107 protein-coding genes and 4 pseudogenes (1 of these 111 running past the window's edge) are annotated in these 113089 nt (G+C 69.2%); 57 read left to right on the top strand and 54 right to left on the bottom strand.

Annotated features, from left to right (window positions below):
* On the bottom strand, positions 1 to 1944 hold the 5' portion of the coding sequence (locus TFC3_RS29215; protein WP_067508512.1) for a serine/threonine-protein kinase. It extends 90 nt beyond the left edge of the window; the window shows 1944 of its 2034 coding nt (coding positions 1-1944); the start codon lies at positions 1942 to 1944; the stop codon falls past the left edge of the window.
* Between the two features lie 2 nt (positions 1945 to 1946).
* Positions 1947 to 2090, bottom strand: coding sequence for a hypothetical protein (locus TFC3_RS38280; RefSeq protein WP_161952699.1), 144 nt, complete (start codon positions 2088 to 2090; stop codon positions 1947 to 1949).
* A 34-nt stretch (positions 2091 to 2124) separates the two neighbouring features.
* Between TFC3_RS38280 and TFC3_RS29205 the strand changes: the two genes are divergently transcribed.
* Positions 2125 to 2973: an NAD(P)-dependent oxidoreductase gene (locus tag TFC3_RS29205; RefSeq protein ID WP_067508508.1), complete on the top strand. Its 849-nt coding sequence runs from the start codon at positions 2125 to 2127 to the stop codon at positions 2971 to 2973.
* Positions 2974 to 2984: 11 nt separating this feature from the next.
* On the opposite strand, the gene TFC3_RS29200 is transcribed toward TFC3_RS29205, so the two are convergent.
* Complete coding sequence (locus tag TFC3_RS29200; RefSeq protein WP_082772678.1) at positions 2985 to 4145, bottom strand: saccharopine dehydrogenase NADP-binding domain-containing protein; 1161 nt, start codon at positions 4143 to 4145, stop codon at positions 2985 to 2987.
* A 224-nt stretch (positions 4146 to 4369) separates the two neighbouring features.
* Here TFC3_RS29200 and TFC3_RS29195 point away from each other — a divergent pair, with 224 nt between their 5' ends.
* Positions 4370 to 5824: a 26S protease regulatory subunit gene (locus TFC3_RS29195; protein WP_067508505.1), complete on the top strand. Its 1455-nt coding sequence runs from the start codon at positions 4370 to 4372 to the stop codon at positions 5822 to 5824.
* Here TFC3_RS29195 and TFC3_RS29190 read toward each other — a convergent pair.
* The 7 genes and pseudogenes from TFC3_RS29190 to TFC3_RS29165 form a co-directional block, all read right to left on the bottom strand.
* A complete protein-coding gene (locus TFC3_RS29190; protein WP_067508503.1) occupies positions 5814 to 6860 on the bottom strand; it encodes a DNA glycosylase AlkZ-like family protein in 1047 nt (348 codons plus the stop codon). The two genes, TFC3_RS29195 and TFC3_RS29190, sit on opposite strands and share 11 nt — an antisense overlap.
* A gap of 182 nt (positions 6861 to 7042) precedes the next feature.
* Positions 7043 to 7276, bottom strand: a pseudogene (locus TFC3_RS29185) (DNA alkylation response protein); the annotation flags it as partial.
* A 58-nt stretch (positions 7277 to 7334) separates the two neighbouring features.
* Positions 7335 to 8867: a M4 family metallopeptidase gene (locus tag TFC3_RS29180; RefSeq protein WP_067508500.1), complete on the bottom strand. Its 1533-nt coding sequence runs from the start codon at positions 8865 to 8867 to the stop codon at positions 7335 to 7337.
* 99 nt (positions 8868 to 8966) lie between these two features.
* Positions 8967 to 9656 (bottom strand): hypothetical protein, encoded by a 690-nt coding sequence (locus TFC3_RS29175; protein ID WP_067508498.1) that lies wholly within the window; start codon positions 9654 to 9656, stop codon positions 8967 to 8969.
* Positions 9657 to 9768: 112 nt separating this feature from the next.
* A complete protein-coding gene (locus tag TFC3_RS39710) occupies positions 9769 to 10548 on the bottom strand; it encodes a hypothetical protein (protein ID WP_236718505.1) in 780 nt (259 codons plus the stop codon).
* Positions 10436 to 12418 (bottom strand): Ig-like domain-containing protein, encoded by a 1983-nt coding sequence (locus TFC3_RS29170; RefSeq protein WP_236718504.1) that lies wholly within the window; start codon positions 12416 to 12418, stop codon positions 10436 to 10438. The genes TFC3_RS39710 and TFC3_RS29170 overlap by 113 nt, the downstream gene beginning before the upstream one ends.
* Before the next feature lie 87 nt (positions 12419 to 12505).
* Positions 12506 to 13405, bottom strand: coding sequence for a LysR family transcriptional regulator (locus tag TFC3_RS29165; protein ID WP_067508497.1), 900 nt, complete (start codon positions 13403 to 13405; stop codon positions 12506 to 12508).
* Between the two features lie 11 nt (positions 13406 to 13416).
* Here TFC3_RS29165 and TFC3_RS39705 point away from each other — a divergent pair, with 11 nt between their 5' ends.
* Positions 13417 to 14769 carry a TDT family transporter gene (locus TFC3_RS39705; RefSeq protein WP_067508495.1) on the top strand — a complete coding sequence of 451 codons (1353 nt, stop codon included), beginning with the start codon at positions 13417 to 13419 and terminating at the stop codon, positions 14767 to 14769.
* A 1118-nt stretch (positions 14770 to 15887) separates the two neighbouring features.
* The gene (locus TFC3_RS29150) at positions 15888 to 17120 is read left to right on the top strand and encodes an EAL domain-containing protein (protein ID WP_067508492.1); all 1233 of its coding nucleotides are present in this window, start codon (positions 15888 to 15890) and stop codon (positions 17118 to 17120) included.
* 44 nt (positions 17121 to 17164) lie between these two features.
* Here TFC3_RS29150 and TFC3_RS29145 read toward each other — a convergent pair whose 3' ends face one another.
* From TFC3_RS29145 to TFC3_RS29130, 4 genes are all read right to left on the bottom strand, one after another.
* Positions 17165 to 17944, bottom strand: a complete 780-nt coding sequence (locus tag TFC3_RS29145; protein ID WP_082772596.1) for a hypothetical protein — start codon at positions 17942 to 17944, stop codon at positions 17165 to 17167.
* Positions 17941 to 19692 carry a methyltransferase domain-containing protein gene (locus tag TFC3_RS36375; protein ID WP_161952698.1) on the bottom strand — a complete coding sequence of 584 codons (1752 nt, stop codon included), beginning with the start codon at positions 19690 to 19692 and terminating at the stop codon, positions 17941 to 17943. The genes TFC3_RS29145 and TFC3_RS36375 overlap by 4 nt, the downstream gene beginning before the upstream one ends.
* Positions 19693 to 19870: 178 nt before the next feature.
* Positions 19871 to 20107 (bottom strand): SAM-dependent methyltransferase, encoded by a 237-nt coding sequence (locus tag TFC3_RS29135; protein WP_067508490.1) that lies wholly within the window; start codon positions 20105 to 20107, stop codon positions 19871 to 19873.
* A gap of 27 nt (positions 20108 to 20134) precedes the next feature.
* Complete coding sequence (locus TFC3_RS29130) at positions 20135 to 21589, bottom strand: XRE family transcriptional regulator (RefSeq protein WP_067508488.1); 1455 nt, start codon at positions 21587 to 21589, stop codon at positions 20135 to 20137.
* 115 nt (positions 21590 to 21704) lie between these two features.
* On the opposite strand from TFC3_RS29130, the gene aceA reads away from it, so the two are divergent.
* The 9 genes and pseudogenes from aceA to TFC3_RS29085 all read left to right on the top strand — a co-directional run bounded on the left by aceA (position 21705) and on the right by TFC3_RS29085 (position 30650).
* Positions 21705 to 23009 (top strand): isocitrate lyase, encoded by a 1305-nt coding sequence (aceA, locus tag TFC3_RS29125; protein WP_067508486.1) that lies wholly within the window; start codon positions 21705 to 21707, stop codon positions 23007 to 23009.
* Entirely contained in the window at positions 23009 to 24610 is a 1602-nt protein-coding gene (gene aceB, locus TFC3_RS29120; protein WP_067508484.1) for a malate synthase A, read from the top strand. The genes aceA and aceB overlap by 1 nt, the downstream gene beginning before the upstream one ends.
* A gap of 182 nt (positions 24611 to 24792) precedes the next feature.
* Entirely contained in the window at positions 24793 to 26268 is a 1476-nt protein-coding gene (locus TFC3_RS29115) for a mannitol dehydrogenase family protein (RefSeq protein WP_082772593.1), read from the top strand.
* A 71-nt stretch (positions 26269 to 26339) separates the two neighbouring features.
* Entirely contained in the window at positions 26340 to 27008 is a 669-nt protein-coding gene (locus tag TFC3_RS29110; protein ID WP_067509802.1) for a Type 1 glutamine amidotransferase-like domain-containing protein, read from the top strand.
* Positions 27009 to 27179: 171 nt separating this feature from the next.
* Positions 27180 to 28193: a glycosyltransferase gene (locus TFC3_RS29105; RefSeq protein WP_067508482.1), complete on the top strand. Its 1014-nt coding sequence runs from the start codon at positions 27180 to 27182 to the stop codon at positions 28191 to 28193.
* A gap of 342 nt (positions 28194 to 28535) precedes the next feature.
* Positions 28536 to 29042: pseudogene (locus TFC3_RS29100) on the top strand (lytic polysaccharide monooxygenase auxiliary activity family 9 protein); the annotation flags it as partial.
* A gap of 134 nt (positions 29043 to 29176) precedes the next feature.
* Positions 29177 to 29632 carry a DUF305 domain-containing protein gene (locus TFC3_RS29095; RefSeq protein ID WP_236718599.1) on the top strand — a complete coding sequence of 152 codons (456 nt, stop codon included), beginning with the start codon at positions 29177 to 29179 and terminating at the stop codon, positions 29630 to 29632.
* The gene (locus tag TFC3_RS29090) at positions 29629 to 30135 is read left to right on the top strand and encodes a MarR family winged helix-turn-helix transcriptional regulator (RefSeq protein WP_067508477.1); all 507 of its coding nucleotides are present in this window, start codon (positions 29629 to 29631) and stop codon (positions 30133 to 30135) included. Before TFC3_RS29095 ends, TFC3_RS29090 begins: the two co-directional genes overlap by 4 nt.
* Complete coding sequence (locus tag TFC3_RS29085; protein ID WP_067508475.1) at positions 30123 to 30650, top strand: GNAT family N-acetyltransferase; 528 nt, start codon at positions 30123 to 30125, stop codon at positions 30648 to 30650. Before TFC3_RS29090 ends, TFC3_RS29085 begins: the two co-directional genes overlap by 13 nt.
* A gap of 21 nt (positions 30651 to 30671) precedes the next feature.
* On the opposite strand, the gene TFC3_RS29080 is transcribed toward TFC3_RS29085, so the two are convergent.
* Both TFC3_RS29080 and TFC3_RS29075 read right to left on the bottom strand, forming a co-directional pair.
* On the bottom strand, positions 30672 to 31316 hold the full coding sequence (locus TFC3_RS29080) for a response regulator transcription factor (protein ID WP_067508473.1): 645 nt from the start codon (positions 31314 to 31316) through the stop codon (positions 30672 to 30674).
* 23 nt (positions 31317 to 31339) lie between these two features.
* Entirely contained in the window at positions 31340 to 32515 is a 1176-nt protein-coding gene (locus tag TFC3_RS29075) for a sensor histidine kinase (RefSeq protein ID WP_067508471.1), read from the bottom strand.
* Positions 32516 to 32670: 155 nt separating this feature from the next.
* Here TFC3_RS29075 and TFC3_RS29070 point away from each other — a divergent pair, with 155 nt between their 5' ends.
* From TFC3_RS29070 to TFC3_RS29050, 5 genes are all read left to right on the top strand, one after another.
* Entirely contained in the window at positions 32671 to 33456 is a 786-nt protein-coding gene (locus tag TFC3_RS29070) for an ABC transporter ATP-binding protein (RefSeq protein WP_082772592.1), read from the top strand.
* Positions 33453 to 36005 carry an ABC transporter permease gene (locus TFC3_RS29065; protein ID WP_067508469.1) on the top strand — a complete coding sequence of 851 codons (2553 nt, stop codon included), beginning with the start codon at positions 33453 to 33455 and terminating at the stop codon, positions 36003 to 36005. Before TFC3_RS29070 ends, TFC3_RS29065 begins: the two co-directional genes overlap by 4 nt.
* A gap of 273 nt (positions 36006 to 36278) precedes the next feature.
* Positions 36279 to 36932 (top strand): Crp/Fnr family transcriptional regulator, encoded by a 654-nt coding sequence (locus TFC3_RS29060; protein ID WP_153040532.1) that lies wholly within the window; start codon positions 36279 to 36281, stop codon positions 36930 to 36932.
* A complete protein-coding gene (locus TFC3_RS29055; RefSeq protein WP_067508467.1) occupies positions 36929 to 37252 on the top strand; it encodes a hypothetical protein in 324 nt (107 codons plus the stop codon). Before TFC3_RS29060 ends, TFC3_RS29055 begins: the two co-directional genes overlap by 4 nt.
* 2 nt (positions 37253 to 37254) lie before the next feature.
* Positions 37255 to 37749: a hypothetical protein gene (locus TFC3_RS29050; protein ID WP_067508465.1), complete on the top strand. Its 495-nt coding sequence runs from the start codon at positions 37255 to 37257 to the stop codon at positions 37747 to 37749.
* Here TFC3_RS29050 and TFC3_RS29045 read toward each other — a convergent pair.
* Genes TFC3_RS29045 through TFC3_RS39700 form a run of 3 tightly spaced genes read right to left on the bottom strand, consistent with a single transcriptional unit; the run spans position 37727 to position 43496 of the window.
* Entirely contained in the window at positions 37727 to 39688 is a 1962-nt protein-coding gene (locus tag TFC3_RS29045; protein WP_067508464.1) for a response regulator, read from the bottom strand. The genes TFC3_RS29050 and TFC3_RS29045 overlap by 23 nt on opposite strands.
* Positions 39685 to 40749 carry a chemotaxis-specific protein-glutamate methyltransferase CheB gene (gene cheB, locus TFC3_RS29040; protein WP_067508462.1) on the bottom strand — a complete coding sequence of 355 codons (1065 nt, stop codon included), beginning with the start codon at positions 40747 to 40749 and terminating at the stop codon, positions 39685 to 39687. The genes TFC3_RS29045 and cheB overlap by 4 nt, the downstream gene beginning before the upstream one ends.
* Positions 40746 to 43496, bottom strand: coding sequence for a protein kinase (locus TFC3_RS39700; protein ID WP_067508460.1), 2751 nt, complete (start codon positions 43494 to 43496; stop codon positions 40746 to 40748). Before TFC3_RS39700 ends, cheB begins: the two co-directional genes overlap by 4 nt.
* A 101-nt stretch (positions 43497 to 43597) precedes the next feature.
* Between TFC3_RS39700 and TFC3_RS36370 the strand changes: the two genes are divergently transcribed.
* From TFC3_RS36370 to TFC3_RS29010, 7 genes are all read left to right on the top strand, one after another.
* Positions 43598 to 43795, top strand: a complete 198-nt coding sequence (locus TFC3_RS36370; protein WP_082772590.1) for an acyl-CoA carboxylase epsilon subunit — start codon at positions 43598 to 43600, stop codon at positions 43793 to 43795.
* Between the two features lie 121 nt (positions 43796 to 43916).
* On the top strand, positions 43917 to 44336 hold the full coding sequence (locus tag TFC3_RS29030) for a hypothetical protein (protein WP_067508458.1): 420 nt from the start codon (positions 43917 to 43919) through the stop codon (positions 44334 to 44336).
* On the top strand, positions 44336 to 45862 hold the full coding sequence (locus TFC3_RS37455; RefSeq protein ID WP_153040530.1) for a hypothetical protein: 1527 nt from the start codon (positions 44336 to 44338) through the stop codon (positions 45860 to 45862). The genes TFC3_RS29030 and TFC3_RS37455 overlap by 1 nt, the downstream gene beginning before the upstream one ends.
* A complete protein-coding gene (gene mycP / locus TFC3_RS36365) occupies positions 45859 to 46980 on the top strand; it encodes a type VII secretion-associated serine protease mycosin (protein ID WP_082772589.1) in 1122 nt (373 codons plus the stop codon). Before TFC3_RS37455 ends, mycP begins: the two co-directional genes overlap by 4 nt.
* Complete coding sequence (locus TFC3_RS29020; RefSeq protein ID WP_067508455.1) at positions 46977 to 47597, top strand: nucleoside triphosphate pyrophosphatase; 621 nt, start codon at positions 46977 to 46979, stop codon at positions 47595 to 47597. The genes mycP and TFC3_RS29020 overlap by 4 nt, the downstream gene beginning before the upstream one ends.
* 57 nt (positions 47598 to 47654) lie before the next feature.
* The gene (locus TFC3_RS29015) at positions 47655 to 48353 is read left to right on the top strand and encodes a M50 family metallopeptidase (protein WP_067509793.1); all 699 of its coding nucleotides are present in this window, start codon (positions 47655 to 47657) and stop codon (positions 48351 to 48353) included.
* Positions 48354 to 48401: 48 nt separating this feature from the next.
* Complete coding sequence (locus TFC3_RS29010; protein ID WP_067508453.1) at positions 48402 to 49037, top strand: M50 family metallopeptidase; 636 nt, start codon at positions 48402 to 48404, stop codon at positions 49035 to 49037.
* A gap of 7 nt (positions 49038 to 49044) precedes the next feature.
* On the opposite strand, the gene TFC3_RS29005 is transcribed toward TFC3_RS29010, so the two are convergent.
* Positions 49045 to 50622, bottom strand: coding sequence for an acyl-CoA carboxylase subunit beta (locus tag TFC3_RS29005; RefSeq protein WP_067508452.1), 1578 nt, complete (start codon positions 50620 to 50622; stop codon positions 49045 to 49047).
* 2413 nt (positions 50623 to 53035) lie between these two features.
* Here TFC3_RS29005 and TFC3_RS29000 point away from each other — a divergent pair.
* Entirely contained in the window at positions 53036 to 53890 is an 855-nt protein-coding gene (locus tag TFC3_RS29000; RefSeq protein WP_067508450.1) for a biotin--[acetyl-CoA-carboxylase] ligase, read from the top strand.
* A gap of 4 nt (positions 53891 to 53894) precedes the next feature.
* On the top strand, positions 53895 to 54506 hold the full coding sequence (locus tag TFC3_RS28995; protein WP_067508448.1) for a PH domain-containing protein: 612 nt from the start codon (positions 53895 to 53897) through the stop codon (positions 54504 to 54506).
* On the opposite strand, the gene TFC3_RS28990 is transcribed toward TFC3_RS28995, so the two are convergent.
* The 3 genes from TFC3_RS28990 to TFC3_RS28980 form a co-directional block, all read right to left on the bottom strand.
* The gene (locus TFC3_RS28990) at positions 54433 to 54996 is read right to left on the bottom strand and encodes a GtrA family protein (protein WP_067508446.1); all 564 of its coding nucleotides are present in this window, start codon (positions 54994 to 54996) and stop codon (positions 54433 to 54435) included. The genes TFC3_RS28995 and TFC3_RS28990 overlap by 74 nt on opposite strands.
* Positions 54997 to 55057: 61 nt before the next feature.
* Positions 55058 to 55696, bottom strand: coding sequence for a GtrA family protein (locus tag TFC3_RS28985; RefSeq protein WP_082772588.1), 639 nt, complete (start codon positions 55694 to 55696; stop codon positions 55058 to 55060).
* Complete coding sequence (locus tag TFC3_RS28980) at positions 55677 to 56465, bottom strand: sigma-70 family RNA polymerase sigma factor (RefSeq protein ID WP_067508442.1); 789 nt, start codon at positions 56463 to 56465, stop codon at positions 55677 to 55679. The genes TFC3_RS28985 and TFC3_RS28980 overlap by 20 nt, the downstream gene beginning before the upstream one ends.
* A 219-nt stretch (positions 56466 to 56684) precedes the next feature.
* Here TFC3_RS28980 and TFC3_RS28975 point away from each other — a divergent pair, with 219 nt between their 5' ends.
* The 4 genes from TFC3_RS28975 to TFC3_RS28960 are packed head-to-tail and all read left to right on the top strand — an operon-like array spanning position 56685 to position 61201.
* On the top strand, positions 56685 to 58451 hold the full coding sequence (locus TFC3_RS28975) for a phosphoenolpyruvate carboxykinase (GTP) (protein ID WP_067508440.1): 1767 nt from the start codon (positions 56685 to 56687) through the stop codon (positions 58449 to 58451).
* Positions 58452 to 58461: 10 nt separating this feature from the next.
* Positions 58462 to 59283: a hypothetical protein gene (locus tag TFC3_RS28970; protein WP_067508439.1), complete on the top strand. Its 822-nt coding sequence runs from the start codon at positions 58462 to 58464 to the stop codon at positions 59281 to 59283.
* Complete coding sequence (locus tag TFC3_RS28965) at positions 59280 to 60398, top strand: NAD(P)/FAD-dependent oxidoreductase (RefSeq protein WP_067508437.1); 1119 nt, start codon at positions 59280 to 59282, stop codon at positions 60396 to 60398. Before TFC3_RS28970 ends, TFC3_RS28965 begins: the two co-directional genes overlap by 4 nt.
* Before the next feature lie 32 nt (positions 60399 to 60430).
* Complete coding sequence (locus TFC3_RS28960) at positions 60431 to 61201, top strand: isoprenyl transferase (RefSeq protein ID WP_067508435.1); 771 nt, start codon at positions 60431 to 60433, stop codon at positions 61199 to 61201.
* A gap of 47 nt (positions 61202 to 61248) precedes the next feature.
* On the opposite strand, the gene otsB is transcribed toward TFC3_RS28960, so the two are convergent.
* Positions 61249 to 62061: a trehalose-phosphatase gene (otsB, locus tag TFC3_RS28955; protein WP_082772587.1), complete on the bottom strand. Its 813-nt coding sequence runs from the start codon at positions 62059 to 62061 to the stop codon at positions 61249 to 61251.
* A 258-nt stretch (positions 62062 to 62319) separates the two neighbouring features.
* Between otsB and TFC3_RS28950 the strand changes: the two genes are divergently transcribed.
* The 4 genes from TFC3_RS28950 (at position 62320) to TFC3_RS28935 (ending at position 66316) form a co-directional block, all read left to right on the top strand.
* The gene (locus TFC3_RS28950; RefSeq protein WP_067508431.1) at positions 62320 to 63735 is read left to right on the top strand and encodes a PhoH family protein; all 1416 of its coding nucleotides are present in this window, start codon (positions 62320 to 62322) and stop codon (positions 63733 to 63735) included.
* Positions 63736 to 64028: 293 nt separating this feature from the next.
* Entirely contained in the window at positions 64029 to 64790 is a 762-nt protein-coding gene (locus tag TFC3_RS28945; protein ID WP_067508429.1) for a lytic transglycosylase domain-containing protein, read from the top strand.
* 79 nt (positions 64791 to 64869) lie between these two features.
* Entirely contained in the window at positions 64870 to 65643 is a 774-nt protein-coding gene (locus TFC3_RS28940) for a trypsin-like serine protease (RefSeq protein WP_067508427.1), read from the top strand.
* A gap of 37 nt (positions 65644 to 65680) precedes the next feature.
* Positions 65681 to 66316 carry a rhomboid family intramembrane serine protease gene (locus TFC3_RS28935; protein ID WP_067508425.1) on the top strand — a complete coding sequence of 212 codons (636 nt, stop codon included), beginning with the start codon at positions 65681 to 65683 and terminating at the stop codon, positions 66314 to 66316.
* On the opposite strand, the gene TFC3_RS28930 is transcribed toward TFC3_RS28935, so the two are convergent.
* A complete protein-coding gene (locus TFC3_RS28930) occupies positions 66313 to 67464 on the bottom strand; it encodes a DNA recombination protein RmuC (protein ID WP_067508423.1) in 1152 nt (383 codons plus the stop codon). The genes TFC3_RS28935 and TFC3_RS28930 overlap by 4 nt on opposite strands.
* A gap of 54 nt (positions 67465 to 67518) precedes the next feature.
* Between TFC3_RS28930 and TFC3_RS28925 the strand changes: the two genes are divergently transcribed.
* Positions 67519 to 68313 carry a hypothetical protein gene (locus TFC3_RS28925; protein ID WP_067508421.1) on the top strand — a complete coding sequence of 265 codons (795 nt, stop codon included), beginning with the start codon at positions 67519 to 67521 and terminating at the stop codon, positions 68311 to 68313.
* 22 nt (positions 68314 to 68335) lie between these two features.
* Here TFC3_RS28925 and TFC3_RS28920 read toward each other — a convergent pair whose 3' ends face one another.
* Positions 68336 to 69349: a 4-hydroxy-3-methylbut-2-enyl diphosphate reductase gene (locus tag TFC3_RS28920; RefSeq protein WP_369819722.1), complete on the bottom strand. Its 1014-nt coding sequence runs from the start codon at positions 69347 to 69349 to the stop codon at positions 68336 to 68338.
* A gap of 235 nt (positions 69350 to 69584) precedes the next feature.
* On the opposite strand from TFC3_RS28920, the gene TFC3_RS28915 reads away from it, so the two are divergent.
* The 3 genes from TFC3_RS28915 to TFC3_RS28905 are packed head-to-tail and all read left to right on the top strand — an operon-like array spanning position 69585 to position 71554.
* Positions 69585 to 70118, top strand: coding sequence for a hypothetical protein (locus TFC3_RS28915; protein WP_067508419.1), 534 nt, complete (start codon positions 69585 to 69587; stop codon positions 70116 to 70118).
* A gap of 21 nt (positions 70119 to 70139) precedes the next feature.
* Complete coding sequence (gene xseA, locus TFC3_RS28910; protein ID WP_067508417.1) at positions 70140 to 71363, top strand: exodeoxyribonuclease VII large subunit; 1224 nt, start codon at positions 70140 to 70142, stop codon at positions 71361 to 71363.
* Positions 71360 to 71554: an exodeoxyribonuclease VII small subunit gene (locus TFC3_RS28905; RefSeq protein ID WP_067508415.1), complete on the top strand. Its 195-nt coding sequence runs from the start codon at positions 71360 to 71362 to the stop codon at positions 71552 to 71554. Before xseA ends, TFC3_RS28905 begins: the two co-directional genes overlap by 4 nt.
* On the opposite strand, the gene TFC3_RS28900 is transcribed toward TFC3_RS28905, so the two are convergent.
* Positions 71551 to 72372 (bottom strand): hypothetical protein, encoded by an 822-nt coding sequence (locus TFC3_RS28900; protein ID WP_067508413.1) that lies wholly within the window; start codon positions 72370 to 72372, stop codon positions 71551 to 71553. The two genes, TFC3_RS28905 and TFC3_RS28900, sit on opposite strands and share 4 nt — an antisense overlap.
* Before the next feature lie 73 nt (positions 72373 to 72445).
* Entirely contained in the window at positions 72446 to 72988 is a 543-nt protein-coding gene (locus tag TFC3_RS28895; protein WP_236718502.1) for a DUF4245 domain-containing protein, read from the bottom strand.
* 103 nt (positions 72989 to 73091) lie between these two features.
* Here TFC3_RS28895 and glpX point away from each other — a divergent pair, with 103 nt between their 5' ends.
* A complete protein-coding gene (gene glpX, locus TFC3_RS28890; protein WP_067508411.1) occupies positions 73092 to 74129 on the top strand; it encodes a class II fructose-bisphosphatase in 1038 nt (345 codons plus the stop codon).
* Complete coding sequence (locus TFC3_RS28885; protein ID WP_067508409.1) at positions 74126 to 75133, top strand: DMT family transporter; 1008 nt, start codon at positions 74126 to 74128, stop codon at positions 75131 to 75133. Before glpX ends, TFC3_RS28885 begins: the two co-directional genes overlap by 4 nt.
* On the opposite strand, the gene TFC3_RS28880 is transcribed toward TFC3_RS28885, so the two are convergent.
* The 4 genes from TFC3_RS28880 to valS all read right to left on the bottom strand — a co-directional run bounded on the left by TFC3_RS28880 (position 75072) and on the right by valS (position 79355).
* Positions 75072 to 75611: a hypothetical protein gene (locus TFC3_RS28880; RefSeq protein WP_067508407.1), complete on the bottom strand. Its 540-nt coding sequence runs from the start codon at positions 75609 to 75611 to the stop codon at positions 75072 to 75074. The genes TFC3_RS28885 and TFC3_RS28880 overlap by 62 nt on opposite strands.
* 64 nt (positions 75612 to 75675) lie before the next feature.
* Positions 75676 to 76221, bottom strand: a complete 546-nt coding sequence (locus TFC3_RS28875) for a hypothetical protein (protein ID WP_067508405.1) — start codon at positions 76219 to 76221, stop codon at positions 75676 to 75678.
* A complete protein-coding gene (locus TFC3_RS28870) occupies positions 76212 to 76778 on the bottom strand; it encodes a hypothetical protein (protein ID WP_067508404.1) in 567 nt (188 codons plus the stop codon). Before TFC3_RS28870 ends, TFC3_RS28875 begins: the two co-directional genes overlap by 10 nt.
* A 45-nt stretch (positions 76779 to 76823) precedes the next feature.
* Complete coding sequence (gene valS / locus TFC3_RS28865) at positions 76824 to 79355, bottom strand: valine--tRNA ligase (protein WP_067508402.1); 2532 nt, start codon at positions 79353 to 79355, stop codon at positions 76824 to 76826.
* A 101-nt stretch (positions 79356 to 79456) separates the two neighbouring features.
* Between valS and TFC3_RS28860 the strand changes: the two genes are divergently transcribed.
* Positions 79457 to 79894, top strand: a complete 438-nt coding sequence (locus TFC3_RS28860; protein WP_236718501.1) for a DUF3307 domain-containing protein — start codon at positions 79457 to 79459, stop codon at positions 79892 to 79894.
* Here the strand turns inward: TFC3_RS28860 and TFC3_RS28855 are convergent.
* Together TFC3_RS28855 and TFC3_RS28850 are read right to left on the bottom strand one after the other, a co-directional pair.
* Positions 79878 to 80372 (bottom strand): methylated-DNA--[protein]-cysteine S-methyltransferase, encoded by a 495-nt coding sequence (locus TFC3_RS28855; protein ID WP_369819705.1) that lies wholly within the window; start codon positions 80370 to 80372, stop codon positions 79878 to 79880. The two genes, TFC3_RS28860 and TFC3_RS28855, sit on opposite strands and share 17 nt — an antisense overlap.
* A gap of 8 nt (positions 80373 to 80380) precedes the next feature.
* Positions 80381 to 81796, bottom strand: coding sequence for a DNA-3-methyladenine glycosylase 2 family protein (locus tag TFC3_RS28850; protein WP_067508398.1), 1416 nt, complete (start codon positions 81794 to 81796; stop codon positions 80381 to 80383).
* A 117-nt stretch (positions 81797 to 81913) separates the two neighbouring features.
* Between TFC3_RS28850 and TFC3_RS28845 the strand changes: the two genes are divergently transcribed.
* Both TFC3_RS28845 and ychF read left to right on the top strand, forming a co-directional pair.
* A complete protein-coding gene (locus tag TFC3_RS28845) occupies positions 81914 to 82909 on the top strand; it encodes a helix-turn-helix domain-containing protein (RefSeq protein WP_161952697.1) in 996 nt (331 codons plus the stop codon).
* Between the two features lie 11 nt (positions 82910 to 82920).
* On the top strand, positions 82921 to 84006 hold the full coding sequence (gene ychF / locus TFC3_RS28840; protein WP_173745412.1) for a redox-regulated ATPase YchF: 1086 nt from the start codon (positions 82921 to 82923) through the stop codon (positions 84004 to 84006).
* Positions 84007 to 84311: 305 nt separating this feature from the next.
* On the opposite strand, the gene TFC3_RS28835 is transcribed toward ychF, so the two are convergent.
* The 5 genes and pseudogenes from TFC3_RS28835 to TFC3_RS28815 form a co-directional block, all read right to left on the bottom strand.
* The gene (locus tag TFC3_RS28835; RefSeq protein WP_067508391.1) at positions 84312 to 84884 is read right to left on the bottom strand and encodes a phosphoesterase PA-phosphatase; all 573 of its coding nucleotides are present in this window, start codon (positions 84882 to 84884) and stop codon (positions 84312 to 84314) included.
* Positions 84885 to 84891: 7 nt separating this feature from the next.
* Entirely contained in the window at positions 84892 to 85383 is a 492-nt protein-coding gene (locus tag TFC3_RS28830; protein WP_067508389.1) for an SRPBCC family protein, read from the bottom strand.
* A 13-nt stretch (positions 85384 to 85396) separates the two neighbouring features.
* Positions 85397 to 85717, bottom strand: a pseudogene (locus TFC3_RS28825) (ArsR/SmtB family transcription factor); the annotation flags it as partial.
* A 31-nt stretch (positions 85718 to 85748) separates the two neighbouring features.
* Complete coding sequence (locus TFC3_RS28820) at positions 85749 to 86351, bottom strand: DUF402 domain-containing protein (protein ID WP_067508387.1); 603 nt, start codon at positions 86349 to 86351, stop codon at positions 85749 to 85751.
* On the bottom strand, positions 86341 to 86781 hold the full coding sequence (locus TFC3_RS28815; protein ID WP_082772677.1) for a MarR family winged helix-turn-helix transcriptional regulator: 441 nt from the start codon (positions 86779 to 86781) through the stop codon (positions 86341 to 86343). Before TFC3_RS28815 ends, TFC3_RS28820 begins: the two co-directional genes overlap by 11 nt.
* A 122-nt stretch (positions 86782 to 86903) precedes the next feature.
* On the opposite strand from TFC3_RS28815, the gene TFC3_RS28810 reads away from it, so the two are divergent.
* Positions 86904 to 87476: an NADPH-dependent FMN reductase gene (locus TFC3_RS28810; RefSeq protein WP_067508383.1), complete on the top strand. Its 573-nt coding sequence runs from the start codon at positions 86904 to 86906 to the stop codon at positions 87474 to 87476.
* 147 nt (positions 87477 to 87623) lie between these two features.
* Here the strand turns inward: TFC3_RS28810 and TFC3_RS39695 are convergent, their stop codons facing one another.
* On the bottom strand, positions 87624 to 87863 hold the full coding sequence (locus TFC3_RS39695) for a lamin tail domain-containing protein (RefSeq protein ID WP_067508381.1): 240 nt from the start codon (positions 87861 to 87863) through the stop codon (positions 87624 to 87626).
* 149 nt (positions 87864 to 88012) lie between these two features.
* Between TFC3_RS39695 and TFC3_RS28800 the strand changes: the two genes are divergently transcribed.
* Genes TFC3_RS28800 through TFC3_RS28795 form a run of 3 tightly spaced genes read left to right on the top strand, consistent with a single transcriptional unit; the run spans position 88013 to position 89769 of the window.
* On the top strand, positions 88013 to 88828 hold the full coding sequence (locus tag TFC3_RS28800; protein ID WP_067508379.1) for a G5 domain-containing protein: 816 nt from the start codon (positions 88013 to 88015) through the stop codon (positions 88826 to 88828).
* A gap of 25 nt (positions 88829 to 88853) precedes the next feature.
* Positions 88854 to 89024 carry a hypothetical protein gene (locus TFC3_RS38875; protein ID WP_201787285.1) on the top strand — a complete coding sequence of 57 codons (171 nt, stop codon included), beginning with the start codon at positions 88854 to 88856 and terminating at the stop codon, positions 89022 to 89024.
* 7 nt (positions 89025 to 89031) lie between these two features.
* Positions 89032 to 89769 carry a peptidase E gene (locus TFC3_RS28795; protein WP_067508377.1) on the top strand — a complete coding sequence of 246 codons (738 nt, stop codon included), beginning with the start codon at positions 89032 to 89034 and terminating at the stop codon, positions 89767 to 89769.
* A 55-nt stretch (positions 89770 to 89824) separates the two neighbouring features.
* Here TFC3_RS28795 and TFC3_RS28790 read toward each other — a convergent pair whose 3' ends face one another.
* The 4 genes from TFC3_RS28790 to TFC3_RS28775 form a co-directional block, all read right to left on the bottom strand.
* Entirely contained in the window at positions 89825 to 91498 is a 1674-nt protein-coding gene (locus TFC3_RS28790) for a ThuA domain-containing protein (protein WP_067509782.1), read from the bottom strand.
* Positions 91495 to 94275: a PQQ-dependent sugar dehydrogenase gene (locus TFC3_RS28785; protein WP_067508375.1), complete on the bottom strand. Its 2781-nt coding sequence runs from the start codon at positions 94273 to 94275 to the stop codon at positions 91495 to 91497. The genes TFC3_RS28790 and TFC3_RS28785 overlap by 4 nt, the downstream gene beginning before the upstream one ends.
* A 95-nt stretch (positions 94276 to 94370) precedes the next feature.
* Entirely contained in the window at positions 94371 to 94733 is a 363-nt protein-coding gene (locus TFC3_RS28780; protein ID WP_067508373.1) for a PH domain-containing protein, read from the bottom strand.
* Between the two features lie 10 nt (positions 94734 to 94743).
* Positions 94744 to 95058 (bottom strand): 4a-hydroxytetrahydrobiopterin dehydratase, encoded by a 315-nt coding sequence (locus tag TFC3_RS28775; protein ID WP_067508371.1) that lies wholly within the window; start codon positions 95056 to 95058, stop codon positions 94744 to 94746.
* A 181-nt stretch (positions 95059 to 95239) separates the two neighbouring features.
* Here TFC3_RS28775 and TFC3_RS28770 point away from each other — a divergent pair, with 181 nt between their 5' ends.
* A complete protein-coding gene (locus tag TFC3_RS28770) occupies positions 95240 to 95677 on the top strand; it encodes a (deoxy)nucleoside triphosphate pyrophosphohydrolase (protein ID WP_173745411.1) in 438 nt (145 codons plus the stop codon).
* Here the strand turns inward: TFC3_RS28770 and TFC3_RS28765 are convergent.
* Together TFC3_RS28765 and TFC3_RS28760 are read right to left on the bottom strand one after the other, a co-directional pair.
* The gene (locus TFC3_RS28765; protein ID WP_067508368.1) at positions 95651 to 97183 is read right to left on the bottom strand and encodes a long-chain fatty acid--CoA ligase; all 1533 of its coding nucleotides are present in this window, start codon (positions 97181 to 97183) and stop codon (positions 95651 to 95653) included. The genes TFC3_RS28770 and TFC3_RS28765 overlap by 27 nt on opposite strands.
* Positions 97180 to 98352: an acyl-CoA dehydrogenase family protein gene (locus TFC3_RS28760; RefSeq protein ID WP_067508366.1), complete on the bottom strand. Its 1173-nt coding sequence runs from the start codon at positions 98350 to 98352 to the stop codon at positions 97180 to 97182. The genes TFC3_RS28765 and TFC3_RS28760 overlap by 4 nt, the downstream gene beginning before the upstream one ends.
* A gap of 54 nt (positions 98353 to 98406) precedes the next feature.
* On the opposite strand from TFC3_RS28760, the gene TFC3_RS28755 reads away from it, so the two are divergent.
* From TFC3_RS28755 to egtD, 7 genes are all read left to right on the top strand, one after another.
* Positions 98407 to 99036, top strand: coding sequence for a TetR/AcrR family transcriptional regulator (locus tag TFC3_RS28755; protein WP_067508364.1), 630 nt, complete (start codon positions 98407 to 98409; stop codon positions 99034 to 99036).
* The gene (locus TFC3_RS28750) at positions 99033 to 100427 is read left to right on the top strand and encodes an aldehyde dehydrogenase family protein (RefSeq protein ID WP_067508363.1); all 1395 of its coding nucleotides are present in this window, start codon (positions 99033 to 99035) and stop codon (positions 100425 to 100427) included. The genes TFC3_RS28755 and TFC3_RS28750 overlap by 4 nt, the downstream gene beginning before the upstream one ends.
* A complete protein-coding gene (locus TFC3_RS28745) occupies positions 100424 to 101512 on the top strand; it encodes an alcohol dehydrogenase catalytic domain-containing protein (protein WP_067508361.1) in 1089 nt (362 codons plus the stop codon). The genes TFC3_RS28750 and TFC3_RS28745 overlap by 4 nt, the downstream gene beginning before the upstream one ends.
* 87 nt (positions 101513 to 101599) lie before the next feature.
* On the top strand, positions 101600 to 102805 hold the full coding sequence (gene egtA, locus TFC3_RS28740) for an ergothioneine biosynthesis glutamate--cysteine ligase EgtA (RefSeq protein ID WP_067508358.1): 1206 nt from the start codon (positions 101600 to 101602) through the stop codon (positions 102803 to 102805).
* Between the two features lie 45 nt (positions 102806 to 102850).
* Positions 102851 to 104155, top strand: a complete 1305-nt coding sequence (egtB, locus tag TFC3_RS28735) for an ergothioneine biosynthesis protein EgtB (RefSeq protein ID WP_067508357.1) — start codon at positions 102851 to 102853, stop codon at positions 104153 to 104155.
* Positions 104155 to 104895 (top strand): ergothioneine biosynthesis protein EgtC, encoded by a 741-nt coding sequence (gene egtC / locus TFC3_RS28730; protein ID WP_067508355.1) that lies wholly within the window; start codon positions 104155 to 104157, stop codon positions 104893 to 104895. The genes egtB and egtC overlap by 1 nt, the downstream gene beginning before the upstream one ends.
* Before the next feature lie 4 nt (positions 104896 to 104899).
* A complete protein-coding gene (gene egtD, locus TFC3_RS28725; RefSeq protein WP_067508353.1) occupies positions 104900 to 105862 on the top strand; it encodes an L-histidine N(alpha)-methyltransferase in 963 nt (320 codons plus the stop codon).
* Here the strand turns inward: egtD and TFC3_RS28720 are convergent.
* The 8 genes and pseudogenes from TFC3_RS28720 to TFC3_RS39685 form a co-directional block, all read right to left on the bottom strand.
* Positions 105855 to 106841: a malate dehydrogenase gene (locus TFC3_RS28720; RefSeq protein WP_067508351.1), complete on the bottom strand. Its 987-nt coding sequence runs from the start codon at positions 106839 to 106841 to the stop codon at positions 105855 to 105857. The genes egtD and TFC3_RS28720 overlap by 8 nt on opposite strands.
* 6 nt (positions 106842 to 106847) lie before the next feature.
* Positions 106848 to 107444 carry a TetR/AcrR family transcriptional regulator gene (locus TFC3_RS28715; RefSeq protein WP_067508349.1) on the bottom strand — a complete coding sequence of 199 codons (597 nt, stop codon included), beginning with the start codon at positions 107442 to 107444 and terminating at the stop codon, positions 106848 to 106850.
* Positions 107444 to 108649, bottom strand: a complete 1206-nt coding sequence (locus TFC3_RS28710) for an acyl-CoA dehydrogenase family protein (protein ID WP_067508347.1) — start codon at positions 108647 to 108649, stop codon at positions 107444 to 107446. The genes TFC3_RS28715 and TFC3_RS28710 overlap by 1 nt, the downstream gene beginning before the upstream one ends.
* A complete protein-coding gene (locus TFC3_RS28705) occupies positions 108649 to 109626 on the bottom strand; it encodes a phosphotransferase family protein (RefSeq protein WP_153040527.1) in 978 nt (325 codons plus the stop codon). The genes TFC3_RS28710 and TFC3_RS28705 overlap by 1 nt, the downstream gene beginning before the upstream one ends.
* Positions 109623 to 110393 (bottom strand): SDR family oxidoreductase, encoded by a 771-nt coding sequence (locus tag TFC3_RS28700; RefSeq protein WP_067508344.1) that lies wholly within the window; start codon positions 110391 to 110393, stop codon positions 109623 to 109625. The genes TFC3_RS28705 and TFC3_RS28700 overlap by 4 nt, the downstream gene beginning before the upstream one ends.
* Positions 110390 to 111145, bottom strand: a complete 756-nt coding sequence (locus TFC3_RS28695) for an SDR family oxidoreductase (protein ID WP_067508341.1) — start codon at positions 111143 to 111145, stop codon at positions 110390 to 110392. The genes TFC3_RS28700 and TFC3_RS28695 overlap by 4 nt, the downstream gene beginning before the upstream one ends.
* 81 nt (positions 111146 to 111226) lie before the next feature.
* Positions 111227 to 111622: a hypothetical protein gene (locus TFC3_RS39690; RefSeq protein ID WP_067508339.1), complete on the bottom strand. Its 396-nt coding sequence runs from the start codon at positions 111620 to 111622 to the stop codon at positions 111227 to 111229.
* Between the two features lie 142 nt (positions 111623 to 111764).
* Positions 111765 to 112175: pseudogene (locus TFC3_RS39685) on the bottom strand (ATP-binding cassette domain-containing protein); the annotation flags it as partial.
* A 201-nt stretch (positions 112176 to 112376) separates the two neighbouring features.
* Between TFC3_RS39685 and TFC3_RS28680 the strand changes: the two are divergent.
* Positions 112377 to 113089, top strand: a 713-nt coding sequence (locus TFC3_RS28680) for a DUF4328 domain-containing protein (protein ID WP_082772583.1), incomplete at its 3' end; no start/stop codon positions are given.

The following is a 113089-nucleotide window of genomic DNA, read 5'->3' as shown; positions in this document are numbered from 1 at the left end:
GGTCAGCGTGAACAAGCCGAAGTCGCCGGCCGGGAGCATCCGCCACGCCTGATCGGGGTTGCCCGGCACGCAGGGCTGCATCTGCAGGACCGTCCGGCGCACGTCGGTGATGCAGGACGGCGGTCCCGAGCCGGGCACCGCGGGCGCGGCGGCGATGGTGACCAGGTTGCCGGTGGCCTCGGTGCGTTTGCGGACCTTGGCCGGCTGGATGCGCAGCCGCGACGACTCGGTGACGGCGGTGCCGGTGAACTGCAGGGTGCCGTCGGGCTGGGCCTCGAGGTTTCTCGGGTCGCCGAGATCCGGGGGGCTGGTGATGACCACGGGCACGCCCAGGTCGATGTCGGCGTGCTTGAGCGAGGACACGTCGGCGTCGATGAGCTTGGACCTGCCGGCCGCCGGGCTCGCACTGGTGCCGGCCGGTGCGGGGCTCGGGCCGGTGCTGGCCGGCGCTGGTTCGAAGTCACCCCGGTCGACCAGCGTGTACGACTCGGCCCAGCGCGCTTCGCCGACCTCGCCGACGTCGGACTGCCTCTTGCCGGCGTCCCAGCGCAGCCACCCGTACTCCGAGCCGATGCGGTACGCCGGGCGGCCCCGGGCATCCTTGCGCTCGGCGTCGATGACGGTGAACAGGGTTCCCTTGGTGGGGTTGCACGCGGCGCTGACCACGGGGTTGGTGTCCGCGCCGGGTTCCACCTGCACCCCGAGGCAGCGCTCGGGTCCGGCGTACGCCTCGGTGGCCAGCGAGCGGATCAGATAGCTGACGCCCACGGGTTCGAGCACGAACTGCGACTGCGAGCCGGTGCCGTCGGACACGTCGAGGGCCTGCTTGCCGGTGTTCATCATGAAGTACCGGTTGCCGGTGCTCAGCTCGATGGAGAAGCGCCGGGTGCCGGCCAGGATCCCGGTCAGCGCGTCCACCGGTGCCGGCGCCGGGTCCGCTGCCGCGTCGGGGGAACCGGCGCGGCTGAGCTGGTGCGCCGCGACCAGTCCGCCGCCGGCCAGCAGGACGGCCGCCCCGGCTGCCAGGGCTGCCCGGCGCCAGCGGGGTGGCTGGCGGACAGGCGGGGGGTCATTCGGCGCAGGGACGGCGGGGGGCTGTGGACGTACCGGTGAAAGGGCGCCGTCCAGAAGGGCATCGAGCAGTTGGCGGGCGGTGGGGCGCTGCTCGGGGTATTTGGCCAGCGACCAGTCGACCAGGGCGCGCAGCGGTTCGGGAATCCCGGTCAGGTCGGGCGGCTGGGTCAGGATGCGCACCGCGGTGGCGGCGGCCGAGTCCGCGGCGAACGGCGTGCGCCCGATCGCCGCGTAGGTGACCACCGCACCCCAGGCGAAGATGTCGGCCGCCGCGGTCACGTCCGTGCCGAACTGCGGCTCGAACCGCTCCGGGGCCATGTAGGAGACGGTGCCGACCATCTGATCGGTGCGGGTGTGCCGGCTCGTCGCCTCGAACGCCCGCGCGATGCCGAAGTCAATGACCTTGATCCCGCCCAGCGCGAACAGCACATTGCCCGGCTTGAGATCCCGGTGAATCACCCCGGCGCCGTGGATCGCGGTCAGCGCGGTGGCGATGCCCACGGCCACCTGCTGCAACGCCGGCCCGGTCAGCGGCCCGCGCTCCTGCACCAGCGCCGACAGCGAGGGCCCGTCCACGTACTCGACCACCAGGTACGGCGGGTCATGCTCCGGGCCGGCGTCCAGTACGGCGGCGGTGGAGAACGGCGGCACCTGCTGAGCCCGGCGCACCTCGCTGCGGAACCGCCCGCTGAACTCGGCATCCCCGGCGAACTCCGGCCGCACCACCTTGATGGCCACCGGCGTCCCCGCCGGGTCGCGGCCCAGGAACACGGTGCCCATGCCACCCTGCCCGAGCCGGGCAACCAGGTCGTACTCGCCGAGCCGGACCGGATCGCCGGGACGCAGGGGATCGCCGGGACGCAGGGGCATGCTCACCGAAAAGCCTGTCTGTCGATCGTCGCGCCGAGATTACCCACGCCCTCGCCCAGAATCAAACACCGCTGGTAGCTCGCAAAACCGTACTTGAAGGTCACATGTGGGTGCGCGGGCGGATACTTTCGCGCGATGGCCGTCAAGCGAGCCTCCTTGATCGGCTGGCATGCTTGGCCCATGACGGTTGTAGGCATCGTCAGCCCCGGGTTCATGGGCTCCGGGCTGGGCAGCGCGCTGCGGGCCGGCGGCGTACGGGTGGTCACCACTGTGGCCGGGCGGTCCGCGCGGAGCCGGCGTCTGGCCGGGCAGGCCGGGCTGGAGGTGCTGGCGTCGCTGGCCGACGTGGTGGCAGCCTCGGATGTTGTCCTTTCGGTGATCCCACCGGGACAGGCCGTGGCTACCGCGCGGTCGATCGCCGAGGCGGCTCACGAGTCCGGCGCCGCTCCCGTGGTGGCCGACCTCAACGCCATTTCCCCGACCACGATGGCTGCGGTGGCGCGGATCCTCAACGACCTGCCCGTGGTGGACGGTTCCATCTCCGGGCCGCCCCCGACCGTCACCCCGGGCGCTCGCATGTACCTGTCCGGCGACCGGGCGGGCGAGGTCGCTGGCCTGCCGTGGCGTGACCAGATCGAGCCGATCGTCGTGGGCGGCGAGGTGGGCACCGCGAGTGCGTTGAAGATGTGTACGGCGAGCGTCTACAAGGGCCTGACCGCGCTGGTCACCCAGGCCATGCGGACGGCCGGGCACTACGGGGTGCTCGACCGTGTGCTGGCCGACCTGGGCAAGGAGGGCTTGGACGCCTCGGCGAGCGTGCCGCGCTCGGCCACCAAGGCGCACCGCTTCGTCGACGAGATGCGCGAGATCGCCGCCACGCAGGCCGGTGCCGGGCTGACCCCCGCCCTGTTCGAGGCCTTCGCCGAGGTGTACGCCAACGTGGCCCGCACCGACCTGGCCCACGGCGACCCCGAAACGTCCGCCGCCCTCGAGCCCTCCGAAACCGTGTCGCGCCTGAGGATCACCTAGCCCCAGCCTGATCAGTCCAGCAGATACTCCCCGCCGCACGCCGCCGCCAGTCCGGCCCCGAACAGCGCTGCCGGGGTATGCGCGCCCGGTCCGCCCTCGCCCTCCAGCAACCGTCGCGTTACCTCAGCGGGGACCGTACCGGTGAATTGCTGGGCTTCTCCCACGCGCAACCACCCCTCCCGCGTCGTGCCGTCCGCCCACGTCACCCGCGCATGACCCCACGAATGCTCCCGCGGCTTGGCGCGCGCCTTGACCTCGACCTTGGCCAGCCGCCGCTTGGCGAACTCCCGCACCGCAGACCACCGCAACACCGACGTAGCCAGCGGCATGATCGCCCGGACGAGCGCAGAACCCGGCACCTCACTGGACGACGACACCACCGACGACGCCTGACTGGCCCGCTGCGCCGCCATCAATTCCCCCAGCGGCATGCTCGCCGTAGTCACCGTCACCCCATCGGGCAACGTCAAGTGGGTGACCTCCCCAGCAATCCGCGCCCGCACGAGCCGCCCGTCCCGATACCGCCGCCCCTCAAATCGCCCACCACCAGCCACCCCCGGCAACCCCTCCAGAAGCGTCGCCGCAAGCGCATCGCCGATCGGTCCAGCTTCAACCTCCAGAGCCGGAACCATGTCCACCCGTACGTCCAAAGCCCCCACCCGCCCCGCACACAGCGCCACCACCACACTCTCCGTAGCCGTGACCCCGAATCCCGCGCCGGTAACCAGCGTCCGGCCTGCGTCGGTGGCGGCCTTGTCGAGGTCGAGGATCGCGGACACGGCGGCCAGGTCGTTGGCGAGATCGACGTAGTCGGTGCCGGCGGTGATGCAGGCCCGGGCGATGACGGGTGCCGTGGTGGTGAACGGGCCGATGGTGTTGATGACTACTGCTGGACGGTGACGCTGGATCTCGGTGGCTACGGCTTGGGGGGAGGGGGCTGTCAGGACCTTGCACCCGGTGGCGGGCTGGATGCTGGGGTGATGGTCCGCTGCTGTGCCGTGGTCGAGTGCTGAGCCTCGGCTCGTCGCTCGTTTGACCTGATCGGCGGCGTGGGCCAGTCGCTCGGCATCGCGGCCCACCAGTACCGGTGTGATGCCGCGCTCGATCAGGGCCGTGGCTGTTGCCCGCCCGCTGCGCCCGGTACCGCCCAAGATCCAAACGTCCCTGCCCATGACCGCACTCCCGTCGATGACATCCTGTGTCATCACCGTAGCTCGTCATGACACCTGATGTCATCACCTGTGATGGAGGGAACTGCACCGCTGGGCACGGGGCTGCCATGCCGGCAAGCCGGTCGCCGAGCCGGGTTTTTCGGCGCGAAACCGGCGGTGGGGGGAGCATGGTGCTGCAACGCGCCGGGGCGTGTCACTCTTGATACCGGAGAGGGGGCCGACCCATGACCGAGTCCTTCCAGTACGCCGGCGCCACCGTCGAGATCGTCGAGCCCGGCACGATCCTGGCCGCAGCCCGGGTGAACCCCGTTGAGCTGCTGCGCCGGGCTGCTTTCCCCGCCCCGGTGCGCCGGGTCGCGCTGACCGTGTCGAGCGCCGAGACCACTGGCGGGCCGGTGCACGTGTTCGCCGCCGAGATCAGCACCGTGGCCGACGACGTGCCCGAACGTGACCGGATCCGCGCCGTGGTGCTGGGCAACGACCCGGTCGGCGCGCTGCTGGCCAAGCGGATCGCCGCCGGGGACCCGATCGCCACGCGCATTGTGGACGGGGTGGGAACGGCGGCCGTGGCGGCGTACAAGAAACTCGGACTTGACCGTCCGAACGATCCGGTCGCCCCGCGCGAGTCGCGCACCGACGTCCTGGCCGATGCGGCCGCGGGCCTGCAGGCCACGGTCAGCTACGAGGCCGACGACACGCTGGTCAAACTGCGTGCCGAGGTGCCGCGCGACGAGGTGACGCCCGCGCACCTGGAGGCCATGGTCCGGCTGATCCTGCAGAGCGTGACCACGCTGCTACCCAGTTCCGAGGAGCCCGCGCTGGCCGGGCGGCGCTACGTGGTGGCGCGCGAGACCATTCCCAAGGTGGCCACCACCACCCAGCAGGTCACCCTGGATCAGGTGGGCGGGCTGGCCGAGATCGTCGCCGAGCTGCGCCAGATCGCCGTGTCGTTCCGCCACCCCGAGGCGATGGCCCGCTGGGGGGCGCGCCGGCCGCAGGGCATCCTCATGTACGGACCGCCCGGCACCGGCAAGACCATGCTGTCGCGGGCCCTGGCCAACGAGATCGGTGCCGACTTCCGCGAGATCCGCACGCCGGAGATCCTCGACAAGTGGCTCGGTGGCTCGGAGCGCAACATCAAGCAGATCTTCCGCGACGCCCGCCGCTACCGGGTGCCCACGCTGATCCTGTTCGACGAGTTCGACTCGATCATCAGCTATGCGGGCGCCGGCGGGGACGCGGCAAGCCAGGCGATCAACGCGGTGGCCGGCATCTTCAAGCAGGAGATGAACGACCTGATCGAGGCCAACCCCAACGTGATCGTGGTGGCCACCACGAACTTCCCGCACCGCGTCGACGACTCGCTGATCCGCTCGGGCCGCTTCGACGTGAAGGTGTCGGTGCCCAAACCCGACGACGTAAGCCGCACGGAGATCTTCCGCAAGATGATCGCCCAGCTCGCCGCGGTGCACGAGAAGGACGGGTTCACCATGTTCACCGACGGCCTGGACCTGGCCGAGCTGGGCCGGCTCAGCCACGGCATGACCGGCGCGGACATCAAGGAGGTGCTGCGCCGGGTGCAGCTGACCAAGGCCATGCAGGACGCGCACACCGGCGGCATGGTCGAACCGATCAGCCAGCACGACCTGGTCGCCAGCATCAACGCGCTCAGGCCATAAGTTTCAGCTTCAGCCACTTCGCGAGGTCCCGGAGTTCGGCCTGTACGGCCCGCTCCGGGACCGGTTCGTCCCAGTGGATCGCGTCGACCCGCAACACCCCGGCGACGCGGTCCGCGGTGGCGTCGACTTTGCCCACGAGCCGGTCGCCGTGCAGAATCGGCATCGCCCAGTAACCCCACTTGCGTTTCGCCGCGGGCTTGTACATTTCGAGCTGGTAGTCGAACTCGAAGATCTCGGTCAGCCGCTTACGGTCGAAAACGAGACGGTCCAACGGCGACAAAAGAACAGTTCGCCCGGCAAAATCATCATCCAGGTACGACGCATCGACGCGCCACGTGCCCCGGACGCCCTCCACGGTGGCCGGTTGCCCCGCCGTACCCCCTCGCATGATGCCCAGCGCCGCCAGCTCCCGCTCAGCGCGCACCTGCCGCGCCCGCTCCTGCGGCACCACTTCTTCGGGATAGACCCGCTCGGCCAGGTCGAACAGCCGTTCGCGCCCGTTGCGCCCGGCGATCGCCACCTCCCCGCGCGACACCATCAGCGTGAGCAGCCGATCCAGGTTCTTGTTGTTCGTCCACCCCGAAGAGCGCCACGGTACATTGCAGGTATCGGGAAGCTGAGCCAGCGGCAGCGGACCCTCGGCCTCCAGCCGCTCACGAATGTCCCGGCGGCAGTCATCGTTCGCCGCCACCCATTCGCGGACATCCTCCTCCCATTCGCGCAGGTCAGTACGCGATTCCCAGGCGGCCATCCCGGCGCGGAACAGGGCGAGGTCCTCGCGCGGGCGCAGGAGCATGTGGAGTTCGAGCAGGGTTCCGTTGCCGGTGGCGGTGGCCAGCTCCCGGGGATCGCAGGCCGAGCCGAGCCGGGACCACAGGACGAGGTCGGCGTTGGGCGCCACCGCATTGGTGGGGTCGGCCTGCAGGAACGTGAGGTGGCGGATGACCTCCAGCATGGTGGTGGGCCGCTGGGCGGTGAGGAGCTGCGCTCGTACGGCAATCCGGCGCGCCTGTTGCCGGGACAGCTCGATAGCCATGATGGCGTGAGCCTATTCGATCGGCGCTCATCGGGGTGGAGAAGCGCAGCGGCTGCTGCAGGCGGAACGCCAGCCCCTCGGCGAAGACGGCGAGGAAGGGCAATAGTTTCTCCAGGGTCGCGCCCCCCCCCGCCGACATCGCCCCGCTGATGCCCTCAGGCAGGCATCGTGCGCTGCAGGATGAAGTCCACCTCGTCAATGCGGTGGCCGTAACGGTCGTGGGTTCGCAACCTGGGGTCGTACCTGTTGGCCTCGTCAGCCCATTGCTGAGCCTCGGCTCGCTTGCCCAGCCGGTGCAGATCGTCGGCCGCCCAGCCCGCGCCCTCGCGCGCTACCGCTTCCAGCAGCGCGCTGTCCGCGGCGACCTCGTAACCGACCAGGGGTGGCGGCTGGTTCACGACCTCGTGGGTGTCCATCGTCCGACCATAGCGGGGGCGGCCCTTCCGGACCGCCCCCGCGTTTACTGGCCTGACCTCAGCAGGTGGGCTCGCCGCTCTGGGCGGGCACGCTGACGGCGGTCCAGGCGGCCTTGACCGCGTTGAAGGTGGTGCAGGTGCCCGGGGTGAGCGCCTTGGCGGCCTGCAAAGTCCAGACGCGGTACTTCAGATACGACGAGCTGGAGGTCTTGAGCAGCATCGCGTTGTACATGACCTTGATGGCGGTCTGGATGCCGACGCCGGTGACCGTGCTGCCGTTGCACGTGGAGCTGGCGGGCTGGCCGTTGCCGCTGGAGCCCTGGGCGAGCAGGTAGAACCAGTGGTTGCCGGGACCGGCGGCGGCGTGCACCTCGGAGCCGGGGGTGCTGCCGGAGTAGCAGTTGGAGTCCCCGGCCAGCGACGGGTTGTACATGTAGCGGATCGGGCCGCTGCCGACGAGGTTGACTTCCTCGCCGACCTGATAGTCCGGCGGGTCGTTGGGGTTGTTGGCGTACCACTCGGTGGCCGCGCCGAACGTGTCCGCGACGAACTCCTGGGTGCCACTCTTCGAGATGCCACCGGGGGTCTTGTCGTCGATACCGTGACCCAGTTCGTGCCCCACGACGTCGGCCGAGGAGATCCAGCGCCCGGCGGTGTTCTTGCCGATCTGCACCTGGGTGCCGTCGTAGTAGGCGTTCTGGTCGTTCAGGCCCACCCGGATCGGCCACGCGCCACCGGTGCCGTTCTGGGCATTACGGCCCAGCCACGACGACAGCATCGCGGTCTGCTTCTGTGCCACGTAGAGCGCGTCGACGCAGCCGGTTTCCTTGTTCGTGCCGGTGCCGTTGCCCCACACGTTGTCCGGACCGGTGAACGTGGCCCGGGTCGAGGCGTCCTGACAGCTGAGGTTGGTGACCGTCGGGTCCTTCAGCGAGTACGTCGACCCGGACAGCGTCGTGTTCAGGCTGACCGAGCCGTTGATCCAGCCCGTGCCCGTACCGGTGACGTCGGTGACGTGCTGGGTGGTCTTGAGAACCTTGCCCGTCTGCGCGTCAACATCGACGGTGAGCCGGCTCGGTCCCTCGGCGCCGGTGCCCAGCACCGTGACCTGCCAGGCCAGCTTGGGTGCAGCGCCGTCCTCGGCGAGCACGACGAGCGCGGTGCCCTCGTTGCCGCTGACCCTGGTGAGCTGCTTCTCGGCGGTGGTCAGCGCGACTGCGCCGGACACGCTCGGGCTGGTGGACAGCTCGCCGAGCGGCTTGCTCTGCGCCACCGAGGTGTACTGGACCTGACCGGCCGAGTCGGTGGCCACGACAAAGTCGCCGCCCTCGACGTGCAACCCCTGGTAAGAACGCTCATACGGTACGAACTGCAGCCCGGCCGAGGAGATGACCTGCTGCTGCTGGAACGCCTCGTTGGTGCCCGCGTGCAGGTAGGCCGGGCGGGAGGCGACCAGCGCGGAAACCTTGCTGGCGGCGAGGGCGGGGCCGGAGGGCGGCGCCGACGGTGCGGCGTGCGCGGGTCCGGCCGTCATTGCGGCGGTGACCACGGCGGCGGTCCCCAGCGCGACGACGAAGGGGGATCGGGACATCTGCGAACTCCTTCCCCGCCCGGGGGATGCGGGCGGGCTCGCAGCGACCCTAAGGATCGATACTGATCGACAGAAAGAGGGGAAACCCTCGTATTACATTTATGAACTTTGGCTGATCGCCACGATCAGCAGAATGACCAGGGCGAACGGAACAGCGAGCCCGATGATGGTCATCGGCCGCATGAGCAACCGCGCCCCCGGATCCATCGGCGGCCGGCTGGGACCGTACGGGTTGGGCTGAGGCGGGGCCAGATGGGCGACCTTGCCCCGCCGGAACAGGTTGATCAGCACGGTGATCGGCGTGATGATGAAGGAAGCGTAGCCGTACCAGCCCTGCACCAGCGTGCGCGAGGTCATGCTGCGGAAGGTGGCCAGGCCGCAGTCCCGGCAGAACGGCCCTTCGGCGCTGAGAAACTGCATGACCACAATGAAGCCGCGGTGGCCGCGGAAGGTGGCCGGGGCGGCCGGAACACTCCCGCACATGCGACAGGCAGTCACGGACATTTCCCCGTACGCAGAAGAGCCCTGCACCGGGCCGTACCCGGGCCCGTTCTGCACCGGTACGGCGGCGGGGGCCCGGCCGTAGGCGGCCTGGCCGTAGGCGGCCTGGCTGTGGGCGCCCTGCCCTTGGCCGTAGGCGCCTTGCCCGTATCCGCCGCCTTGCTCGTATCCCGCAGCCTGCGCAGGAACCGCGGCGCCCGGAGCAGAGGCCGGCGCTGCGTTCGGGGCGGCACCGAACTGGTTGGGCGCAGCACCGAATTCGTTGGGGGCACCATAGGGCTGGGACACGAGCTCACCTCGAACGTTGTAGCGATGTAGGAGCCGCGTCAGGGTACTCAAAGCCGGCCGCCCGCGCTGCCCCTCGATTGACGCTGCACGAAGAGCCTCGGGCCGATTGAGGTCAGGGGCGCGGCCGCAGCAGCGTGATCCGGTTCGCGCCCAGCTCGGTCACGTACAAGTTCCCGGTGGCAACGTCCTCAGTGACGTCCAGCGGCTGACTGAACCCCGTAAACCCAGCGATCCCCGTGCTCCGGTTGCTCAGCGCCCCACTCGCAGCCACGTCGAACGTCTCGATGTCCTGACCCGACGAGTAGCGAACCACCAGCAGCTTCCCGTCCAGCGCCCCACCCCGGTACTCGATCGCCCCGTTCGCAGAGGCATGCAGCCCGGCGTCATACGTTCCGGCCAGGTCGAAGGCGGGGTCCGGCTGGGTGCCGACCGGATAGGCGCTCACCTCGTACGGATCCAAGCCCCCACTGGGGTTCCCGCCCGCCAGCACCCACTCGCAGCGCAGCGGATTCGGGTGCCCGTAATAGCGTCCCTGCTTCACGTCGAACACGTAGTCGGTCTCCGCCGTAGGTACCGAAGTCAGCGCGGGCACCGAAGGACCCGTGTAGCCGCGCCGCGTACACGAGGCGGGCAGCGGTGCCGGCGTCGACGGGGTGTTGCCGCCCGCGGCCGAGCCGTTGGTCGGGGCATACAGGTGTCCGTTGCGGTGCCACACCAGGTCGAACGCGTTGCGCACCCCGGTGGCGTACAAGGTCAACGGTGCCGTGGGGGCGTACGGGTCATAGGTCCCGGTCCTGACGTCCAGCGGCGTAGTCCCCAGCGCACCCACGTCGAGGCGCAGGATCGCGGCGCTCAGCAGCTGTTCCGGGCGGTTGCCCCACGTCGCATCCACGCCACCCATCGCGTTGTTGGCCCCCTGCGACACATACAGGGCTCCATCCGGGCCGAAGGCCAGCGAATTGGTCTCGTGGTCCTTCACCGAATCGCGGCAAGTTCACGACCACCGGGGTATAGACGCCGCCGCTGATCTTCCCGATCCGCCCGGACCAATCCGGCACGTTGAGCGGCCCCACGAACTCGTAGTTGTCGGTCACCCACAGCGAGCCGGACGGGTCGAAGGCCATGCCGATGATCGTGCGGGCCGGGGCGCCGGGCAAGCCGAGAGCCGCCGCGTTGTCGCGCACCGCAGTAATGACGGTGGCGGTGCCCAGGGTGCCATCGGCGGCGATGGGGTAGCGGAAGATGCGACCGTCGAGGCTGCCGGCGTACAGAAATCCGTCGGGGCCCATGACCACCGTCGTGAAGGACGCCCCCGACGCGACGCCGGCCACCTTGTCGAAGGCTACGCTCGCGGCGGGACCACCCGCGCTGCCGGTCGTGAAGACCAGGGAGAAGGGCTGGAAGGCCCGGCCGCGCACGTCTCGAACACCGGACGTCAGATCGAAACGGTACGATGTGCTGCCCGCGAGCGCCGAGGTGGGGGACAGGTTCACCACGTCGCCGCCGCCGCTCGTGAGCACCGTGGCCGGCACCCGCGAGCCGTCGCTGATCCGGGTCAGAGTGACGGTCGAACTGCTCAGCGTTGCCGCGTCCACCCCACCATCGGGCAGGATCAGATCTTCAACCACACTACTGTTCACCGGTACGTCCACAGCCCCGTTGCCCGGCGTGCTCGTCCGCACCGCAGGCGTAGTCCCGTCCGCGACGCTGGCGATGTCCACATAGTTCAGCTTGGTGTTCGTGCCCCCGGCCGGGCTCAGCGTCAGCCGTCCATCGCCGACCGTGACCGTCCGCGTGGCCGTGCGGTGCTTGCCGCCCGCGGTGGGCACGAACGCCGCGACCGCGTTCTGGTTCTCGATGCTCAGCCAATGGTTGCTGTCCACGGCCGTCCCCGCGTCCCCGACCGCCACCGTCACCGTGTACGACCCGTTCGGCACGGCCACCTCCCACGATCCACTCGTGCCAGCCGGGAGCTGCAGGTGCATGAGCGTGGCCAGCCGCACGTCGGGTTGCCCGGCAGCCGGGTTGCGGTTGCGCCCGTTGCTGGTGAGGTTCAACGGGGTCGAGGTGCCGGTGCGCACCCAGCCGTATCCGCGCGCATCGGTGTACGCGTCACCGGAGTCACGCACATAGCCGGCCGGTGGCGTGGTTGCCGCGTCGGAGAAGTTGACGTTCAGCGCGAACGCGGGCGTGACCCGTACATGATTCAGCTTGGTGTTGGTGCCCCCGATCGCGTCGAGGGTCAGCCGTCCGTCGGTGACCGGCACGGTGACGGTGGCGCTGCGGAACTCGGCCGCCGCCGTGGACACGAACCGCGAGATCGCCGTCACGCCCTCGGCCCGGATGGTGTGGGCACTGTCGTACGCCGGCTGATCGCCCACCGACACGGTGACGTGATAGCTGCCGCTCGGTACGGCGAGTTCCCACGCGCCCGGCGTCGCCACTCCGCTTGTGCCGCCGACATCGCCGTACTGCAGGTGGATCAGCGTGTTGAGCCGCGGGTCGATGCCCGCCCGGCCCCGGTCTCGGGTGTTGCGCGTCAGATCCAGGGGTGTCTGCGTGCCCTGGGCCACCCAGCCGTAGCCGCGCGCCGCCGTGTACGCAGCGCCGGTGTCAGCGGTCCAGCTGGCCGGAACCACCGACCCGGCAGGCTGGAAGTTGACCAGCGCGTTGGCAAGGGGGGCCGCCGGAGCCGGTTCGATGGCGGCAAAGGGGGCGAGCAGCAGGGCCAGGGCAACAATCCACACACGACGCGTCAGCACCCGCTCACCCAAACATGGTGCCCCGGTGATCGTCCTGTCCGGAATCCGGCACCGGCCGCGTTTTGCCGCCGGCCGGTAATTCGGCGATCACCGGTGACGCCGGGCGATCGCGTACAAGTCGCGTGCAGGCCCGATGAGCTGGTCGGAAACCGGCCAGACCGCCCGTAGCCGCCGCTGCAACGGTACGGCCGAAGCCACCGCGACCAGCGTGCCCGCGGCCAGTTCGGCGCTGACCGCGAGTGAGCTGAGCACCGCCGCCGCCCCGGAACCGGCGGCCACCGCGTGCTTGATCGCCGTGGTCGACGACAACTCCAGCAGCGGAGCCGTGGTCCGCCCGCCCAGCGCCTGCTCGAACGCGCGCCGCGTCCCGGATCCGGCCTCGCGGGACACCAGGGGTGTACCGGCCAGTTCCTCGGCACTGACCCCTCGGCGGCGCTTGGCCCACGGGTGTGCGGGCGCTACCACCACCACGAGCCGGTCGGTCGCCACCACCTCGGCGTGCAACCCGGGTGGCACGTCCGGACCCTCCACGAACCCGAGCTCGACCTGCTGGGCCAGCACCGCAGCCGCCACGTCGGCCGAGTTCGCCGCGCGCAGCGTCACCGTCAGCCCCGGCTGCGCGGTTCGCAACCCCACCAGCCAGGTCGGCAGCAGGTATTCGGCAACCGTCTGGCTCGCCGCCACGGCCAACCGGCTCTCCCGGGTCTCGCGCAACGCGGCAACCCCGGTGGCCAGCGCGTCGGCAGCGTCCACCGCCGCCCGCGCCCAGTCCGCGACCAGCGCCCCGGTCCCGGTCAGCGTCGACCCGCGCGGCGTGCGGTGCAGCAGCGTCAACCCGAGCCGTCGTTCCAGCTCGCGCAGCCGGGCACTTGCGGCCGGTTGGCTCACGGTGTGCTCGGCCGCTGCCCGGCCCACGCTGCCCAGCCGGGCGACGCTGAGCAGCAGGTCGAAGCCGGTAAGGTCGGCGAACACCGGCGGCAGAGGCATAACCCAAGCCTATGACCACTACTCAGATCACCGGCTACCGGGAGCCCCGGAGCGGCGCCACGATCAACAGCATGTTCGGACCCAACTGGTTCTCCTGCGTCATGGGCACCGGGATCGTTGCCATCGCCGCGGCGACGCTGCCGGTCACCGTGCCCGGCCTGCACACCGCCGCCACCGTCGTCTGGGCGCTCGCCGCCGCGCTGCTGCTCGCGGTGCTGACCGCGTTCGCGCTGCGCGGCACCAGCCACTCCGATGACCCGGTGCTCGTGCAGTTCTGGGGCGCCCCGCCGATGGCGCTGATGACCGTCGGCACCGGTGCCCTGCTGCTGGGCCGCGACTGGATCGGTGAGAGCGCCGCGGTGGGTGTCGACCTGGTGCTGTGGGGTGCTGGCACGGCCCTCGGGTTGGCGGTGGCTGTGGCCGTACCGTTTAAAATGATCACCGGTCAGAACGCCGAGCCGGACGCCGCCTTCGGGGGTTGGCTGTTGCCGGTCGTGCCTGCGATGGTGTCCGCGTCGGCCGGTGCGCTGCTGGTGCCCCACGTTGGCTTCGGCCGCGAGATGCTGCTGGGCTGCTACGCGCTCGCCGGCCTCAGCCTGTTCGCCGCGATCATGGTGATCACCCAGATCTGGGCCCGGCTGGTACGCCACCCGCTCGGCGCCGCCCGCCTGGTGCCCACACTGTGGATCGTGCTCGGTCCGCTGGGCCAGTCGGTGACCGCTTTTCATCTGCTGGGCCGCAGCGCCCAAGCAGTTCTGGACGAGCCGTACGCCGGAGGCGCCGAGGTGTTCGCGCTGCTGTACGGCGTACCAGCGCTGGGCTTCGCCCTGTTCTGGGCGGCGCTCGTGGCCGCCATCACCGTGCGCACCGCCCGCGCCGGCCTGCCCTTCTCGCTCTCCTGGTGGAGCTTCACCTTCCCCGTCGGCACCGTCGTGACCGGCGCCAGCGGTGTGGCCGTCCGGTCCGGCTCGGTGCTGTTCACGGCCGTCGCGGTCATCCTGTACGGGGGACTGCTCGCCGCCTGGGCCGTCGTCGCCGTCCGCACCGTCCGGGGCCTGGGCCGGGGCGAGCTGCTGCTCCCGAGCCCGTCGTCACGACCAGCAGGGGTGGCCCTCGCGCGCGGTGCCGGTGGTGATCGCCTGCTCCTGGCTACCGTCGGCCTTGACCGCGACGACCCGGGGCTGTTCGAGCGGGCCACGGGTGAGCGCGAGCCAGGTGCCGTCCGGCGACCACGTCGGATCCATCTCGCGGGCCGGGTCGTGGGTGAGCGCACGCGGGTTGCTGCCATCCGCGCCGACCAGCCAGATGTCGGAGACGCCCGTCCCGGTGAGCCTGGTGTAGGCGATCGTGCGGCCATCCGGTGACCACGCCGGGTCAACAGCCGGTCCCGCGTCACCCTGAGTGATCCGTCGCCCGGGCTCCCGCGGCGCTGCCACGGTCAGGGCATACAGGTCGCGGCGCCCGTTACGCTGCGCCCAGTACGCGATCTCCTTGCCGTCCGGGGACCAGAACGGGTCATCCTTGGCGTCCTTGGACGTGGTGAGTGCGCGGGGCTCGCTGTCCCCGATGGTGATCACGTGCAGCTGACCGGCCTTGATGAACGCCAGCTTCGTATCGTCGGCCGACCAGGCGACCCGGCCGCCGCTGACGCCGCCGAGTACCCGGCTCTGGTTCGTACCGTCGGCGTCCAGCACCCAGATCTCGGTGCCCTCGGCGGCCTTGCGTGTCACGGCGAGCCGCGTGCGGTCATGCGACCACTCGGGCAGCACGTCACCCCCGGTGGTGGAGATCGGCTTACGATCCGTGCTGCCCGGGGTGAGCAGGTACACGTCCGAGCGGTTGTCGCCGTCGACGCGGACCAGCATCGTGTCGGTGGGAGCTTGCGCTGCGGCTGCCGCTGGTGGCGCCGCCGGGTCGGTGGGGGAGCCCTCGCGGTTGCGCAGCATGACGACGGTGGCGGCGCCGGCCAGCACGGCTACGCCGAGGACCGCGACCAGGGCGATCAGCTTGCCGTTGCCGCGCTTGGCTGGGCTGCCCGGGTTGGGATGAGGCTGTGGCGGAGCCCAGGCCGTGGGTGCCGCTTCGGCCGGCGCGATCCGGGTGTGCGCCGGCTGGTTGGCGGCTGGTTCGGTGGCGGCGGTCCCGGTGGGCACCTCGCCCAGCGATGCCAGGGGCGGCGCCGCGGGTTGGTGGTAGATCGGCGCCGGGCCGTGCGGCACGGTGGGCTGGTTGGAGGTCGCCCACGGATCGACCGCCGCGGCCAGGGCCGGCTCCGGCTCGATGTCTTCTTCGGTCCCCACAGCCTCTGACCCTAGGACCCGCGGGCCAGTGCCGGGATACCCCGTTTGGACGGACCCGGCGGGCGTCCCCTCGGTGAAACACCGGCAAGGACCTTCAGTTGACTGACTGAGTCCGCACCCCTCAGCAGAGATGCCGTCCCCAGCTTGTTCAGATCCTGTTCGCGCGCGCCGATAATGCGGAAGTGCGTGACATCGACGAGGTTATCGACGCCCGCGCGGTGACCCCGGTGTTTCAGCCCCTGGTTGATCTTGCCTCCGGTGTCACCGTGGGCTACGAGGCGCTGAGCAGGGGACCGGCCGGCACCGCGTGGGAATCCCCGGTCGCGCTGTTCACCGCCGCCCGCGCCGCCGGGCGGGACAGCGAACTCGACTGGGTGTGCCGGGCCGCCGCGTACCGGGCTGCCCTGGCCAGCGGCCTGGATGTCGCGTTGTTCGTCAACATGGAGCCCGCCGCCTGGCGTACCCCCTGCCCGCCCGACCTGCTCCCCATCGTGGCCCGCGCCGAACGTGAGCTGCGCATCGTCACCGAGATCACCGAACGCGCCATCGCCGCCGACCCCTCGGCCCTGCTCGCCGCCACCGCCGCCAGCCGTGCCGCCGGGCTGGGCGTGGCCCTGGACGACGTGGGCTCGGACCCGATGTCGCTGGCGCTCATGCCGTTCGTGCGCCCCGACGTGGTCAAACTCGACATGGGCCTGCTGCACGCGCCCGACGACCCGTACACCGCGCACGTCGTGGCCGCGGTCGCAGCGTATGCCGAGGCGACCGGCGCGACCGTCCTGGCCGAGGGCGTGGAGACCGCCGGGCACGAACGTACCGCCCGCACGATGGGCGCGAGCATCGTGCAAGGTTTCCGGTACGGCCGCCCGGCGCCCATCATCAACCCGGCTGCGCCCTGGTCACCGCGCATCCCGCAGCCCCCGGCCGCGGGCGGCACCCCGTACGGCATCGTCAGTGCCCGTCGCCCGGTCGTGCAAGCCACGAAGGCGGAACTGATGCCGCTCAGCCGGCACCTCGAAGCCCTGGCCGGCGAGGGCGAGGTGCTGCTCGCCTGCTTCCAGGACGTCCAGCATTTCACCGCCGCCACCGCCCGCCGCTTCACCCGCATCGCCCGCAGCAGCCCGCTGGTGGCAGCCCTCGGCGCCGGCCTGCCCGACGAACCGGCCCACGGCGTGCGCGGCGCCTCCCTGGACCCCGGCGACCCGCTAAGCGGTGAGTGGAACGTCATCGTCGTCGGCCCGTACCAGGCGGCGGCCCTGGTGGCCCGCGACCTCGGCGACCCCGGCCCGGACCGCGAACGCCGCTTCCTGTTCGCCACCACCCACAACCGCGACCTGGTCATCGCGGCCGCTCGCACGTTGCTGCGCTGCGTCGCCCCGGTGCGCCCCGCCGACCTGGCAGCTTTGCTGCGCTGACTCGAGACGTTAAGCCGGTAGGTCTGTGTGCCAGGTACTGAGGGTCATGCCCCCGATCTTGATGCCAGATCGGCAGGTACAGCAGCTCCGCGCCGTAGGACGAGTACACGGTAGGTGATCGGGGCGCCTGCCATGTCCAGGCGGTGCCGGAACGAGGAGGACTTCAGCACCTCAAGGTAGCCCTCATTGATCATGGCGTGCAGGGTGGCTGAGAAGGGATCTCTGCTGTCGGCTTCGAGCCAGCGTTCATGCACTGTCATGACGATGAGCGCTGCACCGATGAGCGTGTTGACCGCCTGGATGAAGGCGGCGGGGGGAACATGACCGCCGCCGATCGCGCCGACACACATGAGCACCTCGAACTGCCCTGCGGCCAGCCGTTCGACCAGAGCAGAATCCGAACGGCCGAGGTCGCCGACGATGTAGTCCTCGTACACGGTGGGCCGATCGCGGTCACACGCGGTTCGCGCTTCGACGATGTTGTCCAAACCCACCACGGCGGACACCCCGGCATCATGAAGTAGCTCTCCGACAACGCCGACGCCCGCCCCGAGATCGAGGATTCGCAGCGTCTTGATGTCGAGGTGCAATTCCTTAGCGGCTGCTGACGTTGCGCGCACCGCGACTGCCGGGGACTTGCATTGCAGAAGGTCTTGTACTACGTATTCGTACAGGCCGGGGACTGAATACACTCGCGCATAGTCGTGCAGATGGATTTCCTCGCGCTTTCCCTCGTGCACGAGTATGAACCGTTCATCGTACGGCTGAGCCTGCTCGGGGAGTTCAACCACCCAGGGTGTCCCGCCCGCCGTGTCCTCGATCATCGTCGCCGACCTCCGGTCCTCGTGATGCCGATGATGGTCACGATAAGCGTGAGTGTCACCGCTAGCATCACGATCCTTGGAGCGGTCGTAATGCGAAGCTGGGTGTCAAGAACGAACGTACTGACCGTAGCAACGCTGGCCACGACACTGAAAATCGTGAACAGGTCAATGGCCACGCCGAGCCGCCGCTGCCGTTGCGCTGAAGCGCGCTCGAGCTGTCCGTGGCACGCCGTCTGCAAAGCATCCAATTTGTCGCGGATGGAGTCGAGCACCTCAGGTAACCCTTGAACGCGGGCCATCGCGTCCCACACATCCTTGGCGCCGCGGCCGAGGTCGATCAGCACGGTGTCAAGCGCAGATCGATAGACGCGCGTGCGATCGTAAAGGGTGAGGACGCCGCGGGCCTCGATCTCGAGTCCGGTTGATGACGCGCTCTGCCCGGTGACGGCGAATGTATTGAGGCGCCGGAACAACGTCCGGTCCGCTTCCATGGTGATGGCTATGTGCGCCCATTGGAGATTCATCAGCTCCAACAGCATTTCCACACCCACAAGGCCTACAGGCGTCGAGGGGCGGTGAATGACGATGCTTGATCCGATGCCGGGCAGGAATGTGATTCCTTGCATCTGGAGTTGCTCGAAGATGCTCGGTAGTAACGCCTGGTACCGCAATGTGGCGCGGTAGCCAGTAGCGGAATCTTTGATCAAATAGGTGGAGTGCAACCACAGAAGTGACGCCGGCGTTGCGTGGCCGGCCATGCCGGTACTCGATGCCGTTCGGTCGGTACCGTCATCCTGGCACCAAGCGACCTCCATGACATAACCGGGGATGATCTCGCGGCAAGCCGCAAGATATATCCTTACAATGTCAGCGACGAGCTTGTTGCACGGCGCAATCAGCCGGTTCACCATGTGCTCGACACCTGCTCGCCGATCTGCCACCGTAGTTCTGCGTGGTGCGGTGACCTGCAGCCTCAGCGCCAGCACTCCAACGCCGGACTCGTGGAACTCGACGGTTGTGCTTTCGAGATGCCAAGTCCAGCCATGCGTGGCCTCGACTGCGATAACGGATCGGAGGCCTGGCTCGTAATGATCTCCGCGGTAACTCATGAACGAGAGCGGAACGACCGAGGGGTACACGTCGTCGGCGGTGAACCACCGTCCGTCACCGTCAGCGACAACCCGAGAAAACCAAGAGCCATTGTTGTGCTTGTCCAGCTGCTCGCGCAGGTGCTGCTGCGCTGGGGCCATGCCCTCCACCGCAAGTCGATCACCATCAAGGGCAGCGCCGAGGAAGAACGCACCATTGAGGTACAGGCCGAACGCGCTTGATTGATCTCGGAGAGGACAGGCAGACAAGTAATGCACAGCCTTCAATATAACGCTGGCTTCGCCTTGCTGCGTCAATTCACGCGTAGGCGACCCCCGCGATCTAGGTGTTGAACGATACGAACGGACTGCGCAACCGGTATGCCCGAACGTCGACGCGCGCATCGGTGTCCCATCCGGGGCGGCAATGTGCTCACGAAGCAGTACCTCCCCAAGACGCAGAACCCGGCGAACCTCCTCAAGCACCGCGGCCGGTTCCCCAACCGTGCACAGCACCAGCGAGGAGGGCACACAGTCGGTGTTGCTGGACGGCAACCCGGTGTCCTCGGCAACCCGGTCGCGCAGGTCCAGCTGCACTCTCCGGCGCCAGGCCGCCGCCCATGAAACCCGGTGCATGGGGACGTTCGGCTCAATGGCCACCAGCCCGCGTACCCCCATCAGCCTTCGGCGCAAAGGTATCGGTGAGAACATCGGACCACAAATCTCAATGCGACCACACAAGACCATAGAAATGATCGCGTACGCCCACACTGGACAAATTCCGCCCACGGCACCCGCACCCGCCGTCACGTTCCCTGATCGAACTGCGATTCGACGCTCATAGCCGTCCCACGGCACCGTAGATTGACACATCCGCCGCGGCGGGGCGTTCGGTGGGCGGGCGAGCCGGGCGCCAGTCGCTGACTGCCACGATTCCCGGTTCGATCAGCTCCAAGCCGTCGAAGAAGCGGCCGGACTCGGCGGCAGTGCGAGCCCCGGCGTCCGTACGGCCGGAGGTCACCAGTTCTTCATGCTTGGTGATGTGGGCCGGCAGGGCGTAGCCCAGCGCCGCCACGCCATCCAGCCATCAGGGACAGGCGGCTCAGGCTCCGGCGCGGCGTTGCAGGAATTCGTAGACGTCCTGGGCGTCGACGCCGGGGAAGGTGCCGGGCGGCAGGGCGGCGAGCAGGTGCGAGTGGACGCGGGCGCTGGGCCAGGCGTGCCCGGCCCAGGACTCCACGAGCGCGGCGGGTGGGCGGCGGCAGCATGACGGGTCGGGGCAGCGCGATACGGTACGGCGGGAAGTGTCGCCGCCCCGGAACCATTGCGCGTGCTCGTACGGGGTGCCCACGGTGACCGAGAACTCGCCGGAACGCGTTGACTCGACGTGGACCGTACACCAGTACGTACCGTTCACGGTGTCGGTGAACTGGTAGAACGACGAGTACGGGTCCGAGGCCTGAAAAACCGTGCGCGACGCCCATTTGCGGCACACCGGCTGGCCCTCGATGGCGCCGGTGACGTCGGTGGGGAAGCGGACGTTGTCGTTCTCGTACGCCTTGTAGACGGTGCCGCTCTCGTGCACCCGAGTGAAGTGCACGGGAATGCCGAAATGGTGGGTCGCCAGGTTCGTGAAGCGATGCGCCGCCGTTTCGTAGGACACGCCGAACGCGTCGCGGAAGTCGTCGATGGCCAGCGCCCGGTCCGCTTTCGCCTCGCGCAGGAAGCTGACCGCGAACTTTTCGGGCATCAGCAGCGCCGCCGCGAAATAGTTGGCCTCGACGCGCTGGCGCAGGAAGTCGCCGTAGTCCGCCGGGCCGGCGTGCCCGAGCACGAAATGCCCAAGTGTCTGCAGCACCACCGCCCGCGGGTCGTGACCTTTGCCGCTGGCCACCTGCGGAAGGTAGATCCTGCGATGGCGCAGATCGGTCACCGATCGCGTCGAACCGGGCAGGTCGGCCACATAGTGCAGCGTGAATCCCAGGTGCGCGGCGATGTCGAGAATGCCGCGCTGCGACAGCGGACCGGTCGCGTGTTTCACCGCCTGCAGCACCTTCGCCGCGGCCTGCTCGACATCGGCGTAATAGTTGTCGCGTTCGCGCATCCGTTCCCGCAACTGCTGGTTCGCCCGGCGGGCCACCTCGGGTGTGGCGCTCTGCTCGGTCAGCAACCGGGTCAGTTCCCGGTGCAATCCGATGAGCGATTCCAAAGCATCAGCCGGTAACCGCCGCCCAGCCCTGACCGCCGGCAAGCCGAGCGCCGCATACGCCGAATTCTGCTGGAAATGGGCGAGCTCAATTTCCAGACCGGCCCGTCGGCTGGGTGGTTCCGGACGCAGAAGATCCTGCATCGGTACGCCCAGAGCTCCAGCAATCGCCTGCAGCACACTGAGCTTCGGCTCGCGTTTACCGTTCTCGATCAGCGACAACTGCGACGGCGCCCGCCCCACTGCCGCGCTGAGCTGGTCGAGCGTCACGTTTTTCGACCGGCGTAAATGGCGCAGCCGCTGTCCGAGCGTCACCAGGTCCACCGCTGCGCCGCCATCGGAAGCCGTCATGCGTTTTGACGCTAGCAGAAGATTCACGTTTCTTCTGCTCACAAAGTCCTTCAACGGCCGGTCACCGCGCGGCGACAGTGGAGTCCTTCCCGGGTAGCGAAAGAAGGGCGGGACGATGACTGATCAACTGACCGACGTCAGGACCACCAAGGGTCAGCGCAGCACCGCGGGCGACATTGCCCGGGCCTGGGCCGGCGATCCACGATGGCTCGGCGTCAAGCGCGACTACACCGCGCAGGATGTGGTGCGGCTGCGCGGCAGTCTGCAGGAACGGCACACCCTCGCCGAACGCGGCGCGCAGCGGCTGTGGGAGTTGCTGCACGACGAGGAGTACGTCAACGCGCTCGGCGCGCTGACCGGGGGCCAGGCCGTGCAGCAGGTCCGCGCCGGGCTCAAGGCGATCTACCTGTCGGGTTGGCAGGTGGCCGCGGACGCGAACCTGTCCGGGCACACATACCCGGATCAGAGCCTGTACCCGGCCAACTCGGTGCCCGCGGTGGTGCGCCGGATCAACAACGCGCTGCTGCGCGCCGACCAGATCGACACCGCGGCCGGGCGTCACGAGCGGGACTGGTTCGCCCCGATTGTCGCCGATGCCGAGGCCGGGTTCGGCGGTCCGCTCAACGCGTTCGAGCTGATGAAGGCGATGATCGCCGCCGGCGCCGCGGGTGTGCACTGGGAGGACCAACTGGCCTCGGAGAAGAAGTGCGGCCACCTCGGGGGCAAGGTTCTGGTTCCGACAAGCCAGCACATTCGTACACTCAACGCGGCGCGCCTGGCCGCGGATGTCGCCGGGGTGCCGAGCGTGGTGATCGCCCGCACCGACGCGCTGGCCGCCGACCTGCTCACCACCGATGTCGACGAGCGGGACCGGCCGTTCCTGAGCGGTGACCGTACCGCCGAGGGATTCTTCCGGGTCCGCAGCGGGCCGGAAGCCGCCATCGCCCGCGGGGTCGCCTACGCCGATTACGCGGATCTTCTCTGGGTGGAAACCGGCACCCCGGATCTGGCGTTCGCCAAGACGTTCGCCGAGGCCGTCCACAGTGTGCACCCGGACAAGATGCTGGCCTACAACTGCTCGCCGTCGTTCAACTGGAAGCGCAACCTCGACGACGCCACGATCGCCCGGTTCCAGAAGGAACTCGGCGCGATGGGTTACAAGTTCCAGTTCGTCACGCTCGCCGGTTTCCACGCCCTCAACCATGCGATGTACGAACTCGCCCGCGGCTATGCCCGCAATGGCATGAGCGCTTACGTCAGATTGCAGGAAGCCGAATTCGCTGCCGAGAGCGACGGTTACACCGCGACCAAGCACCAAGCCGAGGTTGGCACCGGCTATTTCGATGCTGTCTCCACCGCCCTGAACCCGCAAAGCTCGACCACGGCCCTGAGCGGCTCGACGGAAGCGGAGCAGTTCTGATGGAAGAAATCACAATTGCGCCCTCGGACTGCGACGACATCCTGACCCCGGAGGCCATCGACTTCGTGGTCGCGCTCGACCGGGAGTTCGGGGCCCGCCGGGTGCAGGTGCTGGATCGGCGGCGCCGACGTCGTACCACCCGTACCGAGGAATGGGATTTCTTGTCCTCGACCCGTGCCGTTCGCGAGGACACGTCGTGGACCGTCGCCCCGCCCGCCGAGGATCTGGCTGACCGGCGGGTCGAAATCACCGGGCCGCCCGAGCGCAAGATGACGATCAACGCGTTGAATTCCGGGGCCAAGGTGTGGATGGCCGATTTCGAGGACGCCTTGTCGCCGACCTGGGACAACGTGGTCAGCGGCCAGCGCAATCTGCGGGATGCGCTGGACGGGACGCTGGACTTCACCGCCGCGGACGGCCGGGAATACCGGGTCGGCGAGCACCTGCCCACCATCATGGTGCGCCCGCGCGGCTGGCATCTGCCGGAATGTCATCTGCGCATCGGTGGGCGGGCGGTTTCGGCGTCGCTGTTCGACTTCGGCATGTACCTGTTCCATTGCGGGCGCAAGCAGATCGAACGCGGCAGCGGCCCGTATTTCTATCTGCCCAAGCTGGAAAGCCACCTCGAGGCGCGGCTGTGGAATGACGTTTTCGTGTACGCCCAGCAGGTGCTCGGCATTGCGCGCGGCACCATCCGGGCCACCGTGCTGATCGAAACGGTCACCGCGGCCTTCGAGATGGACGAGATCCTGTACGAACTGCGCGAGCATTCCGCCGGGCTCAACGCCGGTCGCTGGGACTATCTGTTCTCCATGATCAAGAACCGGCCCGAGGCGGTGCTGCCCGAACGGGCGGAGTTGACGATGACCGCTGCGTTCATGCGGGCGTACACGGAACTGCTTGTCCAGACCTGTCACCGTCGCGGCGCCCATGCCATCGGCGGGATGGCCGCCGTGGTGCCCAGCCGGGACCCCGTCGCCGCCAAGCGCGCCCTCAACCAGGTCCGCCAGGACAAGCGGCGCGAGGTCGGCGACGGCTTCGACGGCAGCTGGGTGGCGCACCCCGGGCTGGTCGAGACCTGCCGGGAGGTGTTCGACCAGTGGCTGGGTTTCGAGCCGAACCAGATCGTGCGCCGGCGCGACGACGTGCAGGTGGGCGCCAAGGAGCTGCTCGACATCCGCGCCACCGGCATCGCGGTGACCGAGGTGGCGCTGCGGACCAACGTCAGCGTGGCGCTGCGGTACCTGGCGGAGTGGCTGGGCGGGCGCGGGGCGGTGGCCCTGGGCGGGCTGATGGAGGACGCGGCGACCGCGGAGATCTGCCGTACCCAGTTGTGGCAGTGGATCGCCAGGGCCACGCCCACCGACTACGGCGTGCCGGTGACCGCCGGGCTGGTCATCCGGATGCTGCGCGAGGAGCTGGACGTGCTCGCCGAGACCGGGGCCTTGGACGAGGACGCCGCCCACCGGTTCGGCCAGGCCCGCACGTTGCTGAGCGTGCTGCTCACCGAGCGGACCTGCCCGGAGTTTTTCACCCTGCCCGCGTATCTGCGCCACATGACCAGCACCAGACCGGTTGCGCCCCGGGCGATCCCGGCCTGACCAGCCAAGATCACGCGTCCGGCGGCGGTGGGCGGCCGGGCGTGTGACCGTTTCGGGCACGGCCGTGCCCGGGTTGACCGGTGGCGGAAAAGTTCTTGGTGCTCAGAGGCGGGAACCGGCCCGTGCAGGTGCGATGCTGAAGCGGTCACGCCCCCTCTAGCCGCGCTGGGAGGACCCCCGAGATGGTGCCGCTCACTGCCCAGAATCTCGCGTCCCTGCCGAAGGACCTCATCCCCTCGTACGACCGCAGCAGTCTGCGCACGGGCATCGTGCACTTCGGCGTCGGTGGTTTCCACCGGGCCCACGAGGCGATGTACCTCGACCGTCTGATGGCCGAGGGCAAGGCCCACGACTGGGCCATCTGCGGCGTGGGCGTCATGCCCGCAGACGCCCGCATGCGCGACGCCCTGGTCAGCCAGGACGGGTTGTACACCCTGGTGGTCAAGGCGCCCGACGGCACGTGGACCCCGCAGGTCATCGGCTCCATCAAGGAATACCTGTACGCCCCGGACGACCCCGGGGCGGTCATCGAGAAGATGGCCTCCGAGCAGGTGCGCATTGTCAGCCTGACGGTCACCGAGGGCGGCTACAACTTCAACGCCGTCACCGGTGAGTTCGTCGCCGACAACCCCGACGTGCAGCACGACCTGCAGCCCGGCAACGCCCCGAGGACCAGCTTCGGGCTGATCACCGAGGCCCTGGCCCGCCGCCGCGACCGCGGTTTGCCACCGTTCACGATCATGAGCTGCGACAACATCCAGGGCAACGGGCACGCCGCGCAGCGCAGCTTCGTGGCCTTCGCCACCCTGCGCGACCCGGAACTCGGCGCGTACGTGCAGGAGCAGGTCGCCTTCCCCAACAGCATGGTCGACCGGATCACCCCGGTGACCACCGACGACGACCGCGAGCAGGTCCGTGAACGCTTCGGCATCGACGACGCGTGGCCCGTGGTCTGCGAGCCGTTCACCCAGTGGGTCCTCGAGGACGCGTTCCCGCTCGGGCGCCCGGCGTTCGAGGACGCCGGCGTGCAGGTGGTGGCCGACGTGGAACCGTACGAGCTGATGAAGTTGCGGCTCCTGAACGCCAGCCACCAGGCGCTCTGCTATTTCGGTTACCTGTCGGGGTTCCGGCTCGTGCACGAGGTCGCCCAGGACCCGCAGTTCGACGCGTTCCTGCTGGCCTACATGCGGCGCGAGGCCACCCCGACGCTGGCCCCGGTGCCCGGCATCGACCTGGCCAACTACCAGCGCCAACTGATCGAGCGCTTCTCCAACGCCCAGGTCCGCGACACCGTGGCCCGGCTGTGCGCGGAAAGCTCCGACCGCATCCCCAAATGGCTGCTCCCGGTGATCCGCAAGAACCTGGAAACCGGCGGCGAGATCCTGCGCTCGACGGCCGTGGTCGCCTCGTGGGCCCGCTACGCCGAAGGCACCGACGAACAGGGCCAGCCGATCGAGGTGGTGGACCGCCTGCGCGACACCCTCGTACCGCTGGCCCGGACCCAGCACGACGACCCGCTGGCGTTCATCAAGAACCGCGAGTTGTTCGGGGACCTGGCGGACAACGAACGCTTCGTGTCGACGTACAAGTCTGTGCTGGCGTCGCTGCACAGCAAGGGCGCCCGCACCACATTGGACGACCTGGCCGGCGCTTCCTGAGTTCGGCCGCCGATCCTATGCTGGTCGCGGCGCCTCGCGAGGGCGAGGCGGGACGGGGGCTGGACACCATCATGAAGCTGTTGCTCACCGACGCCGGGGTCACGAACCCGAGCATCCAGGCCGCGCTGCTCGACCTGCTCGGCAAGCCGATCGCCGGGTGCACCGCGCTGTGCATCCCCACCGCCGCATACGGCCATCCCCATGTCAGCCCTGACAAGCCGGTCGCCTTCGTCAGCGGGACGGGCGGCAATCCCATGACCGAGCTGGGCTGGAGGTCCGTGGGCCTGCTGGAACTCACCGCGCTGCCCAGCATCGACCGCGAGCGCTGGGTCGCCTGGGTGCGTGAGGCCGACGTCCTGCTGGTGAACGGCGGCGACGCGCTGTACCTGGCGCACTGGATGCGCGAGTCCGGCCTGGCGGACCTGCTGCCCGAGCTGCCGGATCTGGTCTACGTCGGCTTCAGCGCCGGCAGCATGGCGATGACCCCCCGCATCGGGGAGTTCTTCGTCGAATGGCAGCCGCCGGCCGGGGGCGACGAGACGCTGGGCTTCGTCGACTTCTCCATCTTCCCGCACCTGAACTCCGAGGGCCTTGCCCACAACACCATCGCCAATGCGGAGAAGTGGGCCGCTGACATCGGCGGTCCGGCGTACGCCATCGACAACGAGACCGCCCTGTCGGTGGCCGGCGGCAAGGTGTCAGTGATCTCCGAGGGCACCTGGCGCCTGTTCAACGCCTGAGACTCCGGCGCGCGAGGATGAAGATCTCGCAAGCACGGGAACACCAGCGCCGCTCAACGGACCGGCCCGTCACCGGCGTGGCTGGTGCAGACCGGCCGGCGGCGACGTCACCTGCACCGGCTGGTGGTGAGCTGCGCTCAGGCCGGGCGGCAACTGGCCGAACGGTGAAAGGTGACCGACTTGCACCTGACGGCGGTGCTCATCGTCCGCGATGAAGCCGCGATGCTGCCCGACTGTCTGGAATCGCTGCGCGGTGTCGTGGACGAGGTCCAGGTCCACGACACCGGCTCGACCGACGGCACTGCTGAGGTGGCCGAGCGCTTCGGGGCTGTGGTGACGCGGGGGGACTGGGCCGATGACTTCGCCGCGGCGCGCAATGCTGCCGCCGGGGCGTCGAGCGGCGGCTGGGTGCTGGCCCTGGACGCCGATCACCGGGTCCTGGCCGACCGGTCCGCGCTGCGCGAGCTGCTGGCGAGCACCGATGCGGACGCGCTGCTCGTGGACGTGCACGACGAGCACCATTCCGGGCCGTACCGGCAATTCGAGACCCGCCTCTACCGCCCGGACGCCGCGGCCTGGCAGGGACGAGTGCACGAGCAGCTCGTACGGCCGGACGGTTCCGTCCCGGCCCGGGAGACGGTGCCGGGGGAGATGCTGTGGATGCGCCACCTCGGGCACGCCACATACCAGGATCGGATCCGCAGGGCCGAGCGCAACCTCGCCCTCACGCAGGTCACGCTGGAGGAGCTGAAGCGTCAGGGCGGGGACGCCACCCGCAAGCCGATTGCCGAGACGTTGCTGGCGCTCGGGCGCGACTTCGCGGCGGCGGAGCAGCGGCAGTCGGCGGTCGACACGTTCGAGGCGCTGCGGGAGTTGTTCCCGCTGACGCCGGAATGGGTGCAGGCCACCGACGGGCTGGCCCGGCTGGTGCTGGCCTCCGGCTACGACAAGCTGTGCCTGGTGCTGGTCGAGCAGTTGCGCGACGCGGGGGCGGACCCGGCGTACTGCAACTGGCTGGCCGCGCAGGCTTTGGCCCAGCTGGGGGATCCGTACGAGGCAGCGGCGTTGCTCGACGGGGTGGACGAGGTGGTCGACACGGCCGGCCGGCGCCGGGACCCGGCGGTGCTGCGGGAGATCACCGCCCTGGTGCAGCGCCTTCAGACGCTGACTCCGCTGCGCAACTGAGTGAGGATCAGGTCGGCGGCAAGCCCAGCGCCGGTGCACCGCCGGGATTCCGCAGCGCTGCCCGAGCAGGCGTGCGGGGGTGGCGGCGATGATTTATTGATCGGGCCGCTGGATGAGTCCTGTGCCGATGGTGTGGCCGGCCTGGCCTTAGCCGCTTTGCGCAGGCAGGGCCGCGCAACCGCGGCGGGACGTCGCCAGATATCGAAAAACTTCGCTGCGTCTCTTTACTGTTAACAGTCTTTAACTTATGTTGAGCGGACAGTCGTCGCAGCTTCCCCCAACGTTGCGGCGAGCGGGCCGGGTCCCCCCACCCGGCCTGCACCTTATGAAGAGGAGCGCTTCATGAGACGTCGGATCGCCCTTGCCCTGCTCAGCATCGCCGCAGTGGTCGCCTCGATGTTCGTGGCGATCGCACCGGCCAGCGCGCACGGCTACATCTCGTCCCCACCCAGCCGCCAGGCCAACTGCGCCAGCGGCAAGGTCGCCAATTGTGGCGACATCGTCTGGGAGCCGCAGAGCGTCGAGGCGGCAAAGGGTTCCAAGCTGTGCAACGGTGGCGGCAGCCGGTTCGCCGTCCTCAACGACGCCAGCAAGGGCTGGCCGGCCGCCAGCGTCGGGCGCACGGTGACCTTCAACTGGGTCTTCACCGCCCGGCATGCCACCGCGACCTGGGAGTACTTCATCGGCAACACGCTGCTGGCCTCGTTCAACGACGGGGGAGCGCAGCCGGGCGCAACGAAGTCGCACACGGTCAGCATGGGCAGCTTCACCGGGCGTCAGACGGTGCTGGCCCGGTGGAACGTGGCCGATACGGCGAACGCGTTCTACTCCTGCGTGGACGTCACGATCAGCTGAGGGCCGACGTGACCCGGATGATCGGAGCAGGGCGGCGAGCAATCGCCGCCCTGCTCCTGCTGAGCCTGGCGGCCTGCGGTGCGCAGCCCAGGAGCGTGCCCCCGCCGGCCTTCAACAGCACCGACGTGATGTTCCTGCAGATGAGCCTGGAGTACATCCGCCAAGGCGAGCAAGTTCTCACCACCGCGCAAACCCGGGCCAAGAACGCAGAGCTCAAGACGCTGACCGCGGCGCTGCAGGCCCAGTGGGCCGAGGAGCAGGGCACGATGCAGCGCTGGCTGCTGGGCTGGAGTCAGCCGCTGACCGCCGACCCCAGCAGCGGCGCCCACGAGGGGCACGGCGATCTGCATTCGCTGCGGCCTTCCGACATTGCCGAGCTGCAGGCCACCAAAGACAATTTTGACGGTACGGCCGAAGCGCTGCTGCTGGGTCACCTGCACAACTGTGTGGAAGTGAGCCGCATGGAGAGCACCGGTGGGCAGTACCCGCCGGCCAAAGCACTCGCGGAGCAGATGGCGGCCACCCGTCAGGGGCAGGTTCAGCGGCTGTTGAAGCTTCAAACGGGCAGTACGATGGGGGCGTGACCGCTGAACCCGCCGCCGCCCCGCCCCGCTGGCTGACCCCGGGCGAGCTCGCAGCCTGGCTGCCGGTCGGCGGCCTGCTGCTGCGCCTGCCCGCCGCCCTCGACGCGCAGATGCAGCGCGACTCCGGGCTGAGCCACTTCGACTACCTCGTGCTGGCCAACCTGTCCGAGGCCCCCGAACGAACCCGGCGGATGAGCGCCCTGGCCGCGCTGGCCAACGGCTCGCTGTCCCGGCTGTCGCACGTGGTCAAACGGCTCGAGGCCAAAGGCTGGGTGGAGCGCCGCGCCTGCCCCGAGGACGGGCGCTACACCAACGCCGTGCTCACCGGCCAGGGCTGGGAGAAGGTGCTGGAAAGCGCACCCGGGCACGTGGCGGCCATCCGATCGCTGGTGCTCGACGCGCTCACCGACGACGAACTCGCCCAGCTCGGCGACATGGCCCGGCGCATCCTGGCCCGCGTCGACGGCCCCGGCACCGAGGACGCGGGCCCGTGCCGGAGCTGATCGCACCGACGTCCCGGCTGCACCGGCAGTGGCTGGCCGCCCGCGACGACTGGGGACGCGGCGTGCACCAGGATGGCAGCGGCCTGCGCCCCGGCGACGAGGTGGACACCGCCGACGGGTTCGCGGCGTGGATCCGGGGCCTGCTGCGCCAATCCGATCCGGCGGTCGAACCCGAGCCGGACTGGGTGCACTGCACCTATTGGTGGGTGGTCGAGGGCGACGAGGTGCTCGGCAGCATCGCACTGCGCCACGAGCTCACCGACGCCCTGCTCTCCTGGGGCGGGCACATCGGCTACGGGGTGCGCCCGGCAGCCCGCGGCCGGGGACTGGCCCGGTTCGCGGTGGCACAGGTGCTTGCGTACGCCAAGCAGCTCGGTCTTGACCGGGTGTTGATCACCTGCCGGGAGAGCAACCGGGCCTCACGGCAGGTGATCGAGAAAAGCGGCGGCGTGCTGGAGGACGTGCGTGTGAGCGAGGAAGGCCCGATCCGCCGCTACTGGGCCGTCACGGGGTGAACGCCCGCACAGGTCGCTCGGTCAGGGGCGGCTGACCAGGCGGCGTTCCCAGGCCCAGGCGGCGATCTCCACCCGGTTGCGGGCGTTGAGCTTGGTCTGCACGCTGCCCAGGTGGGTCTTGACCGTGCCCACCGAGATGAACAGTTGCTGGGCGATCTCGGCGTTGGTGAGACCGGTTGCGGCGAGCTTCACCACGTCCAGCTCGCGGGGGGACAGGCCGCCGTCGTCGCCGTCCGGGGTGGGCGGGGAGAGATGCTCCAGCAGCCGTACGGTGATCGACGGGCTGATCAGCGCGTCGCCCGACATCGCCGCTCGGACCGCCTCCACCAGCAGCGCAGGGCCGGAGTCCTTGAGCAGGAAGCCGGCCGCGCCGTTGCGCAGCGCCTGGTGCACGTACTCGTCGAGGTCGAAGGTGGTCACCACGACGACCTTGACCGGCTCGGCGACACCCGGGCCGGCCAGCAACCGCAGCGCCTCGAGCCCGTCCATGCGTGGCATGCGGATGTCGAACAAGGCCACGTCCGGCTTGAGCTTGCGGGCCAGCGCCACCGCCTCGACGCCGTCGGCCGCCTCGCCGACCATCTCCATGTCGGGCTGCGCCCCGATGATCATGCCGAAGCCGGTACGCACCATCGCCTGGTCGTCGGCGATCAGAACCCGAATCACTCAAGTCTCCCTGTGCCGGACGGCTACCACGCCGTGGACCGGTCGAGCGGCAGCGCGGCGTCGACCACCCAGCCCCCGTCGATGCCCGGCCCGGCGGTGATGCGGCCGCCGACCGCGCGGACCCGCTCCTGCAGGCCCACCAGACCGTACCCCGGCGCCTCGCGGGCCGCGGGCGTAGCCTCCAAGCCGTCGTTGGCGACGCGCACGAGCAGCCACTGCGGGGTACGGCGCACCCACACGTCGGCGACCCGGGCGCCGCGGGCGTGCCGGCGGATGTTGGTCAGCGCCTCCATCACCACCCGGTACGCCGAGGTGGACACCTCAACCGGCAACCCGCTGGTGTCGCCCTCCACGTGCAGGCGCGCGAGCGGACCGCCGGCGTTGGTGAACTGTTCGAGCAGCGGCTTGAGCTCGTCCACGCCGGCCAGCGGGGCGAGCGGGGCGTCCGGCGGGGTGTCCGGGTCGCGCAGCACCCCGACCATGCGCCGCATCGAGGTCATCGTCTCGGCGCCCGCGGCCTCGATGCGTTCCAGCGCCTCGATGGCCTTCTGCGGGTCCTGCTCGGCGATGTAGCGCGCGCCCTGGGCCTGCACGACGATGCCGGTGACGTGGTGGGCGATGAAGTCGTGCAGGTCGCGGGCGAACTCGGCGCGCTGCTCGGCTCGTACCGAATCCATCGCCCGCGCCCGGTTGCCCTCGATGACGCGCTGGTAGATGCCGGACCCGATCACGGCGGTGGCCACCAGGCCCTGCACCAGGCCGACGATGATCATGTCGTAGTCGAGGCCGCCGCGCAGCGGCAGGAACCCGACCGCCATGCTCAGACCCAGCACCGCGCCGATCGACCACTGGGTCTCGCCGCGGCGGCACACCACGAAGATCACGCCGAGCAGGCCCAGCGTCTCGGAGAAGCCGTAACCGCCCCCGGAGCCCTGGCTCAGCGCCACCGACACCAGGGTCAGGAAGAGCGACGCCACGGCCAGCGCGAGGGCGGTGATCGGCAGGCGTCGCGAGCCCTGCTTGTGCCGGGGCAGCCAGACCGCGGCCGTGGCCACCGCCAGCGCGACCCGCAGCAGGGCGGGGATCAGTCCGGCGCTCGTCATGCTGTTGGCGGCCACGTCGATCAGGCCGAGGCAGAACATGACGAACAGCGCCGCCAGCTGACCCAGGCGCCGCAGCACATCCCGTTGTTTCATCATCGCCCTCCGAGCGTAAAGGCCACCGGGCTCGCTCCCATCGGCCGAAAGACAGATCCGCGGCGTGTCGTGTCCCCTCCCCGGTCCGATGTGCCCGACCCCCGCTCTCCCGCAGGCTTAGCGGGCAACACCAACCGCAGCACTTTCCTGGAGGCTTGATGTACCCGCAGTCCATGGCCACCGCCCCGGCGGTCACGCTTGGCGCAGAAGACGGTGGTACGGCGGTCGCGGCCGTGGACCTGGTCAAGGTGTACGGCAGCGGCGACACCGCCGTGCGGGCCCTCGACGGGGTCACCGTCGGCTTCGCCCGCGCCCAGTTCACCGCGATCATGGGCCCGTCCGGCTCCGGCAAGTCCACCCTGATGCACTGCCTGGCCGGGCTCGACACGGCCACCTCGGGGCGGGCGCTGCTCGGCGGCACCGACCTGACCGTGCAGGGCGACCGGGTGCTGACCAAGGTGCGCCGCGAGCGCATCGGCTTCATCTTCCAGTCCTTCAACCTGCTGCCGCAGCTGACCGCCGAGCAGAACATCCTGCTCCCGCTCGACCTGGCCGGCCGGAGCCCCGAGCGCGGGCTGCTCGCCCGCCTCACCGAGCAGCTGGGCCTGACCGGGCGGCTCACCCACCGCCCCGGCGAGCTCTCCGGCGGTCAGCAGCAGCGCGTCGCCGTGGCCCGGGCGCTGATCTCGCGGCCCGAGGTGGTCTTCGCCGACGAGCCGACCGGTAACCTCGACTCCCGCTCGGGCGCGGAGGTGCTGACCTTCCTGCAGACCTCGGTACGCGAGCTCGGCCAGACGGTCGTCATGGTGACCCACGACCCGGCCGCCGCCGCGTACGCCGACCGCGTGGTGATGCTCGCCGACGGGCGCATCGCCGGTGACCTCGATCGCCCCAGCCACGCCGCCATCGCCGCCGCCCTGCAGGAACTGGGAGCGCACCGGTGAAGGTTCTCGGCACCCAGCTGGCCGGCGTCGCCCGTCGCCCGGCTCGTCTGCTGCTCACCGGCCTGGCCGTACTCGTCGCCTCGTTCGTCGTCTACGCCACCGTGCTGGCCCGCGACATCACCGAGAAGACGGTGCTGGACGGGCTCAGCGGCACCCCGGCCGCCGTCGACCTGGTCGTCGGCAGCCAGGAGGGCTCGGCGGAGCTGCACGCCCCCGAGCTTGCCAAGATCAAGGCGGTGCCCGGGGTGGCCGAGGCGATCGGGGGCCTGACGGCCTACGCCCAGGTGGGCACGAACTCCCAGCAGTACCTCGACGTGGCTGCCGACCCGGGTAGCGGGCCGCTGTCGCAGGTGACGGTGAGCAAGGGCTCGTACCCCTCGAAGCCCGGACAGATCGCCGTCACCCAGCGCACCGCGGACCGGATGGGCCTGCCGCTGGGCTCCACGGTGTCGCTGGCCAGCCAGTTCGACGACAAGGGTAAGCCGCTGCACCCGGTGCAGATGACCGTCACGGCGCTGGTGGAGGCGAAGGAGGACTTCGGGACCAACGCGTACGCGTCGCAGCCGGTGGTCAGCAAGCTCAACGGGGGCGACCAGCTCGACCGCATCGAGGTGCGCCTGCAGCCGGGCGCCGACGCCGGCGCCGTGACCGCCGCGGTGCAGCAGATCATCCACGCCGCCCCGGCCACGCCGGAAACCGTGCTCCCGCAGGTGTTCACCGGTGAGGAGCAGCGCTCGTTCGAGGCCCACCGGGCCGCCAGCGACGTCGACGTCCTGTTCGCCGTGGTGGGCGTCTTCGTGGCCGTCGCGGTGTTCGCCGCCGGGCTGGTCGCCGCGTCCACCTTCCGCATCGTGTTCGCCCAGCGCATGCGTCAGCTGGCGCTGCTGCGCACGATCGGCGCCGGACGCGGTGCGCTGTGGCGGGCGCTGGCCGTCGAAGGCGCGCTGACCGGGCTCGCCGCCGGGCTCGCCGGTGTGCTCCTGGCCATCGCGGCCGGGCTGGCGCTGCCGCCGCTGCTGCGATCCGGTGGAGTGCACCTGGCCTCACCGACGATCTCGCTGCTCCCGCTGCTCGGCGTGCTGCTGCTGGCCGTGGTGGTGACCGTGGTGGCCGTGCTGTCCCCGGCCTTCTCGGCAGCCCGGGTCGCGCCGCTGGAAGCCCTGCGCGCGGCCGGCGCCACCCAGGGCAAGCGTGGCATCGGCGTGGTCCGGGGCGTCTTCGGCGGCTTGGTCGCGCTGGGCGCGGCAGGCCTGGCCGGCTACGTGCTGACCAATCTGCCCGAGCGGGGTGCCGCGAACGACAACCTGCAGGATCTGCTGACGGCCGTGGTCGCGTCCGCGGCGCTGGCCTTCGTCGCCCTCATCGTGCTGGGCCCGCTGGTCGTGCGCCCGGTGCTGGCCGGCGTGGCGGTGGCCCTGCGCGGGCTCGGCCCGGTCGGCCGGCTCGCCGTGGGCGGGGTCGGGGGAGCCACCCGGCGCGCGGCTGCGGTGTCCGTGGTCGTGGCGCTCGGCGTCGCCCTGATCTCCGGGGTCGTGGTGGGCGGGGCCTCGGTGCGGGTGGTCGCCCAGCGCGACCTGGCCACCTCCAGCCCGGCCGACTTCGAGCTGACCACCCAGGGCGACGAGCGGATCCCGGCGCAGCTGCTCGAACGCGCCCGGCAGAGCACCGACCTGACCCACGCCACCGGCTACCGCAAGCAGCAGGTGACGCTGGGCGCGAGCGAGGACTCGTACACCGTCACCGACCTGAGCCTGACGACGCTGCCCGCGCTGGAGCAGCTCGACGTCAAGGACGGCTCGCTGGCCGCGCTGGGCCCCGGCAAGGCGGTGGTCTCCGGCTGGCTGTCGGAAGTCAACCACCTGAACGTGGGCGACACGGTCACGATGCTCAACGGCAAGAAGAAGGCCAGCGTCGAGGTGGTGGCCGTGCTCCCGGATTCGGCGCCGCTGCAGGCCGCCATGGTGCTGGACCCGGCTCAGCTGACCGCGCTCGGTACGCCGGCCACGCTGGACGGCATCCTCGCCGACTCCGCAAAGTCCGGTGAGGACGGCCGGACCGCCGCGCAGCAGGCGATGACCCAGCTGATGCAGGGCAGCACCGGGCTCGGCCTGACCCCGCTGGCCGATGCGCGCGACGAGACGAACAAGGTGATCACCGGTGTGCTGGCGGTGGCGCTGGGCCTGGTCGGGCTGACCGTGCTCATCGCGGTCGTGGGCGTGGGTACCACCGTGGCGCTCTCGGTGGTCGAACGCGTGCGCGAGGCCGGGCTGCTGCGCGCGGTCGGTCTGTCCCGGGCCGGGTTGCGCTCGATGCTGACCACCGAGTCGGCCCTGTACGGGGTGCTCGGCGCGGTGCTCGGACTGCTGCTCGGCGTGCCGTACGCGTGGCTGGCCATCCGTACCCTGAACCTGCAGGCACCTTTCGCCTTCCCGCTGTGGCAGCTCGCGCTGGTGTTCCTGGCACTGGTGGCGTTGACCCTGCTGGCCGGTGTGCTGCCGGCGCGCAAGGCCGCGAAGGTGAGCCCGGTCGTGGCGCTGTCCGCGGAATGATCGCTCAACGACCTGCCGGACCCGTGAGCTTCGGCCCGGCAGGTCGTTGACGTGGTGTGCGAAGACGATGGGTACTCGCGGCCGCGGCCGTGCTGATGCTTGCCTTCCAGCCGGTGGCCTCGGCCGCCACCAGCGACGATCCGCACCGAGGCGCCGGTCGTTGCGATGCCGCTGACCATGAACCCGCCGCACCTGGGCGGGTGCATCCTATGGTGCTCATGAAAGTGTCGTTCTACACTTTCGAATGTGGCGACGATCCCCTTTGATCAGCCGATGCCTCTCCTCTCCGACGAGGAGTTGGCCGCGTTGGAAGCGGTGGGGCACCCGATTCACCGAGCGTCCGGCCATCCCTTCTTCCTCGAGGGCGAGCCGGGTGACTTCGCCTTGCTCCTCAAGAAGGGGCATGTCAAAGCCACCCGTGGCCGGCCGCCGCGCATCATCGACATCCGGGGTCCCGGTCAGATCGTTGGCGAGATGGCGGTCATCCGCGGGCAGCCCCGGATGGCCAGCATCGTGGCGTTCGACGACGTGGAGGCGCTGTACCTGCCCGGCGCGAAGTGGCTGGAGTTCCTGTACGCCCACCCGCGGGCCATGCACGCCCTGCTCGCCATGACCGACGACGTGGCCGACCGCGCCACCATGCGCACCGTCGAATCCGAGCTGGTGATCGAACAGCAACTGGCCAAGCGGCTCGTCGAGCTGTCGGACCTGGGGCTGGGCCGGGCCGGCGATGACGGCAGCGTCACGCTGAGGTTGAGTCAGCAGGATCTCGCGGCTCTGATCGGAGCAAAGAAGCTCGACTCCGTGAAGAAGGTCATCGGGAAGCTGAAGGCTTCCGGCATCGTGGGGACAGGACGGCAGATGATCACAATCGTGCAGCTACCCGTCCTGCGCCGGGTCGCCGACGGCGACCTCACGGTGTCGTGACCGGTCTGCTGATGCCGGACTATCTGCTCAACGAGGCGGCCGGCGGGGTTGCGGTGTTCGCCGTCATCCTCGGTCTGGCCTCGGTGCTGCGGACCTGGATCGAACAACAGGCCCGCACCCGCCGGCTGGCGAAGGCGCTCGAGAACACGCGGCCGAGTGAGCGACCCAAAATCATCATTGCGTGCAGCCAGCTGGAAGGACAGCCCCCCGCTGATGCAGGCAGGGTGGGGCATGCCGAACAGGCAGCGACTCCCGGACCGGCCCAGTCCTCCGCCTTGGTGCGGGAGACCAGACGAATCCTTCGACGGCAAGGAATGTGATCATGCCCCAGGTGCACCGCTCGGTGAGCCTTGCCGACGATCGCCTGATTCGCGAGCTGGTCGAGCTGGTGACCAAGCTCGAGCTCGACTGCAGGGATTTCGTCGTCTTCGGCAGCGGCCCGTTGCTGGCGCACGGGCTGCGTACGCACCTGCGCGATGTCGATGTGGTCGCTCGCGGCGCCGTCTGGCAGCGCGTCCAGGATTGCGGCGCGCCTGCCGTCGGGGACCTCAACGGCGCGCCCATGGCCTTGTTCTGCGACGGGTTGATTCAGTTCTCACCGGGATGGATCTCCCCGGAATGGGACGCCGACCAGCTCATCGACAACGCGGAAATGATCGAAGGCCTGCCGTTCGCCCGGCTTGCCGACGTGCTCAGATACAAGCAGGCGCTGGACCGTCCCAAGGACCGAGCCGACATAGCGGCCCTGAACCGGTGGCTGAACCCGGGCGCCTCGCCGGCTGCCCCCGGCCTCATCAGCGAGCCGGGGGCAGGGTGAACCAGAACGTGGCGCCGCGGCCGTCTTCGCCTTCGGCGTGGATTTCGCCGCCGTGGCGTTCGATGGCCCGGTGCACCGTGGTCAGGCCGATGCCGGTGCCCGGGAAGTCCTCGGCGTTGTGCAGGCGGGCGAACGGGCGGAACAGCTCGATCGCCTTGCCTGCCGGGAACCCGGCTCCGTTGTCCTTGACGTGGTAGCGCGGGTTGTCGCCGGGGCCGCTCCAGCCGACCTCGATCACCGGGTGCTCGATCTTGCGGGTGAACTTGAACGCGTTGTTCACCAGGTTCTCCAGGATCACCCGGACCAGGCCCTCGTCGGCGTCGACGGTCATGTCGGCGGCCACGACGAAGTCGAGTTTGCGCCCCGGTTCGCGGGCGTGCACCTCGCCGATCACCTGCCAGGCGGTCATGGTCAGGTCGAAGTGCTGGCGGCGCAGGTCGCCGCGGCTGGCCCGGGCCAGGATGAGCAGCGACTCGACCAGGTCGGCCATGCGCAGCGCGGCGGCGTGGATGCGCTGCACCCGGTGACGGGCCTGCTCGCCGAGCGGCTCGATGTCCTCGTCCTCGAGGATGGTCTCGGCGAAGCTGCTGATGATCTGCAGGGGTCCGCGCAGGTCGTGCGACACCGAGCCGCTGAACGCCTCCAGCTCCCGGTTGCGCCACTCCAGCTCCTCGACCAGCGCGGCCCGGGTCTCGGCGAGCTGGCGGGCGGCGCGTTCCCCGGCCGCGTCGAGCTCACGGCGCATGAGTTCCTCGCGGATGCGGCGGCTCTCGTCCAGCGACTGCTTGCGGCGGATCTGGGAGCGTACGTGCGCTCGAAGGGTTTCCGCCCCGTCATCCCAGCGCAGGTAATCGTCGGCGCCCGCGGCGAGGCACTCCAGCAGCGCGTCCTCGTGCTCGCCGGTTATCACCAGCGGCGTCTCGCCGATGACCGGCACCTCCTTGATCCGCTTGCACAGCTCGGCGGCACCGGCGCCCAGCCCGAGCACGATGCAGTCCACCGGCTGCGCGGCCAGCAGGTTGAGCGCGTCATCGCCGTTGCCGGCCTCCACCACGTCGTAGCCGTCGGTGCGCAGCGCCCCGGCCAGCTCGGCCAGCCGGCACCGCTCGGCGGTCACCGTCAGCACCTTGCCCGGCCCGTGCAGGCTGCCGATGGCTTCGAAGGGCAACTTCTCGGCGCTGGTCCGCAGCACCGCAGCCAGCTTGGCCAGCACTACGGCGAGGTCCTGCTGCTTGCGCACGAACGCATCCGCGCCCGCCTCCAGCATCTGCACCTCGGTGGCGTAGTCGTCGGCCGCCGTCATCAACAGGCAGGGCGTGTCACGCAGCGCCGGGTCCAGGCGCATCCGCCGGATCACCGTGGCGCCGTCGATGCCCGGCATCACCCCGTCCACGATGACCGCCTGGGGACGGCGATCCGCGGCCGTGCGCAGGCCCTCCTCGCCGGAAGCCGCGGTGAGCACGGCGTAGCCCTCGGGTTGGAGCAACGCGCGCAGCTGCTCGCGGAAGGTCAGGCTGTCGTCGATGACCAGCACCGTCGTGGCCATCGAGGGCACCTGCCCGGTGCGCTCGCCGAGCAGCTGGCGGCAGCGGGCCACCACGTAGCCCGCGTCATAGGGTTTGCCGACGTACTCGTCCGCGCCGGTACGCAGCCCGTGCAGCCGGTGGGCCACCTCGGCCTCGCTGGACAGCAGCACGGTGACAGTGGTGTCGCCGCCGGCCCGCGAACGCAGCTCGGTGAGCAGCTCCACGCCGTCGGCGTCGGGCAGCAGCACGTCGAGCACCGCCACGTCGAAACCACCGGCGGCGAACGCGGCGCGGGCCTGCTCACCGGTGGCGCACAGGATGGTGGCGAAGCCGTCGGCCTCGAAGGACTCGTGCAGGTCCATCCGTACGGTCAGGCTGTCGTCGACGATCAGCACGGTGGGGGTGGCAGTCATCGGGTCACCCCGGTAGCGGTGGCCAGCTCGGCCAGGCGGGCGGCGATGCGGGCCGGGGGCATGATGTGCGCGGCGGCACCGAGCAGCGCGGCTTCGCGGGGCATGCCGTACACCACGCAACTGGCCTCGTCCTGGGCGAACGTGACCGCACCGCGGGCCCGCATGCGCAGCAGCCCCTCGGCGCCGTCGCGGCCCATGCCGGTGAGCAGCACGCCGGTGGCCGCCCCGCCGTACTCCGGCGCCACCGACTCGAACAGCACGTCCACCGAGGGCCGGCAGGAGTGCCGGGGCGGGGCGTCGCTGAGCCGCACCAAGCCGTCGCGCAGGAGTATGTGCCGGTCCGGCGGGGCCAGCAGCACCCGCCCGGTCAGCGAACGCGTGGGCACGCCGTCGGTGGCGTAGCTGACCGCGCGGCCGGTCTGCCCGGCCAGCCAGTCGGAGAACGCCACGGCGAACGGTTCGCTGGCCGCGATGTGCTGCACGATGAGCACCGGCGTACGGAAGGTCGGCGGCAATCCGCGCAGCAACTCGGTCAGCGCGCCGGGACCGCCGGTGGACGAGCCGACCACCACCACGCCGGGCGGGCCCGCGGGGACCGGGATGCTCACCGGCGGGGCGGGTTCGGTGCGCACCGACCGGTTGGCCAGCCGGGCCCGGGGGTGGGTGATCACCCGGATCCGCGACACCATCCGCACGCAGCCGCACAGCCGCCGTCCCCAGTTGGCGTCCGAGGCGTCCCCGCGCGGCTTCTCCAGCACGTCGACCGCGCCCGCGGCGAGGGCGTTGTAGGTGCTGAACAGCTCCTGCCGGTCGGCCGAGGAGACCACCAGGATCGGGGTGGGGGTCTCGGCCATGATGTGCTCGGTGGCCTCCAGCCCGCTCATCGTGGGCAGCATCATGTCCATGGTCACCACGTCGGGGCGCAGCCGGCGGACCATCTCCACGGCTTGGTCGCCGTCCACCGCCTCGCCGACCACCTGCAGCTCCGGGTCCCCGGCGAGCGACTCGCGCAGCAGGTGGCGCATGGTCGCCGAATCCTCGACCACCAGCACCCGGATCATGATGCGACCAGCCTGCGGATGTGGGCGAGCAGCTCCTCCTGGTTGAACTCGCCCTTGACCACATAGGCGCTCGCCCCGGCCGCGGCGCCGCGCGCCCGGTCCTCGGCGCTGGCGCGCGAGCTGACCAGGATCGCCGGTACCTTGGCCAGCCCGGGGTCGGCGCGGGTTTGCTCGACGAACTCGAAGCCGTTGATGCCGGGCATGTCGATGTCGGTGAGGAACAGCCCGTACTCGCGCCCCCGGGCGCGTTCCAGACCCTCCTCACCGGAGGCGGCCAGGTCCACTTCGAACCCGGCCGATTCCAGGATGCTGCGCTCCAGCATGCGCGTGGTCAGCGAGTCGTCCACCACCAGGATGGGCAGGCGCCGCGCGGGCTCGGGCACCGCCACCCCGCCGGAACCGGATCGGGCCGTCTCGGCGATCAGGCCCTGCGCGTCGAGCACCAGCCGCGGATTGCCGTCCAGATCCATCGACACACCACCGATCACCGGAGCAGCAGGAGCAAGATCAGGCAGCGGCCGTACGACCAAAGTAGACGTCCCCGCCAGCCGATCCACCCCCACCGCCACCGAGTCCCCGTCCGCGGCAACGATCACCGCCACCCCGGGCCCACCGCCCTCGGGCACCGCCGTACCCGCATACAACGCCCGGGCCAGCGGCAGGAACGGCACCGCCTCACCGTTGTGCGCCAGCTTGCCGGTTACCGCCGCGGTGGTGGCCTGCTCGGGCAGCAGGCGCACACAGGTCCGCACGGCGTCCAGCGGCACCGTCGCCACCGTGCCGGCCGCCTCGACGATCAGCCCGTGCAGCGACAGCAGCGCCAGCGGCAGCACAAGTTCGATGGTGGTGCCCCGGCCGGTTCCGGTCCGCACGGCCACGTCGCCGCCGAGCTGGTCGGCCACGTCGCGCGCGACATCCAGCCCGATGCCCCGCCCGGCCACCTCGGTGACCGTGGGGGAGGTGCTGATCCCGCCGCGCAGCACCAGGTCCACCAGGGTCTGCTGATCCGGCTCGGTGCTGCCCGGCATGAGCAGGCCGCGGGCCAGCGCCGTACGGCGCACCGCGGCCAGGTCGAAGCCCCGCCCGTCGTCGGTGCACAAGAACGCCGCGTACCGCCCGCGCCGCTGGATCTCCACCACCACGTGACCCTCGGCCGGCTTGCCCGCGGCGGCCCGGCCCGGCTCGTCCTCGATGCCGTGCACCACGGCGTTGCGCACCACGTGCGACAGCGCGCCGCTGGCCAGCGCCAGCACCTGCGGGTCCATCCGCAGCTCCCCGCCGCGGCCCTCGAAGCGGATCCGTTTGCCCTCGGTGTCGGCCGCATCGCGCACGGCCCGGTGCAGCGCGGTGAAAATGCTGAAGGCCGGAACCAGGCGCAGCCGCTCGGCCCGGCCGCGCACCTCATCCAGCTCGCGTTCGACCTGCTCGACGGTGTCGGTCAGCTGGCGGCCCATCATGCCCAGGTCGGCGGCCAGGCGCACGGCGGCGTTGCGGGCCGCCTCGGCCTGCCCCGGCGTGCGCCCGACCCGTAGCTGGTAGGCCAGCGACTCGGCCGCGCGGTGCAGCCGGTCGAGCGTGGTGGTGCCGGTGCGCAGCGGGGAGAACCGGGCGTGGGCCTCACCGACCGCGTCCAGTAGCTCGTCCACATCGCTGGGGGTGGCGCGGGCCGGCTCGGCTCGTTCCCTCGCCTTGTCCTCCACGGGCTTGACGTCGGGCGGCTTGATCTCCACCGGCATCTCGGCCGCAGGTTCGGCTGCCGGGGCCGGGGCCGGGGCGGGTGCCGGTGCGCCGCCCGAATTGGTGACCGGCGGGCGCGGGCCGGGGACGACGGGGGCGCTGGCTGACACGCCCGGGACGACCGGCGGACGTTCGCGGCCCACGCCCGGACGGCGCATCGTCGGGCTCATCGGGAAGGCGAGCTTCGAGCGGCGGCCGGCGGCGCGCAGGGGCAGGCGTTCGGCCTCTTCGGCGTTGATGCGGTGCGCCGGGTCCTTGCGGAGCAGGCCGTTGAGGACGGGCTTGAGCGGGCCTGCGTTGCGGGCCGGCGGCGGGTTTTCGGTGGCCAGCGCGGCGAGTGTTGCGATCGCGGACGGGCGCGCGAAGGGGGAGGCCCCTTCGACGGCCGCGTAAAGGGTCGCGCCAAGGGACCAGAGGTCGGCGCCGGGTCCGGCTGTGCCGTCGCGCGCGCGCTCGGGGGCAATATAGGCCGGAGAGCCGAGGACCAATCCCGTACGGGTGACGTTCGGGTCGCCCGGGACTGTGGCGAGTCCGAAGTCCGTCAGTACGACCCGGCCGTCCTCGCCGATGAGCACGTTGCCCGGCTTGACGTCGCGGTGCACCACGCCGGCGCGGTGAGCTGCCCGGAGGGCGCCGAGCACACCCAGCCCGATTTCGGCCGCGCGGACCGGGTTGAAAGGGCCGTCCGCGGCGAGGATGTCCTGAAGGGAGCGGGATGGCACGTACTCCATCACGATCCACGGGTCGGCGTCCGTGCGGAGGACGTCGAAAACACGTACCACGTTGATGTTGTTCAGCCGGGCGATCGCCCGCGCCTCACGCAGCGAGCGTTCCCGCATCTCCTGCCGCTCGTCGGGAGTAAGCCCAGGTGGCGGGACCAACTCCTTGATCGCGACGTCACGGTGCAGGACGACATCGGTCGCCCGCCAGACACGACCCATCCCGCCCTGACCGAGCGGCGCGACGAGCCGGTAGCGGTCAGCGACAACAAGCGGGGGGGAAGTAGACATCACGCAGAAAATACCCGGTCATGTCGAGCGGCAGCGAATCGATCAGCCGAGGGTGGGATCCGTGTCACCGAGTAACCACCGCAAGACCGTACGCTTGATCAATGAACGAGGAACCCCTGGTCAGCGTGGTACGCGGAGAGCCAGCCCCGGAAGAGCTAGCAGCGCTGATCGTGGCCCTGACCAGCCTATCCACGCCCGCTGATCCCGCCCCGGCGCCCGCTCCCCCGGCGACCTGGGCGAGCAGCGCCCACCCCGGCTACCGGCCCGCTTCCTGGCGTGCATCGGGCTTGCCTGCCTGAGCAACCCTGTCCATAGACAGGTCTCGGTATGGGCGCAGCTGTCCACAGCCCCGGCACGGGGTCGAAACTCCCAGCCCGGACCGATTACGCTCACGGGAGTTTTTCGTACGCTCGGGGGAGGGTGTTTCAGTTGATTCCGGAGGAGGACCGCGCGCCGGCCTGGCTCAGCGACTACGGCGCCATCGAAGCGGACATCTCTGCGATGGAGGACTTCGCCAAGGCGCTGACCTCGGAGGTTGCGGACGGGTACGACCCGCACGTCACCCAGGTCGCCCAGGTGATGAAGGACGACCTGCCGACAGGATTCCCGCGTTTCGTTGAGATGGGGCACTTCCTTTCCCGGCACAACGAGGTGAAGAACGAAACCCTCGCGAACACGTACAACTTCGGCATCGGAACCAGCAATGCAGCAGCCGCGGCCGCGAAGATCAGCGATGACTACAAGGCGTCGGATGCCTTCGCGTACGCGACCGTCAACGACGTGAAAGACGCCTTCGCCGAGTCGGCACCCGTGCCCGCCGAAAGGGGGGAGAACGGCTGATGCTGGCTGCAGACTCCGGTGGTGGCCTGTCCGGCGGCACCGACTGGAACGCTACCGACGTCAAATACATGTGGTCGGCCGTCGAGAACCACGACACCGACGCATACTTCAACGTCGTCATCAACGGCTGGCAAGCGACCGCCGACCTGATCAGCGCGCACATCAGCCGCGTTTCGACGTACCGGGACAACCTGGCCTCGGCGTGGTCCCCGAAGAAGAGCGAAGCCTCGGCGGCGTACATCGGTCGGCTCAACCAACTGATCGCTCACCTCAACGAGACCCTCACCGCGACGTCGGCAAACATCACGGCCTTCCGCACGGTGGCCTCCGACCTGGCCGTCGCTCAGATCAAGCTCAAGCCGATCCTGGAGCAGTACGAGGCCAACGAGAAGGCCAACCTCGACTGGCAGTCAGCCAAGAACGCCGCCGACAAGACAGCAGCCCCAGCGCCCACGGCCTCGCCAACCCCGTCGCCCTCACCTTCCCCGCCGCCGGTTCCATCAACGCCGCCAGTGTCTTCGGCGCACCAGGAGCAACTGAACAACCAGGCGCGAGTGATCATGTTCGACCTGAGCTCGTCGGTGTTGAGTGGGCAGGCGGGATTGAAGGCCCCGAAGCCGTATCAGCCAAACGACGAAGGTTTGGTGGGCGGCGGCGAGGGCGAAGGTAAACGAACCGACGGGTCCAACTTCACAGCTACGCCCTTCATCACCCCCTCCGGCGGGGTTGCGGTGGACAGTTCGCGACCGGGCGGGTCTACGAGCCCCCCATCGCATGTCGGGGCTCCGGTGCCTTCTTCGACGACAGTCCCGGTGCATCAGAGTCCGATTGGTACCTCACCTGGGCCGACACCCGTCGCTGCTCCTCCCGGGACCGGACCCATCCTCGGAGGAGTCAGCCCGGTTCCCGTGACGACGGGTCCCGGCGTCGTGTCTCCTCTGCCCGGTTCACCACCGCCGATCTCACCCCTTCCCGGAAGCTCCGGCGGCATGCCGGGGATCATCGGCACGCCGGGTATGGTGCTGCCCCCAGGCTTGCTTCCGGGAGGCGCTGTCTCACCCAAGGGGTTTGTTAAGCCTGGCTCTGTGGGTGTTCCAGGGAGTCGGTCAGCCATGCCGTCAGGCGGGGTCATTGGCGCGACTCCGGGTAGCGGGATGGTTGGCCAGATGCCGAACAAAAGCGGATCAGCCTCACGGTTCAGCGCCGGAGGACGGGCGAACCCCGTTGGTGGCGTCATCGGGCAACAAGGCGCGATGGCCCCTGGGATAAACGGGCGTCAAGCTGCTACTGGCCGGACGGCTGGCGGTACTCGTTCCGGAGAAGCGTCTGGTGCCACACGATCAACAACTGGCGATATGCTGAGTCGGACCGGCAGAGCTGGTCGTAAGAGCGAAGGTCGCGACGAGGTATCACAGTGGGATCCGAATAACCCCTGGGTCACGGACGAAGGCGTTGATCCCGTACTGATGCCTAGCCCTGAGCCTGGCCCGATCGATCCTGGGCCGGCAATTGGCTATCAAAGATGATGAAGAAAACTTCCGTTGTCGCGGCAGTGGCGCTGGCTTTCGCCAGCGCCACTGCGTTCGGTGTACCAGCCTTTGCAGATGGCATACGCGATAAGCAGTGGCACCTGAGCTACTTAAAAGTGTTGCAGGCGCAGCGTAGGAGCACGGGTAAAGGTGTTGTAGTAGCGGTGCTCGACAGCGGTGTTAGTAAACACTCCGACCTCTCAGGCAGCCTGCTGGCGGGCACTGATCTAGTTGGTAGTGATGGAAACGGCCAAGACGATGTCGAGGGTCATGGCACTGCAGTGGCTGGTCTGATCGCCGCACACGGGAAAAACGGCAATGGGGCGTGGGGGATAGCTCCAGACGCCAAGATTCTTCCAGTTCGAGTCTTCAGGACTGGAGACAAGAGCGCTGAGCTGGCATCTGGTATCGATTACGCGGTGTCGCAGGGCGCCGGAGTCATCAATATGTCGATATCCGTTTCGGCTACCCCAGAACTTTTGGCGTCAGTCAATAAGGCGACTAACGCTGGTGTGGTGCTCGTTGCCGGAGTAGGGAACCGCCCCTCGTCCGTGTCTGTGACACCGCCAGCATCTCTTCCCGGAGTTCTCGGAGTGGGGGCGATCGGGCGATCAGGAGAGCTGGGCAAGATTTCGGTCACCGGTAAGAGCGTCGATATTGCGGCGCCAGGCGAGGACATAGAAAGCACATACAAGCGTGGCGATTACCTAAAAAATGGCAATGGGACGTCGTACTCTTCAGCAATTGTCGCGGGTGCCGCTGCGCTGCTCCGTAGTAAGTTTCCTCAGATGAGTGCTGCAGATGTTGTCGAACGTCTTGAATCCACCGCCGTAGATAAAGGCGCTCCCGGTGTCGACAACGAATACGGTCACGGCGTTCTTGACATCGTTGCCGCCTTGAACGGCGACGGCTCCGCCACTACCGAGCCGTCTGCGACCGCCGCCACGCCGAACACCAACCCGTCCAGCCGGACCCCCGTGGCCGCCGAGCCAGCGTCCTCCTCGAAAGGCAGCAGCTCCGCCCTCTTCATCGGTGGCGTCGTCCTCGTCGTCCTCCTCGGCGGCGTTGTAGCCTTCTTTGCGCTCCGGTCGAGGAAAGGGCAAGCCACAAGGTGACCGACAACAAGCTGAGCTTCGTTCTGGCCTCCGCCAGTCCAGCGCGTCTTGCTCTCCTCAAGGCGGCCGGCTTCGACCCTGAGGTCCGTGTCAGCGGCGTTGACGAGTCAGTCATCAGGACCGACGACCCCGCTGAGCTCTCCGTCACCTTGGCGCGTCTGAAAGCTCAGGCCGTCGCCGCCACGTTGCCTGTGCGGGATGCCGTGCTGCTTGGCTGCGATTCGGTGCTTGCCTTTGACGGACGTATTCTTGGGAAGCCGCGGGATGCCGATGAGGCCACCAAGGGCTGGCAGGCCATGCGAGGTCAGCAGGGCGTTCTGCACACCGGCCATCACCTCATCGACCTTCGCACCGGCCAGGCCGTTGAGGGCGTGGGCAAGACGGTCGTGCAATTTGCCGATGTCAGCGACGACGAGATCGGCGCGTATGTTGCGTCGGGGGAGCCGCTTTATGTCGCCGGGGCTTTCACTATTGATGGGCTTGGCGGGCCGTTTGTGGAGCGGATTGAGGGCGACCACGGCAACGTAGTCGGGGTTTCTCTGCCGCTGCTACGCCGCCTGCTGGGTGAGGTCGGCGTCACTGTTCCGCAGCTTTGGGCTGAGAACGAGCAGCGCTGATCGGCTACGCTTCCGCGGGTGTCGATCCACTCGGTGAATGACCTCTGGGACACGCTGATGAGCGCCCAGCCTGACCCTCCCGGCCTTCTGGTCCTCGTCACGGCCATCATGGGGTTCGTGGCGGTGGCGTTCCGGCCGGTGTGGCGGATCGCCCGTAACGCCGTGACCATCGCTCATGAGGGCGGGCATGCGCTGGCTGCTTTGCTGACTGGGCGAAAATTGCGGGGTATCCGGCTGGAATTCGATACGTCGGGGCTGACGCTTTCCGCTGGGCGGCCGACCGGGCCGGGCATGATGTTTACGCTGCTCGCGGGTTATGTCGCCCCCTCACTGGTGGGGTTGGGCGGGGCCTGGCTGCTGGGCGGGAACCGCATCACCCTGCTCCTTTGGCTGGTTGTTGTCCTTCTCCTGCTCATGCTCATCAACATCCGGAACGTATTCGGTGTCGTTTCTGTCGTCGTCACCGGGGCAATTGTGCTGGCGGTTTCATGGAATGCATCGGCGCAAGTGCAGGCGGCCTTTGCGTACGCGGGCGTATGGTTCCTTCTCTTTGGTGGTGTGCGTCCCGTTTTTGAATTGCAGCGGTTGCGCAGCCGCGGGCGGATGCCGGAGTCCGATGCCGATCAACTTGCCGGAATCACCCATGTCCCGGCGCTTTTCTGGGTGGGCGTTTTCTTCCTTGTGGATATCGCCGCGTTGGTGATCGGGGCGTTCATGCTAGCCGGACAGTGGCTGCCAAACGTCAGCGCGACGTGACCGAACGGCAGATGTGAGTGGCGCCGGCTGACGGCTAGCGTCCGGGGCATGGCCTGGACGTCCGCAATAGTCGCGTGGGTCGCGGTGGTGCCGCTGTGGCGATTCACGAGGTACACGATGGTGCTCGCGCACGAGGGCGGGCATGCGATGTTCGGGGCATTGTTCGGTCAGAAGATCAGCAGCGTAACCGTTTCCAGCGGCGGTGGCGGCGTCACGAATTTCCCCAACAAGATTCCGTGGCTGGCCGACCTGGTCATCACCCTGGCCGGCTATCTCGGACCCTCGGCTCTGGGGCTCAGCGGCGTTTTCCTTCTTCTGCATCACAAACACGAGGCCGTCCTGTGGGCCGGCTTGATGCTGCTCGCCCTCATCCTGATAAAGGTACGTAACCTGCTCGCATTCCTGGCAGTAATCGGGACTGGAGTCGTCCTTTACTGGGTCGCCACCCAATGGCCGGACCCCGCTCAGCTCGCGTTCGGCTATTTCTGGGTCTGGTTTCTGCTCTTCGGCGGCGTGCGCATGATAACGAACCTTTTCTGGGCCACCTATCGGCAGGATGACAGCTCCGATGCCGCTGTTCTTGAGAAGCTGACGTTCCTGCCTGATGTGCTGTGGCTTGCCGTTTTCTGGCTCGGTTCAATGGCCGCCCTGGTTTACGGTGGAGCGAAACTGCTGAACCCGTGAAAGGAGCTCAGAGCGGGATGTTACCGTGCTTCTTCGGCGGCAACTTCTCCCGTTTGGTGCGCAGAGTTCGCAGCGCCCGAGTCACTTGCACCCGAGTTTGCGAGGGCTCGATGACCGCGTCGACATAGCCACGTTCGGCCGCGATATACGGGTTCGCGAGGGTGTCCTCGTACTCCTGAATGCGAGCACTTCGAAGCGCGGCGGGATCCTCGGCAGCCGCCAGCTCACCCCGGTAGAGGATGTTGACCGCACCTGGTGCACCCATCACCGCGATCTGTGCGGTCGGCCAGGCGAAGTTCAGGTCCGCCCCCAAATGCTTCGAGCCCATCACGTCGTAGGCACCGCCGTAAGCCTTGCGGGTGATCACTGTGACCTTCGGGACGGTCGCTTCGGCGTACGCGTAAATGAGTTTTGCTCCTCGCCGGATGATGCCGTCCCATTCCTGGCCCGTTCCCGGAAGGAACCCCGGCACGTCGACGAATGTGAGAACCGGAATGTTGAACGCATCGCAGGTACGCACAAAGCGCGCGGCCTTCTCCGACGCGGCAATGTCCAGCGTGCCCGCGAAGTGCAGCGGTTGATTGGCCACCACGCCGACCGGGCGCCCCTCGACGCGACCGAAACCGATCACGATGTTCTGCGCGTACAGCGGCTGGACCTCGAGAAAGTCCTCGACAACGGCCTCGATCACCGTGTGGATGTCGTAGGGCTGGTTGGCCGAGTCCGGAACCAGCCTGTCCAGCGCCAGGTCGTCCTCCGACGGGGAAAGCGACGCGGGGGCATCGAACGCGGCCGGCTCGTCCAAGTTGTTGCTCGGCAGGTAGGTGAGCAGCGCTCGGACATAATCGATGGCGTCTTCTTCGTCGCTGGCCAGATAGTGCGCATTTCCGCTGCGGGTGTTGTGCGTGTGGGCGCCGCCCAGCTCCTCCATGCCGACGTCCTCGCCGGTGACCGTGCGAATCACGTCCGGCCCGGTGATGAACATGTGCGAGGTCTGGTCCACCATCACGGTGAAATCGGTGATCGCCGGCGAATACACGGCGCCACCGGCACACGGGCCCATGATGAGCGAGATCTGCGGGATCACGCCGCTCGCTCGTACGTTCCGGAAGAAGATGTCGGCGTAAAGTCCCAGCGCGACCACGCCTTCTTGAATGCGCGCCCCACCGGAATCGTTGATGCCGATGACCGGGCAGCCGATCTTCATCGCGAGATCGAGCACCTTGACGATCTTCTCGCCGAACACTTCACCGAGCGACCCGCCGAAAACCGTGAAATCCTGCGAGAAGACGCACACCTGGCGCCCGTCGACGGTGCCGTGACCGGTAACAACGCCATCGCCGTACGGCCGATTCTTGTCCAGACCGAAGTTTGTCGAACGGTGTCGCGCGAGCTCATCCAACTCGACGAACGACCCCTCATCGAGCAGCATCTCGATGCGTTCCCGCGCCGTTTTCTTGCCCCGGGCATGCTGTTTCTCGACCGCGCGCTCGGAACCGGCATGCGTGGCTTCCTCGCGCCGCCGCGCCAGGTCCGCGAGCTTGCCTGCCGTAGTGTGGATGTCGGCCTGTTGCTCGGTCGTCACAGTGCTGCCTCCACTCGCCCGTGCCCAGCTCGCGCCCGGCGCCGCAAAGATCGTATCGAGCGCATTGCGCCCCCGCCCGTCCCTACCGTCGGTACGCGTGCGTTTCGTTCCTAATGCACCATTCGTTACAACCCCCGTGACGACATGGATGACCCCCGTCGGCGTGCTTCTGATCGTCGGTGGCATCGCCACGCTCATCGTTTTCCGCCGCGCTCTGTTCGCCCCCGGCGGCCCCGACGAGCACACCCGCCGCCTCGACAAAAAAGCGGCGCAAGGCGCTGCCCCCCACAAAAAGCAACGCGCCTCAGAAAAGCCGCCCTTTCCTGGTACGCCGGAAGCGCACCAATCACCAACCCGCCCCATGCGCCAACATACGAGTGGTGCTACCGCGGGGTCGGTGCCAGTGATCTGGACAACGGGTGGTGCTACTGGTTCACCGGTTCAGGATGGGCCGATGGGTGGTGCCGGGCCGATTCGTAGCGCCCGGCCCATGGCGGGGCCTGGGCCGACGGCTCAGGCTGCGTCGACCGCCGGAGCCGGGCCGATGGCTGGAGGTAGGCGAACGTCTCCGGATGGGCTGGTGCCCAGGGGGCAGACGCCCCGGTCGGGTGGCTCGCCTCGTCCGGCCAGTTTCGTGCCGGGAACTGGGCCGTCTTACTCGGCGGGGTCGTTCTCCGCTGCCGAGTCTTCGCGTGAGGTCGAGGCCGCGCCCACATTCGGGCCTTCGCGCGAGGCGGGGGCCGTGCCGGCCGGTGAATCGGAGGGTACGGCCGCGCCCATGATGTCTTTGCGGGCGGCGCTGCCTCCTGCGCGCGGCTCGAGGTCCCGCGGTGGTGACGGTACGGCGGAGGGGCGCGCCTTCCCGGGTGAGTCCGGGGAGCGCGGGGGAGGTTCCTCAATGGCGTCGCGCGGCGTCCTTGGGGACTCAAATGACGCCGGCGAGGCGCCGGCTGTGGATTTCGCGGCCGGGGCTTTTGCGCCGCCAATGAGGCAGTCGCGGTCGGCTTCTGCTCGGGAGGCTGCGGCGAGAAACCGCAACTCGGATCCTCGGCGGGATCGCGACGGCGTCATGAGGAACCAGAACGGCGTCAGGGGGAATCGGGACGCCGTTGCGAGGAACTTCGGCGATGCCCGGGGGAATCACGAAGCTGCCCCCACTGAAAACGGCGATCAAGGCCGAAACGCTGCGCCCGCTGGGGAGCGCCCCTCGCGGTTCCGTGATCCCGCAGCCAAGGCCCCGGAACCGATCGTTCCCGGCCCGCGGAACAGCCGGCACCTGTGGCCGACGATGAACACCGCCGATAGCGAGCCTCACCAGCCGGCTGGGACTGCCGAGGCGCTTGAGGGGCGGAAGACGACACCCACGGACGTACGGCCAATTGATCTTTCGGCGGCCACTAAGGCTGAGCCTGCGCAGGATAGCGGGATTGTTGAGATTCCCGTGCTCGGCTTTGCGGCCTCCGACGACATGGACTGGCTGGCGGACCAGGATTTGCACGCCGCGCACCAGCCTGGCGGTCGGTTCCGGATGGACGATTCTTTCGGGGGCGAGGGACGCACCAGTCGTCGGTACGGTGATCGAGTCGAGGGGTGGGTGCGGCCTGAGTACCGTGATGAGCCGGCGATCGGTTCGTCGTGGAGCCCGGCGCCGGACAGCGGTTATGGCTGGCCGGTTCCGGTGGAGCGCCTTCCCGAGGTGCCGCCTGCGGACGTGCCGGGGTACGACTCGGAGCCTACGGCCGTGGTGCCTCAATGGCCGCTGATCAGCCCGGACAATCGGTCCACTATCGGCATCGGAAACCCGGAGCAGCCTCGAGCTTGGCCGCCGATGAACGCAAGCGCTGCCGAGCTGCTGCAAAGCCCGTCGGCGCCTACAGCCGAAGAGTCCGGAAGCCGAGCGTCGAGGAGAGCAGCGGGCCGCAGGGACCACGAAACCAGAAGGGCAGTAACCCCTGAGCTACGGCAAGCAGTAACGGCCGACCCCCGCGAAGCCAGGCGGGAAAGGCCGGCCAGCGCCTCCGAAATCGCCGCCCTCCCCGTCCGCCAGCGAGGCAAGCGACCCGAGACCCCGGTGTACGCCGGCCGGGAGGAGAGCGTCGAGGGTCCCATCTGGACCGTCCCGGATCTTCCCGATGCGGTGTTGCCCGACCTGACGTGGGCGCCGGAAAATGGTGTGCGATCGGACCGGCGGCAGGCTGTAGATGCTTCGACCGAGACGTTCGCGCCGGTTGATCAGGAGGGTGGGCGCTCCAGGCCTCGCCCACGTCCGCGGCCCGGCGCCGGCTCGGACCCGGCGGACGCCCGCAGCACCGTCTACGTCAGCCGGCATGCAGCAGAGCCCAGACAGCCGAGCGAAGCGCAGCCAACAAGACAGCCCCGGAGCAGGGAATAACACAAGCCGTACGCTGGGGCGATGCCCTCCTCGCCGTACAACGATCTGACCCGGCCGCCGCTGGCTGCGCGGGCCCTGCAGCGGGCGCTCATCACGCCGGGCAGTCTCTGGCGCCGTCTTGATGTGGTCAGCGCGACCGGTTCGACGAACGCCGACGTGGCCCTCGCCGCCCATCAGGATGCCGGTGAGGGCCTCGTCGTTGTGGCCGAGGAGCAGCAGGCCGGCAGGGGGCGCCGCGACCGCCAGTGGGTGTCGCCGCCGCGCGCCGGGTTGACGCTGAGCGTGCTGCTGCGGCCGGGGGCGAAGGACGACGATCGGGGCTGGCCGGCCGCCTCGCAGCGCTCGTGGGGATGGCTTCCCCTGCTGGCCGGGGTGGCGTTGCGTGAGGCCGTCGAGCGGATCGGGGAGGTCGACGCGAGCTTGAAGTGGCCTAATGACCTGCTGCTCGGCAACGCCAAGGCGGCCGGGATCCTGGCCGAGGTGGCCGGGGATGCGGTTGTCGTGGGGATCGGGCTCAACGTCAGCACCCGCGCCGATGAGCTTCCGGAGACCACCGGGCTACCAGCTACTTCTTTGCTGGTGCAGGGGGCTAAGAGCACTGATCGGGACCCGTTGCTGCGGGCTTTCCTACGCGGGTTTGCGCAGTGGTATGCCGGGTGGCGGGAGGCCGGCGGGGACGCCGAGATGTGCGGGTTGCTGGCCGCGTATCGGCGGGGGTGTTCCACGCTGGGGCGGGAGGTGCGGGTGTTGCTGCCTGACGGGGGCGAGATTACCGGGGTGGCGACGGCTGTGGACGGCGATGGGCAGCTTGTGGTTCGTACGGCTGATGATGCCGAGCGGCGCGTCTCGGCGGGGGCAGTGTTGCACGTACGCTGAGCCGGTGGCCTTTCCGGACGAAGTCCTCACCGAGCAGGAGCAAGTCGTCCTTCACCTGCATCCGCACGCCAAGGCCGCCGTACGTCCGGTGCTGGTCCTGCTCCTGACCATCGCCCTGGTCATCATGGTCTGGGTGATGTTGCCGCCCACCACGGGCGGGCTGATCGGGGTGTGCGGGATCGGGGCCTTCTCGCTCTTCTTCGCGGTGACCCGGGGAGTGTGGCCGCTGCTGGTGTGGCGCAGCACCCATTACGTCTTCACCGATGAGCGGATTCTGCTGCAGGACGGTGTGGTGGCCCGGGAGCGACGGGATCTGCCGCTCAACCGGATCAACGACCACATCACCAACCAGTCGCTGCTGGATCGGCTGCTCGGATGCGGCACGCTCACCGTTGATTCCATCGGTGAGCGGGCCGCCGTGCTGGCTTCCGTGCCGCACGTCCAAGTGGTGCAGACGAAGCTGTACGAACTCATCGAGACCGACCGGGAGCTGCGGCCAGACGATGAGGAAGAGGACGAGGTCGTGCCCGAGCTGCCGGCGTTCAGACAGCGCGGCGCTGGGCGTCGATCTCGTGGGCGATCTCCGCGTCCAAGCGGCCCTCCGCCTCGGCGCTGAGCTCGGCCAGCCCGGCCACCACGTCCATCTCGGCGACGGCGGCCTCGTGGCCGTCGACGGCGGGCTTGAGGAAGACGAAGGTGCGGTAGGCCCAGAAGCGGAAGACCGTGGCGACGGCGATGCCCAGCACGGTGACGCCCATGAACATCACGGCGTCCTTCTCCTCGGTCAGCCCGAAGCCGTACTTGCCGATGGCCACTGCGCCCGACTGGATCACCATGCCGGCCAGGTTGAACCCGAAGAACAGGGTGTATTCGCGGCGCAGCGCGGTGCGGGTGTGGTGCCGGTAGGTCCAGAAGCGGTTGGCGAGGTAGGCCAGCGTGGTCGTGATGAGCGTGGCCACGATGCTGGCCTTCACGGCGCCGATGCCCAGCAGGGCCCAGGTGATCGCCATGTAGAGCAGGGTGTTGCCGGCGCCGATCACGCCGAAGGCGAGGGCCTCGGGGGCGAGGTGGCGCAGACGTTCCATCAGCGGGCGGGCTGAAGCCATTGGGCAACCTTACGGGGGGAAGGGCGCGGACGACGGACGATACCCGTGCAGTGGAACGTCGTCACATTCGCCGGACGACGGTTGACGTCGTCGGGTGGGTGGGGTGCGGTGCCACCTCGTCGACCGGCACGGCCGGGTCTGCCGGGGCGGGCGCGGGGGCCGGCTCCGGGACTACGGTCTCGCCGAAAACAAAGCGGCGGTACGACCAGAAACGGAACAGCGTGCCCACCGCGGTGCCAACCAGTTGGCCGGAGATATTGTCCGCGAGCGGGGTCTGGAATTCGGGCCAGATCGAGCCGAGCCCGTAGTGGCTGATGGCCAGGCAGGCCAGGCCGATGCCCAGTCCGACGCCGTTGAGCAGGAAGAACACGGTGTACTGGCGGGCCATGCCGGCATGCGAGCGGTGCCGCCAGGTCCAGAACCGGTTGCCCAGGAACGCCACGGTGGTGGCCAGCACGGTCGAGCAGGTCTTCGCGAGCAGCGACTCCATGCCGCTGCGCAGCAACACGTTGAAGATCACGAAGTCGATGGCGAACGCGACGCCGCCGACCGCGCCGAACTTGCTGAGCTCGCGTAGCAGTGCCCCGAAGCGTGCCCGCAGGGCGGGCAGGAGCGCGGCAGCGGGCACGGATCCGAGAGTACCGGCGCTTGTCACCCCCGGCCCCTTTCGTGAGCGACTCTTAATCCAGCGGACGCGCATGGTTCCGCTGCCGGTACGGACGGTAGTGGCCCTGGTGGACTTCCGTTATCTCGGCCAGCCGCGCCCGGCACTCGGCGCACCAGCGGAGATGGTTCTCCAGCCGTACGGAATCCCGCTGGGCCAACCGCCCCCGAACCCGCCCGCCGAGTCGTTCCCCGGCCCACCGGCACTCGGGTGGATCGGCCACGGCCACGTGCTGCTGCAGGTAGAGCCGGCGCAGCCCCTCGCGAGCCCGGTGCGCGAGCACGGCCACCGCGTTCGGGGTCAGGCCGAGCTGCGGCGCCACCTCGGCCGGGCTGGCCCCCTCCACCTCGGTACGCCACAGCACGTCGCGCCACCTGTCCGGCAGCGCACGGAAGGCCCGGGCCGCGTACGTGCGCTCCAGCCGGTCCAGGGCCGGGTCGAGGAACGGCTGCCCCTCGTCGTAGCGGGTCAGGTCGTCGGTGAACTCGAGCCGCCGGTCCCGCCGCGCCCGGTGGTAGCAGACGTGGCGCAGCGTGGTGGTGAGGTACGCCCGGAACGCCACCAGCGGCCCCCGCCCGGCCCGCAGCGCCGCGAACACCTTGGCGAACGTCTCGGCGACCAGGTCGTCGACATCGGCCGGGTCGGAGACCAGCCGGTAGGCGAACGCCCGAGCCGCCCCGAGGTGCCGTTCGTAGAGCACGCCGTACGCCGCGGTGTCGCCCGCCCGCACCGCGGCCAGCAGATCAGAGTCCGCATCCCGGGACGGGGTACCGCCACGCGAAGAGGCGCCGTAGGGCGAAGCCATCGTGCCTCCCGAGGGGGTAAGACCTGATCGCGGCAAGCTTAAGCCAATTTGTCCGTTTTGTGAAAGTGGCCGGAATAGTGCGCAGTAGTGTGCCGAGAATCGAAGAATCGAACGCAAATGCGCAGCGTTGCTTAATAATGTGCGGTCTTGCACACGTCAGACCGAATAAATTCGCCTACTCTGCTGGGAACACCCGAGCCAAGGCGAAGGGATCCACGGATGGAAAAGGCGAAGCTAGGGGATTGGGTCGATCAGGTAACAGCACTCACCACCCCGGATCGCGTCGTTTGGTGCGACGGCTCCGAGCAGGAATGGCACCGCCTCACCGATGAGCTCGTGGCAGCCGGCACGCTCGTGCGGCTCGACCCCGGCCACCGGCCCAACTCGTTCTGGGCGCGCACCGATCCGGGGGACGTCGCCCGGGTCGAGGAACGCACGTTCATCTGCTCCGCCGATCCCGCCGACGCCGGTCCGACGAACAACTGGATGGCCCCGGCGCAGATGAAGGCGACGATGACGCAGCTCTACCGCGGCTGCATGCGCGGGCGCACCATGTACGTCGTCCCGTTCTGCATGGGCCCGCTGGACGCCCCGAACCCCATGTTCGGCGTCGAGATCACCGACAGCGCCTACGTGGTCGCATCGATGCGGATCATGACCCGGATGGGCACCGCGGTGCTGGCGGCGATGGGGGAGGAAGCCGATTTCGTGCCGGCCCTGCACTCGGTCGGGGCCCCGGGATCCACGGCGGCATGGCCGTGCAACGAGACCAAGTACATCTCGCATTTCCCGGAGACCAGGGAGATCTGGTCGTACGGATCCGGGTACGGCGGCAACTCGCTGCTCGGCAAGAAGTGCTTCGCGTTGCGGATCGCCAGCGTGGCCGCCCGCGACGAGGGCTGGCTGGCCGAGCACATGCTGATCATGAAGCTGACCTCACCCGAGGGCCGGGTCCGCTACCTGGCGGGGGCGTTCCCATCGGCGTGCGGCAAGACGAACCTGGCGATGCTGGAGCCCACCCTGCCCGGCTGGAAGGTGGAGACGGTCGGCGACGACATCGCCTGGATGCGCTTCGGTGCGGACGGGCGGCTGTGGGCCACCAACCCGGAGTACGGCCTGTTCGGCGTGGCCCCGGGCACCGACCAGCACACCAACCCCAACGCGATGCGCACGCTGGCCCGTGGCAACTCGATCTTCACCAACGTGGCGCTCACCGATGACGGCGACGTCTGGTGGGAGGGGATGGGGGAGCCGCCCGCGCACCTGACCGACTGGCGGGGCCAGGACTGGACGCCGGATGCGCCGGAGCCGTCGAGCCATCCGAACAGCCGCTTCTGCACACCCATCAACCAGTGCCCGATCCTGGCCCCCGAGTACGACGACCCGCGCGGCGTACCGATCGATGCGATCTTGTTCGGAGGCCGCCGCCGCACCACGGTCCCGCTGGTCACCGAGGCTCGTGACTGGGTGCACGGGGTGTACTTCGGCGCCACGCTCTCCTCCGAGACGACCGCCGCGGCGACCGGGAAGGTCGGGGTGGTGCGCCGCGACCCGATGGCGATGCTGCCGTTCATCGGCTATCACGCCGGCGACTACTTCAACCATTGGATCGAACTCGGCAAGGGCGACAGCCAGAAGCTGCCCAGGATCTTCTATGTCAACTGGTTCCGCCGCGACGACGACGGGCGGTTCCTGTGGCCCGGCTTCGGTGAGAACTCCCGGGTGCTCAAGTGGATCGCCGGGCGCCTGGACGGCTCGGGGGAAGCCGTGGAGACACCGATCGGGCAGGTGCCGGCCCCGGGCGCGCTCGATTTGACCGGGCTGGAGCTCGACCCGGCCGACGTCGAGGCGGTGTTGCGGGTGGATCCCGAGGAGTGGCGGGCCGAGCTGCCACAGGTCGAGCAGTGGTTCGCCAGGTTCGGCGACAAGCTGCCGGCGGTGCTGTGGTCCGAGTTGGACGCATTAAAAGCTCGCCTGGCTGGGTAACCGACCTGCCATGACGGCAGTCCGCACGCTGACGTGGTTGCTGATCGCGACCGCGGTGGCCACTGCGGGGGTCGAGATCCTGAATTACTGGTACGCCCCGGAGCACGGTTTCGGGTTCGCTGTCCGGACCGGCTGGGCGTTGCTCCGTACGGCCGGATGGCTGATCTTGATCTGGCACGTGCGCCGGGGCCGGGCCGCCGCCCGCCCCCTCGGTCTGATCCTGGCGGTGACAACCGTCTTCGCCGTCGGCCGCCTGATCGTGCCGCGCACCGGCACCCCGCCGACGTCCGGCGTGCTCGGGTTCGCCCTGCTCACCGCGTTGTGCCTGAGCGTCGTGGTGCTGCTCTACCGGCACCCCGGCGTGCAGGCGCATCTGGTCCGGCACCCGGCCAAGATTGTGTTCACCCGCGAGGGCCTCCAGGTGCGCGAGGCCACCCCGAAACGTCCGCCGCTGGCCGCCTGGGCGATCACTGCGCGGGTTGCCGCCTTCACCTACAGCCCGCTCATGCTGGTGCCCGCGCTGATTTCGGTGAGCGAGCTTCGTCACCGTCCGCAGTGGCTGCTCGCCGTCATCTTCTGGTTCATGATCGGCATCGCGGCCTCCTACGCTGTGCTGCTGGCCACGTTCTTCCTGCTCCGCGACAAGCCGTGGGCGGGGCGCCTGCTGCTCTGGATCACCGCCGGTGTGCTCATCGTCGACCTCCCGCTGTGCTACCTGCTGCTCGGTGTGGACGGCCTGATCCGTGACGGAGCGCCACTGGTTGCGGCCGCGGCCCTGGTCACGTACGCACTGTGGCGTTTTTCCGGTACGAGACAAGCAGTCCCCGCGTGACCTACGACGTCGCCATCGTGGGGGCCGGACCGGCCGGAGCCATTGCCGCCGTGGCCGCCCGCCGCGCCGGAGCCTCCGTGCTGCTGCTTGACCGCGCCGAGTTCCCGCGCGACAAGGTGTGCGGTGACGGCATCGCAGCCGAGGCGTTCGATGTGCTCGACTCGCTGGGCGTGACCGGAATCGACCACGGATGCCCGCCGGTCGAGCGGCTGCGCCTGGTGGCCCCCGGCGGCACTGAGGTCGCCCGCGCGCTGCCCCGGCCCGCGCACACCGTGCCCCGGATGATCTTCGACGCCCGCCTGGTCGAAGCCGCCGTTGCCCATGGCGCTGAGCTGCGCAGACACACCGTGCGGACGCTTCGGTACGACCCCGGCGGCGTGGAGATCGACGGGGACCTCCGAGCCCGGGTCGTGATCGGGGCGGACGGGGCCGGATCGGTGGTCCGCCGGAGCCTCGGACATGCCCCGAACCCGCCGGGCCACCTGGCGATCGCGATCCGCGGGTATGGCCCGGCGATCGGCGACGAGCAGCTGATCAGGACCACGAGCGCCCGCTGGCCGGCCTACGCGTGGTCCTTTCCGCTCGGGGATGGCACGGCCAACCTCGGATACGGCGAAGTTCTCCGGGGGACGGCGCTCACGAAGGCGTACCTGAAGGAGCGTCTGAACGATCTGCTGCCCGGCGCCCGACCCGCCGGCCTGCGCGCCCACCACCTGCCGTTGTCCACCCGCCGTCCGCCGCCGGCTCGCGGTCCGGTGCTGCTCGCGGGCGATGCGCTGTCCTTGATCAACCCGTTCACCGGCGAGGGCATCTTCTACGCCGTGCTGTCCGGTTCGCTGGCCGGCGCCGCGGCCGCCACCGGACCCGGGCAGGCGGCCGCGCGCTACACCGCCGCCCTGCAGGCCCGCCTCGGACGTCACCTGCGGCACTCGCGGATCGCGACCCTGCTCACCCAGCAGCCTCGCGTGGTCGACGCGGCGGTCCGGGCCGCCCGCCAGGACCGGGCGGTATTCCACCGGATGGTGGACCTCGGCCTCGGCGACGGGGTCTTTGATCTTCGGACGATCGGCCGGATCGGGGCGCAGATGCTCCATTTCGCCCATCCGGCCTCTTGAGGTCCGGCGCGCGGTGGTTAGGCTGAGGCGCGATGAGTGTGCGGTCCCTGGTCTATTCCCTGTACGAGCGGCGGCTCGTCGGCAAGCTGGCCGGCAAGCCGGTGCCGCAGCACGTCGGGGTCATGTGCGACGGAAACCGCCGCTGGGCCCGCGAGATGGGCTTCGTCGACCCCAACGACGGCCACCGCGTCGGCGCCGAGCGGATCAAGGAGCTGCTCGGCTGGTGCGATCAGGCGGGCATCAAACACGTGACCCTCTACCTGCTGGCCACCGACAACCTGCAGCGCCCGGCGGCCGAGCTGGACCCGCTGCTCACCATCATCGAGGACCTCGCGACCGAGTTGGCCGAGCAGGGCAACCCCTGGCGGCTGCGCATCGCCGGCGCGCTCGACGTGCTGCCCGCCGCCACTGCCACCGCGCTCAAGGCGGCGCAGGAGAAGACCCGCAACCGCACCGAAGGTGTCGAGGTGAACCTCGCGGTCGGCTACGGTGGCCGCCGCGAAATCACCGACGCGGTCCGCTCGCTGCTCTACGAGCACGCCGCCGCCGGGCGCACCCTGGAAGAGCTCGCCGAGATCCTCGACGTCGAGCACATCGCCGAGCACCTCTACACCGCCGGGCAACCCGACCCGGATCTGGTCATCCGGACCAGCGGGGAGCAGCGGCTGTCGGGCTTCCTGCTGTGGCAGTCGGCGCACTCGGAGTTCTACTTCCACGACGCCAACTGGCCCGACTTCCGGCGCACCGACTTCCTGCGGGCACTGCGGTCATACGCGGGCCGTCAGCGCCGTTACGGCGCCTGAGGTCCGCAAACCCCAGGCGCGCAGCACGGGCAGCGCGCCCGAGGACCTCAGCCCCGCAGTACCGGCAGGGCGTCGGCGAGGAACTGGGCGACCGCCTCGGGTGACTCCAGCCGCAGATCCGCCGCCTCCGCCACGTCCGCGCCGGTTTCCGGGTTGGCCACCGCCACGGCGACGCCGAAGAAGCCGGGGTCCACCGCCTCGCGGGCGCGCAGGGCGTCGAAGGCCTTGATGTCGGACATGTCGTCGCCGAAATACCAGGCGCAGCCCGATTGCAGCACGCCGTCGCTGATCACCATGCCCTTGTCCTGGTCGACCGGGGGCTTCAGCTCGACGACCATCCGGCCGCCCTGGATGCGCAGACCCTGGCGCTCGGCATGCTCGTGTCCCCACTGCTCGACCTGCGCGGCCAGTTGCGGCGCGGTGCGGTAGTGCAGGGCGACCGAGAGCCGCTTGTATTCGACCAGGATCGCGCCGGGCAGTTCGGCCTTGGCGCGCTCGGCGAGCTCGGCCATCGCCGGCACCCAGGGCAGCGCGGCGGGCTCGGTCACGACGTCGCCGTCGTGCCAGACCTCCAGCCCGTACAGGCCGTAGAGGTCGACATGCTCCAGCGACTCGAAGCGCGAGCGCAGGAAGCTGACCGGGCGCGCTGAGACAATTGCCACCCGGGCCACCGTGGCGGCCAGTTCTTCCAGCGCCGCGAGCACGGAAGGCACCGGCTGGGAAGCGTCCGGGTCGTCGGTGACCGGCGACAGCACGCCGTCGAAGTCGAAGAAGAAGGTCGTTTCCTTGGCGCGTGAGGCGGTGAAGCGCAAAGCCTCGTCGGCGCTCAGAGGGTGCGCGGGGCGTGAGGACTCAGGCACGACTCCCAGAGTACCTGCCGCACGGCACGATGCATCTAGGTGAAACGGGCCTCGATCGTCGTAACTGTCGGGTACTACCGCGAGGGCTTGTTGACCGCTAGCGTTCTAGCTATGGCACGGGGTTCTCCCGGGCCATCCGGCCGCCCGGACCTGCGACAAGTGCGCCACGGGGCCCGCATCCCGACCCCGTGACAGTGCCGGGCACCGGACGTGGCGGACCGCGGGCGTACCGGGTTGCACGCCCGCTGGAGCAGGCCTGTGACATCTCGCCGTACTGACGCCGGGACCACTCAGAAGGACCCGGCCGCCAACGTCTCCAGCAACCGTGCCTCGACGGGACGCCGGTCGTCTCGCGATCGGCACGCCGACGCGGAGCCCGCCCCAGCCGGTCGGGTTTTTGTGCTGGACACCTCGGTCCTGCTGTCCGATCCGGCGGCGTTTCGCCGGTTCACCGACCACGAGGTGGTCATCCCCCTCGTGGTGATCTCCGAACTGGAGGGCAAGCGCAACCACCCCGAGCTCGGCTGGTTCGCCAGGCAGTCGCTGCGGATGCTCGACGAGCTGCGGATCAAGCACGGGCGGCTGGACCAGCCGGTGCTCTGCAACGACGAGGGCGGCACCCTGCAAGTCGAGCTCAACCACGCCGACCAAAGCGTGCTGCCGCACGGTTTCCGCAACGACGCCAACGACACCCGCATCCTGTCGGTGGCGCTGGGACTGGCCGCCGAGGGCCGCGATGTCACGCTGGTCAGCAAGGACATGCCGCTGCGGGTCAAGGCCGCCGCGGTGGGCCTGGCGGCCGACGAATACCTGCACGGACAGGCCAGCGATCCGACCTGGACCGGCATGGCCGATCTCAAGCTCGGCGACGACGAAGTCAACAGCTTGTACGCCGGCGACGAGTTGGAGCTGGGGGAGGCGGAGAACCTGCCCTGCCACACCGGGCTGGTCATCCACTCCTCGCGGGGCTCGGCGCTGGGCCGGGTCACCGCTGACAAGAGCGTGAAGCTGGTCCGCGGCGACCGCGAGGCGTTCGGGTTGCGCGGCCGGTCAGCGGAGCAACGCGTCGCGCTTGAGCTGCTGATGGATGACTCGATCGGCATCGTCTCGCTGGGCGGGCGGGCCGGCACCGGCAAGTCGGCGCTGGCGTTGAGCGCCGGGCTCGAGGCGACGATGGAACGCCAGCGGCACAAGAAGGTCATCGTGTTCCGCCCGCTGTATGCCGTGGGTGGCCAGGAGCTGGGCTACCTGCCGGGCAGCGAGTCGGAGAAGATGTCGCCCTGGGCGCAAGCCGTCTTCGACACGCTGGGAGCCGTGGCGCACGCCAACGTGGTGGAGGAGGTCCTGGCCCGCGGCATGCTGGAGGTGCTGCCGCTGACCCACATCCGCGGCCGCAGCCTGCATGATGCGTTCGTCATCGTGGACGAGGCGCAGTCGCTGGAACGCAACGTGTTGCTGACCGTGCTCTCGCGCATCGGTCAGGGCTCGCGGGTAGTGCTCACCCATGACGTCGCGCAGCGCGACAACCTGCGAGTCGGCCGCCACGACGGTGTGACCGCGGTGATCGAGGCACTCAAGGGCCACCCGATCTTTGCGCACGTCACCCTGACGAGGTCCGAGCGTTCGCCGATCGCCGAGGTCGTGACCGATCTGCTGGAGGAGATCCCGATCTGACGCAGCGTCATCGTGGAGGCGGGGATCCAGGCGGATCTCCGCCTCACGCCTTGTTTGAAAGCAATAACATAAAGTAACGACGCTTATACCGTACGGGTGAAGCAAATGATTTGTACTTGCCCTGATTTGTAGCTAAACATCCTGTGATTAAGGTAACAGGTTGGCGTTGCCATTTCACATCGCCTTCACGGTGCGCCAAGGTGGCTGGCGAGCATCAACCCGGTAACCCGCCCGGTTGGACATCGGTCCAGGGTTATCGCGGCGTCAATGCCCCCTACGAAGGGAAACTCTTCGTGAATCGGCTCTGGAGCCGGGTCGGAATTCGTGTGGCCTCCGTGGGTCTGCTCGTTGCGGGCACTATTGGCGGGGTCTACCTCGGCCAGGACCGGGACGGCGATCAGCAGCAGGAGCCCACTGCCTCCTCGCAGCAGCTCGTGGTCCAGGCGGACACCACGTTCGACGAGATGCAGTTGATCCGCGAGCGGCACACCCAGGCTGCGGCCAACCGGGCCTTCCGGAACGCCGCGTCGAGTTCTGCGGCCTCCAAGATCGCTGCCAGCACGCAGGCTGCCGCCGGCAAGGCGCAAGCCAGCCAGAAGAAGGCGATCGACAAGAAGGAAGCCGACGACAAGGCTGCGGCGGAGAAGAAGGCTGCCGAGGAGAAGTCCTCGTCGTCCAGCTCCAGCTCCAGCTCCAACTCCGGTGGTTCCTCGGGCCCCAGCGTCGGCCCCATTCCGGCGTCCTGCGACGAGTACAGCGGCACCCGGGCCACCGGCTGTGCGCTGATGCTGAAGGCGGGCTTCGGGATCGACCAGTTCCCCTGCCTCAACAAGCTGTTCAACCGCGAGAGCGGTTGGAACCCGAGCGCGTCCAACCCCAGCTCGGGTGCCTACGGCATCCCGCAGGCCCTGCCCGGCAGCAAGATGGCGTCGGTGGCCTCGGACTGGAGGACCAACGCGGCAACCCAGATCAAGTGGGGTCTCAACTACATCGAGGGCCGCTACAACAGCCCGTGCGGTGCCTGGTCGCACTCCGAGAGCACCGGCTGGTACTGAGCCACCCAAGCTCGAAAGAAGGGGTGCGTGCTTCGGCGCGTACCCCTTCTTCTTCGGATGTGGATGGTGGAATGTCCACATGGTCCGGAAAGTCGCTTCACTTGTCACGCTCGCGATCGTCGCCTCCGTTCTGTCGGCCAGTCAGGTCGGAGCGTCCGCACAGGACGATGCTCGCGTGGTCGTCGGCGGTGACCCGGCGCCACAGGGCAAGTTCCCGTGGATGGTCCGGCTGTCCATGGGCTGCGGCGGCGCCCTGACCGCGCCGCGCGTCGTGCTCACCGCCGCGCACTGCGTGGCCGGCTCGGGCGACAAGAGCATCACGGTGCTCGGCGGTGTCACCGATCTCAAGGCCAAGGGCGCGCACACCGCCCGCTCGGTCAAGGTGGTCCGCGCCCCCGGGTTCCGCGACGAGACCCACGGCGACGACTGGGCACTTGTCAAACTGGACCGTGAGCTGGGCCTGCCCACGCTGAGCCTGGGCCGGGCGGCGGACGAGAAGGGCGCGCTGACCATTATGGGGTGGGGTCAGACCAGCGAGGCGTCGGCCCAGCAGCAGCAGAAACTGCGGTACGCCTCCGTGCCGGTGGTCTCCGATGCCGACTGTGCTGCGGCGTACCGCAAGGTGGATGTGAACCTGGTCAAGAACGAGTCGCTGTGTGCCGGCAAGAAGGGCGTGGACACCTGTCAGGGCGATTCGGGTGGTCCGCTCGTACGGCAAAAAGGCTCCTCATGGGTTCAGGTCGGGATCGTCAGCTGGGGGCTGGGTTGTGCCCGCAAGGGTTATCCGGGCGTGTACACGCAGGTCTCCACGTTCCGCGACGCCATCCGCTCGGCCACCCGCAAGCTGTCCTGAGGTGGCATCCGGGTCCGCGATCGGTAACTATCGGTAGATGAGTTACCCGGGCCCGAGCGGCGACCCGACCAGGTTCGGCACCGATGCGTTCTTCGCCTCGATCGGGCGCGCCTTCGTTGCGATGTGCGCGGTCGTGCCGTTCCTGTTCCTCATCGAGGCGATCGACCGCGGGCTCGGCGCCGGCACCCTCGACGTCGCCGGCGGCATCATCCCGCACCGCCTGGACGGCCTCGACGGCGTCATCTTCAGCCCGTTCCTGCACGCCAACTGGGATCACCTGTACGGCAACAGCGTCCCGCTCATCCTGGTCGGCACGTTCGCGCTGGCCGGCGGCACCCGCCGGTTCCTGTGGTCGACGCTGGTCATCGTGCTGGTCAGCGGGTTCGGCGTGTGGCTGGTCGGCGACCCGGGCACCGTCGTGGTCGGCGCCAGTGGCGTGGTCTTCGGCTACCTGGGCCTGCTGTTCGCCCGCGGCTTCGTCGAGCGAAGCTGGTGGAACCTGGGCGTGGCCGCGTTCATCGGGCTGCTGTACTGGTACCAGATCTACAACATCCTGCCCACCGACGCGGCGATCTCCTGGCAGGGCCACGCGCTGGGCCTGCTCGCCGGCGTCATCGCCGCCGTCGCGTTCCGCCGTCGCCGCCAGCCGGTCGACGCGCTCACTGGGTTTTAGAACAGCTCCCGCTTCTCGAACAGCTCCGGCGCTTGTGGCTGGCGCGGGGCCACTTCGACCTGCGCGGGCACCTCCAGCGCGTCGTCGGAAACCCCCATCTCGGCAAGCTTGCGGGCACTGACCAGCACGCGGGATTCCAAGGAGCCAACCGCCCTGTTGTACGCGGTGACTGCGCCACTCAGCGAGGAGCCGAGCTTGCCCACGTGGTCGCCCAGGGTGGCCAGGCGGCCGTACAGCTCACGGGCCAGGCTGTGCACCGCGAGCGCGTTGCGGGCCAGGGCCTCCTGACGCCAGGAATAGGCCACCGTACGCAGCAGTGCGATCAGCGTGGCCGGGGTCGCCAGCACCACGTTGCGGGTGAACGCGTGCTCCATCAGCGAAGGGTCGCGCTGCAAGGCGGCGTCGAGGAACGGGTCGGCGGGCACGAACAGCACCACGAAATCCGGGCTCTGGTCGAACGCCGTCCAGTACGTCTTGGCCGCCAGCGCGTCCACATGCCCGCGCAGCACCCGGGCATGCTGATCGAGGTGGCCGTCGCGGGTGCGCTCGTCACGGGCCTCCATGGCCGACAGGTACGCGTCGAAGGGCGCCTTCGCGTCCACCACCACTGAGCGGCCGCCGTGCAACCGCACCACCATGTCGGGGCGTACCCCCTGCCGATCGTTGACCGCTGTCACCTGCTCAGCAAAGTCACAGTGTTCCAGCAAACCCGCAGCTTCGACGATGCGCCGCAGTTGGTGCTCACCCCAACGACCGCGCACCTGCGGGGCTCGCAAGGCGGCCACCAACTGCTTGGTTTCGGTGCGCAGCTCGCCGGACACGGACCCCATCGCCCGTACCTGCTCGCGCAGTTCGGCGTAGGCGTCGACCCGGTCTCGTTCCAGCTCGGTGACCCGCTGCTCGTAGTCGCGAAGTGCCTGGTGAAGGGGGGCAACAGCGCGGGCTACGGCCTCCTGGGACTGGGCTGTCGCCTCGTAGGAGAGGGCTCGCAGGGACTGCTCCATGCGCTGCTCGCCGTCGCGTCCGGCCTGCACCGTCGCCTCCAGCCGGGCGATGTCCGCGGCGGTGCGCAACCGGGCCGCCAGCCAGCCCAGCGCCGCCCCCACCGTCAAACAAATGAACACCACGGCCAGCGTCGAGAAGGTCACCCTGCGAGCTTGCCAGAGGGGTACGACTTTCCCGTCGCGGGTAACGTCGATGACATGAAGGTGTTTCTGCTGCTGGTAGTCATCCTGATCGTGGTCGCGATCGTCGTGCTGTGGCGCCGCGGGAATGCCAACCGCGAGCAGCAACGCCTGGACGACGCCAGAGCCGACGCGCAGCGCTGGTACGAACGGCTCGGCGGACAGGTCCTCAACCTGCACGGCGACGAGCCGGCGGCCCGCCAAGCCCTGTCGGATGCGAGCGAACGCTACAACGCCGCGGGCGGCCAACTGCAGCAGGCCAAAACCCTCCGCCAGTACGAGCTGGCCCGCGAATCGGCGCTCGAGGGGTTGGCCTACGTACGGGCGGCCCGCACCGCCATGGGCCTCGACCCGGGCCCCGAGCTTCCGGCGCTGCACGGTGCCCAGGGGGCCGGCCAGCTCACCAAGGAACGCGAGGTGACGGTGCAGGGCCAGTCGTACAAGGCGGGTCCGCAGCCGGGAGCCGAGACGCCTTACTACTACCCGGGCGGACGGGTGCAGGGTCGCCCGGTGCCGGCCGGTTGGTACTCGACGCCGGTGTGGAAGACGGCGCTGGGGGCGGGAGCTGGCGTACTCGGGGGCATGCTGATCTTCGACGCGCTGTTCGCCCCGGGCTTCGGGGACATGGGGTACGGCGACGGTTACCAGGACGGGTTCCAGGACGCCGCCCAGGACTTCAACGGCGCCGGAGACTTCAACGGCGGAGACGCCAACGGCGGAGACTTCAACGGCGCCGGAGACTTCGGCGGCGGAGACTGGGGCGGCGGTGGCGACGACTTCGGTGGCGGCGGCGACTTCGGCGGCGACTTCTAACGGTCTCGTCCGCCCCCGAGGATCAGCCGCGAGCCGCCGCGGCTGCCTTCATGTCGCGGCGCAGCTCCTGCGGCAGCGAGAACGTCAACCGCTCCTCAGCCGTCGTGTACTCGGTGACCTCCCCGAATCCCCGCTCCGCCAGGTGGGCCAGCACCTCCATCACCAGGTCGTCCGGCACGCTGGCGCCCGAGCTCACGCCCACCGTCGACGCGCCCTTGAGCCACTCGTCCTGGATCTCCGATGCGTAGTCGACTAGGTGGCCGGCGCGGGCTCCCGCGCCCAGGGCTACCTCGACCAGGCGGACCGAGTTGGAGGAGTTCGTCGAGCCGACCACGATCACCACGTCGCACTCCGGCGCGATTTCCTTGATGACGTGCTGGCGGTTGGAGGTGGCGTAGCAGATGTCGTCGCTGGGCGGGGACTGCAACAGCGGGAGACGGGTTTTGAGGCGGGCCACCGTTTCCATCGTTTCGTCCACCGACAGCGTGGTTTGCGACAGCCAGACCACCTTGGCCGGGTCGCGGACCACCACGTTGGCCACGTCGTCCGGGCCGTCGACCAGTTGGATGTGGGCCGGGGCTTCGCCGGAGGTGCCGATGACCTCTTCGTGGCCCTCGTGGCCGATCAGCAGGATGTCGTAGTCCTCGGCGGCGAAGCGCTTGGCCTCGTGGTGCACCTTGGTGACCAGCGGGCAGGTGGCGTCGATGGCCTTGAGGTTGCGGGCGCGGGCCTGGTCGTGCACCTCGGGAGCTACGCCATGGGCGGAAAACACGACAGTGGCGCTCTCGGGCACCTCCTCGTTCTCCTCCACGAAGATCGCGCCACGGGCCTCAAGCGTGCTGACCACGTGTTTGTTGTGCACGATCTGCTTGCGGACATAGACCGGAGCGCCGTACAGCTTGAGCGCTTCTTCCACGGTTTGCACTGCGCGGTCGACGCCGGCGCAGTATCCCCGGGGCTTGGCGAGCAGGACACGCTTGGCAGAAGTCACCCGGCCATCGTACGTGCGCCAAGCGAAGATCCCCCATGGTGCGATCCGCACCACAGCGGTACCTGGTTGGCGCGCTGACCTGGATCTTGCTCAACCTGCACGGTCCCGCTCCGGTGGCCGGCCTGGTCCGGTCACAGTGCGGGAGCGCAGAACCAGTTCGACGCCGTCAACCTGGTGGCCGGCCTGTACGTGTGGGGCCTTGCCGGGCTGCTGCTCTCCGCTGCGATCAACAAGGTGCGTTTCCGCCCGTAACGGACCGTGCGGGCGGGATACTCGGGCCATGAGCGCCGTCACCCAGCCCTCGGTCGACGAGGAAGAGGACGAGGAGGCCCCGGGTCTCTGGCAGTCCTTCGGCTCGGCGTTGCGCCTGATCGTCGGATGGTTCAGCGTGGCCATCGGGCTGCTGAACCTGCTGGTCGAGCTGGACCGCTCGGACGGCTCCCCGGACGGCGCCTACGTTTTCTTCCACTTCATCCTGCTGGTCGGCGGCGTGCTGATGGTGTCGCTGGCCTGGATCGGCGTCAAGCCGGGCCTGCCGGGCTACATTGCCGGCGCTGCGGTGCTGGTCGCGGGCGTGGTCCTCGGCGCGATCCCGGCCAACGACACGGTCTGCTGCATGCGGGCGTTCAGCGAGCGGCACGGCTACCCGTTCACGATTGCCGCCCGCGACGCCGGCTCGAGATGGCACATCGACAGCCAGCACCTGCTTGCCGACATGCTCTTCTGGGGCTATCTCGGTCTGGTGGTGCTGCTGACCGTGGCGCTGACCCGCAAGGTCGCAACCCGGGAGGACCGGGAGGAACAGCCCGGGTGAGCCGCCCGTAGGCTGGGCCGGGTGACCGAGCCGGAGCCGAAGTCGACGCCCGACGAGCCGTGGCCCGTCCGCGTCGTCAGCCAGAAGGTCGGCGCCTGGGTGGCCCGGCTGGGCTGGGTGTGGGTGGACGGCCAGGTGGCCCAGATCAGCCGCCGCCCCGGCACCAGCGTGGTCTTCTTGACCCTGCGTGACCCCTCGGCCGACCTCAGCCTCACCGTCACCGCGCACCGCGACGTCCTCGATGCCGGGGCCCCGGAGCTGGCCGAGGGCGCCCGGGTCACCATGCACGCCAAGCCCGAGTTCTATCCCGCTCGGGGCTCGCTGAGCCTGCGCGCCGACGAGATCCGCCAGGTCGGCCTGGGCGAGCTGCTCGCCCGGCTGGAGAAGCTGAAGAAGCTGCTCGGCGCCGAGGGCCTGTTCGCCCGCGAGCGCAAGCGCCGGCTGCCGTTCCTGCCGCAGCGCATCGGGCTGATCACCGGGCGGGCCTCGGCGGCCGAGCGGGACGTGCTGATGAACACCCGGCGGCGCTGGCCGAGCGTGGAGTTCCGCACGGTGAACGTGCCGGTGCAGGGGCCGACCGCGGTGCCGCAGATCATCGACGCGCTCAAGGTGCTGGACAACGATGACACCATCGACGTCATCGTGATCGCGCGCGGCGGCGGCAGCGTCGAAGACCTCCTGCCGTTCTCCGACGAGGCGTTGTGCCGGGCCGTGTTCGCCTGCCGGACCCCGGTGGTCAGCGCGATCGGCCACGAGACCGACGCACCGCTGCTCGACTACGTCGCCGACCTGCGGGCGTCCACGCCGACCGACGCGGCCAAGCGGATCGTGCCCGACCTGGGTGAGGAGACCCAGCTGATCGAGCACGCCCGGCGCCGGCTGGACCGGGGTGTGCTGACGCTGATCGACCGGGAGGCGCACCGGCTGGAGGCGTGGCGCTCGCGGCCCGCGCTGGCCCGGCCCGAGACGCTGATCGACCAGCGCGAGGCCGAGATGGGCCAGCTACGCGACCGGGCGACGCGCAGCTTGGAGCATCGGATCCGCCGGGCCGACGACGATCTGCGGCACACGTTGGCGCGGCTGCGGGCGCTGTCACCCAAGGCAACGCTGGAACGCGGCTACGCGATCGTGCAGCGCGCCGACGGGCACGTGGTCCGGGCGGCCGGCGAGGTGGCGGCCGGGGACGTGCTGCGGGTCCGGCTCGCCGAGGGCGAAGTGCACACCGAGGTACAGGAGCAGGGATGAGCGAGCTGAGTTACGAGCAGGCCCGCGGTGAGCTGGCCACGGTGGTCGAGAAGCTCGAACAGGGCGGGGCCTCGCTGGAGGAGTCCCTCGCCCTGTGGGAGCGCGGTGAGAAGCTGGCCGACATCTGCCAGCGTTTCCTGGACGGCGCGCGGGACCGCATCGAAACGGCCCGCGCGGCGCGCGACAGCTAGCTGTTGATCGCGGCGTACGCCTGGTCGGGGGCTTCCTCGACCTCGGCGGCGGGCGGGACCTGCTGCTGCGCGGCGCTGCCGTAGCCGGTGAACTCGGCGGTCCACTTGCCCGCCGGGGTGTTCTTGAGCTTCGGCACGTCCAGCACGAGCTTGGTCAGCCGGCCCTCGGAGTCGAGCGTGGCCTCGTACGGAATCGCCTTGCCCGCCGCCGGGTCCAGACCCTCGAACGAAGACTTGCCGAACAGGCCCTTGTCGTCGGTCACCGTGGTGGCATCCAGCGTGCCCTTGATCGGCGAGTCGCCCTCTGCGGTGGCTGCCGCGCCCAGCAGCGTGCTCACGCCCACCATGTCCGGGTTGTCCTGCTGGAGGTTGAACTCCTTGGAGGTCACCTTGGACATGTCCAGGCGCAGCCACTTCTTGCCGCTGAACATGTCGACCATCGACTTCAGCCCGTCGCGCAGCTTGGCCGATTCCGGGTCGTCGCCGACATCCTGCAGGCTCTGCAGTTGCTCGGCGGTCTCGCCCATGTCGACCTTCAGCTTCAGGTAGCGGTCGGCGTCGACGAACCGGAAGTTCATCTCGCCCTTACCCTCCTCGGTCGCGCTGACGAAGTCGATCGCGGCGGTCTTGCTCGGGCTGTGCACCACGCCCTTGCCCGAGCTGCCGCCCGGCATGGTGACGCTGAACGTGTAATTGCCGGCCTTGATCCCCGAGGTGGAATCGGCCAGCGCCGTCTTGGGGTCGGCTTTGTCGTCAGTGCACGCGGTCAGGCCGAGCGCGAGCAGCGGGACAAGTACGGCGGCGAACCGTCGATTCATGGCAGGGGACTCCGAACGCAGTGCGACAAGACTGCGGGAGCCTAAACGAAAGGCAAGTGGTCGCGCTGCCCCTTCAGGGCAACGCCGCCGCCAGGTCGTCGAGGCTCTCCGATTTGTCCGAGCCGACGATGATCATCGTGCGGCCCTTCTCCAGCAGCACCAACGCGACCTCGCCGGCCCGTGCCTCATATTTCTGCCACGCCCGCGAGCCCGCCTGCACCGTGCCGGTGGCCTTGGGCTGATTGCCGAGTTCGGCCGGGATCAGCGTGGTGGTCGCCACGCTGCTCTCCACCAACTGCAGCGGCTTGTCATCCGGTGCGGTGTAACCCAGGCGCAGCGTGGCACCGCCCTCCACCCGGCGGAACAGCGCACTCTGCACGTGCCAGTCCTCGCCGAGCCCCTGCGGCTCGCTCACCGGGAACGCGGCGGCGGCCCGAGCCTGCTCCAGCGCCGGGGCGGCGTCGATGCTCACCGGCTTGTCGCCGTCGAGCACCAGCCGGTAGAAGAGCAGCACCAGCATGATCGGCACGATCAGGATGCCGATCGACAGGGCCATGTCACGCGGCCGGCGGTCACCGCGGCTGGGCGTGGCGGGAGCTACTGAGGGGCTGGACACCTCCCCATTGTTAACCATGTCCGCGGCACGGGACTTCACGCCCGCCGTCATGTGAGGATCAGGACTACCGAATCCCCCGCACCGTCGCGAGGAGGCGCCTTACATGCCCGCTGCTGACAACCCTCAGGACCTCGACCGCAACATCGCCCTCGACCTCGTCCGCGTAACCGAAGCCGCCGCGATGGCGGCCGGGCGCTGGGTGGGCCGCGGCGACAAGAACGGCGGTGACGGCGCCGCGGTCGACGCCATGCGCAAGCTCATCAACTCGATCCAGATGCGCGGCGTCGTGGTGATCGGCGAGGGTGAGAAGGACGAGGCGCCCATGCTGTTCAACGGCGAGCGGGTGGGCGACGGCACCGGACCCGAGGTCGACGTCGCGGTGGACCCGGTGGATGGCACCACGCTGATGAGCAAGGGGATGCCGGGCGCGGTCGCCGTACTGGCTGTGGCCGAGCGCGGGGCCATGTTCGATCCGAGCGCGGTCTTCTACATGGAGAAAATCGCGGTTGGCCCGGACTGTGCCGACGTGATCGACATCAACGCCGGCGCGACCGAGAACCTGCGGCGCATCGCCAAGGCGAAACGCACCGACGTTTCCGACGTCACGGTCTGCATTCTGGACCGGCCGCGGCATCAGACGCTTATCGAAGAGGTACGAGCGGCCGGCGCGAACATCAAGTTCATCTCCGACGGTGACATTGCCGGGGCCATCTCGGCGGCGCGCGAGGAGTCGGAGGTCGACGTGCTCATGGGCATCGGCGGCACTCCCGAGGGCATCACCGCCGCGTGCGCGCTCAAGTGCCTGGGCGGGGCGATCCAGGCCAAGCTGTGGCCGCTGGACGACTCCGAGCGCGAGAAGGCCATCGGCGGCGGCCACGACCTGGACCGGGTGCTGAGCACCGACGACCTGGTCACCGGGGACAACTGCTTCTTCGTGGCCACCGGCGTCACCTCGGGCGACCTGCTCAAGGGCGTGCGCTACCGCAGCGGTGGGGCGCACACCCAGTCGATCGTCATGCGTTCCAAGAGCGGCACGATCCGGGTGATCGACTCGTACCACCGGTTGGAGAAGCTGAAGTTGTACTCATCGGTGGACTTCGACGGGCACCTGCCTTCGATCAGCCCTACAGTGCCTGAGTGACTCGAACCGCTTCCGCGCCGCCGGTCGTTTCCGCCGGGCAACGAACGGCCGGCGTCGTGGTCGCGGTGATCGCGGGTGCCGCGCTGGCCGTGCAGTCCAGGATCAACGGCGAGCTTGCGGTACGTCTGGACGACCCGATCGGCGCCGCGCTGATCTCCTTCGGGTCGGGCCTGGTCGTGCTGGCCTTGCTGGTGCCCGCGCTACCGGCGGGCCGCGCCGGGCTGGCCGGGCTGCGCGCCGCGCTGCGGGAGCACCGGCTCAGCGCGTGGCAGTTGCTCGGCGGTATGTGTGGCGGTTTCCTGGTCGCCACCCAGGGCCTGACCGTGCCCACCCTCGGCGTGGCCGTGTTCATCGTGGCGCTGGTGGCCGGCCAGTCCTCAAGCAGCCTGCTGGTGGACCGGGCGGGCGTGGGCCCGGCCGGTCAGCAGCCGGTGACCGCGCCGCGCCTGGCGGGGGCGGTGCTGACAGTGGTCGCCGTGCTCATCTCGGTCGGCGACCGGATCGGGCACCCCAGCGCCCTCGCTCTGGCCATCCTGCCGTTGCTGGCCGGTCTGGGCATCGCCTGGCAGCAGGCGGTGAACGGCCACGTCCGGCAGGCTTCGGGCAGCGCCCTGGTAGCCGGCCTGGTCAACTTCTGTACGGGCACGGCGGTGCTGCTCGTGGCGTTCGCCGTGTCCGTACTGATCCGCGGGCTGCCCGGTCACCTGCCGCACGGCCCGTGGTGGCTGTACTGCGGTGGCCTGATCGGCATCCTGTTCGTCGCCGCCGGTGCCGCGGTGGTCCGCTACACCGGGGTGTTGCTGCTGGGTCTGGGCATGATCGCCGGGCAGATCACCGGAGCGCTGCTGCTGGACGTGGTGGCCCCCGGCGACGCGGGCCGCCCGGGCTGGAACACCATCGTCGGTGCCGTGCTCACCCTGGTGGCGGTCGTCGTAGCCGTGGTCAAGAAAGACGCCGGGCCAGCTCGCGGCGAACAGCGCGCGGGCCGGGCCACACCTGGCTGAGGTCGGCGGTGAACGTGGGGGAGCCGTCCGGTTCGTCGTGCAGCGCCGGCCAGCCCTCGTCACCCTCCGCGATCGGGTGCACCCGGTCCAGGTCGACAGGTGTCACGTCGAGGACCGTGCGCAGCCCCCGGCGATGCACCATCACGTGGTCGATGTCCTGCCACGCGAGCAGTACGGGGTCGCTGCCCTCGGTGGCCAGCTCGAGCCCCCCGGACGAGGCCCGGATCCAGGTGCGCTGCGCGGAACGGGCGGTCAGGGCGTACACCCCCGAGGCGATGGTGGCGATCGAAACACCCTGGATCAGCGTCGACCACCACGGATCACCGGGAGCATCGAGCAGAACGGCAACAATCGGCGACACGATCAGGTACGCCACCAGCAGCGCCCCGAACAGCACGGCGAACGTACGCCACGGCGACGCCCGGAACAGCACGGCATCGGCGGCGGGTGCCGCAACCTCCTCCGGCGGGATCGACATGCCCCCTATGCTGCCGTGTCGGTGCCCCGCGCAGGTTCCGCTTCGCGAAGGTCGGCGCGGTTGGTCATCGCGCCATGGCGAGGTAGCGGCGGCTGCGGGCCCGGGTCTGCCAGACGTTGACGACCACCCATACCAGCGCCGCGAGGCCGATCAGGCCGGCGCCCTGGTTGAAGCCGAACTTGCCGTCGAACAGATTCAGCAGCAGCCCTACGGCCACCAGAGCGATGCTCCCGGTCATGGCCCAGGGGGCGACGGTGCGGCGCAGGCTGCGTTCCGCCAGGTCCCGGGCCAGGGCGTCGATGCGGGGATCATCGCTGCCGCCGGCCTTGAGCGCCAGCGACACCGACCGCTGGGTGGCCCGGTCCGCGCCCTGGAACAACATTGCGTCGCGGTCCGCACGCCGGAACATGCGCCAGGCCAGCGCGCCGAAAATTGCCACGAAGATGAGCGGGAGCAGCAGCCCCCACCACAGCCCGCCGCCCGCCGCCAGCACGCCGGCCATCATCGCCGCTCCGGCCAGCACGCCGATCACCGCGAACATCCACCCCAGCCCGCGAACCCGGCGAACCGCGCGCGCGTGCAACAGGTCCCGGTCCGGAATCACGTCCATGGGCTCGGCTCCCGCAGGTAGGCGCGGTAGCGGCGCAGCTCCATCGTTTTCGTCACAACCATCACCACCATCAGGGTCAGGGACCCAGCGGGCAGCACCGCCCGCTCCCACTCCCGGTCGGTGAGGCGTACAACCAGCAGGAACGCTTGAAGCAGCGCGAGCGCGACGCCGAGCCCGATGAACCACCGCTGGTTGAGGCCCCGGCGGGCCGTCTCGCGGGCCAGCTCGTCAATGCGCGGATCGCCGGTGCCGCCGGTTCGCAGCGCAGCGGTCACCGCTGTCCGGGTTGCCCGGTCCGTGCCGTACAGCAGCGGCGAGCGCTTGGCCATCCGCCGGGCCACGATGATGGTGGTCGCCACCACGACCGCCGCCGCGACCAGCCCGGCGGTCAGCACGAGCAGGCCCCGGCCGCTGTGGAAGTCGTCGATCAGCGCGAAGAAGAAACCGGCGAGCCCGGCGAAGACGACCCCGCCGACCAGGCAAGCGATGAGCACCGAGCGCCGCAGCCCCTCGGCCGACCGCTGCCGCAACAGGTCCCGGTCCGGAATCGCGTCCATGACCGGGACCCCTACCCGCAGTGAAGATCAACTACACCGACCGGATCAGAAGGCGCAGGCGATGACGAGTTCCGGGGTGCGGTCCGGCAGCATGTCGAGCTTGGCGATGCGGCCCGCTGCCTTGAGGTCCGGCTCGATCCGGGTTAGCTGGTCCAGGAGCTGGGCCGGGCCGAGGGCTTCGGCCAGGGGCACTTCGGCCTTCATCGACAGCTTACGGTCGGACTTGGCCCGCCGGACCTGGCGCAGCGCGTCACCGGCCAGGTCGAGCAGGGCGGCGTCACCTTCGGGGGCCGCCCGGGTCAGCTCGTACGGAGTGGGCCACGTCGCCGCATGCACCGAGCCGTAGCGCCACCACGACCAGACCTCCTCGGTCACGTACGGCAGAAACGGCGCGAACAGCCGCAGCAGCACCGACAACCCCGCAGCCAGCGCCGCCCGAGCCGAGTCCCCGGCCGCCCCCGGTGCGTACGCCCGGTCCTTCACCAACTCGATGTAGTCGTCGCAGAAGGTCCAGAAGAACGCCTCGGTGCCGGTCAGCGCTGTCGTGTGGTCGTACTCGTCGAAGGCCGTTGTTGCCGCGGTCACCACGGTGGCCAGCCGGCTCAGCATCGCCCGGTCCAGCGCCTCGGTCACCGGCTGGCGCAGCGCGCCGGCGGCGCCCAGCCCGAGCGCGAACTTGGAGGCGTTGAGCAGCTTGGTGGCCAGCCGCCGGCCCACCTTGATCTGCGCCGGGTCGAACGCCAGGTCGGCGCCGGGCCGCCCGTTCGCTGCCCAGTAGCGCACCGCGTCGGACCCGCTCTGCACGAGCAGATCCATCGGGGTGACCACGTTGCCCTTGGACTTCGACATTTTCTTGCGGTCCGGGTCGAGGATCCAGCCGGACTGCACGGTGCTGGTCCACGGCAGCGTGCCGTGTCCGAGGTGCGAGCGGACCACCGAGTAGAACAGCCAGGTGCGGATGATCTCCTGACCCTGCGGGCGCAGGTCCATCGGGAACACCCGCCGGAACAGGTCCTCGTCGGTGCCCCACCCGCCGACGATCTGCGGGGTGAGCGACGAGGTAGCCCAGGTGTCCATGACGTCCGGGTCGGCCGTGAAGCCGCCCGGCACGTCGCGCTGGGACTCCTCGAAGCCGGGCGGGCACTGCGAGGACGGGTCAACCGGCAGTGCCGAAACGTCCGGTATGAGAAGCTGGCCGTAGTCCGGCTCGCCAGCGTTGTCGAGCCGGTACCACAGGGGGATCGGCACGCCGAAGAACCGCTGCCGGCTGACCAGCCAGTCACCGGTCAAGCCGGCGACCCAGTGGTCGTACCGGTGCCGCATGTGCTCGGGAATCCACCGCAGCTCGCGGCCGCGTCCCAGTAGCTCGTCGCGCAAATCCCGATCGCGCCCGCCGTTGCGGATGAACCATTGCCGGCTGGTGACGATCTCCAGCGGGGATTCGCCGCGCTCGTAGAACTTGACCGGGTGGGTGATCGGGCGCGGCTCGCCCAGCAGGTCACCGGTCTCGGTCAGGAGCCGCACAATCTCGCGCCGGGCCGCAGCGACGCTCAGCCCGGCAAAACCCCGGTACGCCGCCTCGGCCACCCCGGCCGGCCGGTCGGGCAGGAAACGACCGTCGCGGCCCAGCACGACGCGCGTCTGCAGTTGCAGGTCACGCCACCAGATGACGTCGGTCAGGTCGCCGAACGTGCAGACCATCGCGATGCCGGTGCCCTTGCCGGGATCGGCGAGCTGGTGACCGTACACCGGGACCTCGACGTCGAAGTACGGCGTGCGCACAGTCGTACCCACCAGCGGATGCCCCGGCGCGGCGACCAGCGCGACGCACGCCGGCAGCAGCTCCGGACGCGTGGTGTCCACCTCGACCGGGCCGTCCGCGCCGTGGAAACGCAGCCGGTGGTACGCCCCGGGCCGCTCCCGGTCCTCGATCTCGGCCTGCGCCACAGCGGTCCGGAAGCCGACGTCCCACAAGGTGGGCGCCTCGGAGGTGTACGCCTCCCCGCGCGCCACATTGTCGACAAAGGCGCGCTGCGACACGGCTTGCGACTTCGGCCCGATGGTCGTATAGGTCAGGTTCCAGTCGACGGACAGCCCGAGCCGGCGCCACAGTGCTTCGAACGCCTTCTCGTCCTCGGTGGTGAGCCGGTTGCACAGCTCGACGAAGTTGCGCCGCGACACCGCGACGGCGGGCTTGGGCGGCGTTGCCGGTGGCTGCCAGGCCGGGTCGTACGGCAGGGCCGGGTCGCAGTAGACGCCGTACACGTTCTGCACCCGGCGCTCGGTCGGCAGCCCGTTGTCGTCCCAGCCCATCGGATAGAAGACGGCCTTGCCGCGCATCCGCTGGAACCGCGCGATCGTGTCGGTGTGGGTGTACGAGAACACATGCCCCATGTGCAGCTCGCCCGATACGGTCGGCGGAGGCGTGTCGATGGCGTACACGTCGGCGCGCTGCTTGGAGCGGTCGAACGCGTACGTACCCTCCTCCTGCCAGCGCGGCGCCCACTTCTGTTCGAGCCCGTCCAGCGACGGCCGCTCGGGCAGACCGGTGCGCGCGGTCTTTGCCGTATCAGTCATGCGCCCGAGGGTAGAGGGGTCTTATCCGGTCTGCCAGCAGGTTTGGCTCGCAGCCGCGATACTCTCCATCTCCGCCCGTGGGGAGGGCGGGCAGAGACTAAGTGGGGTCGTGGATGCCGGATGCGGTGCTCGTCTACGTAGTGTCGGTGACCACGCTGATGGCGGCTCACCAACTCGGCGACCATGTGCTGCAGTCGGACCGCCAGGCCGCGCACAAGGCCGATCCGGGGCTGACCGGCTGGTCCTGCATGGCCCTGCACGTCGGCATCTACCACGTGATCGCGACCGTCATGCTGCTCGTCGCGTTCGTCGGCCTCGGCCTCGGCACCCCCGTGCGCGGCCTGATCGCCGGTCTCGCGTTCTCCGCGGTCACCCACGCCTTCCTCGACCGCCGCTGGCCGGTGCGCCTGATCCTGACCCGGATGGGCTCACCGACCTTCGCGGTCATGCAGAGCCCGGTGAACGGCATGTACGTCGCCGACCAGGCCCTGCACTACGCCTGCCTGTGGATCTCAGCCATCCTCATCGCGCGACTGTGACCTGCTCGTGGGTCAGCAACGCCGTCTTCACCCCGACTCCCCAGCGGTAGCCGCGTAGCGTCCCGTCCGTGCCGACCACCCGATGGCAGGGCAGGAACAACGCCACGGCATTGCGGGCACAGGCGGTTGCGGCGGCGCGGATCGCGGTGGGACGTCCGGCCAGAGCGGCATATTCACGGTACGTCACCGGGTGCCCCGGCTTGATGTCGCGCATCACGAGCCAGGCGTGCGTCAGGAACGGCCCGGTCGTGTGCTGTTCGACGGCCACGTTGTCGATGGCGTCGAGCTCGCCGTCGAAATAGGACCGCACCGCCTCCTCGATCGCGTCCGGCTGCGTCGCCGGCCGGGTTTCTTCCAGCAGATTCCGGTGTACGAGGGGAAGCAGTGCGTCGATCTCGGAGGTGAACCCGGAAGCGCGTACGGCCCCGGCCTCGCTGACCAGGTAGGTGAATGGGCCGGCCGGTGTGTCGAGGGTCATGGAACGCATCATGCTGATCTCCAGAGGTGCATCAGGGCGTAGGAACGCCAGGGCCGCCAACGATCGGCGTAGGCCTTCAGCGCTCTGGGGGTGTGCGGGATGCCGAGGGCTTTCGCACCGCGGCGGGCCGCTATGTCGGTGGGGAGCATCACGTCAGGGTCGCCGAGGGCGCGCATCGCGATGTAGCCGGCCGTCCACGCGCCGACACCGGGCAGTTCGAGCAGCCGGGACACGGTGTCCTCCCGGTCGCTGCCCGGGTCCAGGTGCAGCTTGCCGTCAGCCACCGCCTCGGCCAGCGCCCGGATGCTGGTGCGCCGGGCGACCGGCATCCGGAACGCCTCATCGGGCAACTGGGAGATCTCCGCGGCACCTGGGAACGCCCGGAGCCGGTCGGACCCGGCGGGTGGCATCATCCGGGCCAGCGTCGTGCGCGCCCCGGCCACTGAGACCTGCTGACCGACGATGGCCCGGACCGCTAGCTCGAAGCCGTCAGCCGAGCGCGGTATCCGTACCCCCGGAGCGTCGTTGATCCGGGTTGCCAGCGCCGGGTCGGCGGCCAGCGTGTCGTCAATGGCCACCGGGTCCGCGTCGAGGTCGAACAGCCGCCGGCAACGGGCCACCGCGGGCGCCAGATCCCGCACATCGGTCAGTTGCAACCGGGTCATCACGAAGTGCTCCTGCGGCGTCAGGCTCACCGTCCCGGTGCCGTGCGGCAGCCGCAACCCGCGCGAATAGGTGCTCCGGTCGGCCAGCTCAACCCCGGGCAGCGCCCGAACCGTCAGGAAACCCATCAAGGCCTCGGTGTGCAGCGGCGCCCGGTACGCCAGCCGCAGCGTGACCGTGCCCACCTCGGCCTGCGCTCCGCGGTGGCGTGCGCGTAATTCGCTGGGCGAGCGGGCGTACACCTCCTGAATTGTGTCGTTGAATTGCCGCACGCTGCCAAAGCCCGCGGCGAACGCGATCTCGGCCAGGCCCAGCGCGGTGGTCTCGACCAGGATGCGCGCGGTGTGCGCCCGTTGCGCGCGGGCCAGAGCGAGCGGTCCCGCGCCGAGTTCGGTCGTGAGCAGGCGGTTCAGGTGACGTTCGGTGTAGCCGACCCGGCTGGCCAGGCCCGGCACGCCCTCGCGGTCCACCACGCCGTCCGCGATGAGCCGCATCGCCCGGCCTACCACGTCGGCGCGCACGTCCCATTCCGGCGATCCCGGGGCGGCGTCCGGGCGGCATCGGCGGCAGGCCCGGTAGCCGGCTCCCTGGGCCGCAGCCGCGCTGGGGAAAAAGGTGACGTTCTCCGATTTCGGGGTAAGCGCCGGGCAGGAAGGACGGCAGTAGATACCAGTGGTTCGCACGGCGGTGAAGAACCAGCCGTCGAAGCGCGGGTCCCGGCTGCCGACGGCTCGGTAGCAGCGCTCGAAGTCGAGGTCCATGCCTTCGAGTCTGCCCGGCGGCGGGCCGCAATGGCTGGCGGGAATCGGACTTCGAGTATTGGCGGTCAGGAGCCTCGGTTCAGGTCTACACTGAAGTTAACTGAAGGGCTGATCCGATTGGCTTTCGACCACTTGGCCATGGCCGCCCGGCTGCGCCAGCTACGCATGAACGGGATCGCCGGCAAGGCCGTGTCCCAGCGCGCGGTGGCCTGTGCGCTGGGCGTCAGCGTGCCGCTCATCTCGTCGTGGGAGAACGGCAACGCGCTGCCGCCCGAGGAGCGGCTCACCGGCTATGCCCGGCTGTTCGCCACCGACCGCAGCATGCCGCACCACGAGGCCCGGCTGGTCGAGCTGACCGACTTCAGCGATGAGGAACGCGAGCGCTTCCAGGCTCTGCTCGACGAGTTGCTGCAGCTGCGCCCGGCCACCAGCCCGGCCGACGAGCGGGTGACCCGGTCGCCGTGGGAAGGCATGTGGCACTTCCCCGACAAGTCCCCGGTCACGCTGGTATGTGCCCGGGTGAGCGCGGGGCCGGGGGTGGCGCCCGAGGAACCGGGGTTTGTCGAGCTGGCTTCGTACGCGGATCTGGATGCCTTGCTGGAATTGCATGGGCACGTCTATGCGGCCAATCCCGGCGTGGTCGTCAACCATCGCCTGGCCGACAACCTGCGTCAGGAAGACATCACCAATCACCTGGTGCTGCTCGGCGGGATCGAGGGAAACCCGCTGACCGCCCGGGTGATGCGGGCGCTCGACCTGCCGGTTACCCAGACCGGTGACACGTTTCTCGCCGGTGACCAGGTCTTCCGCTCAATGCTGGAAGGCCACCGGTTGATCGAGGATGTCGCCCAGTTCTGCCGGGGACCCAACCCGTTCAACCGCAAACGCACGGTCACGATCTGCAACGGCAACTACGGCAGAGGTACGTACGCAGCGGTACGCACGCTCACCGATCCCCGGTTCCGCGATCGCAACCGGGTCTACCTGGAGGAGAAATACGGCCCGGCTGACACGTATTCGATCCTGTCCCGGGTCGACGTCATCGCGGGCGAGGTGATCACCCCGGACTGGACGCACGACGGCACCGTCCTGCACGAGTGGTCGAGAACGTAGACTGGTTCGTCGTGAGCCTCACCATCGGTATCGTCGGCCTGCCCAACGTCGGCAAGAGCACCCTGTTCAATGCCCTGACCAAGAACGACGTGCTCGCCGCGAACTATCCGTTCGCGACGATCGAGCCCAACGTCGGCGTGGTCGGCCTGCCCGACGACCGGCTCACCAAGCTCGCCGAGATGTTCAGCAGCGAGAAAATCATCCCCGCCCCGGTCTCGTTCGTCGACATCGCCGGCCTGGTCCGCGGCGCATCGAAGGGGCAAGGACGAGGAAACGCCTTCCTGGCCAACATCCGCGACGCCTCGGCGATCTGCATGGTGGTCCGCGCGTTCTCCGACCCCAACGTCCTGCACGTCGACAGCAAGGTCTCGCCGTCCGACGACATCGAGACCATCAACACCGAGCTGATCCTGGCCGACCTGCAGACAGTCGAGAAGGCCCTGCCCCGCCTGCAGAAGGAAGCCAAGCTCAAGAAGGACCGCGCCGCCGCCGTGGCCGCGGCCGAGGCGGCCTTCAAGCTGCTCAACGACGGCACCACCCTGTACGCCGGAGCCCAGGCCGCGGGCATCGACCTGGACCAGTTGGCCGAGCTGCACCTGCTGACCACCAAGCCGTTCCTGTACGTGTTCAACGTTGACGAGGCCGAGCTGGGCAACGAAAGCTTCCTGGCCGAGATGCGCGCCCTGGTAGCCCCCGCCGAAGCCATCTTCATGGACGCCAAAATCGAGTCCGAGCTCATCGACCTCCCCGAGGACGAAGCAATGGAGCTCCTCGAGTCCACCGGCCAGACCGAGCCGGGCCTGAGTCAGCTCATCCGGGTCGGCTTCCAGACCCTGGGCCTGCAGACCTACCTGACGGCCGGCCCCAAGGAGGCCCGTGCCTGGACGGTGCCGGTGGGCGCCACCGCACCGGAAGCGGCAGGGGTCATCCACTCGGACTTCCAGCGCGGCTTCATCAAGGCCGAAATCGTCAGCTTCGAAGACCTGATGGCGGCCGGATCAATGTCGGCAGCCAAGGCGGCGGGCAAGGTCCGCATGGAAGGCAAGGACTACATCATGAAGGACGGCGACGTGGTCGAGTTCAGATTCAATGTCTGATTCCGATCCGACGTCTGCTGCGTAACCCGATCAGCGTCGGCTGCGCATCCCGTGACGCCTTTCCTGCTCGTTTGACACACCAGGACGATGAGTGAAGCGGTGTACCGCATCGGCGAAGGGCCGGCGACGCCCCGTGGTCAGGTTGACTTCCCACATCGACGACATGACCAAGCTGTGTGGTCACCGCGTCCGGGTCATCGGCTTATGACCGCGTGGGCGCATCCCCGCGTCGGCTACCTCTCATCCGCCGCATAGTCCGGCGATGAATTCCAGCGTACGGTTCCGGCTGCGTGGAGGTCTGAGCGTCAGCGCAGCGCCGGAAACACCGTTCCCGCGATCAACGCCCCCACTGCCGCTCCCACCACAACCTGCGCCGGCGTGTGAGCCGAAACCCGCACCCGGGCCCAGCACACCACCCCCACCACCGGCACCGCCACCAGCGCCACCGCCCCGTACACAGCAACCAGCGTCGCTGCGGTTCCGGCGGCCACGCCTGAGTGGATGGACATCTTCCACCAGTGCGTGACCGCCGCATACACGAGCAAGCCCACCCCGCCCGCCGCGAGCAGGGCCAGCACCTCGCGGGGTGCCCCGAGCGCGAGCAGCGCGAGCAGCCCGACGGCCAAAGAGGCGATGCCGAAGAGCAACGGCAGGCGGCGGTGTTCGCGTTCGGGGATGTGGTGGTTGGTGAGGCGGCCTTGGCGCACGCCGCGCAGGACGTACGCCATGGGGATGGCTACCGCGAAAATGGTGCCGGGTAGGCCCCACCAGCGGGAGACTCCTGGGGTATTACCGGCGTGCCAGCCGACTGCCAGGAGCAGGGCGGCTACCAGGATGGCCGGCGCTAGGGCTTCGTTGACGATTCGGGCCAGGCGCACTCCAAGATCATGTCAGTGTCGTGGCTACCACTTCGAGGGCGTCCAGGGATTCCTGCATGCCGCCTTCCATGCCGGAGTTGATGACGGCGTCGCGATCGGTTTCGTCGCGGTACTCGCACAGCATCTCCAGGGCCGTCCGGCCGTCGTGCTCAGTCAGGGTGATCGTGATCAGGCCGGCGTGCTCGTCGGGTTCGGGGATTCCCTCGTACGCCTCCGTGTTGACCAGGCGGTCCGGCTCCTGGATCTCGCGGTATTCGCCGTGGAAGGCCACCTCGAAGCCGTTGGCGTCCATCACGTAGCGCCAGGATCCGCCCACCCGCAGGTCGATCTCGGCGCTGGTGACCGAGCCGCGTTCACCGCTCCACCAGCGCTTGACCAGCTCCGGGGTGGTGTACGCACGCCACACCAGGTGCCGCGGGGCGTTGAACTCACGGGTGATGAGGATCTGGTTTCCGGCCGGGAGCGTCACCTTGGCCGTGCCCTTGGTCGTGGTTCCCACTGTCTTCCTCCGCCTTCAGTTCATCGAGTACGTCATCCATCAGGTCGAACCGCTCGTTCCAGGCCTGCGCGTAACCGCTGAGCCAGTCGTGCAGGGGTTTCAGCGGCGCGGCGTTGACCCGGTACAGCCGCTGGCGTCCCTCGTCGCGCACCCGCACCAGGTCGACCTCGCGCAGCACCCGCAGGTGCTTGGAGACCAGGGGCTGGGCCAGGCCGAGCAGCTCCACCAGCTCGCCGACCGGGCGCTCGCCGGCCGCCAGGAGGTCGAGGATCTGCCGTCGGCGGGGCTCGGCCACCGCGTTGAAAGCGTCGGTCGTTGTTGCTGCTCGGGCCATGAGCGCCATCGTATACCCATAAGGGAATACGTCAAGCTCGGGCGGGCGCGGGGAGGTCCCACCACGAGGGCAGAGGCGCCGGGCCAAGATCGCTGCTGAAGTGCAGGAACGTGTCGTCGAACGGGAACTCCCCGGCCTCCACGAGCTTGATCACCTGCTCGCCCTCGGCCCGGATCGGCGCGGGATCCCCATCCGATTGCGCGAAGTCGTCTTCGTCCTTCCAGCCCCATGAACGGTCCGGTGCGACCACGAGATCGAGGACCTGATCGCGGCAGTCGACACCGCCCGGCCATCGCCGCGCCGGCGTTTCGAGGTTCACATACCAACCCGTAAAAGAACCGTCCGGGAGCCAGTTCCAGGACACCGAATGAGCCGCACCCGCAGGCAGCAGAAGCAAGGACTTCAAATTTTCCCGTACGCCCGGAGTCAGCATTGTCACCATGGCAAGCTCTTCAGCGATGGGCAGGTCACGTGTGGACGTACCGAACAGATCGGTTCGTCGCATCAGGGCGGAACCGACGTCGCTGAACAGCAACAGCCCCCGGTCGTCGTCGGACACGACGAAGGTCGACTGGGCGGCGGCGATGCGGCCGTCGGGGTGCAGAAAGCGGCGAACAAAGGGTTCAGGTGTCACCTGCGGAACTGTGGCACGGCGCGGGGCCGTGGCTTGTCATTGCCTCGAGCGCTTGGGCCAGAGCCACCAGATCGAGGTCGCCAAGATGATCGAAAATGCGTCGCCTGACGCTTTCCAGATGCGCCGGCCAAGCCTCGCGCAACCGTTCGAGCCCGGCGTCGCTCAGCACCGCAACCAAGCCTCGGCGGTCGGTTTCGCAGGGGGCGCGGTGCAGGTAGCCGAGCGATTCCAGCTTGGCCGCAAGCCGGGTCATGCCGCTCAGCGACATGTCACAGGCCGTGGCGAGCTCGCTCATCCGCATGGCGCCGCCCTCGGATTCGGACAGGTGGCGCAGTACGGAATACTCCGACAGCGACATGCGTTGGTCGCGCTGCAAATCGGCGTCCAGCATGCGGGGCACGACGAGCATCATCCGGCCGAAGGCCCGCATGACCGCCAGCTCCCGGTCGGTCAGGGGCTGAGGGGACATGACAAAGATCCTACGACCTTGACGGTGCCCTGCCCCAGGTTATTTCCTTGACGAAGCAACTTCACCGACAATGGAGACCATACATGACGAAGATCGGCATCATCCTCGGCAGCACCCGCCCCGGACGCAACGGCGAGGCCGTCGCGAAGTGGGTTCTGGAGAACGCCGCCCAGCGCACGGACGCTGAGTTCGAGCTGGTGGATCTGCTCGACTTCCCGCTGCCGCACCTCGACGAGCCGGTTCCGCCGTCGATGGCGCAGTACTCCAAGCCGCACACCATCGCGTGGGCCGAGAAGATCGCTTCCTTCGACGGCTTCGTGTTCGTGACGCCGGAGTACAACCACACCACGTCCGGTGTGCTCAAAAACGCGCTCGACTACCTGTTCGCCGAGTGGAACAACAAGGCCGCCGGCTTCGTCGGCTACGGCTCGGTCGGTGGCGCCCGTGCGATCGAGAACCTGCGCCTGATCGCCGGTGAGCTCATGATGGCCGACGTGCGCGCCGCGGTGACACTGTCGCTGGCCACGGACTTCGTCAACTGGAGCCAGTTCACCCCGGGCGAGCACCAGCTCGGTGCCCTGACCGCGATGCTCGACCAACTGGTGGGCTGGACCAAGGCGCTCGAACCGGTGCGCAACGCCGTCGCCGTCGCCTGACGAACGCCAACCGGACGGGCCGCCCACAGTGGGCGGCCCGTTGTGCGTTCAGCAGCCTTGCTCTCGGCAGCCGACCCAGGTGCGGTTCGTCTTCGACCCGTACGAACACGTGTCGACAACCTTGCCGCTCGCGTTCTTCAGCGTCGCCTAATCGCCGGTGTTGTTCCAGATGTAGTTGCCGCTGCCCCAGTAGCGGTTCTTCGCGTTCGCCGTGCCCTTGCCGGTGTGCAGCCAGAGCCGGCCGCCCTTGCCCGGGATGCTCACGCTGCCGAACGTGTACACGTGGTTCGACGCGTCGCGGACCGTGTAACCCTTGAGGTTGACGGCCTTGCTGCCGCTGTTCACCAGCGAGATCCACTCAGCGTTCAGGCTCGCGTTGCTGGGCACAGCGGGTCGGGCGGTGTCGGGTGCCCGTCAGTGGCGAACGCGGTCATCCTTTCGGGTGCGGCGATGACGCTGGCGCCGGGCGGCCAGGCCCGCACAATGCTGGGGTGCTAAACCAGACATCTAGTGATTACTGGCAGCATTTGCTTGAAATGCCGCGAAAGTCCTTCTGGGCCCGCCTGCCGTTCAGCGTCCGGATGACCACCGCCGGGCTCGGGGTGCTCACAGTGATCGCCGGGGGCGCCGGGGGCATCGTCGCCCTGACCGCCGGTGAGCCGCCCGCCAACGCCGCGCCGGCCACGGTGGAGGTTCCGAGTCCAGCGCCCTCTGCGACAAAGCAGGATGCGACGAAGCTGGACGCGACCAAGCTGGACGCGACCAAGGCGGCTGCATCGAAGGAAACCGTGGACCGGTCCGCGCCCAAGGAAGCAGACCGTACGGCCACGCGCACACCCCGCCGGACAGAACCGGTCACCGCACCCCGAGCCCGGCGCGCGGTTACCGATGGCCCGGTTGTGCGTACCGAGCGGGTGTCGGAGACGCAGACCATTCCGTTTCGCACGAGGTTCGTCCGGGACCCCTCGATGCCGTGGGGTAGCAAGCGCGTTCAGACGACCGGGCTGCCGGGGGAGCGGGTGCTGCGCTATCTGGTGACGTACACCGGGGATAAGGAAACCAGCCGGCGGCTGCTCGACTCGACCGTCACCCGCGAGCCGCGGCACCGGGTGATCGCCTTCGGCACCCGGCGGGGTGACGACGGCCCGGACGGCAACGATCACGACCACGACAGATCCGGCGACTGGGGCAACGACCGGGGCGAGAACCGGCCGACCGGGCGAGCCGCGCTGTGCAGCGACGACCTCGAGGACCGTCCGGGCGCGCTGACCTCCGGCGACGTGAACCCGCTGGACCTGACCAAGCCGTGCCCCAGGCCGACCGCGATCAAGGAGAAGCCGGACGCGGAATAATGAGCCGGAGCTGGCTGATGCGAGGATGCACGAGTTCGCTGTCCGCCTGACCGGGGTGCCGGGTGTGCTCGGGGTGCTGCTGGGCGGCAGCCGGGCCCGCGGCACCCACACCCCGGCGCCGACCCGCTGCACCTGGACGCCGCCCTGGCCGCGGCCGCCGACCTGGTGCTGGAAACCGCAGACGCGTGCGCCATGATGACGCGATGACCGCTGCGGAACCCACCATCCTCGCCACCAGCGCCGGCTTCGAACGCGGAAAATACGGCACCTTCGACCTGAGGGTAGGTGCGATCCACCACTTCGCCGCCGAACTGTCCGGGGCCGGCGAGACAGCCAAGTTCTGCTTCCTGCACCAGGCGGTCGGTGACCCCGACAACTGGATCGGCGCCACGTACGCAGCCTTTGCCCGTACCCGATATCGCGCTTCGCATTTGCAGCTCTTCCCCATGCCCAACCACGACGACATCCGCGCCCATCTGCTGGACCAGGACGTCATCTGGGTCAACGGCGGCAGCGTGGCCAACCTCTGCGCGGTCTGGCGCGTGCACGGCCTCGACGAAATCCTGCACGAAGCGTGGCAGGCGGGCGTCGTGCTCGGCGGCGTCTCGGCGGGCTCGATCTGCTGGCACACCGGCGGCAGCACCGACAGCTTCGGCTTCGACCTGCGGGCGTTCACCGATGGTCTGGGCTGGCTGCCCTACAGCAACGGCGTCCACTACGACGGCGAGGACCAGCGCCGCCCCAAGATGCACCAGTTCATCGCCGACGGCACGCTCCCCGACGGTTACGCGACAGACGACGGCGCGGGGCTGGTCTACCGGGGCACGCGCCTGGCCGAGGCGGTCGCGGACAAGCAAGGCCCGTTGGCGTACGAACTCAAGCGCGCCCCCGATGCAAGTGTGACGGAGACGGCGCTGCCCACCCGGGTCCTCGAATACTGAGCGCCGGCACCGAATATGGCGCGTCGCCTCGCGCCCCCACCCTGCCTCCTTGGCGCTAGGCGACCAGCCGCCACTTCTGGTTGGCTGCGCCGGTGCAGTCCCAGATGTGCACCTGTTGCCCGTCGGCTGTGCCGCTTCCCGATACGTCCAGGCACCGTCCCGACTGCGGGTTGCGCAGCGTCCCGTCGGCCTGGGCCGCCCACACCTGTGCCCCGGTCCCGTTGCAGGTCCATAGCTGCGCCTTCGTCCCGTTGGCCGTTCCGCCGCCGGCTACGTCCAGGCACTTGCCGAGCGCCTTGACGGTTGAGCCGGTTGCGCCCGGGGTGACCGTCCAGCGCTGGGCCGCCGTGCCGTTGCAGGTCCATAGCTGGATCTTGGTGCCGTCCGCGGTTCCCGCACCGGATACGTCAAGGCACTTGTCTGCCAGGCCGACGAAGTGGCCCACCGGCACCTGCGAGCCGAGTTCCTTGATGCGGATGTTGCGGAAGGCCACCTCGTCGCCGGTGCCGTGGTTCTGGATGCCGATGTGGCCGGCCAGGGAGCGGGCCGGGTTGGTGTTGGTGAAGTCGTTGATCTTGACGCCGTTGAGGAAGATCTGCAGGTGTTCCCCTTCGACCAGCAGTTCGTAGGTGTTCCACTCGCCGGGCGGGTTGAGGGCGGCGTCGCGGGCGGCCAGGTCGGCTGCTTGGAAGGTGTATACCGAGCCGGTGGTGCGATCGTCCGCATCAGTGGCGTCGATCTGGATCTCGTAGCCGTTGTCCACCGCGGACCAGGGGTCGTCGGAGGGCGGGAAGCCCACGAACACACCGGAGTTGTCGTCGCCGCTCATTTTCCAGTCGAGCTTGAGCGAGTAGCTCGTGAACTGCTTGGCGCTGTACCAGAACAGGCCCATACCCCCGATGGAGGTGAGCGTGGCGTCCTGGTTGGTGAAAGCGCCGGGGCCGGCCTGGGACCAGCCGGTGGTCGAGCCGTTGTACAGCGGGGTGTATCCGGTTTCGGGGCGGCAGTCGGCGTTGGTGCGCTTGGCGGCGTACCGGATTCCGCCCAGCAAATGGTTTCTGAAGGCCGGGTCCGCATAGGACTCGATGGTGTGGCCGCCGCCGGTGTAGAACGACCGGCCACCGTCGAGGGTCTTGCACCAGGCGTGCGGGTGGTCGGCGCCCATGCCACCACCGGTGTACGTGCTCTCGTCCAGCGAAGCCAGCACGTGAGCCGTGGACCGGGGGTTGGTGCGGTAGTTGTACCACTCGTCGGTGCGGTTCCAGCGTTGCGGTAAGTGCGAGGTGGCCGCGTGTGCCCGGTCCTCGAGCACCACATCGGCGGGCTGAATGGCCGGGTGCGAGGCGAACCAGGCGCCGACCAGCTCGCCGTAGAACGGCCAGTCATACTCGGTATCGGCCGCGGAGTGCACGCCCACGTAGCCGCCCCCGGCGCGGACGTAGCTTTCGAAGGCGGTCTGTTGCACGTCGTTGAGCACGTCACCCGTGGTGTTCAGGAAGACCACCGCCTCGTACGACGAAAGGTCCGCGAACGCAGCCGGATCCTCGGTCGCCGTGACGGTGAAGTTGTTGGCCGCCCCGAGTTCCCGGATCGCCTGCGTGCCGGCGGCAATCGAGTCATGCCTGAACCCGGCCGTGCGCGAGAAGACGAGCACATCGTAGGAGGCGTCCGCGGCAACGGCAGCCGGGGCGGGGACGAGGAGTAACGCGGCGAGCAGCTTCCCGATCATGGCAGCACCCACTTCTGGTTGGCGGCGCCCAGGCAGTCCCAGAGGCGGAGCTGCTGACCGTCGGCGGAGGGAACATCGAGACAGCGACCGGAAGCCACACCTCGCAGGCTGCCGTCGGACTGGGCCGACCAGTTCTGCGCGCCGGTGCCGTTGCAGGTGTAGAGCTGAACCTTGGTGCCGTTCTGGGTGGCGTTGCCGGCCACATCCAGGCACTTGCCGAGCGCCTTGATGGTGCCGCCGGGCGTCACGGTCCAGGTCTGCGCGCCGGTGCTGTTGCAGGTGTACAACTGCACCTTGGTGCCGTCCGCGGTTGAGGCACCGGCCACGTCGAGGCACTTGCCGGCCTGACCGCGGACCGGGCCGATGCCCGAGGCGAAGGTGAACGCGTCCACGTCGAACAGCGCGCCCACCCCGCCCGCGAACGTGAGATACAGCGTGCCGGTTGTCGCCGGGGCGCCGCTGAGGGAGCCGCTGACCTCGGTGAACGTCTCCCAGCTGCCGGTGAACGGCACGGTCGCGGAGCCGAGGACCGGGCCGGTGGGCGAGCCGGTGCGGATCTGCAGGGTGCCGCCCAGGCCGCCGGAGGAGACCCGGGCGGTGAACCCCGCAACCCCGTCCAGCCGGTACGGCGAGAAGGCGATCCAATCCCCGTTGTCGATGTTGCCGACCGTCGTACCGCCCTCGGCCGCGCTCTTGGCGAACTTGTCGACCCCGGAGGACGTCTTGTAGTGCTCGGCCTGGCGGTGGCGGGGCTGCAGCGTGTGCTGGGTGTGCGTGGTCAGCCCGCCGGCATCGGTGTACTGGGCGTCGAAGATGGCGAAGATGTTCGCGGCGGCGTCGTGCTCGCCGTCGGCCGGGATGGTGAGGGCACCGGTGCAGCCGTTCTGCGAGGTGATCTGGTGGCCGTGGTTGTCGTGGCCCAGCACGTACGTCATGGTCACCGCCGAGCAGTCGATGCTGCTGTCCTCAGGGTCGGTGACGGTGATGTCGAACGGGATGGTGTCGCCGTACGAGAACAGCGTCCCGTTCCTCGGAGCGTTGATGGTGACTGTGGGGGCGGTGTTGCCGACGGTGATGGTGACGCTGGCCGTACCCGTCAGCCCTTCGGCGTCGGTGACTGTCAGTGTTGCTGTGTACGTACCGTTGCTGCTGTAGGTCTTTGCGGGGTTGGCCTGGCTTGATGTCGTGCCGTCGCCGAAGTCCCAGGCGTAACCCAGCGCGCTGCCCTCGGGATCGGCGGATCCGGCCGAGGAAAAGGCGACGGTCAGCGGGGCCGGTCCGGAGGGGGGATTGGCTGCGGCGGTTGCGGTCGGGGCGCGGTTGGAGCCGGCCAGGTAGTCGAAGCGGTAGAGCGCCGAGTTGGCGTCGCCGTTGAAGTAGCCGGTGCCGTAGTCGAGGACGTAGAGCGAGCCGTCCGGGCCGAACGCCATGTCCATCACCTGTTTGCCGGTCCAGGGGAAGGCCGAGATCTCGCCGGGGGAGCCGTCGGACTGCACCTGGATGGGTTTGATCCAGCCGCGGCCGAACTCGCCGGCGAAGAAGTGCCCGTCCAGTTCGGCCGGGAACTTGGTTGGGGAGTTCAGCGCCGGGTCGTAGCGGTAGACCGGGCCGCCCATCGGCGATTCCGAGCCGCCACCGAACTCCGGTGGGGAGCCGCTGTCGCCGCCGTATTTGATCCAGGCGGGCCGGGCGGGGGGCAGCTTGGTCAGGCCGGTGTTGCGGAACGAGGTGTTGGCAGGCCCGCCCGCGCAGTCGTATTTGGCGCCGGTTGGGCCGTTGTAGGTCTCGGTGCTGGTGTTCGAGCCAGTGCAGTACGGCCAGCCGTAGTTGCCCGCGCTGGGGATGCGGTTGAACTCGACCTGCCCGCTCGGGCCACGGTTGGGGTCGGTGACCCCGGCATCGGGCCCGTAGTCGCCGAGGTAGACCACGCCGGTCGCCTTGTCGACGCTCATCCGGAACGGGTTGCGGAACCCCATGGCGTAGATCTCGGGCCGGGTGCCGGCCGTACCCGGGGCGAACAGATTGCCCTGCGGGGTGGTGTACGAGCCGTCCGCCTGCACCTTGATTCGCAGCACCTTGCCGCGCAGGTCGTTGGTGTTGCCGGCACTGCGCTGCGCGTCGTACGCGGGGTTGCGGTCGCGGCGTTCGTCCAGCGGCGAGTAGCCGGCGGAGTCGAACGGGTTCGAGTCGTCGCCGGTGGACAGGTACAGGTTGCCGGCCGCGTCGAAGTCGATGTCCCCGCCGACGTGGCAGCACAGCCCGCGGTCGGCCGGTACATCGAGGATGTCGGCCTTGCTGGCCGCGTTGAGCGTGAAGTCGGCGTTGAGGGTCCACCGCGACAGCCGGTTGACGCCCTGCCAGGCCGACCAGTCGGTGCCGGTGGCCGGGGCGTCGCCGCCCGGGGTGTTCAGCGGCGGGGCGTAGTACAGGTAGATCTGGCGGTTGGTGGCGAAGCCGGGGTCGATGCCGACGCCCTGCAGGCCCTCCTCGTCGTGGTTGTAGACGGGGAGGGTGGCGATCAGGTTGGTGGCGCCGGTGGCATCGGTACGCCGCAGCTTCCCGTCCCGCGCGGTGTGCAGCACCGAGCGGTCGGGAAGCACGGCAATCGCCATCGGCTCGCCGACCTCGTCCACGCCCCTGGCGAGGGTGACCTGCTGATAGTCGGCGGGAGCAGCGACTTCAGGCCGGTCAAGGGCGGCGGCGGGGCTGAGGACGGCGTGAGCCGGGGCGGCCACGAACAGGCTGGCCACGAGCAACAAGCTGGCTTGAACGGACATGGTCCGTCCCTTCGGGGGAGATGTACCAGCGGAATATCGACGCAAGTAACTTTCCCCGAAGCTGTCCAGACTTTTGACTTTTTCGGCAAAAGGGTTCAGGACGCGTAGTGCAGGATCACGTTGTGCACGTGGTGAGTCTTCTCGGAGCCACGGAACTCGACCTCGTACACGTGCGTGCCCACGGTGATGGCGATCGTGCCGGTGGAGAAGTACTGCCCGGCGAAGCTCTTGTTGCTGACCACGCTCACCGCGCTGACCTTCGAGTACGGGATGCTGGTGATCGCGAAGCGCTTCCCGGCGAAGGACTTGTCCTGGATGATCACCCGGCGGTTGGTGAGCCCGATGAAGCCGGTGCCCACGCCGACCGCGTCGTACACCGCGATGATCTGCTCGCCGTCAAGCAGTCCGGAGACGATCTGCTCGTACTGCCCCTTGTTGTCATAAACGGGTGCCGTCATGACCTTGACGTTAGTGGGGGCCCACCACTGTGCGGTACGCGTCCTCGATGCGGGCAGCCAGCGTGACGTCGCCATCGGTGATGGGATCGCCGTCCGGCGTGCCCAGCAGGATCTGGGTGTGTCCGTCCGTCCGGTTGATCCGGGGGCGGACGTGCAGCGTGTCGGCCGCGACTTTGATGCGTTCGGTGAGGTCGGCATGCTGACTGTCGTTGCACGGGAGCACGCGTTTGAGCTGAACGCCTTCTTGCGTCCAGCCACCCAGCACTGCGAGCGCGTCGCTCAAGTAGTCGGAGCGGGTACCCCGTAGATTTCTGCCCCGCCGCATGGGCACCTCCCGGGCGTTGTTTCCGGCTTGTGGCCAAACTGTCGCCGTGTCGTCATGGTCGGTGCCAGCTAGTCTTGTCTTCCTCGTCAACTATGTCCACGCCCACATATCCGTGTTTGCGTGACGATCGGGACGCATCGTTCAACCTGTTCGGTTAACTTTTGTGGCACGCTCTTGGCTCATGCCCCTTGGATTGCACGGCGGGAGCCGGCCACTACCGCGAGTGATCGTCGCCGCGGTCATCGTCACGCACGGACGGGTGCTGGCCTGCGAGCGTTCGGCACCGCCCGAGGTGGCCGGCCGGTGGGAATTCCCGGGCGGCAAGGTGGAGCCGGGGGAGAGCGACGAGCAGGCTCTGGCGCGGGAATGCGCCGAAGAACTGGGGGTACGGGTCCAAGTCGGCGATCGCGTAGGCCCTGACGTACCCCTGGCCCACGGCCGCGCCGTCCTGCGCGTCTTTGCGGTGACGCTGCTGGACGGCGACGTGCCGCGCAACCTTGAGCACACCGACATGCGGTGGCTCAGCGTCGACGAGCTGGACAGCGTGCCCTGGCTGCCCGCCGACAAGCCGATCGTGGCCGAGTTGCCGGCGCTACTGACCGCCGACAGTCCGGCGTAGCTCGCGCTTGAGCACCTTGAAGCTCGGGCCCATCGGCAGCGCCTCCACGAAGCGCACCTGACGTGGGTACTTGTGCTTGCCGAGCCGCTCCTTCGACCACTCGATGAGCTCGTCGCCCTTCATCTCGCCCTCGCTGACGATGACGGCGCAGATCTCCTCGCCGTGCAGTTCGTCCGGTACGCCGATGACCGCTACCTGCACCACGCCCGGGTGCCGGGCCAGCACTTCCTCGATCTCGCGCGGGTAGACGTTGAACCCACCCCGGATGATCAGGTCCTTCTTGCGGTCGACGATCGTGATGAAGCCCCCGGCGTCCTTGGTGCCCAGGTCGCCGGTGCGGAACCAGCCGTCCACCACCGCCTGCGCGGTCTCCTCGGGCCGGTTGAGATAGCCGGAGAACACGTTGTGCCCGCGGATGACGATCTCACCGAGTTCGTCCGGGCCCAGCAGCTCGATGCGCTCGTCCACCTCGGCTCGGGCCACCTCGACCTCGACGCCCCAGACCGCGTGCCCGATCGTGCCGGGGCGGGTGCCAAACGCCGGCTGGTTCGTGGTGGCCGTCGGGGAGGTCTCGCTCAGGCCGTACCCCTCGAAGATCGTGGCATGGAAGGTCTCGGCGAACTTCTCCAGCACGGCTACCGGCAGTGAGGCGCCGCCGGACACGCACAGACGCAGCTCGGGCAGCTTGCTGGCTTTTGCTGCGGCTTCCAGCAGCGCGATGTACATGGTCGGCACGCCGTGGAACACGGTGACGTTCTCGCGCACCATCAGATCGATGGCCGCCTCGCCGGTGAAGCGCGCGAGCAGCACCAGCGTGCCGCCGAAGCGGAACGTCCCGTTCATCCCGACCGTCTGCCCGAAGGTGTGGAACAGCGGCAGGCAGCCCATCACGACGTCGTCGGGGCGCACGTCGTTGCAGTCGAAGACGTTCACCGTCGCGTTCATCACCAGGTTGAGGTGGGTGAGCAGCGCGCCCTTGGGCTGCCCGGTGGTGCCGCTGGTGTAGAAGATGACAGCGGTGTCCTCGGCCTCCCGCGACACGTACGAGCGCAGCGCCGGCACCGACGCAGCCGCATCCTCCAGCCGGGCCGGGGTCGTGCCGCCATCCGGGCGCGGGCCGACGCTGACCAGCCGCACGCCGGCCTTCTCCGCCGCCGCGGCCGCGGTCTGCAGCTGGCTCGAATGAGCCACGAGCACGTCGGTGCCACTGTCGCGCAGGATGTAGGCCATCTCGTCCGCGGTCAGCAGCAGATGCACCGGTACGACCGCAGCACCGGCAGTCAGGGCGGCGTAGTAGACCCGCGGGAAGTCGGTGAGGTTGGGGATGAGCACGGCCACGGTGTCGCCGGGCCCGACGCCGAGCTGGTGCAGCCCGGCGGCATAAGAGCGGGCCTGCTCCCACAGCTCGCGGTAGGTGGTGCGCAGCGATCCGTCGATCACCGCCACCTTGTCCGGGTAGCGCCGGGCGCCCTCAGCAAGCACAGTCGCCAGAGACAGTTGCGTCATGCGAGATGCCCTCCCAGCTTGGTGTAACCCCTCAACAGATCCCGAGAGATGATCAGGCGCTGCATCTCGTCGGTGCCCTCGTAGATGCGCATCAGCCGGACCTGGCGGTACCAGCGCTCGATCGGCAGTTCGCGGGTGTAGCCCATGCCGCCGTGGATCTGCATGACCCGGTCCACCACGTTGTTGACCATGTTCGCGCCGTACAGCTTGGCCATCGACGAGGCGTGCCGCGGGTCCCAGCCCTGATCCACCGTCCAGGCCGCGCGCAGGATGAGCCAGCGGGCCGCCTCCAGTTCCGTCTCGGAGTCCGCGATCATCCACTGGATTGCCTGGTTGTCGCCGATCTTGCGGCCGAAGGTCTCGCGGGTGTTCGCGTATTCGATCGCCATGCTCAGCGAGCGTTCGGCGATGCCCAGCGCCTGCGACGGGATCAGGTAGCGGCCCTTGCCGATCCACTTCATGCCCAGCTCGAAGCCCTGCCCGATCTCGCCGAGGACGTTGCGGGCCGGCACCCGGACGTCCTCGAAGATCAGCGATGCCGGGCCGCCCTCGCCCATGGTCTGGATGAACTCCGAGCGCCAGCCCATCTCCCGGTCGACCAGGAACGCCGTGGTGCCACCGCCGCGCACGCCCTTCTCCCGGTCGGTCACCGCGACCACGATCACGAAGTCGGCGTCGTTGCCGTTGGTGATGAACGTCTTCTCGCCGTTGAGGATCCAGTCGTCGCCGTCCTGGCGGGCGCTGAGCTTGATGTTCGCCGCGTCCGACCCGGCGCCCGGCTCGGTGATCGCGAAGCAGGAGATGCGGTCGCCCTCGACCGTCGGGACCAAATACTCCCGCTTCTGCGCCTCGTTGGCGTAGTACAGGATGTTGTCCGCGTCGCCGCCGAACTTGAACTGGATGAAGGTGCGCCCGATCTCGGTCCAGATCAGCGACTGCAGGATGGCCGGCAGGTCCATGCCGCCGTACTCCTCCGGCGTGGACAGCCCCCAGAAGCCGAACTTCTTCGCCTTGAGCTGCAACTCACGTAGCTCGCTGCGCTCCAGCCCGGGCTGATGGTTGCGCTCGCGGCGCAGGGCTTCCTGCTCGAGCGGCATGACCTCGCGGGTGATGAACTGGCGAGCGGTGTCGCGGACCGCGCGCTCTTCGTCGCTCAATGAAAAGTCCACGTGCTAAAACTAGCGATGTAAGTTTTCCGGAGTAAAGAGTTTCGGGAGTGTCAAGTGGCGCGACCCCGCCAGACGCTGCTCACGCGCGACCGGATCGTTGAGGTCGCGAGTGTGCTGGTGGACGCCGAGGGCCTGGACGCGGTGTCGGTGCGCCGGCTGGCCACCGAACTGGGCGTGGCCGGGCCGTCGCTGTACAACCACTTCGCCACCAAGGGCGACATCCTCGACGCGGTAGCCGACGCGGTGGTGGCCCAGGTCGACGTCTCGTTCTTCGCCACCCGTGACTGGCCGGACGCGCTGCGGTTGTGGGCGCACTCATACCACGCGGTGCTGTCGGCGCACCCGAACATCGTGCCGGTGCTGGCGCACGGACCGGGCCGCCGCCCGGCCGCCCTGGCGATGGCCGACACCGTGTACGGCGGCCTGATCGACGCCGGCTGGCCACCCGCCCGCGCCACCCACATCGGCGCGCTGATGCGCTACCTCGTCACCGGTGCCGCGCTGGGCTCGTTCGCGCTCGGCTTCGACGAGGACCCCGGCGTGTACGCGGAAAGCTACCCCCACCTGCGCAACGCCCACCTGCTCGCCGAGCACCGCCGCAGCGTGGACGAGGGCGCCTTCGCGCTCGGACTGGAAACCGTGATCACCGGCCTGCTGGCCATGAAGGACGGAGTGCTGCGTTGAACCGGGACAGCCTGTACATCGGCGGCCGCTGGGTGTCGTCCACCTCCGGGCACACCATGGCCGTGGAGAACCCCGCCACCGAGGAGATCATCGCGCACGTCCCGGCCGGCACCGGCGAGGACGTGCACCGGGCGGTGAGCGCAGCGCGAGCCGCGTTCGACGGCTGGGCGCGCACGCCGATGGCCGAGCGCGGGGCGCTGCTCGGCAAGCTGCACGAGGCGTTGAGCGCGCGGGCCGCTGACATCGCGAAAACCGTGGGACTCGAACTCGGCACGCCGCTCAAGGTCGCCAAGAACGTCCAGGCAGGACTGCCGCTGGCGGTGTTACGAGGGTACGCGGACCTGGCCGCCGACCCGGTGCCCGAGGAGTCGATCGGCCACTCGCTGATCGTGCACGAACCGGTCGGCGTGGTGGGCGCGATCACGCCGTGGAACTACCCGCTGCACCAGGTGGTCGCCAAGGTGGCCGCCGCGCTGGCCGCCGGGTGCACGGTGGTGCTCAAGCCCAGCGAGCTGACCCCGCTGGTGGCGTACCTGCTGTTCGACGCGGCCGACGAGGCCGGGCTGCCCGACGGGGTGCTCAACCTGGTGACGGGCACCGGGACGGAGGTGGGGGCCGCGATCGCCGGGCACCCGGACGTGGACATGGTGTCGTTCACCGGGTCCACCGCGACCGGCCGGGCCGTCTCGCACGCGGCCGCCGACCGGATCGCCCGGGTGGCGCTGGAGCTGGGCGGCAAGTCGGCGAACATCATCCTCAGCGACGCCGACCTGACCAAGGCGGTGAAAGTGGGAGTGGGAAACGCTTTCCTCAACTCGGGGCAGACCTGCACGGCGTGGACCCGCATGCTCGTGCACCGCGACCTTTACGACTCCGCGGTCGAGCTGGCGGCCGCCACGGCGCAGGGTTATCGCACCGGGGACCCGTTCGACGAGGGGACCCGGCTGGGACCGCTGGTGTCGGCAGGGCAGCGCGATCGGGTGCGGGGGTTCATCGAGCGGGCCGGGGCGCGGATGGTGGCGGGGGCTGCGGACGTACCGGATAAGGGGTATTTCGTGGCGGGCACCGTGTTTGCCGACGTCGACCCGGCCAGCGAGCTCGCGCAGGAGGAGGTGTTCGGGCCGGTGCTGGCGATCATGGCCTTCGACGACGACGAGGACGCCGTGCGGATCGCCAACAACTCGCGGTACGGGCTTGCCGGTGGCGTGTGGGGCGAGCCGGAGCGGGCGCTGGCGGTGGCGCGGCGGTTGCGCACGGGAGCCGTGGACCTCAACGGTGCGGCGTTCAACCCGGTGGCACCGTTCGGCGGTTACAAGCAGTCGGGCGTCGGGCGGGAGCTGGGCTCGTACGGGTTGGCGGAATTCCAGCAGACGAAGGCGATCCAGCGATGACCGCGTACATCAAGGCCCTGGTCGTGCGGCAGCCCGGCGAGCCGCCCGCCGTCGAGGAAGTGCACCTGCCGGAGGTCGGTCCGGGTCAGGTCCGGGTGAAGATCCGCGCGGCCGGGGTCTGCCATTCCGACTTGTCGATGGTGAACGGCACGCTGAGCCCGCCATACCCGTTGATTCTCGGTCACGAAGCCGCCGGGGAGGTGCTCGAAGCCGGCGCCGGTGTCACCCGCGCCGAGGTGGGTACGCACGTGGCGCTCAACTGGTCGCCGCCGTGCCGCCAGTGCTGGTTCTGCCAGCATGACGAGCCGTGGTTGTGCTCGACGGCCAACGTGGCTGCGCTGGAGAACGGCAGCACGCTGGACGGTGCTCCGGTGCACGTCACGCTGGGGCTGGGCGCGTTCGCCGAGCAGGTGGTGGTGCCCGAGCGCGCCCTGATCCCGGTGCCGCCGCAGCTGGCCTGGCAGAGCGCGGCGCTGCTGGGTTGCGCGGTGCTCACCGGTACGGGCGCAGTTCGCAGCACCGCCGGTGTGCAAGCCGGTCAGTCGGTGGTCGTTATCGGACTCGGCGGGGTCGGGCTGTCGGTGGTGGCCGCCGCCCGGGCCGCCGGTGCCGCGCCGGTGATCGCCGTCGACGTGTCGGCGGCCAAGAAGGCGCTGGCCGAGGCCGCGGGCGCCACGGATTTCGTGGTTTCCGGCGATGCCCTGTCCAAGGACGTGCGCCGGCTCACCGAGGGGCGCGGGGCCGACCACGCGTTCGAGTGCGTGGGGCGGGCCATCACGATCCGGGCGGCGTGGCGGGCGACCCGCCGCGGTGGGCAGGTGACCGTCGTGGGCATGGGTGGGGCCGACGACCTGGTGCAGTTGAGCGCGCTGGATATTTTCTCGTCTGCTCGTACGCTGCGGGCCTCGGTCTATGGCTCGTCCGATCCCGACCGTGAGGTGCCGCAGCTCGCCGAGGACGTGCTGAGCGGGGCCTTGCCGCTGGATCACCTGGTCACCGACCGGATCGGTTTGGCCGAGGTGCCGGCCGCGTTCGAGCGCATGGCCCGCGGTGAGGGTGCGCGCTCGGTCGTGACGTTCACCTGAACGATTACTAAGTTTCTCCGGCGCAGGAGATGCGGCACGCCGAAATATGTGTGTAAGGTCGAGTCAATCTCTACCGGGAGGAGGGTAATGGCTACTTCCAGTAGTGCGACAGTGCTGCGCCGGATCGAGGATGCCGCCGAGCACGTCTCGGGCATCTGCTTCAAGACCGGCCCGCCGCAGCGCATCGGCGCCGAACTCGAATGGACCACCCACTACACCGATCGACCTGCCGCCCTGGTGCGGCCCGCCGACCTCGGCCGGGCGCTCGGACCCCACGCCCCTGCCGTGCTCGGCACCACCGATCCCGTGCCGCTGCCGGGCGGTGGCACCGTCACCCTGGAGCCCGGCGGCCAGGTCGAGATCTCCTCGGCCCCGGCGACGTCCCTCGGCTCGCTTCTCGAGACCGTCACCAGCGATCAGGCTCGCCTGGCCGAATTGCTCGCCCGCGCCGGCATCGTCCTCGGCGAGCGCGGCCTCGACCCGCACCGGCCTGCGGTGCGCATCCTCGACACCCCCCGGTATGCGGCGATGCACCTCGCCTTCGAACGCGACGCCACGCCGTCCGGGCACACCATGATGTGCAGCACCGCCGGCTTGCAGGTCTGCCTCGACGCCGGCACCCCCGAGCAGTTACGTGCACGCTGGGAAGCCGTGCACGAGATCGGACCACCACTGCTCGCCGCGTTTGCCACCTCGCGGATGCGCGAAGGCCGCGACACCGGATGGGCCTGCGGGCGGATGGCCGCCTGGTACGGCATCAACTCCCGGCGCAGCGGACCGGTCCCGCGCACCGCCGACCCGGTCGCCGACTGGGTGCAGTACGTGCTGGCCGCGCCGCTGATGTGCGTCCGCAGCCGCCGCGACACCTGGCACGTACCCGACGGCATCACGTTCGCCGATTGGGTTCGGGGTGCGCTGCGGAGACCGCCCACCGTGGATGATCTCGAGTACCACATCAGCACGCTGTTCCCGCCCGTACGACCCCGCGGCTACCTCGAGATCCGCTACCTGGACGCGCAACCGGGCACCGCATGGATCGCCCCGGCCGCCATCATCGCGACGCTGATGTCCGATGACACGCTGCTCGACGCCACCCGCGAGCTCGCCGCACCCGCAAGCGGCCGATGGGTGCCCGCGGCCCGGGACGGCCTGGCCGACCCGGCAACCGGGCGAGCCGCCGCAGATCTGATCGACCTTGCCTGCCGCCATCTCGACCGCACCGGGCTCTCGCAGCCGTGGCGCGATCAGGTTGCCGACATCGCCGGTCGGCGCCTGCGGGCCTCCGTTTCCTGACATTTTCCCGGTGGCTTCCGCCTGCCCTGGAAGGACTCCCTTTCCATGTCTCAGGACGTGCGACTGACTGTCGCTGCCCAACTCGAACGCGCCCGTGCGCGCACCAAGCTGCTCACCGACGCGGTGGACGACGCCGATCTGGTCCGCCAGCACTCGCCGATCATGTCGCCGCTGGTGTGGGACCTGGCCCACGTCGGCAACCAGGAGGAACTCTGGCTGGTCCGCGATGTCGGCGGCCGCGACCCGGTGCGCCACGACATTGACGAGCTCTACGACGCCTTCAAGCACCCACGCCGCGATCGTCCGGCTCTGCCGCTGCTCAACCCCGGTGAAGCGCGGGCCTATGTGGGCCAGGTGCGCGACAAGGTGCTGGACGTACTCGACCATGTGCGCCTCGATGAGCGGCGGCTGGTCTCCAACGGCTTCGCGTTCGGCATGATCGTCCAGCACGAGCAGCAGCACGACGAAACCATGCTCGCCACCCACCAGTTGCGGCTGGGCGCGCCCGTGCTGTCGGCCGATCCACCCCCGCCGGCCCCGGTCGCGGTATCGGGCGAGGTTCTGGTGCCCGCAGGACCTTTCACGATGGGTACGGACATAGAACCGTGGGCGTTGGACAACGAACGCCCGGCCCACCCCGTTGCCGTGGCGGCCTACTTCATCGACGCCGCCCCGGTCACCAACGCCCAGTACGCCGGCTTCGTCGCGGCCGGCGGCTACGACGATCCGCGCTGGTGGAGTGCACGTGGCTGGGCCCATCGGCAGGAGGCGGGACTGACCGCGCCGATGCACTGGCAGCGCGAGGGGGACGAGTGGGCGTACACGCGGTTCGGGCGGACCTCCCGCCTGGTTGCCGATGAGCCGGTCGTGCACGTGTGCTTCTTCGAGGCCGAGGCCTATGCGGCCTGGGCCGGGCGCCGGCTGCCCACCGAGGCCGAATGGGAGAAGGCCGCCCGGTTCGACCCGGCGACCGGTCGTTCGCGGCGGTTCCCGTGGGGCGACGAGGAGCCGGCTGCCCGGCACGCCAACCTGGGTCAGCGGCACCTGGCTCCCGCGCCGGCCGGGGCCTACCCCGAGGGCGCCTCGCCGCTCGGGGTGCACCAGCTGATCGGGGACGTGTGGGAGTGGGTGGACTCGGGTTTCGAGCCGTACCCCGGCTTCCAGATGTTCCCCTACGCCGAGTACTCCCAGGTCTTCTTCGGCGGCGACTACAAGGTGCTGCGGGGTGGGTCGTTCGGCACTGACGCCGCGGCTTGCCGGGGCACGTTCCGCAACTGGGACCACCCGATCCGCCGGCAGATCTTCAGCGGCTTCCGCACCGCCCGCGACGCCGGCCCGGACGCGAGCTGATGTGCCGTCACCTGGCCTACCTCGGTGCGCCGATCGCCCTGTCCGCGCTGCTGTTCGACGCGCCGCACGCCTTGGTCAAGCAGTCCTGGGCGCCCAACGACATGCGCGGCGGCGGCACGATAAACGCCGATGGCTTCGGCGCCGCCTGGTTCCCGGCCCAAGACGGCCCGCCCGTGCGGTATCGCAGCGCTATGCCGATGTGGTCGGATGCCGCGTTGCCGGGGTTGGCCGGAGTCACCCTGAGCGGCGCGGTCCTGGCGGCGGTGCGTTCGGCGACCGTCGGCATGCCGGTGGTGGAGACCGCGGCCGCGCCGTTCCAGGAAGGTCGCTGGCTGTTCAGCCACAACGGCGTGGTCCGCGGCTGGCCGGACAGCGTCGCCAAGCTGGCCGGCCGCCTGCCCACCACCGACCTGCTCACCCTCGACGCCCCCACCGACAGCGCCCTGCTCTGGGCCCTGATCCGCGACCGTCTGCGGGCCGGCGACGAACCAGCCGAAGCTCTCCGAGCCGTGGTCACCGAGGTCGACACGGCCGCCCCCGGCTCCCGGCTCAACCTGCTGCTGACCGACGGCGACCGGATCGCCGCCACCACGCTCGGCCACGCGCTGTCCGTCAAGAAAAACGCTACTTCCGTGCTGGTCAGCTCCGAACCACTCGATGACGACCCGGCCTGGCAGGCCGTACCGGATCGAAGCCTGCTGATCGCGACACCGACCGACGTGACCCTGGGAGGGCTCTAAAACCATGCTCGAGGTTCATCTCGACGAGCACGACATCGACCAGCAGCTACGCGCCGACGTCCGGCAGGGCCTGACCGCCACCCCGAAGTGGCTGCCGCCGAAGTGGTTCTACGACGCCCGGGGCAGCGAGCTGTTCGAGGAGATCACCCGGCTGCCCGAGTACTACCCGACCCGCGCCGAACGGGCGATCCTGGCCGAGCGGGCGGCCGGAATCGCGCGCATCACCGAGGCGAAAACGCTGGTCGAGCTGGGTTCCGGGTCCTCGGAGAAGACCCGGCTGCTGCTGGACGCGTTCGTCAGCAGGGGCACGCTGGGCGCGTTCGTCCCGCTTGATGTTTCCGGTACGGCCCTCAGCGCGGCCGTCGACGGGCTCACCAGCGACTACCCGGGGCTGAGCGTGCGCGGGGTCGTCGGGGACATGACCCGCCACCTGCGCCACCTGCCCGAGGGGGACAACCGGGTCGTCGCGTTCCTGGGCGGGACCATCGGCAACCTCATCCCGAGCGAGCGGGCGGCGTTCCTCACCGATCTGCGCGCGGTGCTCGGGGCAGGCGAGTGGCTACTGCTCGGCACCGACCTGGTCAAGGACCCGGCGATCGTGGTGCCCGCGTACGACGACGCGGCCGGGGTGACCGCCGAGTTCAACCGCAACGTGTTGCACGTGGTCAACGCCCGGCTCGGGGCCGACTTCGACGTGGATGCCTTCGAGCATGTGGCGTTGTGGGACCCGCAGCAGGAGTGGATCGAGATGCGGTTGCGGGCTCGGGGCGCTCAGAACGTACGGATAACGGATCTGGATCTGGCCGTTGAATTTGCCGATGGTGAGCAGTTGCGCACCGAGATCTCGGCCAAGTTCCGCCGGCCCGGCCTCGAAGATGAGCTGGCCCGGGCCGGGTTTGCCCTGCGGGAATGGTGGACCGACCCGCAGGGCATGTTCGGCGTTTCGCTGAGCCAGGCGACTACTTGATCAGGCCCAGCTTCTGCACGGCGGCCTTCTCCTCGCCCAGCTCGGCGACCGACTTGTCGATGCGCTCGCGGGAGAAGTCGTCGATCTCCAGGCCCTGCACGATCTCGTAGCGACCGCCGCGCGAGACCACCGGGAACGAGCTGATCAGGCCCTCGGGCACGCCGTAGGAGCCGTCCGACGCAATGGCGGCCGACGTCCAGTCACCCTCCGGCGTGCCCAGCACCCAGTCGTGCACGTGGTCGATGGCGGCCGACGCGGCCGACGCGGCCGAGGAAGCACCGCGGACCTCGATGATCTCGGCGCCACGCTTGGCCACCCGGGGGATGAACTCGTCGGCCAGCCAGGACTGCTCGACCAGCTCGGCGACCGCGCGGCCACCGGCCTCGGCGTGGGTGACGTCGGGATACTGGGTGGCCGAGTGGTTGCCCCAGATGGCGAGCTTCTTGAGCTCGGCGACCGGGGTGCCGAGCTTGCGGGCGAGCTGGGCGACCGCGCGGTTGTGGTCCAGGCGGGTCATCGCGGTGAAACGCTCGGCCGGCACATCCGGGGCGTTGCTCTGCGCGATCAGCGCGTTGGTGTTGGCCGGGTTGCCGACGACCAGCACCCGGATGTCGTCGGCAGCACCGGCGTTGATGGCCGCGCCCTGGGGGCCGAAGATGCCGCCGTTGGCCTCCAGCAGGTCGCCGCGCTCCATGCCTTTGGTGCGGGGGCGGGCGCCGACCAGCAGGGCCACGTTGGTGCCCTCGAACGCGTGTTTCGGATCGTCGAACACGTCCACGCCGGCCAGCAGCGGGAACGCGCCGTCCTCAAGCTCCAGCGCGGTGCCTTCGGCGGCGCGGACGGCGGCCGGGATCTCCAGCAGCCGGAGCCGGACCGGAGCGTCGCCGAGCAGCTGGCCGGACGCGATGCGGAACAGCAGCGCGTAGCCGATCTGACCGGCGGCGCCCGTCACGGTGACGGTGACCGGGGATGTCGTCATGTGCAATCACTCCTGGTGTAGCAGTGCGGTGATGGTGCGCGCCAGGGCGGCGCGGGCGGCTTCGGGGTCGAGGCCCATCGCGTCGCGCAGCGTGCCCCACGACGGCCACATGCTGGCCGCCGTCAGGGCGTCGAGCAGTGCCTGGTCGGCACCGATCGCGTCGGCGAACAGCGTCTGCAGCTCGTCACGGACCCGCTGGACGTGACTGCGACGGTACGCCTGCAGCGCGGGCGAGAACGGCTCCTTGAGCGAGGACGCCTTCGCCGCGGGCGCGATTTGCTCCAGCAGCCGGGCTCGTTGCCGGCAGTACGCGTCGATGCGCCGCTCCAACGGCAGGCCGGCCGGGACCGGGGTGAACGCCGCGTCGCGCTGGTCGAGGATGAGCTGGCCACTTGCGGTGAACAGCGCCTCCATGTCGGCGAAGTGGCTCCACAACGCTCGCAGCGACACACCGGCCTGCTTGGCGATGCGGTCGGCGGTGGGACGAAGATCACCGGCGCGGATCAGGGACACATGTGCTTCGACGATCGCCGCCCGGGTCCGCTCGGAGCGGGCCGTGCGTCCGTCGATGCGCTGCGTGGGCCGTGGTGACGCGGCCGGCATCAGGTCCTCCGATAGCGGTTGAGTTCACGGCGGGCGAGCGATCTCTTGTGGACCTCGTCGGGACCATCCGCCAAACGCAGTGTGCGCGTTGCCGCCCAGAGCCGTGCCAGCGGGGTGTCCTGCCCGACGCCAGCCGCACCGTACGTCTGAATCGCCTTGTCGATGATCCACTCGACGGTGGCCGGCACGATGATTTTGATGCTCTGGATCTCGGTGTGCGCGCCCTTGTTGCCCACGGTGTCCATCAGCCAGGCCGCCTTGAGCACCAGCAGCCGGGCCTGCTCGATGCGCACCCGGGAGTCGGCGATCCACTCCTGCACCACGCCCTGCTCGGCGAGCGGCTTGCCGAACGGTGTGCGGCTCAGCGCCCGCGTGCACATCAGCTCCAGCGCGCGTTCGGCCATGCCGATCAGCCGCATGCAGTGGTGAATGCGACCGGGTCCCAGGCGGGCCTGGCTGATGGCGAAGCCCGAGCCCTCCTCGCCGATCAGGTTGGCGGCCGGTACACGCACGTCGTCGAGAACCACCTCGGCGTGCCCGCCGTGGTCGCCGTCGTCGTAGCCGAACACCGTCATGCCGCGCTCAACCCGCAGGCCCGGAGCGTCGCGGGGCACCAGGATCATGCTCTGCTGCACGTGCCGCGCCGCGTCCGGGTCCGTTTTGCCCATCACGATGAAGATGCGGCAGTTCGGGTTCATCGCGCCGGAGATGTAGAACTTGCGCCCGGTGATCACGTAGTCGTCGCCGTCGCGCACGATGCGCGTGCCGATGTTCGTGGCGTCCGACGAGGCGACCTGCGGCTCCGTCATGGCGAAGGCCGAGCGGATCGCGCCGTCCAGCAACGGGCGCAGCCACTGATCCTTTTGCGCCGCGGTGCCGAACTCGGCGAGCACCTCCATGTTGCCGGTGTCCGGGGCGGCGCAGTTGAGCGCGGCCGGGGCGATGACCGGGCTGCGACCGGTGAGCTCGGCCAGCGGCGCGTACTGCAGGTTGCTCAGCCCGGCGCCGTGCTCGCCGGGCAGGAACAGGTTCCACAGCCCGGCCAGCTTGGCCTGGGCCTGCAGCCGGGTCAGCACCGGCGGTGGCGCCCAGCTGCCGTCGTAGTCCGCGTCGAAGCTCGCCTCAGCGGGATGGACGTGCTCGTCCATGAAGGCGAGCAGCCGCTTGCGGTAGTCCTCGGTCTTGGCGTCGTACTCGAAGTCCATCAGTCGTCCCCCAGCGATGAGTGTCCCTCGGCCACGAGTACCGGCACCATCGCGCCCACCGTGTCGAACCCGGCGCCGACGGTCTGCCCCTGCACGAAACGGTAGTGCACGCCTTCGAGGATGACGGCGAGCTTGAAAGCTGCGAAAGCCACGTACCAGTGCAGGTCCGAGACGTCGCGGCCGGAGCGGCGGGCGTAGTGCCCGGCCAGCTCGGCCGCGCTTGGATGACCGGGCACCGACAGCGGGGTGCGCCCGCCCAGCAGCGGGCGGTTGGCGTAGACGAGCATCAGCGCCACGTCGCTCAGCGGGTCGCCCAGCGTGGACATCTCCCAGTCGAGCACGGCGTTGACCTGCCTGGCCTCGCCGATCAGCACGTTGTCGAGGCGGAAGTCGCCGTGCACCACAGTGCCCGGTCCGCCCGCCGGGATGTCCGCGGCTAGCCGGGCGTGCAGCTCCTCGATGCCGGGCACCTCGCGGCTGCGGGAGGCGTCGAGCTGCTTCTTCCAGCGCCGCACCTGGCGTTCGTTGAAGCCCTCCGGCCGCCCGAAATCGGCCAGCCCGATGGCTTTGGGATCCAGCGAGTGCAGCTCTGCCAGGGTGTCCACGAGCGCCAGGCTCAGACCCCGCACAGCCTCAGGACCGAGATCATCCAGTACGTCCGCATCCCGGTAGATGGTCCCGTCGACGTGCTCCATCAAGTAGAACGGCGCACCGATCACGTCCGGGTCCTCGCACAGCCGCACCGGGCGGGGAACGGGGAACCCGGCTGCGGACAGCGCGGACAGCACTGTGTGTTCGCGGGTCATGTCGTGCGCGGTGGGCAGCACGTGCCCGAGCGGTGGCCGGCGCAGCACCCAGCGCTCGGTGCCGTCGGTGACCGCGTACGTCAGGTTCGACCGCCCACCGGCGAACATGGTCCCGCTCAGCTCGCCGGTGCCCAGGTAATCGCGGAGCCGGTTGAGGTCCAGGCCCTTCACGGGGCCGCCTCGAAGCCGCGCTGAACCTTGTTCAGGCCACCCAGCCAGCGATCAGTTTCGGTCGCGCGACGCTCGTAGTACGCGGCCACCTCGGGGTGCGGAAGGATCAGGAAGCTGTCGGCGCGCACCGCCTCGGCCACTACCTCGGCGACCTCGGCCGGTTCCAGGGCACCCGCGGCGAGCAGGGCCTTGCTGGCGCTGTCGCCTTCCCCGTGCATCATCGCGGTGTTGACACCTTGCGGGCACAGCGCCTGCACGGTGATGCCGCGGTGCGCGTACGTGGCCCGTACCCATTCGGCGAAACCGAGCGCGGCGTGCTTGGTGACCGAGTACGGCGCACTGCCCAGCAGCGTGAGCAGCCCAGCGGCGGACACCGTGAACACGATGCGGCCGCCGCCGTTGTCGTCCAGCCAGCGGGGGAGAAGCGCGCGGGTGGCGTACACGTGGGACATGACGTTGATCTGCCAGGCCCTGTCCCAGGCGGCATCGGGCGCGTCCGGGCCGCCCGCGGTCAGCACGCCGGCGTTGGCGCAGAAGAGGTCGCAGCCGCCCAGCTCACGCCACGCCGTTTCGATGACGCGCTGCACGTCCGGCTCGTTCGCGGCATCCCCGGGCACCGCGATGCCGCCGATTTCCTGCGCCACGCTCTGCGCCGCCACCGCGTCGAGATCGTTGACGACCACCCGTGCGCCCTCCGTGGCGAACCGGCGGGCCAGGGCGGCCCCGATGCCACTGCCGGCACCGGTCACGACGACCCGCTGGCTCATGCCATCGATCCCGTCAGCGTGACGCCACCGTCGATGACGATGGTCTGCCCGGTGATCCAGGCGGCATCCGGGCTGCTCAGGAACGCAACCGCGCCGGCCACGTCCTCCGGCACGCCCAGGCGCCCGAGCGGATAACCGGCCGCGACTTCTTCCTCGCGGCCCTCGTACAGCGCGGTCGCGAAGCGGGTCTTGACCACCGCCGGGGCCACCGCGTTCACCCGGATCTTTGGCGCGAGCTCGACTGCCAGTTCCTCGGTGAGGTGGATCAGCGCGGCCTTGGTGACGCCATAGAACGCGATGCCGGGTGCGGGACGCAGGCCGGAGATCGAGGAGATGGTCACGATCGAGCCGCCGGACTCCTGCAGCCCGCCGCGCAGCGCTTCCTGCACCCAGCCGAGCGTGCCGAGCACGTTGACGTCGACCATCTTGCGCGCGGCGCCCAGGTCGAGGCTGCTCAGCGGCCCGTAAGCGGGGTTGATGCCGATGTTGTTGACCAGCACGGACACCGGCCCGAAGGCGCCGAGCACCTCGTCGATGACGGCGGCCCGGTGGTCGGCGTCGTCGCCCTTGCCGGCGATCCCGAGGGCCACGTCGCTGCCGCCGAGATCCTTGACGGCGGTCTCCAGTGCCTCGGCGTTGCGCCCGGTGATGGCTACCTTGGCGCCCTCGGCGACGAGCCGCTGGGCGATCGCGAACCCGATTCCCCGGCTGGCGCCCGTCACAATCGCGACAGCACCCGACGATTTGGTCATCCCCTGCAACCTCCGTTACTTGGCGGTAACCGTCCCGCCGCCAACCCTGCCTGGGGAAGCGGCGGGTTGCAACCGTTTCGATCACGATGCGGCCGGTATGCCATTCGCCGGCGGGGCCGCGGGGGCAGCGGTGTACTCGTTTACCGGCCCGTTCCCGGAGTCGGTTTCGAAGGCGGTGCCGAAATACGCCTGCTTACCGGATTGCACGCGGGTGAGCTGCTCTCCGCCGTACCCGGAATGGTCGGTGGCCGAGAAGCGCAGCGGAACCAAACCGGGACCCTGGAACCCACCCTTCTGCACAGCGGAAATGAGCGCGTTCCGGGTGAGATCCTTGCCTGCGGCCTGCAGGCTCTGCACGAACAGGTACGCCACCGACATGCCATAAACGGTGTTGTTGTCGAACTCCGCGCCCGCGTTGTACTGCGTGTTCACCTTCTTGAACAACTGGATCCACGGGTTGCTGTCGTCGGTGCTCATGATGCTCGACGAGGAGGACGGAGCAGTCGAGGCTCTCGATCAGCTCGCCCAATTCCTCGATCTCCTGCGCCCCCAGCCCACCCGCCGGTTCGTCGAGCAAGAGAAGGTTCGGTTCGGATACCAAAGCGCGGGCAAGGGCGACGCGCTTTCTGATCGCGTACGGCAAGCTTGTCGGTTTGTCATTCCGGTACGCGTGAGCGCCGCAGCGTTCGAGGGCTGCCTCGGCCTTGCTGGCTGCCGGGTTGGCCACCATGACGTTCTCCAGCACGGTCAAGGTGGGAAAGAGGCCCACTGCTTGCAAGGTCCGGGAGATGCCGGCCTTCTTGAGTCGATGCGGCCGCGGCTTGAACGGCTGGCCGTCAAACTGCATCAGCCCGGCTGATGGCTTCACGAACCCGCAAATGACGTTGAACAGCGTGGTTTTCCCGGCGCCATCAGGTCCGATGACGCCCACAATCCGCCCCGGCGCAACCGAAAGCGAGACGCCGTCCAGGGCCACGAGTCCCCCGAACCGCACGCCAACATCGCGAAGTACCAACCCACCAGAGGTCATCAACGTCCTCAATGGAGATCAATATTTACCCCAGGAGTGGAATTTCTCGTCCCGCCAAGTCAATGCCCCGCCGGCTGCATCCGCCGGGCCGGTTGTGCCGGCGGGTCGCTTTTCCCGTCCCGCTGCCTTCATCGGGGCTGTGCTCAGGCTGGGAGACCCGTTATTCTTCGGCGCCGCTTGCTTATCTCACGGGGACCGAGCATGACTGAATACGCGCCATACACCTATCCACAGCCGTCTCGGGGCTATGCGCCGCCCTCGCAAGCCAAGTCCCTGCAAGGCCGGGCCATCGTGGCCATCACCGGCCTGGGCTCGGGGATCTTGTTGACCATCGCCGGCTGGGCGCTGTCGATGTGGGCCGCGTCCCAGTCGAGCGTGTCCTACCGAAGCGATGACCTGATAGCTGTTGCCGCGCTGGGCGCCTTTGGCAGCATGTTCCTCACGCTGTTGCTGGCCGGCATAACGTTCATCATCTGGCTGCACCAAGCTGCCAAGAACGTGGAAGGCTTCGGCGGCGGCCTGCGCTGGACTCCCGGCTGGGCCATCGGCGCCTGGTTCGTACCCATCGGCAATCTCATCATCCCGCTGCGCATGCTCAACGAAATCGACCGCACCAGCGAGTCGTACGTCCAGGACTCCTCCCGCGTGAAGGGAAGTCGCGCGGTCTACATCCTGTGGGCAATCCTGTGGACGGCGTACCTGCTCATCGGTAGGAATCTGACCGCTTTCAATGACTTCGACACCGAACCCGAGCTAGCCGCAGCCCTGTCCGGCCTGGGCAGCCTGATGAGCGTGGCCGCAGCCGCCTGCGCCATCCTCATGATCCGCCGCATCACCGCCAACCAGGAAACAATCCTCACCCAAGCCACCGATCCCTACGCCGGCTTCCCCACCACACCCGCCGGGTACCCGCC

The sequence above is a fragment of the Actinoplanes sp. TFC3 genome, from assembly GCF_001553785.1.
GTDB lineage: Bacteria > Actinomycetota > Actinomycetes > Mycobacteriales > Micromonosporaceae > Actinoplanes.
Note: the sequence above shows the minus strand (reverse complement) of the source record. Positions and strands in the feature narration are given on the sequence as shown.

Coding starts and splice junctions, on each gene's coding strand:
- TFC3_RS29205 (WP_067508508.1), top strand. CDS start 2,125: ATGACGGTTGTAGGCATCGTCAGCCCCGGGTTCATGGGCTCCGGGCTG.
- TFC3_RS29200 (WP_082772678.1), bottom strand. CDS start 4,145: ATGGGCAGGGACGTTTGGATCTTGGGCGGTACCGGGCGCAGCGGGCGG.
- TFC3_RS29195 (WP_067508505.1), top strand. CDS start 4,370: ATGACCGAGTCCTTCCAGTACGCCGGCGCCACCGTCGAGATCGTCGAG.
- TFC3_RS29190 (WP_067508503.1), bottom strand. CDS start 6,860: ATGGCTATCGAGCTGTCCCGGCAACAGGCGCGCCGGATTGCCGTACGA.
- TFC3_RS29180 (WP_067508500.1), bottom strand. CDS start 8,867: ATGTCCCGATCCCCCTTCGTCGTCGCGCTGGGGACCGCCGCCGTGGTC.
- TFC3_RS29165 (WP_067508497.1), bottom strand. CDS start 13,405: ATGCCTCTGCCGCCGGTGTTCGCCGACCTTACCGGCTTCGACCTGCTG.
- TFC3_RS39705 (WP_067508495.1), top strand. CDS start 13,417: ATGACCACTACTCAGATCACCGGCTACCGGGAGCCCCGGAGCGGCGCC.
- TFC3_RS29145 (WP_082772596.1), bottom strand. CDS start 17,944: ATGATCGAGGACACGGCGGGCGGGACACCCTGGGTGGTTGAACTCCCC.
- TFC3_RS29130 (WP_067508488.1), bottom strand. CDS start 21,589: ATGACGGCTTCCGATGGCGGCGCAGCGGTGGACCTGGTGACGCTCGGA.
- aceA (WP_067508486.1), top strand. CDS start 21,705: ATGACTGATCAACTGACCGACGTCAGGACCACCAAGGGTCAGCGCAGC.
- aceB (WP_067508484.1), top strand. CDS start 23,009: ATGGAAGAAATCACAATTGCGCCCTCGGACTGCGACGACATCCTGACC.
- TFC3_RS29115 (WP_082772593.1), top strand. CDS start 24,793: ATGGTGCCGCTCACTGCCCAGAATCTCGCGTCCCTGCCGAAGGACCTC.
- TFC3_RS29110 (WP_067509802.1), top strand. CDS start 26,340: ATGAAGCTGTTGCTCACCGACGCCGGGGTCACGAACCCGAGCATCCAG.
- TFC3_RS29095 (WP_236718599.1), top strand. CDS start 29,177: ATGTTCCTGCAGATGAGCCTGGAGTACATCCGCCAAGGCGAGCAAGTT.
- TFC3_RS29075 (WP_067508471.1), bottom strand. CDS start 32,515: ATGATGAAACAACGGGATGTGCTGCGGCGCCTGGGTCAGCTGGCGGCG.
- TFC3_RS29070 (WP_082772592.1), top strand. CDS start 32,671: ATGTACCCGCAGTCCATGGCCACCGCCCCGGCGGTCACGCTTGGCGCA.
- TFC3_RS29060 (WP_153040532.1), top strand. CDS start 36,279: ATGCCTCTCCTCTCCGACGAGGAGTTGGCCGCGTTGGAAGCGGTGGGG.
- TFC3_RS29050 (WP_067508465.1), top strand. CDS start 37,255: ATGCCCCAGGTGCACCGCTCGGTGAGCCTTGCCGACGATCGCCTGATT.
- TFC3_RS29045 (WP_067508464.1), bottom strand. CDS start 39,688: ATGACTGCCACCCCCACCGTGCTGATCGTCGACGACAGCCTGACCGTA.
- cheB (WP_067508462.1), bottom strand. CDS start 40,749: ATGATCCGGGTGCTGGTGGTCGAGGATTCGGCGACCATGCGCCACCTG.
- TFC3_RS39700 (WP_067508460.1), bottom strand. CDS start 43,496: ATGTCTACTTCCCCCCCGCTTGTTGTCGCTGACCGCTACCGGCTCGTC.
- TFC3_RS36370 (WP_082772590.1), top strand. CDS start 43,598: ATGAACGAGGAACCCCTGGTCAGCGTGGTACGCGGAGAGCCAGCCCCG.
- TFC3_RS37455 (WP_153040530.1), top strand. CDS start 44,336: ATGCTGGCTGCAGACTCCGGTGGTGGCCTGTCCGGCGGCACCGACTGG.
- mycP (WP_082772589.1), top strand. CDS start 45,859: ATGATGAAGAAAACTTCCGTTGTCGCGGCAGTGGCGCTGGCTTTCGCC.
- TFC3_RS29015 (WP_067509793.1), top strand. CDS start 47,655: ATGAGCGCCCAGCCTGACCCTCCCGGCCTTCTGGTCCTCGTCACGGCC.
- TFC3_RS29010 (WP_067508453.1), top strand. CDS start 48,402: ATGGCCTGGACGTCCGCAATAGTCGCGTGGGTCGCGGTGGTGCCGCTG.
- TFC3_RS29000 (WP_067508450.1), top strand. CDS start 53,036: ATGCCCTCCTCGCCGTACAACGATCTGACCCGGCCGCCGCTGGCTGCG.
- TFC3_RS28990 (WP_067508446.1), bottom strand. CDS start 54,996: ATGGCTTCAGCCCGCCCGCTGATGGAACGTCTGCGCCACCTCGCCCCC.
- TFC3_RS28985 (WP_082772588.1), bottom strand. CDS start 55,696: ATGCGCGTCCGCTGGATTAAGAGTCGCTCACGAAAGGGGCCGGGGGTG.
- TFC3_RS28980 (WP_067508442.1), bottom strand. CDS start 56,465: ATGGCTTCGCCCTACGGCGCCTCTTCGCGTGGCGGTACCCCGTCCCGG.
- TFC3_RS28975 (WP_067508440.1), top strand. CDS start 56,685: ATGGAAAAGGCGAAGCTAGGGGATTGGGTCGATCAGGTAACAGCACTC.
- TFC3_RS28970 (WP_067508439.1), top strand. CDS start 58,462: ATGACGGCAGTCCGCACGCTGACGTGGTTGCTGATCGCGACCGCGGTG.
- TFC3_RS28960 (WP_067508435.1), top strand. CDS start 60,431: ATGAGTGTGCGGTCCCTGGTCTATTCCCTGTACGAGCGGCGGCTCGTC.
- TFC3_RS28940 (WP_067508427.1), top strand. CDS start 64,870: ATGGTCCGGAAAGTCGCTTCACTTGTCACGCTCGCGATCGTCGCCTCC.
- TFC3_RS28935 (WP_067508425.1), top strand. CDS start 65,681: ATGAGTTACCCGGGCCCGAGCGGCGACCCGACCAGGTTCGGCACCGAT.
- TFC3_RS28925 (WP_067508421.1), top strand. CDS start 67,519: ATGAAGGTGTTTCTGCTGCTGGTAGTCATCCTGATCGTGGTCGCGATC.
- TFC3_RS28915 (WP_067508419.1), top strand. CDS start 69,585: ATGAGCGCCGTCACCCAGCCCTCGGTCGACGAGGAAGAGGACGAGGAG.
- TFC3_RS28905 (WP_067508415.1), top strand. CDS start 71,360: ATGAGCGAGCTGAGTTACGAGCAGGCCCGCGGTGAGCTGGCCACGGTG.
- TFC3_RS28900 (WP_067508413.1), bottom strand. CDS start 72,372: ATGAATCGACGGTTCGCCGCCGTACTTGTCCCGCTGCTCGCGCTCGGC.
- glpX (WP_067508411.1), top strand. CDS start 73,092: ATGCCCGCTGCTGACAACCCTCAGGACCTCGACCGCAACATCGCCCTC.
- TFC3_RS28880 (WP_067508407.1), bottom strand. CDS start 75,611: ATGTCGATCCCGCCGGAGGAGGTTGCGGCACCCGCCGCCGATGCCGTG.
- TFC3_RS28875 (WP_067508405.1), bottom strand. CDS start 76,221: ATGGACGTGATTCCGGACCGGGACCTGTTGCACGCGCGCGCGGTTCGC.
- TFC3_RS28870 (WP_067508404.1), bottom strand. CDS start 76,778: ATGGACGCGATTCCGGACCGGGACCTGTTGCGGCAGCGGTCGGCCGAG.
- valS (WP_067508402.1), bottom strand. CDS start 79,355: ATGACTGATACGGCAAAGACCGCGCGCACCGGTCTGCCCGAGCGGCCG.
- TFC3_RS28855 (WP_369819705.1), bottom strand. CDS start 80,372: ATGACCCTCGACACACCGGCCGGCCCATTCACCTACCTGGTCAGCGAG.
- TFC3_RS28850 (WP_067508398.1), bottom strand. CDS start 81,796: ATGGACCTCGACTTCGAGCGCTGCTACCGAGCCGTCGGCAGCCGGGAC.
- TFC3_RS28815 (WP_082772677.1), bottom strand. CDS start 86,781: ATGCGGGCCTTCGGCCGGATGATGCTCGTCGTGCCCCGCATGCTGGAC.
- TFC3_RS28810 (WP_067508383.1), top strand. CDS start 86,904: ATGACGAAGATCGGCATCATCCTCGGCAGCACCCGCCCCGGACGCAAC.
- TFC3_RS28800 (WP_067508379.1), top strand. CDS start 88,013: ATGCCGCGAAAGTCCTTCTGGGCCCGCCTGCCGTTCAGCGTCCGGATG.
- TFC3_RS38875 (WP_201787285.1), top strand. CDS start 88,854: ATGCACGAGTTCGCTGTCCGCCTGACCGGGGTGCCGGGTGTGCTCGGG.
- TFC3_RS28795 (WP_067508377.1), top strand. CDS start 89,032: ATGACCGCTGCGGAACCCACCATCCTCGCCACCAGCGCCGGCTTCGAA.
- TFC3_RS28790 (WP_067509782.1), bottom strand. CDS start 91,498: ATGATCGGGAAGCTGCTCGCCGCGTTACTCCTCGTCCCCGCCCCGGCT.
- TFC3_RS28785 (WP_067508375.1), bottom strand. CDS start 94,275: ATGTCCGTTCAAGCCAGCTTGTTGCTCGTGGCCAGCCTGTTCGTGGCC.
- TFC3_RS28780 (WP_067508373.1), bottom strand. CDS start 94,733: ATGACGGCACCCGTTTATGACAACAAGGGGCAGTACGAGCAGATCGTC.
- TFC3_RS28775 (WP_067508371.1), bottom strand. CDS start 95,058: ATGCGGCGGGGCAGAAATCTACGGGGTACCCGCTCCGACTACTTGAGC.
- TFC3_RS28770 (WP_173745411.1), top strand. CDS start 95,240: ATGCCCCTTGGATTGCACGGCGGGAGCCGGCCACTACCGCGAGTGATC.
- TFC3_RS28765 (WP_067508368.1), bottom strand. CDS start 97,183: ATGACGCAACTGTCTCTGGCGACTGTGCTTGCTGAGGGCGCCCGGCGC.
- TFC3_RS28745 (WP_067508361.1), top strand. CDS start 100,424: ATGACCGCGTACATCAAGGCCCTGGTCGTGCGGCAGCCCGGCGAGCCG.
- egtA (WP_067508358.1), top strand. CDS start 101,600: ATGGCTACTTCCAGTAGTGCGACAGTGCTGCGCCGGATCGAGGATGCC.
- egtB (WP_067508357.1), top strand. CDS start 102,851: ATGTCTCAGGACGTGCGACTGACTGTCGCTGCCCAACTCGAACGCGCC.
- egtC (WP_067508355.1), top strand. CDS start 104,155: ATGTGCCGTCACCTGGCCTACCTCGGTGCGCCGATCGCCCTGTCCGCG.
- egtD (WP_067508353.1), top strand. CDS start 104,900: ATGCTCGAGGTTCATCTCGACGAGCACGACATCGACCAGCAGCTACGC.
- TFC3_RS28720 (WP_067508351.1), bottom strand. CDS start 106,841: ATGACGACATCCCCGGTCACCGTCACCGTGACGGGCGCCGCCGGTCAG.
- TFC3_RS28715 (WP_067508349.1), bottom strand. CDS start 107,444: ATGCCGGCCGCGTCACCACGGCCCACGCAGCGCATCGACGGACGCACG.
- TFC3_RS28710 (WP_067508347.1), bottom strand. CDS start 108,649: ATGGACTTCGAGTACGACGCCAAGACCGAGGACTACCGCAAGCGGCTG.
- TFC3_RS28700 (WP_067508344.1), bottom strand. CDS start 110,393: ATGAGCCAGCGGGTCGTCGTGACCGGTGCCGGCAGTGGCATCGGGGCC.
- TFC3_RS28695 (WP_067508341.1), bottom strand. CDS start 111,145: ATGACCAAATCGTCGGGTGCTGTCGCGATTGTGACGGGCGCCAGCCGG.
- TFC3_RS39690 (WP_067508339.1), bottom strand. CDS start 111,622: ATGAGCACCGACGACAGCAACCCGTGGATCCAGTTGTTCAAGAAGGTG.